Origin of the sequence: Streptomyces sp. NPDC003300 (genome assembly GCF_040610915.1) — a bacterium.
GTDB lineage: Bacteria > Actinomycetota > Actinomycetes > Streptomycetales > Streptomycetaceae > Actinacidiphila.
In genome coordinates, this window is sequence record NZ_JBEXNE010000001.1 from 383,619 (window position 1) to 498,961 (window position 115,343).

Here is a 115,343-nt window from a genome sequence, read left to right on the forward strand (position 1 = left end):
CGCCCGGCCGCCCGCCTCCGCGATGGCCGCGGCCGTCTTCTCCGTGTCGTCGGCGTCCACACCGCAGACGGCGACAGCGGCGCCCGACGCGGCCAGCAGTTCCGCGGCGGCGCGGCCGATACCGCTCGATCCGCCCGTGACCAGCGCGACGCGACCGGCGTGTTCCTCACTCATACGTTCCCTCTCCAGTCCCACGGTGTTCGCCAACCGGAGCGCCTGCGCGGCCGGATGACCGAAAACTGTTGCCGTCCGAGCTTGCTGCCGACGGCAGGCCCTTGTCGTCAGCCCAGCGGCATAGTGCAGAAATTGGCGCCGACGCGGAAGTTGCGGTCGGCCGCCGGGTCGAAGTCCGCGGGACCGAAGGACCCGCACTCCAGGAGCGCGGCCAGGTGGTCCTCGGCGTCGTCCCGCGGGTGGTAGCCGATGGCCTCCCCTTCCGCGAGGGACCACCACCGGCGGGTGTTGCGGGAGATGCCCCACAGCATCCGGAATCCGGCGGGCTCCGCGCGCAGACACGCCTCCACCAGCCGGGCCGCGTCGTCCGGCGACAGCCAGGCGGCCAGGTCCTCAGGAGCGAGCGGGCGCGGCCGGAAGGCGCCGATCCGCAGACAGGTGACGTCGATGCCGAAGCGGCTCCGGTAGAGCGCGCCGAGCGCCTCCACCGCGGCCTTCCCCGCGCCGTAGAACGTGTCGGGGCGCGGTGCGATGTCCGCGGGCAGTTCGGCGCGCTCAGCGGCGGGGGCCCCTGCGGCAGCGCCCTCCTCCCGTACGGGTACGGCGTCGTCCCGCGTACGGAATCCCGCCGCGTGGATGCTGGAGGCGAGCACCACCCGCGGCACGCCCTGGCGGCGCACGGCCTCCAGTACCCGCTGCGTGCCGTCGATGTTGATTTCCCGGATGCGCTCCCAGGGCGCCTCCCCGGCCAGTCCCCCGAGGTGGAGCACGGCGTCGACACCCTGGCAGGCGGCGTCGATCGCGTCCGGGTCGGTGAACGAGGCGCGGACGGTCTCCACGGCCTCGCCCGACGCCGGCGGCTCGATCTCGGCGATGTCCAGGAGCCGGAGCGTGCGTCCCGGCCGCGCCATGCGCGGGCGCAGCGCCCGGCCGACGCGGCCCGCGGCCCCGGTGATCAGGATGCGCTGCGCCGTCACCATGTCCGCTCCAACGGGTCCATATCGTGCGGCAGTCGGGCGGGCGGGCGCTGTTCGTCGTAGGGCCGCGGGGTCGCGGAGGCGGGGGCGTACGGCGGCTGGTTGTAGGCGTGGTGGCGGCGGAAGGCGACATCGACCGGCGGATTCCAGTGCCGCCAGCTGCCGGGGTCGGTGTCGACGGGGGGCGACATGGGGCCGGTACCGTTTCCGTTCTCGGCGGCCACCGCGTACTCCAGGACGGGCACCTGCCCCGGCCTCCCGCCGCCGCGAGCACCGTACGACCCGCGCGGATCGCCGGTCGCCGGTACGACACCGGGCACGCGGTCGACGTACGCGAAGGCCGTGCCCGCGAAGACCTCGCGGAAGCCGGCCTCGCCCTTGCGCCGCCGGTACAGCCGGTACCGTCCGGCGCCCAGCACCTCGCCCCAACTGACGCTCACCGCGCCGTCGTTGAGCCTGACCTTCAGGCCGTCCGGCGGCTCCGGCGCCCGGCCGGACGCGTAGACGGGGTAGTCGGCGCCGGGAGGGCCCTGCCGGTCGGTGTTCCGCGCGGCGACCCTGACGTGGTACTTCACGCCGTCGGACAGTCCGCTCAGGAGTCCGGGGCTGTCGGCGGCGGCGACGGCCGGTGCCCAGGTCAGACCGCCGTCCGTGCTGACTTCGAGCAGGTAGGAGTCGGCCGCGGCGACGGCGGTGAAGTGCACGACGGCGCCGCCGGGGACAGTCTCGGTACGGATCACCCGCGGCGGCGCCGGTTCCGGTCGGCGCGCGGTCAACTCCCATGCGTGGCGGCCCCGTGGGAGCGCCAGCCGCACGGTGTCGTGCGTCCGGCCGAGCGGGCGCAGCGGTGCGCCGTCCACGGAGAAGTCCGCCGCGGCGTCGAGCCCGGCGGGCAGGCGCAGGGTGATCCCGGTGTCCGTCTGCGCGTCGTACGTGCCGCGCAGCTCCGTGGGGTGGAGGTAGCCGAGGCTGATGCCCAGGTCGCGGTCGTCGGTGGTCAGCAGGACGTCCGCCGTGCCGATGGCGCTGCCGTGAAAGAGCGTCAGTTCGCGGCGTCCGCTGTCGAAGAGCCGGATCGTGCCCGCCGTTCCCGTGAACCGCAGCCCGTCCTCGGCGAATTCGACGGCGGCCGGGTCGTAGGGCCTCGCGGACTGGTGCCGGAAGACGAGGTCGAGGCTGTGCGGGGTGCGGATCCTGGCGCCCCAGGGCGTGTCGGCGGCGGGGTCGACCACGAGGTCGTCGCGGTGGCTGACGACCGCGAGCGTGTTGCCGTTTGCCCCGTCGGCGCGGCCTTCGAGGCGTACGCCGTGCGTGACGTCGGTGGCGAAGGCGCCTCCGAGCGCGCCGGCCTCCCGCACCGCGCCGCCCCGGCCTGCCGCGCCGCCTTCTCCCACCGTGCCGTCCTCGCGCACCCCGCGCACGAGGTGGATGAACGGCATCCGCTCGGGCAGGTGGGGGTAGCTGTTGGCATCGTGCCCGGTGGCCTCGGTGAGCACCGACCAGGTCCACACCATGCGCTGGTTGGGCGCGAAGGAGTCGTACGTGACCAGGTAGTCGGTGCCGACGAGCAGCACGCTGCGGCCGAGGTACAGGTCGCCGACCGGGCCGTCGGGATCGGGGACGATCTCCGCGTACTGCGCGCCGCCGAGGTCGTACATCGGCCGGTCGAGGGTGTGGCAGCCGATGCCGCGGAAGGCGCCGTCCTTCCAGACCGCGCAGGAGGTCGCGAAGGTCGCGTCGGGCACGCGGCGGTCCCCGGCGTCCTCGGGGCCGTGGCCGCTGTAGGAGGCGCCCGCCGCGTAGTAGTAGAGGTGGCCGCTCCCGTTGTCGTCGGCGATGCCCCAGCGGTAGTTGGGGCCGCGGTCCACCTGCTGGAGGAAGACCGCGACCTCGCCCGGCCGGTCGACGTCGGCGCGCAGGGTGATCCCGTATCCGGTGTATTTGGCGCTGCGCAGGCGGGGGTTGGTGCCGGGGTTGCCCTCGGTGCGCACGGTGACGCGCCAGGGGTCGGGTGCGTCGTGCGGGCTGTCCAGGCGCCGGGCGGCGGGGTCGCTGCCCCACAGCAGGTGTTCGGCGACCAGGGGCCGGTAGCGGTGCAGGGTCTCGCCGAGCAGCCGCATCTCGATGGGAGGGCGGCGCGGCCAGTAGGCGTGCGCTCCTTGCGCGGGGTGCAGCCGCCGCAGCTCGCCGGTGCCGGTGACGTCGACCGGCGCGGTCAGCGCGTTGACCAACCAGTCTCCGAGGGCGGCGAGTTCGGGGGTGACGGCCCGGTTGCGGCCGTCGGCCTCCCGCGCCAGGTGGTTGCCCTGGCCGAGGGGCCGCAGATACGCCCACACGTACGTGGCCAGGCTCTCGGTCCACCGGCCGGGCCGTGCGCGGCGGGAGGGCAGCGCCGGGCGGGTGTGGAACACACCGGTCAGCTCGGCGAACCGCTCGAACTGGTCCAGCCACTCCCCCGCCGCCTCGTGCTCGGGGAAGAGCCAGGCCAGGCAGGCCAGCGCCGCCTTGCCGTCGGCCATGAAGTTCGGGTGCCCGCCCGCCATCCGCAGCAGCGGACCGATCTCCTCGCCCGCCGAGACGTATCCGGTCAGCAGGAGCAGGGCGTCCACGCGTTCGCGCTCGGCGGCGTCGAGCTGTCCGGCGAACCGGTCGTAGCCGTCCAGCAGCCGGTCGTAGAGCGGGCGTTGGCCGATGTTGAGGTAGCCCGCGACGTCGTTGACCCCGTGGGCGATCAGCCGGGGTCCCTCGGGGCCGGTCAGCAGGGCGTCGGCGAATTCCCGCGCGCTGCCGAACTCCCCTTCCCCGCACAGCGGTTGCGGCCGCTTGCCGGTATAGGTGAGCGTCCAGTCCTTGACCCGGTCGAGGCTGAGCGTGCCCTGCCAGTGCTGGAGATGGCGTACGTACGTGGACTGGTAGGCCGTCGACCGCTGCGCGCGCAGCACCTCCAGGTCGCGCTCGTGGTCGTAGAAGGCGATACCGGTGCTGCGGGTGCCGGTGCGCAGCGGCCAGGTCCAGCGCAGGACGCCGTCGTGGCGGAAGTGGACGCGGAGGGTGTCCGCCGACGCCCACGAGGAGTACGTACGGTCGTCCCACCGGGCGTGGTCGCGGACGAACACGCCCATGGCGTCGCGCTGTTCGGCGTCCCAGAAGGCGGCGTGCGGCCGGATGTCCCACGCGAAGCTCGGGGCGTAGGGGCCGACGGTGAAGGCCATGTCGGTCTCGGGGTGCTCCCTGCCGCCCGGCCCGGAGAAGGACGGGTCCTCGCCGCAGTCGCCGACGACGACGGACTCGTCGATGCCGAGCCAGTGGTACAGCTCGGGCGAACCGGGGTCGGCGTGGTCGGCGGCGGACTGCGAGAACGGCCAGGCGGAGGAGAACCGGTGGGTGGGCGTGCAGCCCTCCCAGTGCAGTTCCCAGGCCATGGCCGTCGTCGTCGCAGTAGTGGTGGTCGCCGTTTCGTCCAACGACACCATCTCCTCGGACAGTTCGAGGAAGTCGCAGTCCCGCAGCACCCGGACGGTGGCGGTGTAGCGCGCGCCGCCGGTGAAGACGTACGTGAGGACGTGGGTCGCGAACAGCGTTCCGGCCTCGGTCAGTTGCACGTCGAGGTGGTCCAGCCGCTCGGCGCCGCAGCGCAGTACGGACCTGCCGACCCAGCCGTGCCCGCGGTCGAGCTGCCGGACCGGCCCTGGTATGTCCCCGGCGACGAACCGGCCGGCGGACGGCAGCCGGACCCGCAGGGCTCCGCCGTCGACCACGATGCCGTCGCCGTCCTCGGTGACCCCGACCGGCCCCGTGCCCCGCGCCGGCGGCAGCGTCCCGTCCGCGCGCAGGGTGAACTCATGGCGGGCGCCGGGCGCGAGGTCGGCGAAGAAGCAGACGGTGGCCGACGTCAGGAACGCGTCGTCGCCCTCCGAGTCCGTGGTCGTCTCGGCGAGTTGGAAGGGCACCGGCGCGCCGGACGCGTCGAGCAGCCGCAGTCGCCCGGCGCGTATCGAGGGCGTCGCCCACCGCACCGGGTAGTGCAGCAGGGTCCGGGGCCAGCCGAAGTCGGGGTGGTCGAGGGGGTCGCTGAGCGCGAACCTCACCTCGTCCCCGTCCGCCGGCCAGTGCGTGACGGCGGGCGTCACGATCCCCCTCCCACTTCGGCGCCCCCGGCGCCCGACGAGCCGGGCGCGACACCCTGCGTGCCGAACGCCGCGCCGCCCGCGACGCCTTCGACGAGGTAGCGCTGGAGCAGGATGAACAGCAGCATGATGGGCGCCGCGACGATGAAGGTGCCCGCGGCGATCAGCGGCCAGTTCTGCGAGTACTCGCCGAAGAACGAGTACAGCCCCCGGGTGACCGGCCACAGCGCGGAGTCCGACAGCATCACCAGCGGCAGGATCAGGTTGTTCCAGGCGTGCACGAAGCCGAAGATCGCGAACGTGGCCAGGGCCGGTTTCATCTGCGGAATGATGATGGTGAAGATGAACCGGATGTAGCCGCAGCCGTCGAGCGCCGCCGCCTCGTCGATCTCGCGCGGGATGCCCTTGATGTAGCCGACGAAGAAGAAGAACCCGGCGCCGGACAGGCTGGTCAGGATCAGGTAGCCGGCCATGCTGTTGTACAGGCCCAGCGTCCTGGCCTCGATGAACAGCGGGATCAGGCCGCCGGGCAGGAAGCCGGAGAAGATGAAGAAGGTGTACAGCCCGTTGGAGTACTTGAAATAGCCGCGGGAGATGGGGAAGGCCAGGAAGACGCCGAGGATCAGCGTGACGACGTCGGGGATGACCGCGTAGACAAGGCTGTTGATCATCTGCCGTCCGAAGTGCCCCTGGTTCCAGGCCGCCGAGAAGCTCTCGGTGGTCCACGGATGCGGCATCCCGGTGGGGTTCTGGAGGAATCCGGTGTACGTCTTGAACGCCTGGAGCAGGACGTAGACCAGCGGCAGGGCGAACAGACCGGCCGCGATGGCGAAGCACAGCAGGTTCAGCCCCGCCGCCTTGGTCGTCCTGGCGGACATCAGCCGCTGGAGCCGGGTGGGGGCCGCGGGGGTCCTCAGCGCTGACGACGGCGACGCGCCGGCCGCCCGGGCGGTCGTCACAGCGAGACCTCCCGCCTGCGCAGGCCGTACAGCAGGACGCCGCCGATCGCGACGGTCAGCACGAACTGGATCATCGCCAGCATCGAGCCGTAGCCGAGTTGGCTGTCACTGCCGAACGCGGACTGGAACATGTACAACCCCAGGGTCTTGGTGCCGAAGTTGCCCGCGGTGAGCACCATGATCAGCGCGTACTCGCCCAGCGTGGCCATGGCGGTGAGGAAGACGTTCACGGTGGTGGCCGGGGCCAGCAGCGGCCACGTCACATGCCGGAACACCCGGAACCGCCCCGCGCCGTCCATCGCCGCGGCCTCGTACACCGAGCGCGGGATGTTCCGCAGTCCCGCGATGTAGATGAGCATCGAGTAGCCGGAGAACATCCAGACGTTCACCATCATCACCAGCCACAGCGCCAGTGAACTCGACCCGAGGAAGGCGGAGTCGACGCCGAACAGGCCGTGCACGACCTTCTCCACCGGCCCCGAGTACGGGTCGAGCATGAGGGAGAAGACCGCTCCGACCACGGTGACGGAGAAGATCTGCGGCATGAAGATCAGCGCGCGGTAGAAGGTCAGGGAGCGGCCCGGCCGGTTGAGCAGCAGGGCCAGTCCCAGCCCGATCGCGTTCTGGAGCACGGTCACGCCGATGACATAGATCAGCGTGACCCGTACGGCGCTCCACAGTTGGGTGGACAGCGACGTGAACGCCGCGTCGTAGTTGCACAGTCCGCAGAAGTTGAGCGGCGTGCCCGGGAGCCCGGAGTACCTGGTGAAGGAGTATCCGATGGTGGCCAGGGACGGGTAGAGCCCGAACAGCAGCCAGCCCGCTCCCGGAATCGCGATGCTGGCCCAGGGAATGAACCGCCGCGTCCGTTGGGTTCCGAAGGGACAGCGTGCCACGCCGCGCCTCCTTTCTCATGGTGCCTGGGAGGCGGTGGTCAGTTGCCGACCGACTTGCGGTACGCGCTCGCCGAGCGGCTGAGGATCGTGTCGGCGCTGTCGCCGCCGATCGGCGTCATCTTGGAGAAGTCGGGACCGCCCGCGTCCACGGGCGCGCCCGCGGGCACCCACGGGTTGCTGAGCTGCTGGAAGGCGTCGTCCATGTGGGCGTTCTGCCAGTCCATCCACGGCAGTCCGGTGTTCTTCAGCGCGGGCTGGGTGGAGATGGAGCCGGTCTTGGTCAGCCACTCCTTGTAGTTCTCCGGGTCGGAGAACATCGTCAGCCACTCCATGGCCAGGTCCTTGTGCTTGGCGGTCGTCGGGACCATCCAGGTCAGGTCGGGCTTGAGCATGAGGCGGTTGGCCGCCGGGGTGTCGGTGCCGGGCATGGTGAAGAACCCGAGGTTGAGCGTGGGGTTGGCCTTCTGGATGAGCGCGCCGTCCCACGAGCCGTCCAGCAGGAACGGGTAGTCGTCGGACTTCGCGGCCCAGACACCGGGCGCGGTGAGCTGGGCGACACCGGCCGCGTTGGGCTCGATGTACTTCATGACCTTCTCGTAGCGGCCTGCCGCGTCCTTGTAGACCTGGTCGGTCCAGGACTGCGTGCCCTTCCAGAACGCGTCGGCCCGCTCGCTCGACACCTTGACCGAGTCCGAGGCCGGGCGGCCCTGCATGAGGGTCTGGTTCACCGAGCCCTGCCACACCCCGCCCTGCATGTTGTCCTTCGCGGCCACGAAGATCGGGGTCTTGCCCGCCTTCTTCAGCGTCTCGCAGTCGTCGAGGAACTCCTGGAAGGTGGTGGGCACGCCCATGTGGTACTTGTCGAGAAGGTCCTTCTTGTACCAGATCGACCCGGCGGCGGCGTACTGCGCGGCCATGACGCCGTAGACCTTCCCGTTGCGCCCGACCGCGGCGGCCTGGGCCGTCGCGTCGTAGTTCTTCATGAACGGCTGCGCCGACAGGTCGGTCATCTGCCCGGCGTCGATCAGCGCGGCGGCGCCCGCGGGCTTGAGGCTGGTGTAGCTGGGCGCGAAGCCCGCCTGGGTGGGCGCGGAAAGGGCCAGTACGTCAACGGACTTGGACTGGAGCAGGCTGTTCCAGAGCTGCTGCCAGGCGCCGTTGTTGTTCGGCGCCTGCTGGAGCTTGACCTTCACGCCCGGATGGGCCTTCTCGAACTTGGCGTTGAGGTCCTGCGTGAACTCGATCGCGCCCGGGTTGGTCCACTCGGCGACGGTCAGGGTGGTCGTGGCGCCGCCGCCGCCGGACGAGGAGGAGCCGCAGCCGGTGAGCGCGGCCGACACGCAGGCGGTCGCCGCCAGCAGCGTGACGAAGGTACGGGGTCGCATGAGGGTGGGGCTCCTTCGTTTCGAGTTCGGTTCGAGTGCGGTGCGGGGGTCGGTTCGGGGTCGGTTCGGGGTCGCTTCGAGTGCGGTGCGGGGTCGGTGCCGGGCGGGCGGGCGCGCGTCAGGGGCGCTGGAGCGCACCGTCGGCCCGCCGCGGCGGCTTCCACGCCTGGCCGGGCTCCGCCGCGCCCTTGGGCGGGTACTTCAGCGCCAGCCGCTCGTCGAGGTCGACGCCGAGACCGGGCGCGTCGCTCGGCCACAGGTGGCCGTCGCGGATCTCGGGGCAGCCGGGGAAGACCTCCCGCGCGGCCGGGCCGAACAGATGCTGTTCCTGGATGCCGAAGTTGGGGGCGGCCAGGTCGAGGGCGAGGTTGGCGGCGTGCCCGACCGGCGAGACGTCGCCGGGACCGTGCCAGGCGGTGCGCACGCCGAACATCTCGCAGGCGGCGGCGAGCCGCCACGCCGGGGTGATGCCGCCGATCGCCGACACATGGACCCGGATGAAGTCGCACAGCCGCTCCATGACGACCGGGCGGTACTCGGCCGGGTTGGTGAACAGCTCGCCGATCGCGATCGGGGTCACCGAGCGCCCGCGCAGGACGCGCAGCCACTCGATGTCCTCGGGCGCGACCGGGTCCTCCAGATAGAACAGGTCGTACGGTTCCAGATCCGCCGCGATCCGTACGGCGTCGGTGGGGTGCACCCGCTCGTGCACGTCGTGGATCAGCTCGACCTCGGGGCCCGCGTGCTCCCGCAGGTGCTCGAAGAGGCCGCGCACCGTGCGCCGATAGGCCGCCGGGTCCCAGGCGTTCGGGGTCAGCGCCTTGGCGGCGCCGGCCGCGGCCGCGGCGGCCGGCGCCCCGTAGGTGCCCGCGCCGGGCACGGCGACCTGGCAGCGGACGTGCCCGTACCCCTCGGCCATCAGGGCCAGCACCTCGTCGGTGACCTCCGCCGCGTCCCGTCCCGCGGCGTGCGCGTACACCGGGACCGCGGTGCGGCAGCGCCCGCCGAGGAGCTGCCACACCGGAAGTCCCGCCTGCTTGCCCTTGATGTCCCACAGGGCCATGTCCACGCCGGACAGCGCGTTGTTGAGCACGGGCCCCGACCGCCAGTAGCCGCTGACGTGCAGGGTCGATGCGATGTCCGTGATGTCCGCCGGGTCGCGGCCGATGAGCTGCGGCGCCAGGTACTCGTCGACCGCCGTGGCGACCGCCTTCGCCCGCTGCGTGAAGGTCGCGCAGCCGAGTCCGTACAGGCCGGGCTCGCTGGTGTCGACCCGCACCACGACGAGCGTGGTGCCCGCGGGAGCGGTCAGGATCGTCCTGACCCCGGTGATACGGACGCCGGACGGCTGCGCCCACGGCGGCTCTGCGGGCACGGACTCCTTGACGGCTCCGGCGGAATCGGCGGCGTGGTCGGTCACGGGAGGGTGCTCCTGGTTCTGTGCGAAGAGGCGTTACGGGGTGCGCGGGACGGTCAACTGCCGATGCCCCAGCGGGTGTCCACGCGACCGCCGGTGAACTGGGCGCCGGTGCCCCAGAATGGCGCGAAGTTGTAGCAGCCGGACGTGGGCGGCTCCGCGGCGGTCGTCCAGTACGTGGCGCCGTGACCGCCGGTTCCCGCGTCCGTCACCTGGAAGGCGAAGGACATCGGGGTGACGGCGCCGGGCTGCGCGCTCTTCACCGCGGCTGCCACCTCGGGGAGTTGGCTCCAGGCGAGCGCGACCTCGTACCTGGTCACCTTGTTGACGTCGTCCCGCGACACCAGCACCCGGCCCTCGGTGCCGCTGTCCGCCTTCGCGTCCATCGGGCCCAGCGGCGTCGGGAGCGTCGCGTTGGTCGGGTAGTACGTCTGGTAGTTGGTGCCGGGCGCGAGCTGCCGGTGCAGTTCGGGGACGCCTCCGGTGGCGAGCGTGACGACGTACAGGTGGGAGAGCGACCGCAGGCACTTCTCGTAGTGCGCGTCCCCGACCAGCAGATCCTCGGTCTTGTGGGCGACCGCGTCGAAGCCGAGCTGGATGCTGTCCGCCTTGAACGGGAAGAGGTACTCGTTCGCCGCGAAGGGCACGTTGGAGAGCTGGACGTCGTCCTCGATCAGCGCCCTGAAGTACAGGAAGCCGTCGTCCCAGGCGGCCTGGAGGCTGTACGTCCTGGTGTCACCGGCCGCGCCGGTGCTGGTCATCGTCACCGGGACGACGTCGTTCCACTGGCTGGCGCTTCCGCCGACGGTGATCTGACGGAACGGCAGATACGCGAGCTGCACCTTCCGCGTCCCGGTCTGGTGCACCTGGGCCGAGCCGCGCGGCACCGTGATGTCGTAGCCGATCTCGTACTGGTTCGCGGAGTTGGCCGTGAACGACGTCACGGGGAAGGTCAGCGTCTTCGACTGGCCGGGCTTGAGGCTGATCCACGGCGAGACCGACAGCGACACCTGCCAGCCGGACGGCGGGGTGATCACGACCTTCGCGTTCTGCGTCTGCGGCGAGACGTTCTCCACCAGGACGTCGATGGTGCTGCTCGCGCCCAGCGGCCTGGTGAAGGACGGGACCTCGACCTTCAGCGGGGTGTCGTAGTCGAAGGCGGCACCCGTGGTCAGCACCGACTTCAGCGCCTCGGGACTCAGATCGCTGTCGAAGTACAGGACTTCCCACGGCTTGACCTGGAGCGTGACGGACGACGAGGCCCCGTCGGCGAGGCGGCGGCCGAGGTAGTCGTAGACCCGCACGCCCTGCGCGCCGTTGAGGGTGACGGTGCCGTTGTACCCGGCGCTCTGGTCCTCCATCGTGCCGTCCCAGAGCTGGTCGGCGTAGACGGCGGCCCGGCCCTTGCCGTCGGCGCCGCGGAACAGGAAGCCCCACGTCGACTTGGCGTTCGGGTACAACTCCTCTTCCAGCGTGGCGTCTTCGAGCAGGCTCGTCATGGTCGCGTAGGCGACGACGGCGGGCTTGGGGGACTTCGTGGCGATGTCGTAGATGTTGAACTCGACGCCGGAGTAGGTCTTGTCGTAGGACAGCGAGAACCAGAAGATCCGGATCGGCGAGTCCTCCTCGGCGCCCGCGAGCATGTGCAGCAGGTACGTCGGCGCCACCGTGCGGGCCACGCCGTACCCGGCCTGTCCGGCCGGCAGATGGGTGAAGTTGGCGTCGGCGTTGCCCAGTTCGGTCTGCCACTGTCCAGCGCGGCCCTGGGTGCGCGACCAGAGACGGTCCATCTTGACCTGCGTCTTGGTCATCGCGTACTGCGTGGCGTCGGGGTAGCCGTAGGCGTGGTTCACCGAGCCGTCGATGTAGCCGGTGTCCTTGGAGCCCCGCGCGTACACGATGTCGCGGTTGTACGTGACCGAGCCGCCGCCGATCAGATTCACGTCGGGGAACTCGGGCTTCACCCGGTCCCAGATCAGCTTGCACATGTCGCGGTAGTCCTGGGCGTCACCGGTCATCCACGCCCAGCCGTGCACCCACGGCTCGTTCCACACCTCCCAGTTGGGGACCAGGTCCTGGAGCGGCGCGATGCAGTGGTAGACCATCTCGGCGTGCGCGACCAGGTCCTTGGGCCGGTTCTGGTAGGTCTTCACCGGCTTGCCGTCCGGGCCGGGCTGCACATTCCACGACATGTTGTAGTTGATGCCGGCGAGGGCCTCGATGCCGTGGGCGTGCCAGTCGGCGATCTCGGCCCGCGCCGCGTCGATCTGCGGCTGCTGCCAGAAGACGCCGGGGGACGGGCAGACGGTGTCCGGCTGCACGGCGTCGATGCCCCGGCACCACTTGACGCCGATGCGCTGGGCGATCTGCCGGGTGATGGCGGGAGTCGACTCCGAGCGGATGCCCAGCCCGAACGCCGAGTTCGGCCTGCGGCCCGCCACGGTCGGCCGGATCACGCCCAACCCGAGCGTCTGCGCGAGCAGTTGGGCACCGGAGGCGTTGGTGACGGTGGCCGTGACGGCGTAGTGGTCGGGATCGTACGAGCCCAGCGGGATCGTGGTGGTGGTCTGCGTACCGGCCGGGGCGGTGAACGCGGTGGTGCCGCTGTTCAGCGGCGCCCCGGCGCGGGCGGCGACCGACCAGGTGACCGAACCGCTCAGCGCCGTCGTGGGGTTGAAGACCACGAGCAGGCCGGGGGCGGCCTTCGCCGTACCGGTCACCGGGTAGAGGCCGGTCGGGTCGGAGAATCCGAAGGCGACCACGGGCAGCGCGGCGGCTGCCGCCGTGCCCTCGGGCGCCGCGGCGCGGGCGCTCGGCGCCAGGCCCCAGTCCATGGCGCTCGCGGCGGCGGCGCCCGCGACGGCGGCTGCTCCGTAGCCCACGACCTTGCGCCGGGAGACCTCCGCGGGGGTGGCCGTCGCCGAGGTCGGCGTCGCCGGGGTGGTGCGGTCGGATCTGGCGTGGCTGTCTGTCACGGTCGGTCCTCTCCAGGGTTCAGCGCGGGGATTGTTCGGGTGCCACCGGCCGGATGACGCACAGGCCGGAGGGCGGGACGGCGATCGGGGTGAGTCCGGGGCCGAGCGTGCGCGGGCCCGAGGCGGCGGGTCTGCCGCAGGCGTCGAAGACGTCCAGCCGGACGCGGACGCCGGGCCCTGCGACGCCAGGAGCTTCGATGTCCAGGCCCGACCCGCCTGCCACGCCTGCCATGCCTGCCACGCCCGGCCGCTCGACGCCGGGGTCCTCGATGTCCAGGACCACGCGCGGCCCGGCGGTGGAGTTCACCAGGGCGACCTCGGTGAACTCCGCCAACTGGAGCGGGACGACGTGGTGTTCGGCGTAGCAGGCGATGACGGCGCGCCGGCCCAGGGCGGCCGTCACCGTCTGGTGGAGCTGGTCGGGGCGTCCGGCGCGGATCTCGCCCCGGCCGAGGACATCGGCGTACGTCCGCCGGACGCCGAGCCAGAAGGCGGTCATCGCGCGGTGCTCCGCGCTCTGTCCGGCCAGCGCGACGGAGATCTGCGGTGCCGAGAACAGCGCGGAGTGCAGCTGTCGGGCCGCCGCTTCCGCCGGGGCGGCCGGGTCCCACATCAGCATGTCCGAGTGGACCGCCGCCGATCCGGCGAGCACGCCGGTGTCCAGCGTGCGGACCCGGTTGGCGGTGGCGTCCGCCGGGCAGTCGGCCGCCCGGAACATGTTGCCGAAGCGCCGCATGCCCGGGCCGGTGTAGGGCTGTCGCAGCTCGATCAGCAGCTCGTCGCCGCGCAGTTCGCGCAGCCGCTCGCGCAGTTCGGTGAGCAACAGCCGTATGCCCAGGCCCACATCAGCGACGTCCGCGACGGCGAGATCGGCGGGCGCCTCCGCGGTGACGCCTCGCCAGGTGTCCTTACCGGTGCCGGTGCCTCCGCCGGTGTCAGGTCCGGCGGCGGTGGCGACACCGGTACCGGCGTCTGTGGAGGCACCACGGCCCGCACCGGTGCCGTCATCGCGGCCGGTCCTGACGTTCTCATCTGCGGCGTTCTCTTCGGCAGTCGGCCGGTCGGCCCCATGGACCTCGACCTTGTGGACTTCGACCGCATGGACTTCGACCGCGTGGTCCCCGCCCGCGAGTTCCTCAGCCGCGTACTCCTCCGCCGCGTACGCCATCGCGAAGTCCAGGAAGTCGATCTTGAGCCCGTCCAGGCCGTAGCGCCGGACGAGGTCGACGCAGGAGTCGACGGCGAAGCGCCGGGCGGCCGGGCGGCGCGGGTCGAGGACCCGGCAGCCGAGCCGCGTCACCTCGTGCGGCGCGACCCGCGCCAACTCCTCGTACGCCGGGGTGCGTTCGCCGACCAGCAGGGGTGCGATCCAGGCCACGTACCGCAGGTCCAGGCCCTGCACGGTCCTCACATGCGCGGCGAAGTCGGGGAATTTGGCCGGGTCCGGGGTCCACGCGCCACTGCCGGAGTAGCCGGGACCGTCCGCGTGGAGCTGCCAGCCGTCGTCCAACAGCAGCACCCCGCAGCCCATTTCGGCGGCGAGCACGGCTTCGGCCTCGACGCCCGCCGCCGTCAGCTCGCGGTGCATCGAGTACCAGGTCGAGTACGCGGGCGCGCGGGCCGCGTCGGGTACGGGCAGCGGCTCGGCGTCCGCGAGACCGCCGGTCACCTCCCGTACGGCCTCGGCCCACGGGCGGCCCGGGGCCTGGACGCGAATCCGACAGGTCTCCCCCGCCGCGAGGTCCATCGAGAGCCACACGCCGAAGCGGGCCGACTCCTCGCCGACACCGAATCTGACCCGCGTGGTGGCCGCGATCCGGTCGGACGCGAAGGCCAGCAGCGCGCGGCCCGCCGTGTCGTACAGGCAGCCCAGCGGCGCGGAGTCGACCAGGCCGACGGTGCGCCAGGGGTTGGCCCAGTCCGCCACCAGGTGCCGGTCCCAGCCCGCCCCCGGATGCCAGTAACCCGCCGCGTCGCCGAGCGGAACGTCCAGCCGCAGTACGGCCGTTGTGGCCGCGTCGGCGCGCAGTTCGAGCACGTCGGCGTCCACGGGACGCCCGGCGCCTCCGTCCGCACCGGCCACGTGACCGCCCGTGGGCTCGACGCTCAGCCGCGCGCCGTCCGTCAGCAGGCTGACCGCAGCGCCCCGCACACGCAGGGCGTCGCGTGCGGCCCACAACTGCGCCGGACTGGCGAAGTCGGCCATCAGCGCTCCTTTCCGAGGTCGGGGAAACATGTCTGACCAGCTGAGACAACGTTGCCTGACGAGACAAGCGGCGTCCCCCAGGGGGTTGGAGGGGATCACGACGCCCGCGCCACGGCTCCGGCCGTGCGCGCTCACCGACAGGCGGCGCCTTCGTGCCTGGTCAGCTACGTCCTGACGGCTGTCGACAGATCAACCACGCATACCGGAAGGAGCACCGGGCAGCAGGTCCGACCCGGCCGCCCTCCACAGGCGGTCGTGCTGAACCCTAGCCACCTGAGACAACGTTGCCTAGAGTTTTCGCGCGAGTGACAGAGAAATCCCGCGCGGAGATCCGGAGAGCGACCGTGTCACAAGCCGTTTACCCGCACGCGCCGGACATCTCCGTCCCCGGCGGGGCCGGGGTCGGGGTCGGCGAGGGTCGTAAACCACTGCACCTGCGAACCGGACTGGGTGGACATCCCGTTGGGCGCACTGTGGCGCGCCGCCCTCGGCGGCCGGGGAACGGCGCACGGGGCGGCCCGTATCGGCATGAGTCTCGGCGCGGTAGCGGTACGGGACCGCGCCGGTTGCGTGGCGAGTGGGGACGTTCGCGGGGGTGAGTGCGGGGTGGGCGCGGGGGGCGGGGCCTGAACAGGACCGACAGCGGCCCGGTTCAGTCCCGCGCGGGACTCGGCGGGGCCCCCGCGCCGGTCACCGTCCGGCGCCCGGCCGCGCCGCGCCGTGCTCGACCAGGGTGGTGGGGATGACCACCGTCTGGGGCCGCGACTTGTCCCCCGCGATCCGCCTGAAGAGCAGTTCCGCGCCGATCCGGCCGATGGCGCGGGCGTCGTAGGACACCACGGTCAGCGGGTGGGCCATCAGCGCGGCGGTCTCGAAGTCGTCGAAGCCCACCACTTCGACGGCGCTGCCCGGGCCGCCCGCGCCGGCCTCGCCGCCGAGCCGGTTCAGCGCGCCGAGCACGCCGAGCGTGAGCCGGTTGTTCAGCGCGAACAGCGCGGTCGGCGGCTGCGGCCCGGTGAGCATCCGCTCGACGGCGGCCTCGGTGTCGCGCACGGTGTGCAGGCCGTATCTGATCAGGTCGGGGCGGTACGGCAGCCCAGCCCGCTCCAGCGCGGTCTCGGCGGCCGACAGCCGCTCGACCATGGGGTGGATGCTCAGCCAGTCCGAGACCACGCCGATCCGCTCGTGGCCGCGGGCCGTCAGATGCTCGATCGCGGACCGCGCGCCCGCCGCGTTGTCGATGAGCACGGTGTCCGCGCGCAGGTTGGTGGGCGGCCGGTCGAGGAACACCGCGGGGGTGCCCATGTCGATCTCCGCGCGCAGGTAGACGTGGTCGGCGGTGCTGCCGGCCGGTACGACCAGCAGCCCGTCGACGCGTCGCTCGCACATCTGCAACAGCAGTCGGCGTTCCCGCTCGGCGTCCTCCTCGGAACTCGCGGTGATCAGCAGGGTGTCGTTCTCCAGGGCGCACTGCGCCGCGGCGGCGGCGATGCCCGCGTAGAACGGGTTGGCCAGGTCCTCGATGAGCAGGCCGACCGTGGCCGAGGTGGACTGCGTGCGCAGGTCCCTGGCCATGTTGTTGCGGCGGAAGCCGAGCCGCACCACGGCGGCCCTGACCCGCTCGGCCATCTCCGGATCGACGGTGGACACGCCGTTGACCACACGCGAGACCGTTTTGAGACTGACGTCGGCCTCCCGGGCGACATCGGTCATCGTCGGCCGCCGCGGGGCCGCGCTCGGGCTCGGTGTACTCACGTGCTGCTCCCCTCGGCGACGCGGCGCCGAGGGGAGGGCCAACGTTGTCTCACGCTCGGATCATACCGCCGCCGGGGTCGCCGAAATCACCCTACGCCATCGGCTGCCGCCTCCCCTTCCGTCAGACCGAACCCGAGCGTGAAGCGGCCCGGTACGGCGGCCAGATGGTGCCGGGGCTGCAACGCGTGTCCGCAGGAGGCGCTGCCGAGGCCGTGGTGTTCGAGGTCGACATTGAGGTGGATGCGGCCGTCGGGCCTGAGGTCGGCGGTGTGCCTGGCCGCCGCCAGGGCCGCGGTGGACCAGGGCCGCGCGGTCAGGTCGAACCAGGGGCTGCCGGTGATCTCCAGGCCGGGCGCCGCGGAGTCGCCTTCGGGACCGGTGAGGCGGGCCCAGCGCACATGCCGCCGGTTGCCGTTCTCCTGCGGGTACACGTACGGCGTCTGCGCCTCGGCGACCGTGGTCGCGTACCGCCCGACGCGGACGGCCTCCTCGCTGTCCCGGTAGGACTCGCCGGGACCGAGGCCGAACCAGCTCAGCCGGTCGAGCGCCGCCGGGAGGGTCAGCGCGACGCCGAGCCGGGGCAGCGGTACCTCCCAGGTGCCGACGGGCCGGGTGTCGACGGTGAGCACGAGCCGGTCTCCGGGCCCGGTGGTCCAGTGGTAGTCCGCCAGCATCGCGAGGTCCAGGCCCGCCGGGGCGATCCTGGTCCTCACCGTGAGGCTCGCCTCGCCCGCCGAGATCTCCAGCACCTTGTGCCGGAGCCGGTGCAGGCCGCTGCGGTGCCAGGCGGCCAGGAGCGGCGACCGGCCGTCGTTGTCGATCGGGGCCCGCCACAGGTCGACGCGGGGGCCTTCGAGTGCCAGGTCACCGAGGCGGAGCAGCCGTCCGTCGGCCGCGTCGAACTGTCCGGCGCCGAGGCTGATCGTTCCGCGGCGGCGCGCCCGAGGGGTGGTCGTGGTGGAAGCCGCGCCCGCAGGTCCCGCCGTCAGCGTGGTCGTGGTGGAAGCCGCGCCCGCGGGTCCCGCCGTCAGCGTGGTCGTGGTGGAAGCCGCGCCCGCGGGTCCCGCCGTCAGCGTGGTCGCGCCGTTGCCGTCCGGGGCGAACTGGGACCAGGCGACGGTGTGCCCGGCTCCGGCCCACGACTCGTCCGCGCCGAGCTGCGCGCTGAGGGTCACCCAGCGCTCCCCCGGTCCCGCCGCGGCGAGCGCCTTGGCCAGGCTGTCGGGCCAGTCCGCGCGGCGGGTGTCGCCGGGGCCGGTCACCGGGACCTCCCACGCGCCCTCCCCCGCCTGCTCGCCGTCGACTTCGAGCAGCCAGACCCAGCGCAGGTAGCCGGTGTCCCGCGTGTGGTGCAGATTGCGGATCTCGACTCCGCCGCCGTCGCGGCGGGCGGTGATCCTGACCGGCTCGATGACCTTCGCGTACTCCAGGAGTCCGGGAGAGGGGGTGCGGTCGGGGAAGACCAGACCGTCGGCGACGAAGTTGCCGTCGTGGACGGGCTCGCCGAAGTCGCCTCCGTAGGCGTAGAAGAGCGTGCCCTCCTCGTCGCGCTGGGCGACGCCGTGGTCGATCCACTCCCAGACGAAGCCGCCCGCCAGCCGGGGGCTGCTCTCGAACAGCTCCTGGTACTGGCGCAGTCCGCCGGGGCCGTTGCCCATCGCGTGGGCGTACTCGCACAGCAGGAACGGCATCGCGCGCCTGCGGGCGTCGTTGGCCGGGTCGCCGGTGAGCGGTTCCTGGCGCGCGGCGACCGCCGCCACGAACGCGTAGTCGGGGTACATCACCGAGTACACGTCGGTGTAGGCGCAGTCGTCCCAGTCGCCCTCGTAGTGGATCAGCCGGTCGGGGTCGCGGTCGCGGATCCACTCGGCCATGGCCGCGAGATTCGCGCCGACGCCGGACTCGTTGCCGAGCGACCACATCACGACGCTGGGGTGGTTCTTGTCGCGCTCGACCATCCGCTCGGCCCGGTCGAGCAGCGCGGGGCGCCACTCGGGCTCGTCGGAGGGGTTGCGGCGCCAGCCGTTCTCCGAGAAGCCGTGGGTCTCCAGGTCGCACTCGTCGACCACCCACAGGCCGTGTTCGTCGCAGAGGTCGAGGAAGGCGGCGGCGGGCGGATAGTGGCTGGTCCGCACGGCGTTGATGTTGTGCCGCTTCATCAGCAGCACGTCGGCGAGCATCGTCTCGCGGGTCAGCGCGCGGCCCCTGACCGGGTCCCATTCGTGCCGGTTGACCCCGCGGAAGACGAGCGGCCTGCCGTTGGCGGTGACGACGCCGTCCTCGACCACGACCCGGCGGAAGCCGATACGCAGCGGGACGCGTTCGGTGGCCGTGACGAGTTCGCCCGCGTAGAGCCGGGGCTGTTCGTCGCTCCAGGGGGTGACGCCCGGCGCGGTGTGCGGACCGGCGGGATCGGCGTCGGTGATGCCGAGTTCGGGGACGCTCAGGCGCGCGTCGCCCGCGCCGTCGACGTCGACCCGCAGGGTGCCGGTGCCGGAGTGGTGGTCGTAGTCGGCGTGCACGAAGAAGTCGGCGATGCCGCCGGCCGGCCGGACCAGCAGCCGTACGGGGCGGAAGACACCCGACAGCCACCACATGTCCTGGTCTTCCAAGTAGCTGGCGGAGGACCACTGGTGGACCCGTACGGCCAGCACATTGCGGCCGGTCCGCAGGGTGTCGGTGACGTCGAATTCGGTGGGCAGCCGGCTGCCCTTGCCGTCGCCGAGCGGCCGGCCGTTGAGCCAGACCGCGAAGGCGGAGTCGACGCCCTCGAAGCGGAGCACCGCGGTGCCGCCGTCGGCGAAGCCCTCCGCGACGTCGAACTCCCTGCGGTACTCGCCTGTCGGGTTCTCGTCGGGCACGCGCGGCGGGTCGACGGGGATCGGGAAGGTGACGTTGGTGTACGCGGGTGCGCCGAAGCGGCCGGGTCCGGGGACGCCGTCCATCTGCCAGGACGAGGGCACGGGGACCGTCGTCCACTCGGCGGCGTCGAACTCCGGGGCCTCGAAGCCCACGGTCACGTCGTGGAGACCGTCGCCGAGCCGGAAGCTCCAGTCGCCGTTCAGGTCGAGGGCGGGTGCGTCGGAGTCGAACGACGCGCGGGGCCGCAGCCGGCCGTTGCCGGGTGATACGTCCTCGACGTAGGCGCAGGCGTCCGGGCTTTCGCTCCGGTTCTGGGCGTGGTCCATCGGTGCGACCGGTCCTTTCCGGGGGTCTGGGGCGTACACCTCGGGGTGTACGAGTCGGGGCTGACGCGTCAGGCGGCGGGACCGCGCGGGGCGGGGCCGATGTACGGCGGGCTTGCGCGAAGCGGGGCTGACGCGGGGCGGGATCGCGCGGGGCGGCGGGTGCTCAACCGGCCGCGCGCGGCGGCGCTGTGGAAGCGCGGACCTTGAGCGTGCTGGGCATGACGTTCTCGCGCTGGGCCGGCGGGCGGCCGTCCAGCAGGTCGAGCAGGATCTGTGCGGCGCGCCGGCCCACGTCGACGCTGTGCAGGTTGACGCTGGTCAGCGTCGGGTCGACGAGGTCGGCGGCCTCGGTGTCGTCGAAGCCCGCCACGGACACGTCGGCGGGCAGGGCGTGTCCGTGCTCGCGCAGCCAGCGCAGCGCGCCCAGGGCCATGCCGTCGTTGAAGGCGAAGATCGCGGTGGGCGGTTCCGGGTGGGCCATGAGCCGTTCGGCCGCCGCGTAGCCGGACGCGGCGGTGAAGTCGCCGTGCTTCATGAGGTCGTCGGGGACAGTGCGGTGCGCGTCGGCCAGGGCGCGGTGCAGCCCGCGCAGCCGGGCGGCCATCGCGAGCCGGTTCTCCCGCGGGCCGTTGACCACGCCGATCCGGCGGTGGCCGAGGGCCAGCAGGTGCTGGGCGACCGCGTAGGCGCCGCCCTCGTCGTCGGGGTGGACGCAGGTGAGGTCTTCGGCGGTGTAGCCGATGACCACGGTGGGATATCCGGCGGACCGCAGGGCGGGCAGCGACTCCCCGCCGGTTCCGGCCTCGACCAGCAGGCCGTCGACCTGGCGGCGCTGGACGAACCGGCGGTAGGCGGACGCGGGTTCGTCGGCCACCTCGCGGGTGGACAGCAGCAACCCGTAGCCGCGCGAGGTCAGTTCCTGGTCGGCGCCCTGCACCAGGCGGATCAAGTGGTCGTTGGAGAAGGCGAATCCGGGGTTGTGCGGCAGGACGACGCCGATCACCTCGGTACGGCCGCTGGCCAGGGCGCGGGCACCGGCGCTCGGCCGGTAGTCGAGCGTCCGCATGGCGACCAGCACCCGGTCGCGTACGGCGTCGGTGACCGTACGGTCGCCGTTGATCACGCGGGAGACCGTCTGGTGGGAGACACCCGCCTCGGCCGCGACGGTACGCAGAGTCGGCCGGTCCGACACGGGGCATCCTCGATTCTTCAGTGACCGTTCACATGACGTGTCACTCATCGTAGAACCGATCGCCGCCGAGCGGAAGAGGTACGCGCCATTGACGCCGGGTGTGGCGAGTCCTAGCTTTACCTCCCGTCAAGTGAACGGTCACTCGTGTACCGCCAGACCGGCTCGAAGGTGTCGGCCCCACGACGGAGGACCCCGAACATGAGCGAGCAGGAACCCGCAGACAATCCCCCCGCACCCCGTCACACACCGCGCGGTACCGGCGCGGTCTCCCGCCGGCGGATGCTGGCCTACGGCAGGAACGCCGCGATCGTCGCCGGAGCCGCCGTGGCGCTTCCGGCCGCTGTCACCTCCGCGGCGCGGGCCGCCGCCCCGCCGCCCGCCGCGCCCACCGGCGCGTCAGGACCGCTCGCCGCGCCCCCGGTGGCCACCGCGATCCCGACCAACACCCTGCCGAACGTGGTCACTTCCTGGACCGGGAACACCTTCTCCGGGGCCACCGAGTGGGTGCAGGACTTCGTGTTCAACATCGCCGTCGCCAAGGACGGCACCGTCTACACCGTCAGCTTCTGGGACGAGGGCGGGAACTACGCCGGCATCTACAAGGACGGCCATCTCATTGGGAACTGCCACGGCGCGAACGGCGACGCGGTGGCGGTCAACGACTCGTACGTCTATCTCAGCGTCGGCAACGGCCTGACGCGCTTCGGCCTGAACGGCGCCGCCACCTCGCTGACCTACGCCGTGGGCAGTTCGCCCGCCGCCGCCGCGGCCTCGGCGACGCAGGTGGTCGCCACGGACCGGGCGGCCAACCTCGTCAAGGTCTTCGACGCCGCCAGCGGTGCGCTGCTGCGCAGTTGGAGCGTCAACAAGCCCGGCGCGGTGGCGATCGGCGCCAACGGCGAGATCTGGGTGGTCGCGAATGTCACGCGCGACGCCAACGACGGCCACTTCTGGCACGCCGACCCCGCGCACCCGGCGCAGATCCTGCACTTCTCCAACACCGGCGCGGCGCTGGCCGGAACGATCAGCGGCCCCTCCGCCGACTGGCTGCCCACCTCGCTCGCCGTGGACGTCCACGGCGACCTCCTCGTCGGCGACAACGGCCCGCTGCGCCAAGTCCACACGTACACCGGCCTGTCCGGTACGCCCACCCGGGCCCGCAGCCTCGGCCAAGCGGGCGGCATCGGCGCGGGGACACCGGGCCGGGTCACCGCGGACAAGTTCTTCGGCATCGTCGGCGTCGGCGGCGACGCCGCGGGCAACGTCTATGTCGCGATGTACGAATTCGGCACCTGGCTGCGGAAGTTCACCGCGGCCGGGGCCGTGGTGTGGCAGCTCCAGGGCAGCGCCTTCGTGGACTCCGCCGACTTCGACCCGGCCTCCGACGGCGTCGAGGTCTACACCAAGCAGAATCACTACACCGTCAACTACGCGCGGCAGCCCGGCACCGACGCGACCTGGCGCAGCTACACCCTCGACTCGGTCAACTACCCGCAGGACGCGCGGCTGTTCCTGCCCGGCCATCACCACCACGCCACCTCGCCCTTCCTGAAGCGGCTCAACGGGCAGATGTACATGTACGTGACGGGCATGTACTGCGGTCACCTGCTCATCTACCGCTTCCAGGGCGAGATCGCGAAGCCGTCGGGGGCGATCTTCAAGGCGCACTGGTCGGGCGCCGATCCGGGCGACGACCCCAACTGGCCGCCGAACCAGCCCGCCTCTGGTCAGTGGATCTGGCGCGACCTGAGCGGCAACGGCGCGTTCGAGGCCGGGGAGTTCATCCAGCCGGGCGACGGCAGCAACTCCCCGGGCAACTGCTGGGTCTGGTACGTCGACGACCGGGGCGACATCTGGGAGGGCGGCGACCGCGACCTGCGCCGCTACCCGTTGCAGGGCTTCGACGCGCAGGGCAACCCGGTCTACACGTACGCGAGCCGGGAGACGATCGCGCTGCCCGCGCCATTCAGCGTCGTCCGCCGTCTGCACTACGACGTGGCCGCCGACGTGATGTACATGGTCGGCTACACCCCTGACCAGGTCTTCGACAACGCCCACTGGAAGGAGTGCGGCAAGGTCCTGGTGCGCTACGACAAGTGGAGCACCGGCAACCGCACCCCGACCTGGACGCTGCTGCTGCCCTGGGACACCGCCGCCAACCCGATCGTGACCATGGTGAGTCTGGCCTTCGCGGGCGACTACATCTTCATCTCCGGTATCGCGACGCGCGGGCAGATCTGGGTGTGGAAGGCCGCCGACGCCAGCCCGGTCGGGACCTGGCAGCCCGGCGCCAACGTCGGCGGCGTGGAACGTACGGGGTGGGTCGACGTGCCGTACGGCATCACCGCGACCCGCAGGTCCAACGGCGACTATCTGGTCCAGGTCGAGGACGACCTGTTCAACAAGGTGCTGCTGTACCGCTGGACGCCGTAGGGACGCGCGGGTGCGCGGACGGGCGGCCGGAGGGGTGCCGCCCGTCCGCGCCGATGCGCGCCGGTACCAGCCGCTGCACGTCGTCACATGTCGGTCCGTGGGGATGACGTCAACACATCGAGCAGACAGGGAGTTTCCGTGACGGACGGACAACGGGTGCGGGTGGTCGCATCGGACGGCGTCGAACTGGACGCCGTCGTGCACCGCCCCGCGTCCGGAGCCCCCGGTACAGGGGCCGGAACAGGGGCCGGAACAGGGGCCGGAACAGGGGCCGGGAACAGGCCAGGGACCAGGTCCGGAACGGGCCCCGAGGGCACGGTGCTCCTGGTCCACGGCATCTCCGCGGATCTGGACGAGGGCGGGGCGTTCGTACGGCTCGCCCAGCGGTTGGCCGAACAGGGCCTGACCGCGCTGCGGTTCAGCTTCCGCGGGCACGGGGAGAGCGGCGGCGCTCCGCAAGGTGTGACGATCGCCGGGGAGATGCTGGACCTGGCGGCCGTCACGGCCTACGCCGAGCGGGAGTTGCCCGGTCCGCTGGCGGTGGTGGCGGCGAGCTTCGGCGCCGTGTCCACCGGCCTGTCGATGCCCTGGCTGGGCGACCGGCTGGCCCGGCTGGTGCTGTGGAATCCCGTGCTCGACCTGCGCCGGACCTTCCTCGAACCCGAACTCCCCTGGGGGCTGGCGAACTTCGGACCGGGTCCGCTGAAGGGCCTCGCCGAGCACGGGGAGCTGCTGATCGGCGGCCGGTTCGCCCTGGGCCGGGTGCTGTTCGCGGAGCTGGCCGCCCACCGGCCGATCGACGCCTACACCGCGGGCGGCCCGCCCGCCCTCGTCCTGCACGGGGACCGCGACGACTGCGTCTCCTTCGACATCGCCCGTGACGTCGCGGCGACGGTCCCGCACTGGGAATTCCACCCGCTGCCCGGCGCCGGCCACGGTTTCCACTCCCCCGAGCACGAGCCCGAGGCGATCGCGGTGACCGCGCGGTGGCTCGCGCGCGGCATGACGGCCCAGGGGGGCACCGTATGACCCGGCCGGCCGGAAACCTTCCGTACCGTACGGCGCTGATCGGCGCGGGCAGCATCGCCGACGACGCCCATGTCCCCGCGATCCGGGCGCTGTCCGGGCAGCTCGACCTGGTGGCGGTCGCGGACTCCGACCCGGCGCGAGCCGCGGACTTCGCGGCGCGGCACGGCATCGCGCGCCGTTACGACGACCCGCTGGAACTGCTGGCCGTCGAACGGCCCGACCTGGTGGTGATCTGCTCCCCGTCGTTCACCCACACCGATCTGACGGTGGCCGCGCTGGAGGCGGGTGCCTGGGTCTACTGCGAGAAGCCGCTGTGCGGTTCGCTGGCCGACCACGACCGGATTCTGGCCGCGGAGCGCGCGACGGGCCGCTGCTGCGCGCCGGTCTTCCAGTGGCGGGCGGGGTCGGGCGCCGCGCACGTACGCGGTCTGCTGCGCGACGGTGTGCTCGGGCCGCCGCTGCTGGCGCTGTGCCAGACCACCTGGTACCGGGGCGCGGAGTACTACGCGGCCCCGTGGCGCGGTCGGCGCGCCACCGAACTGGGCGGTGCCACCGTCACGCAGGGCATCCACGCCATGGACCTGATGCTGTGGCTGATGCCCGACTGGGCGGAGGTGAGCGCGCGGATCGCGACGGTCGACCGGGACATCGAGACGGAGGACGTGTCCCTCGCCCATGTCGCCTTCGCCTCCGGCGCGCAGGCGTCGATCGTGAACAGCGTCGTGTCGGCGCGCCAGGAGTCGTATCTGCGGATCGACTGCGCGCGGGCCAGTACGGAGCTGCGCCACCTGTACGCGTACGGCAACGAGCACTGGACGTTCACCCCCGCGCCCGACCGGCCGCCGTCCACGCCCGGCTGGGACACCATCGGCGCCGAGGTGCCCGCGCACCAGGCGCCGCAGCTCGCGGACCTGGTCGCGCGGATGCGGCGGGGCGAGCCGCCCGAGCACACGGCGGCCGACGCGCGCCGCACCACCGAATTCGTCACCGCCCTCTACAAGTCGGCCGCGACCGGCCGCCCGGTCCCGCGGGGCTCGATCGGCGCCGACGACCCCTTCCACCGGTCCTGGTGGGGTGCCCCGCCCTCTCCCTGACGGCTCCCGCGCTCCCCCGGCCCGAGCGCCGCGCCCTCACCGCCGGGCGGTGCGCGGGCTCCGGCGGCGCAGGTACTCGAGGAGCAGGACGTTGGCGAGGGCCGCGGCGATCAGGAGGACGACATTGAGCGTCGCGCTGCCCGCACTGAGCCAGGCGGCGTCGTCGCCGTCGGCGTTCGTGGTGGACGCCCACAGCCCGCCGACCCCCTTGAGCAGCGCGTAGCCGCCGTAGACGAGGACCAGTGCCGCCATCCCGAAGGGCAGGGTCACGGCCACGGCCAGCAGGTACGGAAGGCTCGTCCCGGTGACGGCGCCGAGCACCGCCAGGACGGCCACGACCGCCACGTACAGGCCCTGGACGGTCCGCCATCCCCATGTCGCGCCGTGCATCGCCGTACTCCCCCCGCCGACGAACCACCACCGCACATGACTGTATGCCCGGCGTGCGCGCGGGGAGCCGGGAGGGCCTCGCCATACGGGCCGGAGGGGCCATACGGGCCGTACGCGTCGCATACGCCACACGCGCCGTACGCACACCGCGTCGAGCCGGGACAGGCGGCGGCGCGCCCGGCCGGGAGAGACGGCGAAGGCTCCGCGCGTCCCTCCCGGCCGTCGCGACCGCGTCACGCGGCCGTCGGCCGGAGCCTCACAGCTCGGCGCGCACCGTACGGGCCGCCGCCACCAGATTCTCCAGCGACGCCTTCGTCTCGGGCCAGCCGCGGGTCTTCAGGCCGCAGTCGGGGTTGACCCACAGCCGCTCGGCGGGGATGGCGAGCAGGCCCTCGCGCAGCAGCGAGGCCGCCTCCGCCGCGTCGGGCACCCGCGGCGAGTGGATGTCGTACACGCCGGGTCCCGCCTCGCGCGGGTAGCCGTGCGCGGCCAGTTCGGTGGCGACCTGCATGTGGGAGCGGGCGGCCTCCAGGCTGATGACGTCGGCGTCGAGGTCGTCGATGGCCTGGACGATGTCGCCGAACTCGGCGTAGCACATGTGGGTGTGGATCTGGGTGCCGGGAGCGACGGCGCCGGTGGTGAGCCGGAACGCCTCGGTGGCCCAGTCCAGGTACGCGGGCCGGTCGGCGGCGCGCAGCGGCAGGGTCTCGCGCAGCGCGGGCTCGTCGACCTGGATCACGCAGGTGCCCGCGGCCTCGAGGTCGGTGACCTCGTCGCGCAGGGCGAGCGCGACCTGCCGCGCGGTGTCGCCGAGCGGCTGGTCGTCGCGGACGAAGGACCAGGCCAGCATGGTGACGGGACCGGTGAGCATGCCCTTGACCGGGCGGTCGGTGAGCGACTGGGCGTACGACGTCCAGCGCACCGTCATCGGCTCCGGCCGGGAGATGTCCCCGGCCAGGACCGGCGGGCGCACGTACCGGGTGCCGTAGGACTGCACCCAGCCGTGCCGGGTGGCGAGGTAGCCGGTGAGCTGCTCGGCGAAGTACTGCACCATGTCGTTGCGTTCGGGTTCGCCGTGCACGAGCACGTCGAGGCCGGTCTTCTCCTGGAAGGAGACGACCTCGCCGATCTCGGCCCTGATCCGCTCCTCGTACCCCGCGGTGTCGATCCGGCCGGCCCGCAGGTCGGCGCGGGCGGCGCGCAGGTCGTCGGTCTGCGGGAACGAGCCGATGGTGGTGGTCGGCAGCAGCGGCAGGCCGAGCCGGGCGCGCTGGGCGGCGGCGCGCTCGGTGTACGGCTGGGAGCGGCGCCCGTCGGCGTCGGTGACGGCCGCGCTCCTGGCGCGTACGGCCGGGTCGCGGGTGATCGGGGAGGCGGCGCGGGAGGCGAGGGCGGCGCGGTTGGCGGCGATCTCGGCGGCGATGGTGTCGGTGCCCTCGGCCAGGCCCTTGGCGAGCGTCACGATCTCGCTTGTCTTCTGCGCGGCGAAGGCGAGCCAGCCCAGAATCCGGGGGTCGATGTCGCGTTCGGGCGCGGTGTCGAGCGGGACGTGCAGCAGCGAGCAGGACGCGGCCACGTCGACGCGGTCGGCGAAGCCGAGGAGGGTGGCGAGGGTGGCCAGCGACTTCTCGTAGTCGTTGATCCAGATGTTGCGGCCGTTGACGACGCCCGCGACGAGCCGCTTGCCCGGCAGTCCGCCGACGGCGGCGAGGCCGTCCAGATTCGCGGCGGCGGCGTCGGTGAAGTCCAGCGCCAGGCCCTCGACCGGGGCCTTGGCCAGGACGGGCAGCGCCTCGCCGAGCCGGTCGAAGTACGAGGCGACCAGCAGCTTCGGCCGGTCGGTGAGGCCGCCGAGGTCGCGGTAGGCGCGGGCGACGGCGTTCAGTTCGGCCGGGGTGCGGTCCTGGACGAGCGCGGGCTCGTCGAGCTGCGCCCAGGTGGCGCCCGCGGCGCGCAGGTCGGCGAGGACTTCGGCGAAGACGGGCAGCAGCCGGTCGAGCAGCGTCAGCGGCTCGAAGTCGGCGGCGACGCCGGGGGCGGGCTTGGCGAGCAGCAGATACGTGACCGGGCCGACCAGGACGGGCCGGGCGGTGTGGCCGAGCGCGGCGGCTTCCTTGAACTCGGCGACCTGCTTGGCGGAGTCGGCGGTGAAGACGGTGTCGGGGCCCAGTTCGGGGACCAGGTAGTGGTAGTTCGTGTCGAACCACTTGGTCATCTCCAGCGGCGCCACCTCCTGCGTGCCGCGGGCCATCGCGAAGTAGCCGTCGAGCGCGTCCGCGGTGACGGCCGACCGGTGCCTCGGGGGGACGGCGCCGACCATGACACTGGTGTCCAGCATGTGGTCGTAGTACGAGAAGTCGCCGGTCGGCACCTCGTGGACGCCCGCCTCGGCCAGCTTCCGCCAGGTCGAGCGGCGCAGGTCAGCCGCGGTCTCCCGGAGGGCGTCGGCGGTGACGCGGCCCTTCCAGTAGCCCTCGACGGCCTTCTTCAGTTCACGGTTCTCACCCTGGCGGGGGTAGCCGTACACGGTGGCCCGTGCTGCCGCGGCTGCGGACTTCGCTGTCACGGAAATCTCCTTCGCGAGATGACTCCTGGCCTCCCGGCGACGGGACGCGAGCGCGAAAGGGAGGTGACAGACCCGACGGACCCACAGTGCCCCGCAATGGCACCGGTCCGTCCGATATGCACGCCGACCCGCCCACGAGGTCACCGGGATATCCGTACGCGAACGGTCGCGTACGGGCGACGGGCAGGTCTTCGGACTCGCGGGCACGTCCGCCTGAGGCGGACACCTACTGGCCGTCGCTTCCCAGGTCCGGTACGTCGGACCCAGTGCGTATGACGGCGGTCGTTCCCACTCACCGCTGCGGGGCAGTCCCGGATTCGCACCGGGTTCCCTCTTACGACGCGACCGCCTGGCTGACGGACGCGAACCTGTCGCACCGGCCAGGCTAGAGCGCGGACCACGCTCCGGTCACGTCGGACCACATTCCGGACGGCGGCCCCGGCCCTGAACCGGTCCTGGCCCTGCCATGACGCGGCCCTGGCCCGGTCCTGACCCAGCCCTGACCCGGTCCTGGCCCGGTGCGCGCTCTAGCCGGAGGTGGCGCCCGCGCCCGCCGCGACCGCGCCCGTCGCCACCAGCGCGATGATGACCACGCCGAGCAGCACCCGGTAGATCACGAACGGCGTGAAGCTGCGGTGGGAGATGTACTTCAGGAACCAGGCGATGGCCGCGTAGCCGACCGCGAAGGCGATGACCGTCGCCAGCATCGTCGGGCCCCAGGCGGGCGCCGGGCCGCTGCCGAGCTTGAACAGCTCCAGGCCGCCGGAGGCCAGCACGGCGGGGATGGCCAGCAGGAACGAGTAGCGCGCGGCGGCCTCGCGGCTGTAGCCGAGGAACAGTCCGGCGCTGATGGTGCCGCCGGAGCGGGAGACGCCGGGGATCAGGGCGAGCGACTGCGCCAGGCCGTACCAGAGGGAGTGCCGGAAGGTCAGCTCGGTGATCGGCTTGGGGCGGCGCACGGCGCGGGTGCGGTCGGCGACCGCCAGGACGAGTCCGAACAGGATCAGGACGGTGCCGGTGATCCGCAGGTCGCGCAGGCCGTTCTCGATGGTGTGCTGGAATGCCGCGCCCAGGACGGCGATCGGGACCGTACCGACGATCACGAACCAGCCCATCCGCGCGTCGTGGTCCTTGCGGCGCTCGGGGTGGAACAGCGACGCGGTCCACGCCTTGACGATGGTGGCGATGTCGCGCCGGAAGTAGATCAGCACGGCGGTCTCCGTGCCCAGTTGGGTGACCGCGGTGAAGGCCGCTCCGGGGTCGTCCCATCCGGCGAGGACGGAGACCACGCGTATGTGCGCGCTCGACGACACCGGCAGGAATTCGGTCAGACCCTGCACAAGGCCCAGGACAGCGGCGGTGAACCAGGACACGGCGGGGTGCTCCGGGGAGAGTTCGAGGGGAGGGTGGGTGAAGCGGGCGACGGCGTGCGGAGTCCGGGCCGGGGCCGCCCGAAGAGAATGCGGGCGGCCCCGGCCCGGCCGAGGACGTCAGCGGCCGACGCGGCGGCCGGCGTCAGAGGTGGTGACGCCGGCACCCACGTCAGATGTTGACGCCGAAGTCGGTGGCGATGCCCGCCAGGCCCGAGGCGTACCCCTGGCCGATGGCGCGGAACTTCCACTCCGCGCCGTTGCGGTACAGCTCTCCGAAGACCATAGCCGTCTCGGTCGAGGCGTCCTCGGTCAGGTCGTACCTGGCCAGCTCCCGCCCGTCGGCCTGGTTCACGATCCGGATGAACGCGTTGCGCACCTGGCCGAAGCTCTGGCCGCGCTTCTCGGCGTCGTAGATCGACACGGGGAAGACGACCTTGTCAACCTGCGGGGGCACGGTGGCGAGGCTGACCTTGATCTGCTCGTCGTCGCCGTCGCCGCCACCGGTCAGATTGTCGCCGCTGTGCACCACGGAGCCGTCGGGGCTGCCGAGGTTGTTGAAGAACACGAAGTGCTGGTCGCTGAGGACCTTCCCGCCCACGTCGCACAGCAGCGCGGACGCGTCCAGGTCGTAGTCGGCGCCCGTGGTGGTCCGTACGTCCCACCCCAGGCCGACGGTGACCGCGGTGAGTCCGGGAGCTTCCTTGCTCAAAGAGACATTGCCGCCCTTGGACAGAGTCACGCCCACGAAATTACCTCCGGTTGCTTGGGGGTTGTCGGTAGTCGGTTGTCGATCGCCGGTATGTCGTCGTCCGCGCGCGTCTGCCAGGTCAACGGCGTGCGCGCCACGACAGTTCCACGGTTGCGTAACAGCTTAAGCGTTACGGGTGTGTGCGCGGGTCAGTCGTCCGAGTCGGGCTTGGAACGGGCGGCGGCGTACGCCTGGGTCGGCGTCATCGGGACCCGGTTGATCTGGACGGTCCGGTAGCGGCTGACCTTGGCGCAGGTGTCGGAGTCGTCGGCGGTCTGGGCGTGGGAGTTGCCCAGCGCCACCTTGGTGTCGGCGGGCGGCGCGGAGGACTTGCCGCCGGGGAAGGTGGTGCCGCTCGGCCAGTCCGCCCCGATCACGAGGGTGAGCCCGGCGACGGCGCCCTCCTTGAGGTGGGACGTCGCGATGCCGAGCGTACGGGCGACGGTCCCCGCCTCGGACCGCTGGCCGGGGCCGTAGGTCAGGGTCGTGGTGGCGGCGGGCGCCGGGGCGTTGCCGCCCGCAGTGGCCGGGTTGAAGCCCTTGCCGGTCAGGGTGTCGACGATCTCGGACGCGCGGCCCCCGATGCCGGTGCCGTTGCGCACCCGCACGGTGATCGCCGAGGCGGGGACGGACGTCGCGGTCGGGCTCGCCGACGCGGTCGCCGAGGCCGCGGCGGACGTGCCGCCCGAGGCGGTGGTCAGCGACTGGTCGTTGGCGATGGTGGCGAACAGCGTCTTCGCGCCGGGTCCGACCACCACCCGGTTGGGGTCGGTCGGGTCGGGCCCGGTCTGCATGGTGGTGAAGGTGATCCGCTTGGACGGGACCTTGTCGAGGTCGGAGGCCAGGCCGACCAGCTTGCTGATGCTGCCGAGGCCGGTGTCGACGGTCAGCGCCTTGGTCGCCGCGTTGGCGAGCTTGTAGACGGCCGCCGGGTTGGTGAGGGTGCCCGCGCTCTTGAACTTGCGGATCAGCGAGCTGAGGTAGATGTGCTGCGCGTACGTACGGCCGAGGTCGCTGCCGTCGCCGAAGCCGTGCCGCGAGCGGAGGAATTCCAGCGCCCCGACGCCCTTGAGGGTGTGGGTGCCCCGGGAGAGCTTCAGATGCGAGTAGGTGTCGTACACGTCGGCGTCCACACAGACCGACACCCCGCCCACGGCGTCGGACATGCTGACGACGCCGGAGAAGTCGACCTGGATGAAGTGGTCGATCGGAATTCCGGTCAACTTGTGGACGGTGGCCACCTGGCACGCCTGGCCGTACGTCAAGGCGCTGTTGATCATGCCGTGGTAGCCGGGGGTGGACGCGCCGGTCTTGGGATTCTCGCAGGCGGGCACGTCGGTGAGGGTGTCGCGCGGGATGCTCATCACGGTGGCGTTGGAGCGGTCGGCGGAGATGTGCACGACCATCTCGACATCGGCGTTGCCCCCGGTCTGGACGCCGGTCTTGGCGCAGCCGCCGCCCAGTTTGCAGTCGGCCTCGGTGGTCCGGCCGTCGCTGCCCATCACCAGGATGTTGATCGGCGTGCGCCCGAAGGCGTCGGCCTTCTCCTGGCCCGCGCTGTCCTTGCCCGCGCCGTCGGTCAGGGACACGCTGGTGATGTTGCCGTTGAGGTGCTGGTAGAGCCAGTAGCCCCCGCCCGCGGTGACCAGCAGGAGCACGGCCAGGGATATGCCGCCGATCTTCAGGAACCGCCGGCCCCGGCCGGCCTGCCTGGCGCGCCTGCCCCCGCGGCCCGACGGCCGGGACCGCCCGCTCTCGGCGCGAGCGGCCGCCCGCGCCGCGGCCCGGCCGCTCCAGGGCTCGGTCATCTCCCGTGCTCCCTCTCCCGGGCGGCCCCCGTGGGGTGGTGCGGCCGGATTCGGCGGGTGAAGCGGCGCTTCACCCAAGGCTTCATGGTTGCGCAACGCGGCAAGGGTAAATCATGGCTCTGTGGGGTATCCGTGAGCGTCGCACCCGCGACCGGCTTCCCCACCGGACACAGTTCCTGGTTTACGCAACCTTTAAAGTGTCTGCTATGCCAGAAACGCTACGACGAACCGGAAGGACACCTGTGGCCTGGGAGTGGGCGCATCTCGACGGAGGCCCGGCGGACGGCATGCGGGTACGGGTGACAGGCCCGCCCCGCGTGCTCCAAGTCACATCCGGATGCCAGGCGGAGGACGAGGCCGACGGCGACGGGCGGGGGCTGCGCGTCGAGGCGCTGTACGTCTACCGCCTCAAGCACGGTCAGCCACTGCACTACGGCTGGGACCACGCCAGCCCCTGATGTCGTACGGGCCCGCGCCCCGGATCACGCGGGCCCGCGGCACGCCGCGGGAGGGAGGTCAGTCAGTCCCGCGGCGCGCGTTCGGGTTCGCGCACAGGGCGCGCGCCGACGGTCTCGCCGGGCGCGGACTTGACCGTACGGACCGCGGGGTCCGCGCTCGTCCCGGCCGTCGCCGCGCCAGGACCGGGGTCGTCCTTCAACGCCTTGGTCTCGCTCTTGAGGATGCGGAGCGACTTGCCCAGCGCCCGCGCGGAGTCCGGCAGCCGCTTGGAGCCGAACAGCACGATGACCACGAGCGCCACCACCAGCAGGTGCCAGGGCTCCAGTCCGTTTCTGAGCATCAACGTCTCCGCTTCCACATGCGTCGGTCCGCCGTTGCCGGACGGCGATGTGCCGCCCGGACCCCAACAGTTGCTACATTGCGCAATTATGAGAGTAGCGGTACCGAGGCGCAATGCCCGCACGGGCCCCCGTCCGGACCGTCCCCGCCCGTGCGCGCACCCTTCTCGGAGGTGACCGAAGGTGATCTTCGACATCGGCCCGCTCAAGCTGCTGACGCTGCTCGTCCTGGCCACACTGGTCTTCGGCGACAAACTGCCCGACATGATCACGCGGGCGAGAGACCTCATCCGCGCGGTGCGCTCCTTCGCGGACGACGCCAAGGAGGATGTGCGGCGCGAACTCGGCCCGGAGTTCAAGGACTTCGAATTCGAGGACATGAACCCGCGGACGTTCATCGCCAAGAATCTGCTCGGCGACGACGACGCGCTCGGCCTGCGCGAGATCCGCGACAGCCTGCGACTGGACGGCGAGGCCGAGGAGTTGCGCGAGGCGGCGCGGACGCTCAGCGACGGCGTGGACCTCACGAAACCGTCCGCCGCGCCGGTCGCCGCGCGGGCGGCCGACAGGTCCGAGCCGGTCGCGTACCAGCCCGTCGCGTACGACACCGAGGCCACGTAGGACGGGCGCCGGGATCAAGCGCCTTGGCGGGTCAGGCCGTTGTCACCGCTCGCCGTCGTTCGGGCTGCTGAAGCCGGGGCTGCTGTAGCCGAGCCGGGGCCGCTGTCGCACCAGGCTCACGCCGTCGCCCGAGCTGAAGCCCGGGCTGCTGTAGCCCAGGCGCGGCCGTTGGCGTACCAGGTCGACGCCGACCGGCGGCGGGCCGACCGCGCGGGGAGCGGCGGCCCCCGCCTCGCGCGCCAACCGGTCGAGCAGATACGGCAGTACGCCCCGCACCAGCAGCGCCTGCCGCCATGCCTCGTGGGCCTCGGCCACGTCCCGGCTCTCGCGCGTGACCGCGCCGTCGCGCCGGGCGGTCAGCGCCAGTCCGGCCAGGCCGATCAGCAGGCTGACGCCGAAGACCGCCGCGCACAGGAAGCCGATGTCGATCAGCGGGGCGCTGATTCCCGCGCCGCTCGCGACGGCCCTGATCCCGTACCCCAGCACCAGGAAGATCGCCGCCGCGATACCGCTCAGCATCGGGACCAGGACGGCCAGGGTGGCGAGGACGCCGGGGCCGCCGACCGCGCGCACGACCGGGCGGACCCGGCCGCGGGAGTGCGCGCGCAGGCCGGTGTACCGCTCGTACTCGGGCGCCGCGGTGGCACCGATGGCGTCGGCGTCGGCCAGGGCGGCCGTCCGCAACTGCTCGGTGTTGGGCGCGCCCGGCAGGGCGCGGAGCGCGAGCCGGACGCGCTCGCCGCGCAGCGCCTGATCGAGAACCTGGGCGAAGTCAGCCCGGTAGATGTCGTCCGGCCGCTTGCCGCTGTCCATCATCCCCGCCCCGGCGTGTGTCGACGCGCGGCACGTCACCTTGTCTGCCCGCGCGTACGCATCAGGATAATCTTCCCAGTTGCATGATTGCATAATTACGCAACTGACTGAGAGTATCATGCCAGCGGCGCGGACCGCGGGCGCCGCATGCGTACTCTGGTGCTCGGAAAAGCCGCTGCGGTCAGGGAGGTTCACGTGACGAGGTCTGCCGCGGAGTTCGGCGACCCCAGCCCGGAGTTGTTCCAGAACGCCGCCGCTTCCTTCGGCTTGCTGGCGTCGACCATGCGACTCCAGATCGTCTGGATCCTGTCCGAGGGCGACTGCGACGTCACGGGGCTGGCCGAGCGGGTCGGCGCGACCCTGCCCGCGGTCAGCCAGCACCTGGCCAAGCTCAAGCTCGCCGGGCTCGTGCACTCACGGCGCGAGGGCCGACGGCAGGTCTATCTGGTGGACGATCCCGATGTCGTCACGGTGGTGCGGGTGATGGTCAGTCAGCTCGACCGCCGCTCCGCCCCCTCGCGTGACGTCCGCGGGCTGGGGGCCTGACAGGCCACGCCCCGGCCCCCTGCCGCGCGGAGGTCACGTACGGCTGGGCGCCGGATCGGCATCCGCGTCCACGTCGATCTCCACCGGCTCGACCGGCTCGACCGACTCGACCGGCTCCACCGACTTGACCAACTCGACCGCGGGAGCGGCGGGCGCGGGTTCCGGGCGGCGGATGGCCCCGGTGAGTTTGCGGGCGATGGGCTCGGTCCAGCGGGCGGTGAGCGGGCCGAGGACGACCAGGATCAGCACATACGCGGTGGCCAGCGGCCCGATCCGGGGCTCGACACCGACCGCGAGTCCCGCGATGACGATGGAGAACTCGCCGCGCGCGACCAGCGTGCCGCCCGCCCGCCACCGTCCGGCGGGCCGGATTCCGGCCCTGCGCGCCGCGTACCAGCCGGTGGCGATCTTGGTGAGGGTCGTGACGACGGCCAGGATCAGCGCGGGGACCAGGACCGGCGGGATGTCGGCGGGGATGGTGCTCAGGCCGAAGAAGACGAAGAAGACCGCCGCGAACAGGTCCCGCAGCGGGGTCAGGAGATTGCGGGCGCCTTCGGCGACCTCACCGGAGAGCGCGATGCCGACCAGGAAGGCGCCGACGGCGGCGGAGACCTGGAGCTGTTGCGCGACACCGGCCACCAGCAGGGTCAGGCCGAGCACGACCAGCAGCAGCATCTCGGGATTGTCGGAGGAGACGGCGCGGCTGATCAGCCGCCCGTGGCGCAGCGCCACGTACAGGACGATCCCGACCGTGCCGAGCGAGATCAGCAGAGTGAGGGTGCCGCCCGCGAGACTCACGCCCGCCAGCAGGGCGCTCAGGATCGGCAGATAGACCGCCATCGAGAGGTCTTCGAGGACCAGCACACCCAGAATGAGCGGGGTCTCACGGTTGCCGAGGCGGCCGAGGTCGCCGAGGACCTTGGCGATCACACCCGAGGAGGAGATCCACGTCACTCCGGCGAGCGCGACGGCCGCGACCGGACCCCAGCCGAGGAGGATCGCGGCGGCGGCGCCCGGCAATGCGTTGAGGACGAAGTCGACCGCGCCGGACGGATATTGGGTCTTGAGATTGGTGACGAGTTCCGAGGCACTGTATTCCAGACCCAGGAGGAGAAGCAGCAATACGACACCGATCTCGGCGCCGGTCGCGACGAATTCCTCGCTGGCCTGGAGCGGGATCAGTCCGCCTTTGCCGAAGGCGAGTCCCGCGAGCAGGTAGAGCGGGATCGGCGAGAAGCCGACACGTCCCGCGAGGCGGCCGAGGATGCCCAGGGCGAGGATGATCGCTCCGAGTTCGATGAGCATGTCGGTCGTGTTGTGCACAGGTTTCTATCCTCCTGTGATCAGTTCGGCGACGGCGCCGACGCCTTCGCGGGTGCCGACGACCACGAGGGTGTCGCCGACGGCGAAGCGGAAGTCGGGGGTGGGCGAGGGCACGGCGGAGGTGCGGCGGAGCACGGCGACGATCGAGGCGCCGGTACGGGTGCGTACCTGCGTGTCGCCGAGCGTGCGGCCCGCGTACGGCGAGCGTTTGCTCACGGTGATGTGTTCGGTGACCAGGTCGATCTCAAGGTGTTGTTGCAGGTGGCCGACGGGGTCGGGGGTCAGCAGGTCGGCCAGCGCGGACGCCTCGTGGGGCGCGAGCGCGGTCGCGTCCTTGCAGGCGTCGTCGTCCTCGGGGTCATGGAACGCCAGGAACCGCCTGCCGTCCTGGTGCACGACCACCGACAGGTGGCGGCCGGACTCGGTCGTCATGTCATAGCGGGCCCCGACTCCCGGCAGCGGGGTCTTTCGGGCGCGGGCGGTTGGTTCCATGAACGTGCTCCATCGGGACGCGGGTGCGTGAGTGCCGGTCGCGGACGCCAGCATGCGCGTCACCCGGCAGAGTTCTGTGCCGGGTGACGACGCGCGTTATGCGGTGGCGTGCCGCAGCGCTCCTGCCACAGCGCCCGGCGTGGGAGCCGGACGCTGTCAGCAGTAAGGCGCGGAAAGGGGGTCCGTATCAGGTACGGCGTCCCGAGGCGCGTTCTCGACACGCGCGACCCGGGGAAAATACGGCGATGCCGTGGGGAGGACTTCCGACATGGTCGCGGATGCGCCTACGACGAGGACATCCCGTTCCATGACGTATCCTCCTCGGCTCACCTCTGCGACATATGTAAAGCGCTGGTCAAGACTCTAGCGCATAATAAATGCCGCAAATCCCACATGAGTGGATATAACACCCCATGCGGATCTCTCATGGCCGGGAATTCACCTGGGCGTCACAGGGCGGGTCGGACCGCCGCGACGCGCCCCGACCTGCCGGTACGCCGGGTCCGGCCGGCCCCGCCAACAATTCGGGTGCGCCCTTCGCCGCCCGGGGGCTAGGGTCCCCGGGGCCCATGACTGAGCGGTTCCGAGGAGACGAAGGGGTGGTCGGCCGTTCCGGCGCGCGCTGACGACGGAGGCGTTCCCGCGAAGGCCGCCGAGCCGCCCGCGGCTCCGGAGACGCCCGGGTCGCAGGGGCCGCAGGGGCCGCCGCGATCGCCGGGACCGCCAGGGCTGTGGCGGGACCGGGATTTCCGCTGGTTATGGGTGGGGCAGACGGTCTCGCAGCTCGGGGAGCACGGGAGCGCGGTGGTCCTGCCGCTGATCGCGGTGCTGCTGCTGGGCGCCGACGGCGGTGAGGTCGGGGTGCTGCGGGCGGTGGGGCAGGCGCCGATACCGCTGCTGTCGCTGTTCGTCGGGGCGTGGGTGGACGGATGGCGGACCCGTACGGTCATGGTGGCGGCGGACTGCGGGCGGGCGCTGGCGCTGGGGGCGGTGGCCGTGGCGTGCCTGCTCGGCGGGCTCGGTCTGCCGGTGCTGCTGGTGGCCGCGTTCGGCGTCGGGGCGCTGTCGGTCTTCTTCGACGTGGCGTATCAGGCGTCTGTCGTACGGCTGTTGGACCGCGACCAACTGGTCAGCGCCAACAGCGCGCTCGAAGGCAGCAGGTCGGCGGCGCAGATCGGCGGCCCGGCGCTCGGCGGTGTGCTGGTGTCGCTGCTGTCGGCGGCGGTCGCGCTCGCGTCCAGCGCGCTGTTCTTCGCGCTGTCGTTCGTGTCGATCCGGCGGATTCGGCGCGGCGAGGCGGTGCCTCGGCGCTCGGGACGTACGCCCGCTGTCCGGCGGCGGATTCGCGAGGGGGTCGGATTCGTCGTCGGTGAACCGTCGTTGCGGGCGGTGTGCCTCGCCTCCGCCGCCTTCCAGTGCGCCTTCGCGGCGACGATGACCGTCTATCTGCTGTTCCTGCCCAGGGAGTTGGGCCTGTCGGGCGCTGTCGTCGGGCTGGTGCTCGCGGCGACGGGGCCCGGCGCGCTGGTGGGTTCGCTGCTGGCGGCCCGGCTGCCGGGCCGGTTCGGCCACGGCCCGGTGCTCGCGTGCGCGGCCGTGCTCGGCGACAGCGTGATGATCGGCGTACCCGCGCTGCACGGCGGCGGCGCGCTGACCGTTCCGGCGCTCGTGGCGGTCAACCTGACGTTCGGCGCGTGCGGTCAGCTGGTCAGTGTGACGCTGATGGCGGTGCGGCAGACCGTCACTCCGGACGAGATGCAGGGCCGCGCGGCGGCGACGATCGGCTTCGTCGGCATGGGGACGGCCCCGCTCGGCTCGCTGCTCGGCGGTCTCCTCGCGGCGCAGTGCGGTCTGCGCACCGGCTTCCTGGTGGCGGCGGCGGGCATGCTGCTCTCCCCGCTGGTGATCTCCCTGTCCCCGCTCGCCCGGCTGGGCCGTACGCTCCCCGTCCGCGGAGCGGCGGACGCGTCGGCCCGGACGTGAGCGCGACGGAGGTGGCGCGGGCACCGGGCCCGCGCCACCTCGGTCACACGTGCGTTGCGCGCTCTGTCAGTTGAGGGTGAACTTCTGCGCGGCGCTGCCGTTGCAGTCGTAGATCTGGAGCCGGGTGCCGTTGGCGCCTGCGCTGTTGGGGTCGTCGAGGCAGCGGCCCGACTGCGGGTTGAGCAGCGAGCCGTCGGCCTGCTGCTGCCAGACCTGGCCGCCGACGCCGTTGCAGTCCCACAGCTCGACCTGCGTGTTGTTCGCCGTGCCGTTGCCGTTGATGTCCAGGCAACGGCCGATCGTGCTCAGCGAGCCGTTGGCGTTGTGGTACCAGTGCTGGTCGGCGGCCCAGGACTGGCAGTCCCAGAGCTGCACGGCGGTGCCGTTGACGCCCGTGTCGTCGGCGGCGACGTCCACGCACTTCCCGGCGGGCGCGGGCACCGGGGCGCCGCCCTTGACGGCGAATTTCTGCGCCGCGCTGCCGTTGCAGTCGTAGATCTGGAGGCGGGTGCCGTTCCCGGTGGCGCCGCTCGGCGAGTCGAGGCAGCGGCCCGACTGCGGGTTGAACAGCGAGCCGTCGGAGCGCTGGATCCACTTCTGGCCGCCGACGCCGTTGCAGTCCCACAGCTCGACCTGCGTGTTGTTGGCCGTCCCGTTGCCGTTGATGTCCAGGCAACGGCCGATCGTACTCAGCGAGTTGTCGGCGTTGTGCGTCCAGTGCTGGTCCTCGGCGTACGTCTGGCAGTCCCAGAGCTGCACGGCCGCGCCGTTGACCCCGGTGTCGTCGGCGGCGACGTCCACGCACTTGCCGCCGGGGCCGGTGATCGTGCCCTGCGGGCCGTTGGGCACATTGGTCTGGCCCGAGTAGCCGACGGAGACGATATTCGCCTGGACGGCGTTCTCGGCGGCGTCGGTCGGATAACCGGCGACCATCACGCCCTCGAAGAAGGTGCCCATGTTGCGGTTGCTGTTGTCACCGCCGGTGCCCAGGATGATGCCGCCCTCCTGGTGCATCGGTTTGTAGCCGCCCCGGGTCGGCAGCGACCCGTTCCACCAGGTCGACAGGCCCCCCGATTGGGAGTCGCCGCCCTTGATGGCGTACGTCGTCTGCCCGTTGTTCTTCAGCACCGCCGTGACGTAGGCGCTCTTGTTGCCCGCGTTGGCCGTGTTGGAACCGTTGTCGCCCTGGAACATGCCGTTCTCCATGTCGGCCTCGACCCAGGGGCCCGAGCCGTTGCACGGCGCGAAGTAGCAGGTGGTGGCGATGCTCACGGCGTCCATGTGGCCGTTGCCGGTGTCGGACGGCGTGCTCTCGGCGTTGCCGTAGTCGAAGCAGCAGTCGGAGCCGACGTGGGTGCCGCTGGCGACCATGTAGACGCCCTCGGGCTGGCCGTTGACGGGGACGCCGGAGGCCGCGCCGGTGTAGCGGTAGCCGACGCCCGGCGAGATCCAGATGCCGTACACCTTGTGGCCGCCCGCGTGCACCGCGATCTCGCTCGCGTCCGCCCCTCGGTCCACGCCGCCTGCCGTGCCCGCGGGGCCCGGCAGCAGGTCGTTGTGGCGCGAGGTCTGGTCGTAGACCTTGGAGATGCGGCAGGTGGTGTTGGCACAGAAGACGTCCTGCTGCTCGGCGTTGGCGTAACCGCCCGTGGCCAGCAGCCCGATGTCGGCCTTGCCGCCGTCCGAGGCGCGCGTGACCTGGTACAGCGGGCCGTTGTACGCGGAGAACAGGGCGCGGGTGGTGCTGTGCGCGGCGACGCAGGGGGTGCCCGCCGCGCCGTAGAGGTCACAGGGCAGCGAACCGGCGGCCTGCGCGGTGCCCGGCAGGCTGATGAAGGCGCTGAAGACCAGGCCGAGGGTGGCCACGACCGAGGTCAGCAGGGCTTTCCAGCGGGCGGTGTATCTCCTTTTGCGCATGCGGTGCTCCTTGGGGTGGGGGGTGGAGCGGAGACGAGCGGTGCCTGCGGGGACGGGCGGCCCGAGCCGGGCGTGGGGGCCCGGATCGAACGCCTGGGGGACGTGACGGGTGCGGGAGGGACGTGAAGGACACGCGGGGTCGACCGGCTCGGAAAGTACGCCCCCTGTTCGACCCCGTCAATATTTGTTGCTTTCTTTGGCTTCGGCCGGGCACGACCTGTCCGAATCTGTGGCCCGGCGAGGAGTGCATTACCTCTGTGACACAAGTCAACTGACGTGGTGTAACACGCCGCTGCGAGAGTTCCCCGCGCCATGAGCGAAAGGGGACATGACAGATGACACCGTTCAATCGCCGTGACTTCCTGCGCGCCGTCGGGGCCACCGGCGGCGCGGGAGCGATGCTGGCCACGATGGGTGCGCTGGGTCTGGCGCCCGGCGCGGAGGCGGCCACGCGCGGGGCGCCGTACCGCGCGCCGCGGCCGGGCGACTTCCACCTCACCGGCCGCGCCGCCGCCAAGGTCGTCGTGCTCGGCGGCGGCATCGCCGGACTGACGACCGCCTACGAACTGGGCAAGGCGGGCTACGACTGTACGGTCCTGGAGGCCCGCGACCGGCCCGGCGGCCGCAACTTCACCGTACGCGGCGGCGACACCACCACCGACCTGTACGGCAACCGGCAGACCGCCCGCTTCTCCGACGGCCAGTACATGAACGCCGGTCCCGCGCGGATCGCCCAGTGGATGGTCACGCTCGACTACTGCCGTGAACTCGGCGTGCCCATCGAGGTGTTCACCAACGTCAACGCCGACACCTACCTCTACAACGAGTCGGCCGGAATGACCGAGCCCATGCGTTACCGCAGCGCCAAGGCCGATGTGCTGGGCTACGTCAGCGAGTTGCTGGCCAAGGCCACCGACCAGGGCGCGCTGGACAAGGACCTGACCGCCGCCGACCAGGAGAAGCTGGTCGAATTCCTCAAGGACTACGGCGCGATCGGCAACACCCTCGACTACAGCGGCGGTTCGCGGCGCGGCTACTCGGCCTGGCCGGGCGCCGCGGGCACACCGGGCGTGGTGGCGGGCGACGTGCCGACCGCCTCCGAGATCTTCGCGACCGGCGTCGGCCGCTACTTCGCCTTCGAGTTCGAGTTCGACCAGGCGATGCTGATGTTCCAGCCGGTCGGCGGCATGGACCGGATACCCCACGCGCTGGCCGCCGCGGTCGGCACGCGCAGGGTGCGGACGGGCTGCGCGGTCACGAAGGTCACCGACACCGCGCACGGCGTCACCGTCACGTACACCCAGGGGGGCAGGACGCGCACGGTCGACGCGGACTTCTGCGTCGCCGCCATGCCGCCGAACATCCTCGCCAAGGTGCCGCACAATCTGGGCGCGGGCGTGCAGTCGGCACTTGAGGCCATCACCCCGTCCTCGGCGGGCAAGATCGGCCTGGAGTACGCCTCGCGCTGGTGGGAGACCGACCACCGGATCTACGGCGGGATCACCGAGACCGACCTCGACGTCACCCACATCTGGCACCCGTCCTACGGCTTCCACGGCAGGCGCGGTCTGCTGATCGGCTACTACAACACCGGTTCCAAGGCCGACTCCTACGCGGCGCTGAGCCCCAAGGCCCGCGAGGCGCGGGCGGTCGCCGCGGGCGTGAAGATCTACGGCGAGAAGTACCGTACGGAGCTGGCCACGTCCTTCTCGCACCACTGGCGGCAGTTCCCGTACCAGGAGGCCGCCTGGCACAGCACGCCCGGCGGCCCGGACGCCGCCCGCTACCAGCCGCTCAACGAGCCGACCGGGCATGTGTACTTCGCCGGTGACTGGCTCAGCTACATGGACGCCTGGCAGCACGGCGCCTTCACCTCCGCGCGCAAGGCGGTGACGGCGCTGCACCGGCGGGTCCTGGCCTGACGCACCGGGTCGGCCGCGAGCCGACGGGGGCGGTACGGGAGGGTACGGGGGCCGGGGCCGGTCTCAGCCCGAGGGCCTGGGCTCAGGCCGCAGGGGCGGTCTCAGCCCGCGGGACCGGTCTCAGGCCGCGGGGCGGTGGGTGTCGCCGCTCAGCCCGGTCAGCGGCAACCCCGTACCGCCCCAACGGCACGTGACGAACCCGGCGGCCACGGGCACCGCCGTCTCCTCCGGGGTGCGGGCCCCGAGGTCGACGGCCTCACCCGCGTCGAGCGGCCCGCGGATGACGGCCGCGGCGTACGGCGTGCCGCCGGCTCCGGTGATTCCGACGACCCGTGCCACCCGTGGTGTGATGTGGTGATCCATGACAGACCCTTCCATGAGTCGCGAGGAGGGCCCGCGAAGTGCCGGGAGAACCCGCGGGCGTGGGCGGGCGGCCGTGAGCGGAGAGGCGGTGGGTGACGCGATGGCGGTCAACGGGGAGGGCCGGGACGCCCCGCGTGCGTCCGGACCGCCGCTGACGGCCGGTGAGCGGGAGATCCTGCGGGTGCTGCGCCGGTCGGAGGACCTGGACAGCGTGGCGGCCCGCATCCTGGTCTCGGTCGGCAGCGCGATCATCGAGGGCCGGCTGAAGCCGGGCGACGACCTCAACTCCGTGGAACTCGCCCGGCAGTTCAGCAGCAGCCGGACCCCGGTGCGCGAGGCGTTGCAGACCCTGGAGCGCGAGGGCCTGGTCGAGATCGCGGCCCGCAAGCGCCCCCGCGTGCGCCGCCTGGGCCTCACCGAGGTCCGGGAGATCTACGAGCTGCGGTCCGAGCTGTACGGGCTGGTGAGCCGCCGGATCATCGCCCACCGCACGGCCGGTGAGATCGAGGTCTTCGACGGCGTTCAGGCCCGTCTCGAGGAGGCCGCGGCGGCCGGGGACCTGGAGCGGTACTTCTGGCTGATCGTGGACTTCCGCAACACCGAGGCGCGGCTGGCCGGGAACGAGACCGTGCGCGCCGTCCTCGACTCGGTCGGCATCAGGACCCTGCATCTGCGTCACCTCAGCCTCTCCCTGCCCGGCCGCCTCGACACGTCGGTGGAGGACCACCGCAGGCTGGTCCGCGCGTACGCCGACGGCGAGGCGGAACTGGCCGTCGCGCTCACACGGTCCATCGTTCTGCGCGGTCTGGCGGCGGTGGAGCGCTCGGGGTGGACGGGCTCCCCGGACTGACCCGCCGGTCGACATCAGCGGGCCTGCGCGTCGCGGGCGCTCCTGGACCGCGCGGCCCCGCCGGGGGCGTCCGCCGCGGTGCGGGCCCGGTCGAGGGCGACCGCTTCGGGGCGGCGGCCACCGCGATCTCGTCGGCGATCCTGTCGACGGCCGGGCTGTCACCTGGCACCGCCCAGGATGTCCGGCCAGCGGCGTATCACGTGGTCGACCAGTTCCCTGCTGGCCTCCGCGACCCGCGGGAAGTCCTTGAGCCGGGTCCAGGGGCGGCAGGCGTCGATCACGGCGCGGGTGTTGAACGGCGGCAGGCCGGGTGCGCGCAGCGGGTCGACCCTGCTCCCCCACGTCTGCCGCATCGTCTCGATGTCGTCGGCGGGGTCGGTGCGGGTGCAGACCGCCCACATCACGTCGTTGAGGCTGCGCGGGTCGACGTCGGCGTCCACGACGACCACGAATTTGTTCATGTACGCGGCCTGCGGGAGCTGCGAGGTGAGGTAGCCCGCCTGCCGGGCGTGACCCGCGTAGTTCTGGTGGATCGACACCGCGAGCAACTGCCGTCCGCCGCCGACCTCGTGGGCCCAGACGCCCTCGACGCCGGGCAGTCCTGACCGCACCAGCGCGTCCTGGATCATCGCGGACTTCATCACGCTGCGCATGTAGGAGTAGTCGTGCGGCGGCTTGCCGGGAGGGGCGCCGAGCAGGATCGGGTCGTGGCGGTGGTAGATCCGCTCGACGTCCATGGTGAGCACGGCCTCGGTGCCGCCGCTGTAGTAGCCGGTCCACTCGCCGAACGGCCCTTCCTGCTCCCGGCGTTCGGGATACAGCCAGCCCTCGACGGCTATTTCGGCGGTCGCGGGGATCGGCAGCCCGGTGACCTCGCCGCGGATCACCTCGACGGGGCGGCCCAACACGGCCCCGGCGTACTCCAGTTCCGACAGTCCTGTGGGCACCTCGGTGCCCGCGACGACCAGCAGCAGCGGGTCGTGGCCGAGCGAGGCGGTGACCGGCGCCCGGCCCTCGCGGGCGAACCACTCGCGGACGTGCGCGGCGCCGTGCTTGCCCGCCTCCATGTTGATGCTCGCCGCCCGCCCGCCGTTCTGCACCTGCATGCGGTACGCGCCCGCGTTGAGGACGCCGGTGGCCGGGTCGGTGGTGAAGACGGCGCAGCCGGTGCCGATGTACCGGCCGCCGTCGTTCTCGTGCCATTTCGGCACGGGGAAGGCGAGCAGGTCGGCGTCGGCCGCGGTGATCACGTTCTCGGTGACGGGGCCCCGGTCGACGGCCTCGACGGGGTACTTCCCGGCGTTCTCCACCCACTCGTTGGGGCGGGTGCGCAGCGCCTCGACCAGACCGCGGTCGTCCAGGTCGGTGCCGAGCCGCAGGGTCATGCCGAGCCTGCGGGCGTTGGCCATGCTGGCGGTGAGCACTCGCTGGCCGGGCCGGTAGCCCTCGATGTCGTCGAAGAGCAGCGCGGGCGGCGAGGGGCGTTTGTAGTTGACCTCGGACGCGGCGCCGATCTCCTTGTCCCAGTGCGCGCCGGAGAGGGTGCGGACCTCACCGAGTTCCCCGGCCAGTTCGAGCCAGGTCCGCAGGTCATTGACGTCGTCGAGGGACCTCACGCCACTCGCCTCCCGTTCTCTCATGTGTGTCGCGACGCGATGAAGGTCGAAGAAGCCGCAAGAGTAGTCCGCGAGTTGTACGTCGCCGGTGCCGCTGCGCCCGCGGATGCCCGGGTCCCTCCTCGTCGAGGTGAGGGAGCACCGCGTTTCCCCTGAAGTGTCGACACTCGACCACGGGACCCGATTGAAGCAGGGGGGATACCCCCTGTCCAGGGGCCAGCGATCCGTACCCCCACCCCGTTGAGTGTCGACACTTCTGGTGAATCTGACCGAAGTCTTGTCATGGCCCCGCACGGCTCCTAACGTGTCGCCGCGAAGAAATTTGCTCGACTCTGTTCAGTTCCGTTGAGTCAAAGCGTCGAAATGCCAGCGATCCGCACACGATCAGTCCCACGGCGCGCATCCGCGGACCTCCGGTCCGCCTCGCCCACCCCGCGAGCAGAGGATTCTCCATGCCACGACTCGTCCGCAGGCTGCTCGCCTGCGCCACCGCCTGCACCCTGTGGGGCGGCGCCCTCGCGGGCGCGGCCGTCACGGCCGGTGCGGTGGTCACCGCCACCCCCGCCGCCGCACTCGACAACAGCCTCGCCCGTACGCCCCCGATGGGCTTCAACGACTGGAACGCCTTCGGCTGCGACGTCAGCCAGGCCCTGATCGAGCAGACCGCCGACTACCTGGTCAGCTCCGGTCTGAAGAGCGCCGGATACACCTACGTCAACATCGACGACTGCTGGATGACGCACACCCGCGACGCCGACGGCCGCCTGGTCCCCGACCCGGTGAAGTTCCCCGACGGCATCAAGGGCACCGCCGACTACGTGCACGGCAAGGGACTCAAGCTCGGCATCTACGAGGACGCGGGCACGGCGACCTGCGCCGGGTACCCGGGCAGCCTCGGCCACGAGACGACGGACGCGCGGACCTTCGCGGACTGGGGTGTGGACTACCTCAAGTACGACAACTGCAACAACACCAGCGACGGCACCCGCGAGGACTACGTCAGGCGGTACACCGCGATGCGCGACGCGCTGGCCGCCACCGGCCGCCCGATCGTGTACTCGCTGTGCGAGTGGGGCGTGCAGAACCCGTGGGAGTGGGCCGGTGACGTCGGCAACTCGTGGCGCACCACGGGCGACATCAGCGACAACTGGACGAGCATGCTGTCCATCGCCGAGGACAACATGCCGCTGGCGCCGTACGCGGGCCCCGGCCGCTGGAACGACCCCGACATGCTGGAGGTCGGCAACGGCGGCATGACCGACACCGAGTACCGCACGCACTTCTCGCTCTGGTCGATGATGAACTCGCCGCTGCTGATCGGCACCGACCTGCGCAAGGCGACCCCGCAGACCCTGTCGATCCTCGGCAACAAGGACGTCATCGCCCTCGACCAGGACCCGCTCGGCAGCCAGGCCGCCGTGGTCTCCTCCGACGGCGGCCGGTACGTGCTCAGCAAGAAGCTGGCAGGCGGCGAGCGGGCGGTGGCCCTGTTCAACTCGGGCGACCAGGCGCAGCGGATCTCCACCACCGCGCGGGCCGCGGGACTGCCCAAGCGCGGCAACTACTCGGTGCGCGACCTGTGGTCGCACACCGACTACCAGAGCGCGGGCGGCCTGTCCGCGACCGTGCCCGCGCACGGCACCGTCCTGCTGCGGGTCGGCACCGATCCCCGCGCGGTCCTCGCGCCGCCGCTGTTCGACACCGGGGTCACCGGGCCCGACCACATCGAGCCGGGCCACAGCGCGACCGTGTCCACGTACGCCACCGACCTCGGCTCGCTGCCCGCCGCGACGGTGAAGGTGCGGCTGACCGGCCCCGACGGCTGGACGGTCCGCGCGACCGGCGCCACCGGCAGCCTGCTGCTGCCCGGCGGCCAGACCCTCATCACACCGTGGACGGTCACCGTGCCCGCCGACGCGCGGCCGGGCGCGTATCCGGTCACCGGCACGGTCAGCTACCGCGATCTGGTCAACGGCCGTACCGTCACGGTGCCGTTGGTCGGCAGCGTCGCCGTCAAGGTGCCGCCGCCCGCGGGGACCAGCTACCTCAGCGACCTGCCCTGGACGACGTCGAGCAACGGGTGGGGGCCGGTCGAACGCGACCGCAGCAACGGTGAGACCGGGGCGGACGACGGCAGTCCGATCACACTCGGCGGCACCGTCTACGCCAAGGGCCTCGGGGTGCACGCGCCGAGCGACATCGCCTACTACCTCGGCGGCGTCTGCTCCACGGTGACGGCGACGGTCGGCGTGGACGACGAGAAGAACGGCAAGGGCACCGTCCGCTTCACGGTCGTCGCGGACGGCACGACGGTCGCCGACAGCGGCGTGGTCACCAACGCCATGGGCGGCAAGGCGCTCACGGCCGACGTGACCGGCGCGCAGAATGTGCGGCTCGTCGTGGACGACGGCGGCGACGGCAACGACAGCGACCACGCGGACTGGGCGGACGCGAAGCTCATCTGCTCCTGACCGCCCACGACCCGGCGCGGCGGCGCGTATCCCTCCCACGCGCCGCCGCCCCGGCCCATGTCAGCCCGTGCGGTGCCGGGCCCTGGCCAGCGCCACCGCGCCCGCCACCGGGGGAACGTCCAGCAGGCGCAGGGTCAGCGAGGGGTGCGCGGCGGCGAGCCGGGCGCGGAAGGCGTCGGCGAGCCGCGGCTGGCGCACGACGACGCTGCCCGCGGCCACCACCGTGTCCCCGACGGCGCCCCGGCCGACGAGCCGGGTCACCAGCAGCGCCAACTGCCGGCCCGCCTCCTCGACCACCGCGGCGGCGAGCGCGGAGCCCGCGTCGGCGGCACGGAAGACGGCGGGCGCGGCCGGGCCCCAATTGCCGGGCGTGGGTTCGTCGTTGACGGTACGGGCCAGCGTCTGCGGGTCCGGGTCGCCGAAGTGGTCCAGCAGCGCCGCGAGCAGTCCGTCGTCGGCCCGCCCGGCGTCGTACGCGGCCAGCGCCGATCTGACGGCGTCCCTGACGATCGCGGGCGCGCCGCCCTCGTCGCCCAGCACCCAGCCCCAGCCGCCCGCGAAGAGCACCTCGCCCGCGGCGTCGGCGCCGACGCCGATCGAGCCGGTGCCCGCGATGACGCCGATGCCGGTGTCGAGACCGGCCGCGGGCACCAGCAGCGCCGCGTCGTTGACGACGACGGCGGGTACGCCGAGGGCTTCGACGGCCGCCGCCAGGTGCGCGCAGTGCCGCTGGGTGTCGCAGCCCTGCGCGCCGATCCCGACGGCGGCGATCTCGTCGCCCTCGGGCACCGCGCCCGTCAGCCGTTCCAGCAGCCAGCGCGCGGCGGTGTCGACCGGCGCCGCCTCCCAGCCGTCGGCCGGCAGCGTGCGGTCGGCGCGCGGCGACGCCGCCGGGTCGGCCAACGGCGCGACGCGGACGGCGAGTTTGGTGCCGCCCACGTCGGCGCCGACAACGACCTTCATACGCCCGGCCGTTCGGCCGCGACCTTGATGTCGGAGTTGTGGAACACGAATTCCTCGATCTCGACTCCCCTGACCTCGGCGACCGCTTCGACGAGGATCTGTGCGACCAGGATTTCGATGATCGCACGCTGCGCGGCCGGGAGGCGCGGCACGGTGACGGGGTGCAGCAGCGGGCCGCCCTGGACGGGCTCGCTGGTGACGAGGACGACCCGGTGGCCGGAGTACGCCAGGGTCTCGGCGACGGCGAGTTCGCGGGTGTCGCCGAAGATGACGTGCACCCCGCCGCCCGCCGACTCCATGGAGCCGTGCAGATACTGCCGGGTGCTCATGCCGGTCGACGGAATCCTGGCGACCTCGCGGAAGAGCAGGGCGCTCGCCTCCGCCGAGCCGACCGCGGGCCCGGTGCCGACGAAGTCCGCGGAGGTCGCGGACGCGAACAGCGGTGCCAGCGCCCGCAGTTGGGTTGTCAGGACGCGCTCGGTGCGGGCGAAGACCTCGCCGAGTCGGGCCCAGCCGTCGTCGATCCGGCCGCCGTCCCAGGCGTCGGCGAGGAGGCCGAGCGCGGCGACGGTCGCGGTGTAGCCGATGGTGGACGCGTAGCTGTCGGGAATGCTGCCGAGGTCGAGCACACCGCTGGCGAGGTCCGCGATCGGCGACGGCACGACGTTGACCACCGCGAACCGTCGCGCCGGGTCGACGGAGTCCAGCACGGCGAGCGTCTCCGCGCTGCGTCCGCTCTGCGAGACGCCGACCACCGGGTGGGCGCTGGCGGGGAAGGGCAGCGGGTGGTCGCCCGCGCCGAGCCGCCAGGAGTGGACACCGCGGCTGCGCAGCGCCCAGACCGGCGCGCACGCGGCGGCCAGGCTGGCGCCGATGCCGACGAAGACCGGTCCCGGCCCCGCCAGCCGGCCCTCCGCCGCCGACGCCGTGACCGCGCCGGTCAGCCGGGTGACCGCCGTGGCGAGGGCCTCCGCCTGGGTCGCGCGGGCCGCCGAGTAGGCGATGTAGCCGTCGGTCATTTCTGCTCCGTTCCTTCGGACGTCCGGGTGGTCGGATCCCAGTGCGGCGGGATCGGTGGGACAGGCGGCGCGGTGCTGTCGATCCGTACCGGCGCGCCGAGGTCGGCGGACTCCTCGATCGCGAGCATGACGTCGAGTACGTGGTAGGCCAGTTCGCCGCCGGCGCGCGGCGGTCGGCCCGCCCGGATCGCGCGGGCCATCTCCAGGACGCCCACGCCCCGCCCGGCCGGGGCGCCGGTCGCGGGGACGGTCCGCCACGGCGCCTCGGGGGTGATGTCGGTCAACAGCCGTGTGGGGCCGTCGAATCCGCTGACCGGGACCTCCAGCACCCCGTCCGCGCCGGTCACTTCGAACAACTGGCGGCGTACCGGCGAGTCGAAGCTGTAGACGGACGTGCCGACCACCCCGGACGCGAAGGTGGTGAGGACGCTGAGGTGCGTGTCCACCTCGACGGGGAAGCGGGCGCCCGCGTCCGGTCCGGAGCCGACGGTGCGCTCCGCGCGCGGCCGGTGCCCCGCGGCGGTCACCGAGGCGACCGGGCCGAGGAGTTGGACGAGCGCGGTGAGGTAGTAGGGGCCGATGTCGAAGAGCGGGCCCGCGCCCTTGGCGAAGAGGAACCCCGGCCCGGGGTGCCATGCGTCGGGTCCCGGGCCCTGCATCAGCGTCAGTACGGTCCGCGCCGGGCCGACCGCGCCGTCCGCGAGCAGCCGCGCGGCGGTCTGGATGCCGGGGCCCAGGATCGTGTCGGGCGCGTTGCCCACCGCGACCCCGGCGGCGCTCGCGGCGTCCAGGACGGCGCGGGCGCTGTCGCGGTCCAGCGTGAGCGGCTTCTCGCCCCACACGTGCTTGCCCGCCTCGATCGCGGCGAGCGCGACCTCGTCGTGCGCGGCGGGGACGGTCAGGTTGACCACGAGGTCGACGTCGTCGCGGCGCAGCACCTCGGCCGTCGTGCCGGACACCGGGACGCCGTACGCGTCGGCCTGCGCCCTGGCCCGCGCGGGATCGAGGTCCGCGACGGCCGTGACGGCGAGGTCGGGGTAGGAGGTCAGCGAGCGCAGGTACTCGTCGGAGATGTTGCCCGCGCCGACCACCGCGACGCGGGTCGGCGTCCCGTGCGCGCTCACGCGGTCACCAGCTCACGGAAGTAGGCGGCGTTGCGCTCCACCAGCGGCCATACGTCGCTGTGGTGGGCGACGACCTCGACGACCGGCAGTTCGAGTACGGGGGCCGCCAGCGCCACGACCTCGGCCATCCGGTCGGTGGCGTCGACGCCGAGCACCGGCCGGTCGTTGCCCGGCTCGCGGTCCCGCACGACGTGCAGCAGCCTGACCCGGTCGCCGAGCCGGGGCAGCAGCTCGAAGACGTCGGCGCCGCCGACCCCGGCCCAGTAGACGTCCAGTTCCAGGACGACGGCCGGGTCGAGGAGTCCGGCCAGCACCTCGTAGGCGGGGACGCCGTCCACGCGCTGCGCGAACTCGAAGTCGTGGTTGTGGTAGCCGATCCGCACACCGCGCGCGGCGGCCTGCTCGGCCGCCGCGTTGAGCGTGTCGGCGAGCCGCTGGACCCCGGCGCGGTCGGCGACGCTGTCGGGGGCGACCCACGGGGTGATCACCGTGCCGATGCCCGACTCGACGGCGGCGTCCACGATTTCGGCGGTGTCGTGGCGCAGTACGGAGGAGTGCGCGGTGGCCGCGTGCAGGCCGCTGTCGCGCAGGGCGGCGGCGAGCCCGGCCGGGTCGGTGAGGATGTCGTACGGCTCGGCGTGTGTGAAGCCCAGCGCCGCCAGGCGCGCGAGCGTGCCGTCGAGCCGGTCGGGCCCGAGGTCGTCACGCACGCTGTAGAGCTGGATGCCCAGCGGGTGCTCTGCCGTCATGCTCCGGCCTTTCCGTGATCGTCGTGCTGCTGCTGGTGCTGGTGGGTGTGGTCATGGCGGCCGTGGTCGTGGTCTTCGCCCCGGCCGTCCCGGTCGTCGTGGCCCCGGTGACCGTCATGGCCCTCGTGGCCCTCGTGGCCGCTGTGGCCCGCGCCGTGGGTTCCGGCCGGGTGGCAGTGGTCGCCGCTCGACGGCGGGATGTCGAGGGTGGGATTGCGGCCGAAGAACCCGTACGGCTTGAGGACGAAGCCGGCCGAGTCGACCGGCATGACCGGCCAGTCCTCGGGGCGCGGGAAGTGGGTGAGCCCGAAGGTGTGCCACAGCACGATGTCGGTGCCGTCCACGTCCCGGTCGGCGGCGGTCCAGGCGGGCAGCCCCGCGCCGCCGGTGTGCATGTTCACCAGGTCGCCCGCCGGATAGTTCTCGTCCGGCGCGTACGGCGTCACCCACAGGTGCTTGGTGGCGTACGTGGCCCGCCGGTGGATGTCCGACTCCTCGTCGGCGAGCAGCACGGGCAGGCCCTCGGGGTGCAGCATCCAGCCGACCGGGTTGCCGAGCCGGTTGGTCACCGAGGGGTTGGTGATCAGCCAGGAGCGGTTGCGGGTGTTGTCGGCGAGCCGCTGCGCGCCCGCTTCGGTGCGCAGCCGGGTGACGGTCTGGGTGAAGCCGGTGCCGGTGGGGTTGGCGGGTCCGCGCGGGACGAGGGCGGCCTCGACCTCGTCCACGGCGTTGTCCGTACCGTCGACCGTCATGTCCAGCCGGGCGCTGAACAGGTGCTGGTGGTAGGGGGCGCCGAGGCCGGGGGCGAGTTCCGAGGCGAAGGGGTGGCCGGGGCCCTGGTAGGCCGAGGTGAAGACGACACCGGTCGCCTTGACCTCCAGCTCGATCGCGCCGTCGAGCGAGAAGTACCAGTAGAAGCCGTAGTCGTAGTTGCCGACGGTGACGAAGAAGGAGACGACCAGGCGGCGGTTGCGGCGTGAGTCGGACGAGCCGGTCCAGTTGTCGTAGTGCTTCCAGAGGATGCCGGTGTCCTCCTCGTGGACGCAGATGGCCTGCGGGACGACCCGGACCTCGCCCGCGCTGTCGGCGAGCACGGCGTCCAGGTAGGTGATGTCGCCGACGCAGTCGCAGCCCAGTTCGAGGGAGTTGGCGAAGCCGCCGAGCAGGTATTCGCCGCAGTCGAAGAAGTTCTGGAACCAGCGCTGCGGGCTCGGGTCGCCGTAGGGGACCATCATCTCCGCGATGGAGGCGCGGTAGAGCACGGGGCGCGGCACGCCCGCGTCCTCGATGGCGATGTTGTGCAGGACCAGGCCCTCGCGCTGGTCGAAGCCGATCTGGAGGGACCAGCCGAGCCAGTGCAGGACGCCGTCGTCGTCGACGGTGAAGCTGGGGCCCTCGGGCTGGGTGATCTCGATGGGCTTCAGTCCCGCGCGCGGCGACTGCCCGACCCACGCGGGGTCGTGGAAATTGCCGTCCTCGCGCGGCACCGGCAGGTCCATGTGGTCCTGGACGTCGAGGACTTCGCGGGTGACGACGTCCACGATCGCGGTGACGCCGTCCACCGGGTGCGCCCACCCGAGGTCGTCGGGGGTCTTCTGCACGAAGGTGAAGCAACGCTGGAGGCGGCGGCCGGTCTCCCCCTCGCCCGGCACCCCGGCCGACAGCGGATTGACCCGGAGCTGCGTGAGGTCGGTCAGGCCGCGCTTGCGCATGGCGGCGAGCCAGCGCTCGTCGCGGTGCACGATCTCCTCGACCAGCGGGAACTCGGCCAGGACGACGGGGACATGGCCGTCGGTGGCGACGTCCAGTTCCCTGGCGGTCACGACCCGGTCCTGCTCGGGGCAGACGACGGTGTCGTACGAGACCCCGGTGCGCATGTCGATGAGCATCACGCGGAAGCGGCGGGGGGCCACGTCGCCCGCGAGCAGTTCGCGCTTGTCCTGTTCGGCCAGGCCGAGGTACGCGACATGGGTGTCGGGGCCGAGGAGCCCTTCGCGCCGCAGCAGCGCGGTGGTCGCGGTGATCTCCGCCGGCCGCGGCGAGGCGAGGGCCCCCGCGAGAGCCCCGGCGGGGGACCCGGCGAGCGCGTCGGCGCGGGCTCCCGGGACGGCCCCGGCTATGACGGACGGTTCAGGCGGGGTCGGGGTCACGAGGTCTCCGCATCTGCGAGTGGGTCCGGGCGGCGGGTCGGGGCGAGGGAGGCGGCGCGCGGGCGGCGGGCCGGGGCGGCTGCCGCGACCCCCGGGCGGCGGGCCGGAACCGTACGGGAGCGCGCCGTGGCGGCGGCCTTCGGGTGACGGCTCATGTCGCGTTGCCGCGCGCGAAGGAGGTCCGCAGCCGGTAGCGGTCGCCCGCGTACCGGATCGCCGAGGAGAGCAGCGGGCGCTGGCTCCGGTCGCGGACGATCTGCCGCATCTCCAGCACTGGCGTGCCCGCGGCGATGGCGAGGTGGCCGGCCAGTACGTCGTCGGCCGGACGCGCCTCGATCGTCGTGTCGGCCCGGTCGAGCTGGAAGCCGAGCCCCGCGATGGTGTCGTAGAGCGAGTGGTCGGTGAAGTCGACCTCGTCGAAGCCGACGGCGATGTCGGCGGGGACGAAGGACTCGTCCACCGCGATCGGCACACCGTCGAGCATGCGCACCCGGTCGACGCGGTAGAGCGGGGTGCCCGGCGCGATCTGGAACGCCTCCGCCTCGTCGAAGGTCGAGGTGCCCAGTTCGCGGCGGAGCACCCGCGAGGTCGGCACCAGGCCCATCCGGCGGGCCGTCTCGGTGAACGACTCCAGGGTGTTGGGCCACTCCTTGCGCTCGGGCACGCCGACGTACCAGCCGCGGCCGTGCGCCGGGCGCAGCACGCCCTCCTCGACCAGCGCGGTGAGCGCCTTGCGCAGGGTCACGCGGGAGATGGCGAGCATCTGGCACAGTTCGCGCTCGGGCGGCAGCCGTGAGCCGGGCTCGACCTCGCCCGCGGCGATCCGTTCCTGGAGCGCGGCCTTGGCCTGGAGCCACAGCGGCTCCGGGTAGTGCGTCGTGAGCGCCCGGGGCGCCGTGTGCTGCGTGCTCATGCCGGGACCTGGACCTTCTCCCATGTGCCCGAGCGCATGGAGGCGTAGCAGGCGTCGAGGACGCGGTTGACGACATGGCCGTCCTCGAAGGTCTCCAGCGGGGTCTCGCCGCGGGCGAAGCGGTCCACGAAGTGCCGCATCTCCTGGCTGAAGCCGTAGGCGCGGGCCTCCTCGGGCACCGGGTGGACCCAGCCGGTGTCGGCGTCGGCCTTCTCCACCAGGTAGCCCGCGGGGTTCTCGATGAAGCCCCACACCGGGGTCGCCGAGGTGTCGGTGACCAACCGGCCCGCGCTGCCGACCAGTTCGTGGCGCAGTTGCATGCCGCCCTTCTCGATCCACGAGGACTCGACGGTGGCGAGCTGGCCGCCGGCGAATTTCAGCAGCGCGACGGCGGTGTCCTCGCCGGTGGTGCGGTCGGCGTGGGCGAGGGTGGCGCCCCAGGCGAAGACCTCGGTGACGGGGTTGTCCTTGCCGAAGAAGTGCCGGGCGGACTCCACGGTGTGGCAGCCCATGTCGAGCAGGGCGCCGCCGCCCGCGGTCCGCGCGTCCCAGAAGTGCGGGGCGTGCGGCCCGGAGTGCGCCTCGCGGGCGCGCAGGGTCAGCAGGTCGCCGATGGCGCCCGCGGCGACCATCTCGTGCGCCTTGGCGATGTTCGGCGAGAAGACCGAACTCTCGGCGTAGCCGTGCCAGATCCCGGCCTCGCGGACCACCCGCAGGATCTCGGCGGCCTCGTCGCCGTCGCGGGCCAGCGGCTTGGTGCAGACCACGCCCTTGCCCGCGGCGGCGACCGCCTGTACCGCGTCCAGGTGTGCCTCGTTGGGCACGGCGACCACGACGAGGTCGACGTCCGGGTCCGCGCACAGCGCCGCCATGTCGTCGTAACAGGTCGCGTCCGGCGCCCACTTGGCGGCCAGCGCCTGTGCGCGTGCGAGGTCGCGCGAACAGGCGGCGACGAGCGCCGCGTTCCGTACGTCCTGGAGAGCGTCCGCGTAGGTGTCGCCGATGAATCCGGAACCGATGAGCCCGACGCCGATCACGCGTTCCTCTTCCCTCGTCATTCTCGCCCCATGATAGCAAAGTGGTTTTGCATTGGTCTTATAAAGGTACGTCACGTAAAGACCACGGAGTACCACTGTCCGGTGCGGCGCGCATCACGCCTCCAGCAGACCGTCGAAGGCCCGGTCCAGGTCCTCGTCGACCACCCGCAGTCCGGGGTGGGCGTCGTAGTGCGCGAGCGCCTCACGCGCGCCCTGCGCGAAGGAGACCTCCGGCGCGAAACCGGGGACCAGCGCCCGCAGCTTGGAGGTGTCGAAGAGCATCGAGTGCCGGAAGTCGTGCTCCAGCACGTCCCGCCACCCCGGCACCAGCTCGGCGATCGACTCGCTCGACCGGTGCCGCAGCACCGGCTCCCGCACCCCGGCCGCGGCGGCCAGCGCGAGATGGATCTGGTCCCAGGTGAGGATCGCGCCGCTGACGACGTTGACGCTCTCGCCGATCGCCTGACCGTTGCCGAGCAGCGGGACGAAGGCGCGCGCGAAGTCCCGTGAGTGCATCAGGGACCACAGCGAGGTGCCGTCGCCGTGCACGACGACCGGCCGGCCCGCCCGCATCCGCTCGATCGCGGTCCAGCCCGCGAGCACCGGGATCACCGTGCGGTCGTAGGTGTGGAAGGGCCGCACGATCGTCAGCGGGAAGCCCGCCTCGCGGTACGCCTCCTCCAGCAGCAGCTCACAGGCGATCTTGTCCCGCGCGTAGCCGAAGTGCGGCTGGCGGCGCGGGCTGGACTCGGTGATCGGCAGCAGCGGCACCGGGCGGCCGAAGACCGAGCAGGTGCTGATGAAGACGTACTGCCCGGCCCTGCCGGCGAACAGCTCCCGGTGGTCGCGCACGTCGTCGGGCGTGAAGCCGACCCAGTTGACGACGGCGTCGAACTCCTCGCCGCCCAGCGCCGACGCGAGCGCGGCGGCGTCCCGGACGTCCGCGCGCAGCGACCGTACGCCCTCGGCCGGCGGCCGGACGGGCGCGGACCGCGTCACGATCGTCACGTCGGCGCCGCGCGCGACGGCCTCGCGGGCCGCCGCGGAACCGATCATCCCGGCGCCGCCGAGGAACAGCACCCTCATGCCCGCTCCTCGGTCGGCGCCGGGACGTGCGAGGCGCCGCGGGAGAGCCCGCGGCCGACCAGGTGGTCGTAGGAGCGGCGCAGCGCCTCGAACGTGTCGATGTGCAGCCGCTCCAGCTCGACGATGTGCCAGCGCAGGCCGGACGGCGTGGTCAGCGTGCGCGCCCAGTCGATCCGCCCCTCGCCGATGGGCACCATCACGTCGTCCTCGTAGCTGACGGCGGGGCCGTCCTTGACGTGCACGAAGCGCGCCCGGTCGCCGAGCCCGGCCAGCACCTCGGCCGGGTCGGCGCCGCCCATCTGCGCCCAGTAGGCGTCGAGTTCGACCAGGACGCGGTCGTCCAGCAGGTCGAGCAGCAGGTCGTACGCCTGCCGCCCGTCGAAGACCTGCGAGAACTCGGCGAAGTGGTTGTGGTACGCGATCCGCATGCCGCGCCCGGCGGCGCGCTCGGCGGCCTCGTTCACCCGCTCCACACCGCGCCTGATCGCGTCCGGCGAGTCGAACTCCTCGCGTTCCATGCTCCAGACCAGCACCTCGGCGCCCAGCTCCTGGTTGGTGTCCAGCAGCGCCTCGGCGTCAGGACCGGCGGGGAACGGGGTGTGCGCGCTGGTCAGCGCGAGCCCGGCGGACGCGACGGCGTCCCTGACCCGGGCGGCCCCGAAGTGCTCCACCAGGCCGTAGGTCTCCACGCCCGCGTAACCGATCCCGGCGATCTCGGCGAGCGTGCCCTCCAGGTCGGCGCGGGCCAGATCGAGCACCGTGTACGTCATCACACCGATCTCGGCGGTCACGCGTCCTCCTCCGTACGGCGGGCCGCCCACAGCAGGGCCTGGCGGACCAGGGCGCGCACCGGCGGCTCGCCCCACGAGCGCATGTCGTGGCCGAGCGCCAGATACACCACGCGGCCTTCCCCGGCCTCGCGGGCGTAGAGCACCGGGATCACCTCGCCGTCCGCGCGGCGGCGCGAGGCGAGGACCGTCACGTCGTCGTCGGCCAGCTCGAACTCGTAGTACTCGTCGAAGAGTTCGAAGTCGGACAGGCCGCGTGTGACCGGGTGGTCCGCGACGATCTCGACGGTGTGGCGGCCCTCGTGGTGACCGGGGCCGTGCGAGAGGTAGCGGTTGCCGAGCAGTTCGAACAGCGGCCGGTCGGCCGGGTCGAGCCCGTCGCCCGCCCAGCCCATGATGTTGGCGCCGTGCACGCCGACCAGGCCCTTGCCCGCGCGTACGGCGTCGGCCAGCGCCTGCTGCTGCTCGGTCGCGAAGTGGCCGCCCGCGGTGTAGAAGAGGTACACGTCCGCCTCGGCGGTCTCCGGCCGCGCGTCGACGAAGCGGCTGGTGCCCATCGCCTTGCGGGTCGCGAACCCGGCCTCGGTGCCGAGCTGTTGGAAGACCTCGGCAGCGCTCAGCAGGTCGTGGTGGATGTCGTCGCCGTTCACGATGACCATGGCTCTCGGGGTCGAGAGGTGTGGCATTGCGTTCCTCACAGATGGCTTGGGTCGTGCGTCGTGGCGTGGCTCGGCGGCCCCCGCCCGGCCGCGGGAGGCGGGCCGGGCGGGGGCGGGGAGGGTCAGACGGGCTTGAGCCGCAGGGCGACGACGGGGTTGGGCACCGGGCTGAAGTACGGGTTCTGCGGTGTGGGGAACCCGGTGGCCTTGGCGGTGCTCCAGTTGCCGTAGCTGCCCCAGTAGAACATCGGGATCCACGGCAGGTTCTCGACGAAGATCTCCTCGATCCTGTTGATGATCTGCTGCCGCTGCTCGTCCGTGGTCGCCTTGGGGTACTCGGTGAACAGCGTCGCGGCCTCGGCGTTCTGGAACCGCTCGATGTTCTGGAAGGTCGGCGTCGCCTTGCCGACCGGGTAGTACAGATTCGGGTTGATCGTGTCGTTGTAGTACGAGAAGGCGCGCGGCGCGGAGTTGACCGGGTAGCCCATCGTGGAGTCGAAGTTCCCCTTGGACGTGAGCCCGTTGATGTCGTTGACCGTGGTCGTGTCGACGTTGAGCTTGATGCCGATGTCCTTGAGCTGCGAGACCAGCACCTGCACGCGCGCGGCGATGTCGGTGTACGCGGAGGGGAAGCTGATCGAGAACTCGACGCGCTTGCCGTCCTTGCGGTAGTAGCCGTCGCCGCCCTTGGCGTATCCGGCGTCGGTCAGCGTCTTGTGCGCCTTGTCGACGTCCTGGACGAAGTCGACTCCCTTGTACCGGGGGGCGATCGAGGAGGTGTAGGCGGGCATCGGCAGACCGGTGACGCTGGTCGCGGGCGGCGCGCCGCTGGCCGCGCCGACCTGCTTGCGGTTCACACCGAGGCTGATCGCCCTGCGCACCGCGATGTCGCTGAGCGGCCAGCGCTCCAGGTTGGGGATGATGCCGTCGGTTCCGGCGATCGGCGCCCAGTAGTTGTAGTGCTTGTTCCGGCTGAGATACGTCTTGTCGGCATTGGCGATGTACGTGCCGCCCCAGTCCGCGAGGCCCTGGACGAGCGCGTTGGTCATGCTCTCGTTGTCCTTGTACGCCACGAACCGCAGCGAGCTGATCTCCGCCTTCGGCTGCCAGTAGTCCTCGTTGCGCACCAGCAGGAAGCTCTGCGCGGAGAACGACGACAGTTTGAACGGCCCGGTCCCCACGGGGTTCTTGTCGGTGTACGTCGTCGGGTCCTTGACCTTCGACCACAGGTGCTGGGGGACGATCGGCGCCGACACGATGTTGGTGAAGTGCTGCTCGGAGGGCGCGGGGAAGGTGAAGACGACCTGCGCCGGACCGGGCGCGGTGACCGAACTGAAGTCGATGCCCAGCAGGTTGAGCCCCGGATACCGCTTGAGCATCGAGTACGTGAAGACGACGTCGTCGGCGGAGAACGGGGTGCCGTCCGTCCACTTCACACCGGTCCGGAGCTCCATCGTCAGCGTCTTGTTGCCGTCCGACCAGCGCCAGGACTTGGCGAGCCACGGCAGGTCGCGCCCGATGTCGACGGTGTTGATCTGCACCAGCGGCTCGTAGATGAAGCCGCCCTGGCCCTGCGGGGTGTAGGTGAGGCTCTGCGCGGTGTTGGCCAGGAACGGGTTGAAGACCTGGGTGAGGTTGTCGGACTGGCCCGCCACGGTGAGCGTGCCCTTGGCGGAGCCCGAGCCTCCCGCGGTTCCCGAACAGGCCGACAGGGCAAGGGTTCCCGCGCCCGCGAGGGCGCCTGCGAGAAGACCGCGTCTCGTCATTCCTGACGCGATCGACGACTGCGTTGTGGTCACTGTGCGTCTGCTCCTTCGGAGGTGGGGACAGCGGAATCGGGTGTGGGGAGAGCGGGTTCGTCGACAGTGGGGTCGGTGACCGAGGGGTCGGTGCCGGCAGGCCGCGCGGCGGAGGCGGTGACGGCCGCCGCGTTCTCTGCGCGCCGCCCGCGCGCCTGCTCGTCGTCCGCGTACAGCCAGCAGCGGGCGGTGTGGCCGTCGGTCAGGTCGAAGGACGGCGGGATGTCGGTGGCGCAGCGCTCCATCGCGTACGGACAGCGCGGGTGGAAACGGCAGCCGCCCGGCGGGGAGATGAGGCTGGGCGGCTGCCCGATGTCCTTGACCCGCGCGGCGCCGCCCCGCGAGGGATCGGGCGCGGAGGCGATCAGGAGCTGGGTGTACGGGTGCGCCGCCTGCTGGGTGACCGCTTCCGAGGGGCCGGTCTCGATGACCTCGCCCGCGTACATCACGGCGGTGTCGGCCGCGAAGTAGCGCGCGGAGGCGATGTCGTGGGTGACGTACAGCATCGCGACGTTGCGTTCCTCGGTGAGGCGGCGCAGCAGGTTGAGGATGCCGAGGCGGATGGAGACGTCGAGGCTGGAGACCGGTTCGTCGGCGAGGAACACCTCGGGGTCGGCCGCCAGGGCGCGGGCGATGGAGAGCCGCTGGAGCTGGCCGCCGGACAGTTCGTGCGGGTACTTCTCGGTGAACTGCCGTGGCGGCACGAGGTTGATCTGCTGGAGCAGGTCGTCGATGACGGCGGTCTGCTCCTTGCCGCGCTTGCCGGGGTGGTGGATGGCCACCGCGCGCTTGAGGGTGCCCGCGATGGTGGCGACCGGGTTGAAGGACGCGAAGGGGTCCTGGAGAATCAACTGCACCTGGCGGACGTGGTCGCGAAAGGCCCGGCCGCGCGGCGACTTCACGGGGACGCCGTGCAGCCGCACCTCCCCGCCGGTGACCGGGTAGAGCTGGGCGAGCAGCCGGGCCAGCGTCGACTTGCCGGAGCCCGACTCGCCGACCAGCGCGGTGATCCGGCCCGCGTACAGGCTCAGGCTGACGTTCTCCACGGCGTGCACGACCTGCGGGGCCGCGCCGCGGCGCAGGCGTCCGCCGCGTACCGGGAAGTGCTTGGTCACGTTGACCGCTTCGAGCACCGGCCGGGCGCCGTCCGCCGCGCGGCCGTCGCGGGCGGCGGCCCCGGCGTTCTTCTTCGTCACGTCGCCGCTCATCGCATCTCACCTGTCACGAGTCGGTCCTGGTTCTGGGCGCCGTCCGCGTGCAGCAGGCAGGCGGCGTGCGAGGTGGCGCCGTCCGGCCCGGTGATCCGCAGGAGCGGCGGTACGTGGCTCCCGCAGGCGTCGAAGGCGAGCGGGCAGCGCGGCTGGAAGGCGCAGCCGCTGGGCAGCCTGCGCAGGTCGGGCGGCGAGCCGACGATGCCGGTCAGCTCCCGCTTGGGGCCGCCGAGGGTCGGGAAGGACGCCAGCAGGCCCCGGCTGTAGGGGTGTTGGGGGCGGCGGTAGAAGTCGTCGGCCGCCGCCGTCTCGACGATCTTGCCGCCGTACATCACGGCGATCGTGTCGGAGAGTTCGATCAGCAGCGACAGGTCGTGGGTGATGAAGACGACCGAGAAGCCGAGCCGGTCCTTCAGCTCCATGATCTTCTCGATGATCTGCCGCTGGATGACGACGTCGAGCGCGGTGGTCGGCTCGTCCATCACGATGATCTCGGGGTCGAGCGCGAGGCCGATCGCGATCATCGCGCGCTGCCGCATGCCGCCGGACAGCTCGTGCGGGTAAGAGCCCGCCCGGTCGGCGGGGATGCCGACGATGCCGAGGAGTTCGACCACCCGGGCGGCCCGTTCCTGCCGGGTCATCCGCGGCCGGTGCGCGACGATGACGTCCTCGATCTGCTCGCCGATCCGCATGATCGGGTTGAGCGCGTGCATGGCCGACTGGAAGACGATCGACAGCTCCTCCCAGCGAAAGCCCCGCAGCTCGGCGTCGCCCATCGCGAGCACGTCCACGGTGTCGCCGTCGGGTTTGGTGTAGACGATCCGGCCCTGGGTGATCTCGGCGGGCGGCTTGTGCAGCCGGGTGATGGCGTACGCGAGGGTGGACTTGCCCGAGCCCGACTCGCCCGCGATGCCGAGGACTTCGCCGCGCCGCAGGGTGAACGACACGTCGCTGACCGCCGGGGTGCGCTCACCGCCGTCGCCGACGTACTCCACCCGCAGGTCGCGGACGTCGAGGACGACGTCGGTGCTGTCCGGGGTGAAGGGCGTGACCTCGGTGCGGCGTTCGGCCGGGGCGTGGTTCTTGATCCGGCGGGCGCGTTTGGCGGCGACCTGGCCGCGCTGGGCCTTCTTGGTGCCGATCCCGGCCTGGCGCAGCCGGGGGTTGATGAACTCGTCGATGCCGAAGTTGACCAGCGACAGGGCGGTGCCGAGCAGGGCGATGGCCAGGCCGGCGGGGACGAACCACCACCAGGCGCCGGTCAGCAGCGCGCTGCCGGTCTGGGCCCAGTACAGGATCGTGCCCCACGACCACTGGGTGACGTCGGCGAGGCCGAGGAAGGCCAGGGTCGCCTGGGTGAGGATCGCGAAGTTGACGGTGCCGAGGAAGGACGCGGCGATCACCGCGAGCTGGTTCGGCAGGATGTCCTTGAGGATGATCCGCCAGGTCTTGTCGCCGGTGGCGCGGGCGGCCTCCACGAAGTCGCGTTTGCGCAGCGAGAGCGTCTGCGCCCGCAGCACCCGCGCTCCCCAGGCCCAGCCGGTGAGCGTGATGACCAGGATGATGCCGAGCGAGCCGCTGTGCGGCAGATACGCGGCCAGGATGATCGTCAGCGGCACGCTGGGCAGCACCAGGAACACGTTGGCCAGCAGCGACAGCACTTCGTCGCCGAGGCCGCCGACGTATCCGGCGGTGACGCCGACGATCACCGACAGGAAGGTGGCGAGGACCGCGGCGCCCAGGCCGACGAGCATCGAGGCGCGGGCGCCGTAGAGCATCTGCGACAGGACGTCCTGGCCGTTCTGGGTGGTGCCGAGCCAGTGCGCGGTGGACGGTCCCACGAGGGTGTCGTCGCTGACCGTCGAGGGGTCGTACGGCGAGATCCACGGCGCGACGACGGCCAGGACGACGAAGACCAGAACGACCGCGAGGCCGATGAGGGTCAGCGGTGAGCGCAGCAGGCGCGACCGGAGGCGGGCGGGGCCGCCGGCGGGCTCGGCGGCGGTGTCGGCGGTGTCCGCCTCGGCGAGGGCGGCGGCTTGCACGGCCATGGATCAGCTCTCCCTTGTCCTCGGGTCGAGGAACACGTACGCGATGTCGGCGATCAGGTTGGCGATCAGCACCAGCACGGTGATGAGCAGGAAGATCGCGGACATCAGCGGGTAGTCGGCCGCCTGTGCGGCCTTGAACAGCACCGACCCGATGCCGGGGTAGTTGAAGACGACCTCGGTGACGATGGAGCCGCCGATCACGAAGCCGAGCGACATGGCGAAGCCGGAGAAGGACGGCAGCATCGCGTTGCGGGCGGCGTAGGTGTACATCACCCGGCGCCTGGGGAGCCCCTTGGCCTCGGCGAGCCGTACGTAGTCCTCGCTGAGCGTGGTGACCATCATGTTGCGCATGCTGATCAGCCAGCCGCCCACGGAGGCGACGGTGATGGTGACGGCGGGCAGGACGGCGTAGTTGATCGCGCTGCCGATGAACCCGGCGTTCAGGCCGATGGTCTGGTCGAGCCCGTAACCGCCGGACAGCGGGAACCACTTGAGGGTGATCGCGAAGACGTACACGATCATGATCGCGAACCAGAAGTACGGGATCGACGACAGGAAGGTGGTGATCGGTATCAGCGAGTCGAGCCAGGTGCCGCGCTTCCAGCCGACGAGCATGCCGAGCGTGGTGCCGATGACGAAGCCGAGCACCGTGCAGATGGTGACCAGGATCAGCGTCCAGTACATGCTCTGCCCGAGCACGGTGCTCACCTGCGACGGGTAGTAGGCGTACGAGGTGCCGAAGTCGCCGGTGAAGATGCTGTGCCAGTAACTGACGTACTGCTCCCACAGGTTCTTGTCGGACTCGCCGAACAGCACCCGCAGGGCCTGGACCGCGGAGGGGCTGAGCTTCCCGTGGAACTGCTGGATCAGGTTGTCCGCGGGGTTTCCCGGCATGACGCGCGGGATGACGAAGTTGAGGCTGATGGCCGCCCACGCCGTGAGCAGGTAGAAACAGATCTTCCGGAAAAGGATGCGCATGGGTCAGTTCCCTCGGGCTTCGAGGCGGCACGCCCAGCGGGCCGCGCGCCGGACGAGAAGGCGCACGGCGGGTTCTCCCCAGCTCCGCATGTCGTGGCCCAACTGGAGGTAGCAGACACGTCCGTCCCCGAATTCGCGGACGTGCAGCAGGGGTTCGGTGCCGCCGGGGGTCGTACGGCGGGCGAGGGTGAGCACGCCGGGCGCGGTCTCGACGTGGTAGTGCTCGTGCGTCAGCTCGAACGGCGGTATTCCGGCGGTCACTTCGTGTGCGCCGTCGAGGGTGACGGTGAACCGGCTCTCGTGGGGCGGTGGCCCGTGCGAGACGTACCGGCTGCCGACCAGGTCGAACAGGTCCGCGTCCACGGTGGTGGAGTGCAGGGCGATCAGTCCGGCGCCGCCGCGTACCGCGCGGGCCAGGCTCGCGCGCTGTGCGTCGGTGAAGCGGCCCAAGGCCGTGTAGAGCACGATGAGTTCGGCGTCGACCTGGCCGTCGAAGCGGCCGGTGCCGACGGCGGTACGGGTGACGAATCCCTCGTCGGTCAGCAGGGTCCGCACTTCGCGGGCGGCGGTGAAGAGGTCTTCGTGGACGTCGTCGCCGCTGAAGACGGCGAGGGCGGTGGGGCTGGCGGTTCTCGGCATCGTCGGGCCGCTCGTTTCAGTAGGTGGAGCGCAGTTCGCCGGTAGGGCTCCAGTAGCCCTGCGCACGCCCGCTGAGCAGGGCGTTGTCCATGCGGTCGAGCGGCAGCGGCACGCGCCGCCGGGACCGGCTGCTCTCGTAGGTCGCGAAGACCAGTTCGGCGCCGCGCAGGCCGTGCTCGGCGTCTAGGGCGGGCTTGCCGCCGGTGCGCAGGCTGTCGACCGCGTCCCGCACCGCCTCGGCCGTGGCGGCCACGATCGCCGGATCGACGCCGCGGTCCCAGGTGCGGGGGTCGGTGTCGAAGGGTGAGTCGTGGACCAGGTCGTCCTTGCCGAAGCGCTGGATCAGGCAGCGCGCGCCGTGGATGTCGGCGCGCCCGCGGGTGCCCTGGATGATCAGCCCCAGGTTGTTCTGGAGGTTGAGGACCGGGGTGTGCGGTTCGCATCCGGTGGAGACCACCGCGCGGACGCCGTCGGCCCAGCCGATCTGGGTGACCGACGCGGTCTCGACGAAGGCGCCGTACACATAGCGGTCGAGCGTCACGTCGAGTTGGCCGAAGACCCACTCCGGTGCGGTGTCGCCGCAGTGGAAGAGGATCAGGTCGAGGATGTGGGTGCCCCAGTCGAACAGGTTCGGGCAGTACCCCTCGATGGTCACGACCTCGCCGATCTCGCCCACGGCGACGGCTTCGCGGGCGAAGCGCTGCACGGCCTCGAAGCGGCGCTGGAGGTTGTAGGTCAGTTGCGTGCCGGCGTCGGCCGCGACCCGCGTCATCTCCAGGGCCTCGCCGTACGACAGCGCGACCGGCTTCTCGCAGTGCACCGCGCGGACCCCGGCCGCCGCCGCGGCCCGGACGATCTCCGGGTGCAGGGCGGGCGGTGTGCAGACGCTGACGACGTCGGGCCGTTCCAGGACGAGCAGTTCGCGGTAGTCGCGGTACGTCCGCGGTACGCCCAGCTCCCCCGCCAGGTCCTCCGCGGTCCGCTCGTCGACGTCGGCGAGGGCGACGAGCTCGACGCCCGGCACCGCCCTCAGGCCGAGGCCGTGCACCCGGCCCTGCGAACCCGCGCCGATGACTGCCGCGGTGACGGATGCCATCCGCTCTCCTCCCCTGAGTCCCGCCTGAAGTGAGTCCCGCCAGGACCGCTTCCGGGGCTGTCGAGGGCCCGGACAGCGGTCGTTGGGTATGTGCCAAAGCCATACCACTTGCCGCCATCGTAATACGAAAGCCGGTCCTGTCTAGAGGGTGAAGCAGACCAGAATGCCGGGGAAACCGGGCGCACTTCGCACTTTTCAGCCACAGACAGGCACAATTCCGCCGTCACTCCGGCTGGATTCCTACGACACCACTACTGACCACATAGGACCACTTCGCTACGCTGGCCCCCGGTCGTCACCGACCCCGTCACCCCGCTCGGCCCGCCATCCCCGCCCAGCCGTCACACCACCAGCCGTCACACCACTCAGGCCAGGAGATCCGTATGAAGATCAGTCAGCTCGTCGGCCCGCGCACCTCGGAGGTCGTCGCGGCCGACGACCCGGTCCCCGGCGCCGGCCAGGTGCTGGTCGAGGTGCTGGCCAGCGGGGTCTGCACCTCCGACATCGGGCCGTGGCTCTCGCACGACCCGGCCGCGCCGCCGGTCAGGCTGGGCCACGAGATCGTGGGGCGGGTGGTCGGCACCGGCCGGGACGCGGGCCGCTGGGCGCCGGGCGACCTGGTGACCGGGCTCGGCGGCGAGGGATTCGCGACGCTCGCCGTCATGGACGCGCACGCCGTCCTGCCGGTACCGGCCGGGATCGAACCCGCGCACGCGATCGGCGAACCGGTCGCCGACCTGGAGGAGGCGCTGTCCCGTACGGGGGTGCGCGCGGGCGACCGGGTCGCCGTCGTCGGCCTCGGCTTCATGGGCCTCGGCCTGGTCCAGCTCGCCAAGCGGCACGCGCCGGGGCTGCTGGTGGGCGTCGACCCCGACCCGGCCCGCCGCGAGCGCGCCCTGCGGCTCGGCGCCGACCTCGTCTTCGCCCCCGACGACCTCCCGGAGGAGTACCGGAAGGACACCGGACGGGCCACCGACGCGCGGCTCGCCGTGGTCCTGGAGGCGACCGGCACGACGAGCGGGCTCGGCACGGCCGGCAGCCTGGTGCGGCCCTTCGGCACCCTGTGCGTCGTCGGCTACCACCACACCGGCGACGCGATGATGGACATGGACCTCTGGTACAAGGCCGTCACCGTCGTCAACGGCTTCTGCCCGGACCGCACCCGGCTGATGGGCGCCATGCGCGACGCGCTCGCGCTGATCGGCGAACGCCGCTTCAGCTACGCGCCGTTGATCACCCACCGCTTCGGCCTCGAAGGCGTGGACGACGCCTTCCGCGCCATGACGGCAGCCGGTCCCGACTTCATCAAGGGAGTGCTGGTGCTCTGACCACGCGCACGGCTGAGGTCGGCACACCGGTCCGGCCTCAGCCCGCGGCTCAGCCGTACGAGCGCCCGCGGCTCAGCCGTACGGCCGCCCGCGGCTCAGCCGTGCGAGCGCGCGAAGGACGTACGCAGCCGGTACCGGTCGCCCGCGTACTGGATCGTGGACTCGAACAGCGGCTCCTCGTCGGAGCCGACCGCGATCTGGTGCATGACCAGAAGCGGATCGCCCGAGGCCATGTCGAGCTGTCCCGCGGCGCGGTCGTCGGCCTTGGTCGCCTCGATCGTGCTGTCCGCGCGGACCGGCTCGACCCCGGCGGCGGAAAGCGTCGCGTACAGCGAGCGGTCCGCGAAATCGACGTCCTCGATGCCGGGCACCAGAGCGAGCGGAATTCGCGTCAGGTCCAGCGCTATCGGAACACCGTCGAGCAGCCGTACCCGCTCCAGCCGGAACAGCGGAGTGCCGGGCGCGATACCGAGCCGCTCCGCCTCGTCGATGCTGGCCGGGCTCGCCTGTGCCATTAATACCTTGGAGTGCGGCTTCAACCCCATTCGTGCCGCGGTCTCGCTGAAGGATTCCAGGCTGTTCGGCCATTCCTTCTTCGGCGCCGACTGCGTCACGTACCAGCCACGGCCGTGGGACGCGCTGAGCACGCCCTCCTCCACCAGGTGACCCAGGGCTTTCCTCAGTGTGACCCGGCTGATCCCCAGTTGACGGCAGAGCTCCCGCTCGGGCGCCAGCCGCATTCCCGGCCTCAGCTCGCCCCGGTCGATTTCGCTGCGGATCAAATTCACCGCCTGGATCCACAGGGGTTCTGGATAGCCCGGCAGGATAACGCCCGCGACCTCGCGAGAGTCGTTCATACGTGAGGCCCCCATAATGACGCGCTCGCGGCCTCCGGCCGCCGACGCCGTAACTGATGAACAGCGACGCTCAGGATAGCTTTCCGCCAGGTGGTCTGACCAGTTCCACGGGTCCCGGCGGCGGGACGGCCGGAACCGGCCGGTGCGAGCGGGTCCGCTCCCGCGCCCCGAATGCTTGAATGCCGGAGTGAATACGACATCGGGCGGCATCGATGTGCTGCGGGTCTTCTGCGGCCCCGACCGGCGGTACGGCAACCCGCTCGGCGTGGTCCGCGACGGCTCGCGCTACCCGGACCGCGCGGCACGGCAGTCCCTGGCCGGTGAACTCGGCTTCAGCGAAACGGTGTTCGTGGACGACCCGGAGCGCGGCGCGGTCGACATCTACACGCCGGGGCTGCGACTGCCCTTCGCCGGGCACCCGTTGGTCGGGGTCGCCTGGCTGCTCGACGTGGAGGTGCTCGAACCCGAGGTCGGGGAGGTCTTCACGCGCGACGACGGGGAGTTCACCTGGATCACCGTCCGCGCGGAGTGGGCGCCGCCGCGCACCCTGCGCGAGTACGCGCTGCCCGCCGAGGTCGACGCGCTGGACGTGCCGGAGCCGGGCGAGTGGGTGTACGCCTGGGCGTGGCAGGACGAGGCCGCCGGCCGGATCAGGGCGCGCGCCTTCCCCGGCCGCGGCGACGGCATCGACGAGGACGAGGCGACGGGCGCCGCCGCGCTGCTGCTCACCCGGCAGCTCGGCCGCGCGCTGCACATCACGCAGGGCCGGGGCTCGCAGATCCTCACCGCGCCCGGCCCTGACGGCACCGTCGAGATCGGCGGCCGGGTGTGTCTGGAGGCCGTCCTTCCCGCGCCGCGGGCCCGCTGAGCCCGGCGCTGGGCCCGGCGCGGAGGCCGTCCGTCGGCTCACAAGTCGCGCGTTCCCCGTACACCGCCTTGACTGGTGGCGTTCGTGGCGTTCGTCGCCGCCGTGTTCGCGGTGCTCGCGGTGCTCGCCATGTCCGCCCGTCACAACCGTGTCCGCCGTGTCCGCCGTGGAGGTCGCGTATGGCCGCCGCACCCTCCGGGCCCCCGGGCCGTGAGAAGGGCCGGGCCGACCGCGAGAAGGGCCTGGTCGGCCGTACGGTCGCGGGGGCGGCCGGGCGCGCGGCGCGGTGGAAGGCGCGCGGGCTGCGGCTGCGCCACGCGGCGGAACGCCGCTTCCCCGTCATCACCGAGCTGACCGCCCGCCTGCTGTCGGTGAATCTGCTGGACGCGGGCACCCGGCTGGCCGCCCAGCTCTTCCTGACCGCCGTCCCGCTGCTGTTCGTGGTCGCGGCCTTCGCGCCGAAGACCGTACGCGACCAGCTCGTGAGCACCGCGCGTAACGTCTTCGGCCTCACCGGGGCGTCGGACGAGCAGCTCAGGCAGGTCTACAGCGCGAACGGCGGGGATCTGCGGCAGACCATCGGGGTGATCGGCGTCCTGATGGCGCTGCTGTCCGCCACCGCGTGCAGCCGGGCGATGGCGCGGGTGTGCGAGCGGGCGTGGGGGCTGCCGCGCGCCTCGGTGCGGGTCGCGGTGTGGCGCTGGGTGGTGTGGATCGCCGCGTGGATGGTGGCGCTGGTGCTCCAGGGGCCGCTGCGCGACGGCTTCGGCGTCGGGCTGTGGCTCGGCCTGCCGCTGACCTTCCTCGCGGACGTGCTGGTGTGGTGGTGGACCCAGCGGCTGCTGCTGAGCAAGCGCGTCGCGTGGCTGCCGCTGCTGCCCGGCGCGATCCTCACCGCGCTGGCGATGACGGCCCTGTCGGTGACCGCCCGCCTCTACATGCCGACCGCCCTCAACCGCAGCCTGGCCAATTACGGCTCCCTGGGGTCGGTCTTCACGATGCTGTCCTGGCTGATCGCGATCTGCGCGGTGCTGACCTTCACCATCACCGCGGGCGCCGTGCTGGCCTCCGAGCCGCCGCTGGCCTCCCTCCTCGGACCCGCCGGCGGCACGGACCCGCGATCGCGCCGGAATGCCGGTGCGGACCGCGTCATCTAGCGTGGTCAGGGCGGGGGGACGCCTCGCGGCGGGCGCACCGCGGCGGGGGAACGGCGAAAGGTGCCCTCATGCGTCGCTACCCGCCGATCGCGGACCACGGCCTCATCGGAGACTTCCAGACCAGCGCCCTGGTGTCGTCGCGGGGCGTCGTCGACTGGTTCTGCGCGCCGCGCTTCGACTCGCCGAGCGTCTTCGCCTCGCTCCTCGACCACGACCGCGGCGGCTACTTCTCGATCGCGGCCGCGAGCCCTGAGGCGAGGGTCAGGCAGCTCTATCTGCCGGACACCGCGGTGCTCGTCACCCGCTTCATGACCCCCGACGGCGTCGGCGAGGTCATCGACTTCATGCCGGTGGACCGGCCGGAGACCGCCACCGACCGGCACCGGCTGCTGCGCGTCATGCGGGTGGTGCGCGGCACGGTCCGCTTCGCCCTGGAGTGCAGGCCGCGCTTCGACTACGGCCGCTGCGACCACCGGCTGCACGTGAGTGACGACGGCACGGCCAGATTCGGCGCGTCGGGGGCGTGGGCGTACCTCCAGCCGGTCGGCCCGCTGGACCTCGAACGCGACGAGGAGGACGTCCGGGCCGCGGTCACGCTGAAGCAGGGCGAGATGGCCGCCGCGGTGCTGACGGTGTGCGCGGCGCACGGCGAGCCGCCCGGGCCGGTGACGGTGGACGGTCTGCGGGCGGAATTCGACGGGGTGCGGGAGTTCTGGCACGGCTGGATCCGGCAGTGCCGCTACCGGGGCCGCTGGCAGCAGGCGGTGAACCGCTCGGCGATCACCTTGAAGCTGCTCACGTACGCGCCGACCGGCGCTCCGGTCGCCGCCGCCACGATGGGCCTGCCGGAGCAGGTCGGCGGCGAGCGCAACTGGGACTACCGCTATACGTGGGTCAGGGACGCGTCGCTGTCGGTGAACGCGCTGGTCGACCTCGGTTTCACCGCGGAGGCGGACGCCTTCCGCCGCTGGCTCGGCGGGCGGCTGCGCGCGGGCGGCACGGTCACCGGCGAGCCGTTGCAGATCATGTACCGGGTGGACGGCGACCCGCACCTGGCCGAGGAGACGCTGGACCACTTCGAGGGCTACCGCGGCTCCGCGCCCGTCCGGCTCGGCAACGGGGCCGCCGACCAGCTCCAGCTCGACATCTACGGCGAGGCCGTGCACGCCCTGTCCCGGTCGCAGGACATCGCCCAGCTCGCCGGGTGGGAGGGCTGGCGGGCCTTCTCCGGGCTGCTGGACTGGCTGGCCGCGCACTGGGACCGCGCGGACGAGGGCATCTGGGAGACCCGCGGCGGGCGGCAGGACTTCACGTACAGCCGTCTGATGTGCTGGTCGGCCTTCGACCGCGGCATCCGGCTGGCCGCGGAACTCGCCAGGCCCGCCGATCTGGAGACCTGGACGACGGCGCGCGACACGATCATGGAACAGGTCATGGACCGCGGCTGGAGCGAGAAACGGCACGCCTTCGTGCAGCACTACGGCAGCGAGGTGCTGGACGCGTCGCTGCTGCTGATGCCGGAGGTCGGCTTCGTCGCGCCGAAGGAGCCGCGCTGGCTGTCGACGCTGGACGCGATGGACGAGGAGCTGGTCTCCGACAGCCTCGTCTACCGCTACGACCCGGGCGCGTCCCCCGACGGGCTGCGCGGCGGCGAGGGCACCTTCTCGCTGTGCAGCTTCCTGTACGTCGGCGCGCTCGCCCGCGCCGGGCGCCTGGGCCCGGCCCGTTACGCCTTCGACAAGATGCTCACCTACGCCAACCACGTCGGCCTGTTCGCCGAGGAGATCGGGCCGACGGGTGAGCAACTGGGCAACTTCCCGCAGGCGTTCACGCATCTGTCGCTGATCACGGCGGCGACGGCGCTGGACGAGGAGCTGGACAGGTCCGAGTCCTGACCGCCGGGCCCTGCCGCCGTCAGGCAGTCGTCGGGCCGCCGCCGTGGACGGTGGTGCTCCTGATGTCGCGGCCCTGAATGACCGGGGCGTGGAACACCCCGTCGTTGACGGTGTTGTTGACGACGCTGACCGAGCCACGGCCGGCCGCCGGGGCCAACTCCTCCAGCAGCAGCCGCAGTTCGGCGGCGGCGGCCGGGTCGTCCCGCAGGACGCGGCGCAGCCGGGTGCGCCAGCCCGCCTCGATGTCGGCGGCGGCGTCCGCGTCCCCCGAGTCCCTGGCGGCCGTCAACTCGGCGCGGGAGAGCTGGAGTTCGTCGAGAGCGGCGGTCTCGTCCCCGGCGCGTGCGGCGGCCCCGGTCGTACCGTCGTCGGCTGCCGTACCGTCCTCGGCCGCCGCCCCGGCGCTGCCGCCGCTGCCGCGTGCGAAGAACCGCGCCAGCCGGTCCCGTACCTGTGTCCAGGCGTCGGACGCCATCAGTGTGACCACCTGCGTCGCGCCCGACGCGGCCAGTGCCGCCAACTCCGCGTCCACGGAGCCCCCCTTCGTCCGCCGCCCCGCTCATCCGCGGGGCCGCCGCCACCAGCGTAGGGCGGGCGGGCCCGCCGCGGCAGACGGTCTCCGGCCGCGTACCGGCAGGGGACCGCCCGCGTGATCGCGTACGGGGACGGGGGTCGCCGGGCGGGACCGCGATACGGCAGCATGTGGCCCATGAGCGACTTCCTGGTGATCGGTGAGTGCGTAGCGGACATCGTCCGGACCCCCGGACAGCCCGATGTGCCGCATCCCGGCGGCAGTCCCGCCAACGTGGCGTACGGGCTGGCCCGCCTCGGCCACGCCACCGCGCTCCTCACGCAGCTCGGCGACGACCCCTCGGGCAAGCTCATCACCGACCACCTGCGGTCGGCGGGCGTACACCTGCTCGCGGACGGCCGGCACGACGTCCGCACGCCGACGGCGGTGGTCACGCTCGACGAACAGGGCGCGGCGCGCTACGACTTCGACATCGCGTGGACGCTCGGGCCCGTCGAGCCGCCCGCCGCGATCCGGCACGTCCACATCGGGTCGATCGCCGCCGTGGCGGAGCCGGGCGCGGCCACCACCGTGGACCTCGCCGCGCGGCTGCGCGCGGACGCCACCGTCAGCTACGACCCCAACATCCGGCCGGAGTTGATGGGCACGCACGAGCAGGGTGTCGCCGGAGTCGAGCGGTGCGTGGCGCTGAGCGACCTCGTCAAGGCGAGCGACGAGGATCTGGAGTGGCTGTATCCGGGCGAGCCGGTCGCGGCGGTCGCCGCGCGCTGGCTGGCGGCCGGGCCCGCCGTCGTCTTCGTGACCATGGGCGGGGAGGGCGCCGCCGCCTTCACCCGTGACATCGAGGTGACGGGCGCGCCGGTGCGGACCGAGGTCGCCGACACCGTGGGCGCGGGCGACTCCTTCATGTCCGCGACGCTGGACGCCCTCACCGGCCTCGGCCTCACCGGCGCCGCCGCCCGTCCCGCGCTCGGCGCCCTGGACAAGGCGACCCTCGCCCATGTGCTGCGCCACGCGGGCACCGCCGCCGCGCTCACCGTCTCGCGGCCCGGCGCCAACCCGCCCACGACAGGGGAGTTGCGGGCGGCGCTCGCGTAGGCCACCGGGGCAGCGGAGGTGTGACGCCCAACGGCCGTGGACCCGATTCGCCCCGGATCGGGCAGCCCGTACGGCCCGGCCGGACGGGCTGCCCCCTATCACCGTGACACCGCGCTCTTCTAGCCTCCCCTTGAAGATCGATCAGCCCACCGAGGGGGGACTTGCGTGGACGCGTCCGCGTACCGCATGGTCGTGTGGACCGAGCAGGACTACGTCACGGCCGCCGCGACGGCCGACCGGCTGGTCGCGGAGTGGCTCACCGACGCCAAGGGTTATCCGGTCACGGCGCTGCACGACGGCCGCAACGAGATAGCCGAGCACGTGACGCTCGACCGCGACACCGATTCGGGGCAGCAGGGCGCGCACAGCCGCTGGCGATTGCGGGAGAGCCCGCCGACATTGCGGGCGACCTGGCAGTCCACGCTCATCGTCCGTACCGACATGGCCGATCCGGGCCGCACCTGGGTGCAGCTCGATGTCGAACACCGGCCGGACTCGGCGGAGATACCGCAGATCCGCGCGTCCAAGCCGCGGCTGGCCGACGCGATACTCGACGCTCTGGACACGCACAGCGGCATCGCCGAGATCCGCGCCCGCGCCAGCTTCATCTACGCCGGTGACGTGAAGGAGGTGGTCGAGGAGCTGACCGACCGGGAGCGGCGGCTGCCCATCGTCGTGGCGAGCGTGCCGTACGGGACCGACGCCGACGAGTGGCTGGAGAAGGTCGTGGACCGCGCCTTCACCCAACTCGTGGGCCGCGCGGTGCTGTACGTGCTGACCCGCGAGGCGCAGGCCGCGTTCAACAAGGCGCTCGAACACCATCCGGTCTTCGGCGGCGGCATCCGTACGTACATGCCGCGCGTCGACCCCGCGTGGGCCGCCGACGGGCAGCGGCACCCGGTGATGTCCCGCGCCACGGTCGAGGCCGATCCGGTACGGGCCGCCACCGTGCTGACCGCGCTGCCGCGCAACCAGGCGGCCCGCATGCCGCTCCCCCAGCCGCTGGCCCGCCTGCACGCCCAGCGCCCGCGGCCCCGGTCCACCGAGCACGGCGACGAGATCGCGCGCCTGCGCGCCGACCACGAGAGCCTGATCGCCCTTCTCGACGAGGCGGCGGAGGCCGAGGCCGCCCGCTACAAGCAGGTCCGCGAGCTCCAGCACGACCTCGCCGACGCCAACTGGCTCGCCGAGGAGTTCTACGCCGAGCGCCGCGCCGCCCAACAGCAGGTCCGCGCGCTCCAGTTACGTCTCCAGCAAGTCGGCGCCTACGAGGCCGCCTTCGCCCCCGTCGAGGAGGACGAGAGCGAGGCGCTGCCCGGCAGCTTCACCGAACTCCACGCCCGGCTGCACCAGTTCCCCACCCTGCTCTTCACCGGGGACCCCAAGGTGATGACCGGTCTCGACGACCGTTCCAAGCCCAACTGGGTCAACGTCTGCTGGGAAGCGCTCCAGGCTCTCGAGGACTTCGCCGCCGCCTCCGTGGCCGGCCGCGCCCGCGGCGACTTCCGCTCCTGGTGCCAGGATCTCCCCTCCGGCTGCCACCCCTTCCCGGCGGGCAAGGTCCTGATGAAGGAGTCCGACACCGTCTGGCGCAACCTCTCCTGGCGCAAGGAGCGCACCCTCCCCGTGCCCCGCGCCGTCGATCCCTCCGGCGCGGTCTACATGGAGGCCCATCTGCGGATCGGCGGCGGCAGCACCATCTCCCCGCGGCTGCACTTCTTCGACGACACCGCCAACACCGGTCTGCTCTACATCGGCCACATCGGACCGCACCTCACCAACACCCGCACCTCATAGCGCCGGCAGGTGGGCTTCGACGCGGGCGACGGCCTGCGGGGTGCCGGTGAAGAGGTGGGCGCGCATGCCCGCGGTCTCGGCGGCGGCGATGTTGGGGGCGTGGTCGTCGATGAACAGGCAGTCCGACGGGCGGACTTCGAGGCGTTCGCAGGTGAGCGCGAAGGCGCGGGGGTCGGGCTTGGAGACGCCGATCTCGTGGGAGTAGACGATCTCGTCGACCAGTGAGTCGAAGCGGTAGCGGGCGGTCTCCCGTTCGCGGGCGCCGACGAAGCTGTTGCTGAGGATGCCGAGGCGGCAGCGGGAGCGCAGGCCGCGGACGTAGTCGATGAGTTCCGTGTTGGGGGCGCCGAGGTATTCGGCCCAGAGGTCGGACATGAAGGATTCGACCTGGCGGGCGTCGAGGCCGAAACGGGCGCCGACCTGGGCGCGTACCTCGGGCTCGGTGATCGCGCCGACCGCCCCGGCCTCCCAGACGTCGTCGAGACGACGGTCCACGGTGCCCGGCGGGAGGCCGAGGCGCTCGTCCCACCGCTCGATCCAGCCCGTCGGCGGTGTGATCTCCAGGACTCCGCCGATGTCGAGGATGACGCAGCGCTCTGTCGTGGAAGGTCCAGTCGTCTTCATGGAAGGTCCTCTCGTCCGGTTCCGCGGCGTGCGGTACGCCCTGCCCTCACGGTGGGCCCTCACCTTCGGTGAGGGTCAAGGCGGTGACGGGACCCGCGGACCGCCGCCGGGTCCTGGGGCCGCGACCAGGCCCGCCGACCGCTGCCGGACCCGCCGTCCGTCTCCCGGCCCGCGGACCGCCGCCGGGTCCGAGAACCGCGACCGCGGTGATTCGCGATAGCTTTCGCAAAAGGCGGACCGGCACGGCGGTACGGCCGCCGGGGGCGCGAGCGCGGGAGAGCAGAGGATGGCGGCGGCGGAACCGGGGCACGAAGCCGACGGCGACACAGACGCAGGCGCGGGCGGCGGAGGCACGACGACGCTCGCCGAGATCGCGCGGCAGGCGGGGGTGTCGGTCTCCACGGTCTCCAAGGTGCTGCACGACCGCTCGGACGTGGCGTCCAGGACCCGCGCCAAGGTCCAGCGGCTGCTGGAGCAGCACGGGTATCTCGCGCGGCACCGCCCCGCGGCGACGGCGCTGGCGGCGGGCGGCCTGATCGACTTCGTGATCAACGAACTGGCCAGCCCGTGGGCGGGCGAGCTGATCCGGGGCGCGGAGGAGGCGCTGCACGCCGAGGGGCTGGGCATGGTGGTGTCGGCGACGCACGGCCGCAGCCGGCTCACCCGGCAGTGGCTGGACTCGCTCGCCACCCGTCGCACGCGCGGCGCGATCCTGGTGCTGCCGGAGCTGACGGCCGCCCAGCACGAGGAGTTGCGCAGGCTCGGCCTGCCCTTCGCGCTGATCGCCCCGGCCGACGAGCCCGCGCCCGGAGTGCCGTGGGTGGGCGCCACGAACTGGCCGGGCGGGCTGGCCGCGACCCGCCATCTCATCGGGCTCGGCCACCGCAGGATCGCCGTCATCAGCGGGCCGCCGGAGCGGCTGGCCTCACGCGCCCGCGTGGACGGCTACCGCTCGGCGCTCGACGAGGCCGGGCTGCCCTTCGACCCGGCGCTCGTCCGCTACGGCGACTTCACCCACGAGCCCGCGCACCGGCACGCCCTGGACCTGCTGGGGCTGCCCGACCCGCCGACCGCGGTCTTCGCGGGCAACGACCAGCAGGCGCTGAGCACCTACCGCGCCGCCGCCGCGCTCGGGCTGCGCGTCCCGGCCGACCTGAGCGTCGTCGGCTTCGACGACCTGCCCTTCGCCGACTGGGTCACCCCGCGGCTGACCACCGTACGCACCCCGCTCGCCGACATGGCCGCACTCGCCGCCCGGATGGTGCTCCAGCTCCTCGGCGGGGAGCAGCCCGCGTCGACCAGGGTGGAGGTCGCGGGCGAGCTGGTCGTGCGCGAGAGCAGCGGGCCGCCGCCCGTACGGTGACCAGACCGCTGGACCAGGGGGGTCAGCCCTGGGCGAGGGGGGTCAGCCCTGGGCGAGGGCCGGGTCCAGCCAGAACAGCTCCCAGTGGTGGCCGTCCAGGTCGAAGAAGCTCCGGGTGTACATCGGGCTCTCCTGCTCGGTGCGCTTGGCCGCCGTGCCGCCCCCGGCCACGGCCGCCTCCGCGATCCGGTCGACCTGCTCCTTGCTGTCCAGGCCCAGCGCCACGATGGCCTCGGTGGTGGTCGCGGTGTCCGCGATCTCCTTCTCGGTGAAGGTCCGGAAGAAGGGCTCGACCAGCAGCATCGCGTAGATGTCGTCGCTGATCACCATGCAGGTCGCGTTGTCGTCGGTGAACTGCGGGTTGAAGGTGAACCCGGCGGCGGTGAAGAAGGCCACGGAGCGGTCGAGGTCCTTCACGGGGAGGTTGACGAAGATCTTCGTGGACATGGGTGCCTGCCTTACGTTCCGCTGGTCGGTGTCACGGGAAGGTCGTGCGCTTCACCGGGGTAGACCGGTGCGCGGCGCGGAACTCATCGGTACCCGCGGGCCGTCTTCGCCTCACTCCCCGCGCAGCAGGGTGTCCACGGCCCGGCCGAAGACGAGCCGTCCGGTACGCGCCGTGACCGCGTCGAACGCTCCCGGCAGCCGCCACACCCGCAGCTCCTCGCGCCAGCGCACCCACGAGCCGGTATCCGCGCCCGCACCTGTACCGCTGTCGTCCGGCCGTACGTCGATCTCCGCCCAGCCGGTGACGATCCGGCCGGTCTTCTCCAGGCGGCAGAATCCGGGGCCGCCGTCGACCGGCGGCTCCCAGCGCACGATCCGCATCGGGTCGTCGAACCCGGCACCGCCGAGCCCGGTCCGCGCCACGAAGGCCGTGCCGACCCCGTCGGGCGGCGGCGTCAGCACGCTGATCCGGGTCAACGGCACGGTGGCGGTGTGCCGTTCCCAGTCGGTCAGCCGCCGCCACGCCTCGGCGACGGGCAGCGGGGTGCGGCGCTCGACCACGAAAGGGGACATAAGGCCAGGGTAGGGCGCGCCGCTGTCAGGACCAGCCGGTACGGGTCCGCAGCCAGTCGAGCGCGACGACGCCCTGGGCGTGCTGGAAGGGGCGCAGTGTCGGCAGGCCGGGCGGCGCGGGCCGCCGCGCGTGGCCGAGCAGGAAGCCGGCGAAGGCGGCCAGCACCGCCGTGACGCCGTCCGGGTCGGCGCCCGCGGCCACCGGGTGCCGGTCGAAGATCTCGGCGGGGGGCGGTCCGCCCTGCATCCCCACGCTGGGCAGCATCAGCAGCAGGTCGAACCAGGGCGCCGCCAGGCAGGCCCACGGCCAGTCCACGACCATGACGCGGCCGTCCGCGGTGAGCAGCAGATTGTCGGCCCGCAGGTCCGCGTGGGCCAGGGTCTTTCCGGCCGCCGCCCGCGCCCATCCGGCCTCCAACGCGGCCAGTTCCGCCAGATGGCGTACGGCCCAGGGGTCGAGGCCCGTCAGGTCGTCGGTGCCCGCCGCGTGCTCGGCGGCCAGGGCGCGCCAGCCGTGGAAGTTCTCCGCGTTCGCCTCCGCCACGGGCGGGACCTCCAGCGGGGACGGTGTGAGCAGCGTCGCGAGGTCGCCGACCGCGGTCAGGACGCGCTCCAACTCGGCCGCGTCCCACGGCTGTGCGGGCGTGCGGCCCTCGATGTCCTCGAAGAGCAGGACCACCCAGTCGTCCCGCTCGAAGGAGGCCAGCAGGCGCGGGGCCGGGACTTCACGGGGAAGCGCCGCGGCCACCGCGGCCTCCGCCCGGTGAATGCCCGGGCTCTCCCGATTCGCCGCCGAGGTCACGGCCTTGACGAACGCCCTCGTCCCGTCCGTCAGCCGCAGGCGGGCCGCCACGCCCGGCGAGAAGCCGCCGGCCTGCGTCTCCGCCGCCGCGACGCGTGCCCCCAGGCGCGCCTCGGCCTCTCCCCGCACCCCCGCGGGCACGTCCCCCCACTCGGCTCGCACACCCTGTGCCCCCACGGCCCCGCTGTCGGTCGTCATCGCCCCATCCTCCCGACCCCCCGGGGCCTGGGGCCACCGCGTTTCGGGAGGCGCGGGTCCTGAGGGGTCGGTCGGTCGCGGCGCGGACGGGGCCGGGTCAGGGGGTGGGGAGGTAGCCGGTGGTGTGGCCGTGGGTGAGGTAGCGGGTGAGGACCGTGTCGGTCAGGGGCGGCAGGTGGACGCCCGCGGCGGCGGCTTGCGCGGCGGTGCGCCGGGAGTCGAAGCGGCGGTGGTGGGAGGGGGCGGAGCCGGCGGGCGGGGTGTCGTCGCCGAGCAGGAGCTGGGCGGCGTTGTCGGGCTGCGCCGCCACGCGGGAGCGCCACCGTGCCACCGGGACGGTGGGCAGGTCGTGGCCCAGGCGGGCGGCCACTTCGAAGACGGTCCGCAGGTCGGGGGCGTCCGGGTTGGTGAGGTGGTACACGGGCATGGCGGTACTGGTCCCGGCGGAGCGGGCCAGTGCCACGACGGCCGCGCTGACGTAGTCGACGGGTATCCAGTCGGTCGAGCCGTGCGGCAGGTCCGGCACCGCCCCGGCCTGGAGGCAGCCCTTGATGAGCTGCCAGAGCAGGTCGCGGTCCTGGCAGGCGCCGGTGGCGGTGTCGCCGCTGATCCGGCCGGGGCGGTAGACGGTGACCGGCAGGCCGCGGGCGCGCGCCAGGCCGACGATCCCCTCGGCCACCCACTTGCTCTGCGCGTAGCCGCCCGGCAGGTCGGCGGCCGGGCCGGTCGGCGTCGACTCCGTGACGGGCGCGGCGTCGGGATCGGACGACGGGGCGTAGACGCTCGTGGTCGAGATGTAGTGCATGCCCGGTGAGCCGGAGTCGGCGAGCAGCCGCAGCAGTTCCTCGGTACCGGCCACGTTGGGGGCGCGCAGATCGCCGTACGGGGCGGCGAAGTTGACCCGGGCGCCGTTGTGCAGCACGGGGCCGAGGCGGCGGGCCAGGGCGGCGCGGTCGTCGGGCGACAGGCCGAGGCCGGGGGCGGCCAGGTCGCCGGGGACGGGACGGACCAGGTCGGCGTAGGCGGGGCGCCAGAGGCCGTAGCGCTCCAGGTTGGCCCGCAGCCGGTGCGCCGCGTGGTCCGGGCCGTCGGCGCGGACCAGGCAGTCGACGGGGCCGTCCGTGGCCTCGATGAGGTCGCGCAGCAGGAACGCGCCGAGGAAGCCGGAAGCGCCGGTCAGCAGGGGGCGGGCGGCGGGGCGGGAGCGGGTGGGAGCGGGCACCGGCGCGGTCCGGCGCGCACCGCCCGTGATGTCGGGGGCGAGCCGGACCTCCGCGAGGAGGTACGACGCGACCGGGTCCAGCGGTCCCTCGCCCGGGCCCTCGCCCGGCCCGGTCGGCGTGGTGTCCGGCGCCGCCGGACCTCTGTCCGCCGCGCCGTCCAGCGACCGGATGACGCCTTCGACCGTCGGCGCCGCGAACAGCGCCCTGAGCGAGGGCCGTCGGCCGCACCGCTCCTCGATCCTGCGGGCCAGGGTCACCGCGAGCAGCGAGTGGCCGCCGAGGGCGAAGAAGTCGTCCGTCACCCCGACCTCGGGCACGCCGAGCGTCTGCGCGAACGCCGCGCACAGCTCGCGTTCGCGGTCGGTGGCCGGGGGCCTGGACGCGGCGGGCGCGGCGTGACCGGGCGCGGGCAGGGCACGACGGTCGGTCTTCCCGTTGGGGGTGACCGGCAGCGCGTCGAGCCGGACGCACGCGGCCGGGATCATGTGGCCGGGCAGCGTGTCGGCGAGCCGGGCGCGGATCGCCGCCTCGTCGGGGGCCGTCTCGCCGCGCGCGGCCACGGTGTAGGCGACCAGGCGCCGGTCGCCCGGCCGGTCCTCGCGGACGACGACGCAGGCCGCCGCGACGCCGGGCAGCGCCGTGATCGCGGCCTCGATCTCACCGGGTTCCACCCGGAATCCGCGGAGCTTGACCTGGTCGTCGACCCGGCCGACGTAGACGATCTGGCCCTCGGCCGTACGGCGCACCAGGTCGCCGGTGCGGTACATACGGCCGCCGGAGCGGTCGAACGGGTCGGCCACGAAGCGGGACGCGGTGAGGGCGGCCCGGCCGAGGTAGCCGCGGGCCAGTCCCGCGCCCGACACGTACAACTCGCCGATGACACCGGAGGGGACGGGTGCCAGCCGGTCGTCCAGTACGTGCACGCGGGTGCCGTCCACGGGCAGGCCGATGGGGACCGTGCGGTCGGGGGCGAGGGCGCCGTCCGCCTGCTGGAAGCCGCTCATGGTGGCGCAGACGGTCGTCTCCGTGGGGCCGTAGGCGTTGACGAGGTACCGCTCGCGCGCCCAGGCCCGCGCCAGCTCCGGCGGGCACGCCTCGCCCGCGAGCACCAGGGTGATCCCGGTGGGCAGGGAGCCGGGCTCCATCACCGCGAGCGCGGCCGGGGGCAGCGTGAGGTGGGTGACGCCGCGCGTGCGGACGGCGGCCGCGAGGGCGGGTCCCGGCAGCAGGGCCTCGCGTTCCCCGATCTCCAGGCAGGCGCCGGACAGCAGCCCCATGCACAGCTCCCAGAACGCGGCGTCGAAGCTGACCGACGCCATCTGGAGGACCCGGCTGCCGGGACCGGCCCGGAGCCGGTCGCGCTGCGTCCTGGCCATGGCGCCGACGCCCTGGTGGGTGACGACCACGCCCTTGGGCCGGCCGGTGGAGCCGGAGGTGTAGATGACGTACGCGGGATGCGACGGGAGCGCACGCGGCGGGACGGCGGTGTCCCCGGGCGGCGGGACCGGCTGACCGTCCGCCTCGGGGCTGTCGAGCACCAGGCGCGGTACGGCGGTCTCCGGGAGGCGGGCGCCGACGTCGGCCGTGGTGAGGAGCAGCCGCGGCCCGGCGTCGTCGAGCATGAAGGACAGCCGCTGGGCCGGGTAGTCGGGGTCGAGCGGCAGATAGGCGGCACCGGCCTTGAGGACGCCGAGGAGGGCGACGACGAGGTCGTTGGTCCGGGGCAGCGCGACGGCCACCCGGTCCTCGGGGCCGATGCCCCGCGCGAGGAGACGGCGGGCCAGGGCTTCGGCGCGCGCGTCGAGTTCGGCGTAGCTGAGGGTGGTGGCCGCGTCGCGCACCGCCGGGGCGTCCGGGGCGCGGCGGACCTGCCGGGCGAAGAGTTCGGGGACCGTCGAGCGGGGCAGGTCGTCGGCCGGTCCTGTGCCCAGGGCGGCGATCCGGGCGCGTTCGCCGGGGCCGAGGACGTCGTAGGTCCGCAGCGGGCGGCCGGGGTCGGCGGTGACCTCGCCGAGCAGGACGACGAGGCGCTCGGCGAGCGCGCCGACCGTGGCCTCGGTGAACAGCTCCGTCGCGTAGTCCACGGTCGCGCGCATGCCGCCGGACGGGCCGGACGCGCCGGACGCGTCCTGACCGTCCGCCGTACCCGTATCCGTACCCGTATCCGTATCCGTACCGGCGGGTGTCTCGGTGAAGGTGAACGACAGGTCGAATTTGCTGACGCCCGGATCGACGGGCAGGCCGGAGACGGTGAGGCCGGGCAGGTCGAAGGGGGCGGCGGGGGCGTGGTTCTGGAGCACGAGCATGGTCTGGAAGAGCGGGTGGTGGTTCTGCGAGCGCGCGGGGTTGAGCAGTTCGACCAGCCGCTCGAAGGGGACGTCCTGGCGGGCGTAGGCCGCGAGGTCGGCGTCCTTGACACGGTCCAGGAGTTCGAGGAACGTCGGGTCCCCCGTCAGGTCCGTGCGCAGCACGAGGGTGTTCACGAAGAAGCCCACGAGGTCGGTCGCGGCCTCGTCGGTGCGTCCGGCGACCGCCGTGCCCAGCGGGATGTCGTCACCGGCTCCGTGCCGGGACAGCAGCAGTGACAGGGCCGCCTGGAGCACCATGAAGACCGTGCAGCCGCGGCTGCGGGCGAGGTCGGTGACGCGCCGGGCCACGGCGGGGTCCAGGACGAAGTCGTGGCTGGCGCCGGTGTGCCGGGGGACGGCGGGGCGCGGCAGGTCCCACGGCAGTTCGACCAGGTGCGGCAGGCCGTCCAACGCCTGCTTCCAGTACCGCAGTTGGCGGGCCATGGCGCTGTCGGGGTCCTGCTCGTCGCCGAGCAGCCCGCGCTGCCAGAGCGTGAAGTCGGCGTAGTCGACGGGCGGTTCGGCCCAGGCCGGGGCCCGCCCGCCGACGCGGGCGCGGTAGGCGGCGGCGAGGTCACGGGCGAGGGGCGCCATGGAGGACCCGTCGGAGGCGATGTGGTGGATCACCAGGACCAGGACGTGGGCGTCGTCGGCCAGCCGCAGGAGAGTCGCCCGCAGCGGCAACTGCCGCTCGATGTCGATCGGTTCGGCCGCCGCGGACCTGACCCGGTCGTGCAGCTTGTCCGGCTCGACGGTCTCCGCGGCCAGGACGAGGCGGACGTCGTCGGCCGCCGTGATGAGCTGGCGCGGTCCGCCGTCGTGCTCGGGGAAGACCGTGCGCAGCGCGGAGTGCCGGACGACGACATCGCGCAGGGCCCGGCGCAGCGCGCCGGTGTCGAGGGGCCCGTCCAGGCGTACGGCGAAGGGGATGTTGTACGTCGCCGAGGGCCCTTCGAGGCGGTGCAGGAACCACAGGCGGCGCTGGGCGTACGACAGCGGGAGGACGGCAGGGCGGGGCTGGGGGACGAGCGCGGGCCGCGCCGGACGGCGCGCGTCCTTCAGCGCGGTCGCGAGGGCGGCGGCGGTGGGGTGGTCGAACAGCGTGCGGATCTCGGTCTCGGCGGCCAGGGCGGTCCGGATGCGGCCCACCAGGCGGGTGGCGAGCAGCGAGTGGCCGCCGAGCGCGAAGAAGCTGTCGTCCGGGCCGACCCGGGGCACCCCGAGCACGTCGGCGAACAGGCCGGTCAGGATCTCCTCGTGGGCGTCGCGCGGGGCCCGGACCGGGGCCAGGTCAGGGGCGGCGGGCGCGGGGAGGGCCGCCCGGTCCAGCTTGCCGTTGACGGTCAGCGGGAAGCCGTCGAGCACCTGGATCGCGGTCGGCACCATGTAGCCGGGAAGGTGGCTGCCGACGTGCGCGGTGAGCAGGTCGGGGTCGGGGGTGCGGCCGGGCGCGGGGACGACGTACGCGGCGAGTCCGCGACCGCCGGGCAGGTCCTCGCGCACCATGACGCAGGCGGACCGCACCGACGGGTCGGCGCGCAGCACCGCCTCGATCTCGCCGGGCTCGATGCGGTGGCCGCGCAGTTTGACCTGCTGGTCGGCCCGTGCGACGTACTGGAGGACGCCGTCGGGCTGTTGGCGCACGAGGTCGCCGGTGCGGTACATGCGGTCCCCGGTGGCGGCGAACGGGTCGGCGACGAAGCGGGTGGCCGTCAGGGCGGGCCGCTCCAGGTAGCCGCGCGCCACGCCGGGGCCCGCGACGTACAGTTCGCCCTCGGCTCCCGGCGGGACCGGGCGCAGCGCGGCGTCCAGGACGTAGGCGCGGGTGCCGTCGGTGGGGCCGCCGATCGGCGGCGCGCCGTCGGGGCCGTCCTCGGGGCGCACCTGGTGGCGGGTGGCGAAGGTGGTCGTCTCGGTGGGCCCGTACACATTGAGGACGGCGGTGCCGGGGTGGGCGGCGGCCAGGCGTTGCAGGACGCCGGGGGCGGCGGCCTCGCCGCCCGAGGCGACCGTGCGGAGCAGGCCGAGCGCGTCCGGGTCGGCCTCGGCGACGAGGTTGAACAGGGAGGTGGTCAAGAACGCCGACGTCAGGCCGTGCCGTGTCACGAGGTCCCGGAGCACGGCGGGCTGGAGGGGGCCGGGCGGGGCCACGACGACCCGGCCGCCGCTGAGCAGCGGCGCCCACATCTCGAAGGTGGAGGCGTCGAAGACGTACGCCGAGTGCAGCAGGACGGCGTCGGCCGCGCCGCCGTGCCAGACGCGGTCGGCGGCCAGCGCGGCGATGTCGGCGTGGGTGACGCCGACGGCCTTGGGCAGGCCGGTGGAGCCCGAGGTGAACATCACGTACGCGAGCCGGGCTCCCCCGGTGACCTCCGGCAGGGTTCCGGGGGCGGCGGGCGCGCCTGCGCGGACCCGACCCGCGGCGTCCACGGTCAGCGTCGGCAGGGCGGTGGCGAGACCGCGGACCCACGGATGGGCGGCGGCGGCCTCGTCGACCACCAGGGCGCGCAATCCGGCCGCCTCGGCGACACGGGTGAGCCGTTCGTCGGGCCAGCGCGGGTCGAGCGGCACATAGGCGGCGCCCGCGCCCAGCACGGCCAGGGACACGGTGACCTGGGCGGCCGAGCGCTCCGTCATGACACCGACGCGGCTGCCGGACGCGGTGGTGAGGCCGGTCAGGGCGCGGGCCGTCTCCCCCGCGAGGTCGGCCAGTTCGCGGTACGACAACGGCTCGCCCGCGCCGGTCACGGCGGGCCGGTCGGGGTGGTCGGCGGCGTGGCGCAGCACGGTGTCCCAGACGCTGGTGTCCACGATGCCGACGGGGAGCGGGGCGCCGCGCCCGAGGGCGAGCAGCCGTTCGCGCTCGCCGTCGAGGAGGACGTCGACGGTGTCGGCGCGGCGGTCGAGGCCGTCGGCCATCGCGGTCAGCACGCGCCGCACGCGGGCGACGGTGCGGGCCACGTCGTCGTGGTCGAGGACGGCGGCCCGGTAGCCGAAGGTGATCCTCAGCCGGTCGCCCGGCGCGATGGTGAGGGTGAGCGGGTAGTGGGCGGCGTCCGTGCCGGTGAAGCCGGTGAGGTCGAGGCCGGGCAGTCCGCGCCGGGCGGTGCTCAGCGCGGCGGCGTCCACCGGGTAGTTCTCGAAGACCGCGAGGGTGTCGAAGAGTTCGTCCAGTCCGGTGACGCCGCGGATCTCGGTCAGGCCCAGGTACTGGCTGTCCAGGAGACGGCCCTGTTCGGCCTGGAGCCTGGTCAGGAGCGCGGCCAGGGTCTCGCCGGGCTCCAGGCGCAGCCGTACCGGCACGGTGTTGATGAACAGGCCGATCATCGATTCGACGCCGGGTATCTCGGGCGGGCGGCCGGAGACGGTGGTGCCGAAGACGATGTCGTCGCGCCCGGTGAGGTGCGTCAGCAGCAGTCCCCAGGCGCCCTGGACCAGGGTGTTGACGGTGAGCCGGTGGGCGCGGGCGGTCTCGCGCAGCCGGGTCGTGGTGGCCGCGTCCAGGTCGAGGACGAGCGTTCCCGGCAGGTCGTCGGTGGCGGCCGTCCGCGTCCGGCCGGGCCCGGCGAGCAGGGTCGGGGCCTCCAGGCCCGCCAGGGCGGTGCGCCAGGCGTCCAGGGCGGCGGCGCGGTCCTGCCGGGCGAGCCAGGCCAGGTAGGTCCGGTAGGGGGTGGGGCGGGGCAGCGCGGTGTCGTCGCCGCGGCTCGCGTACAGCTCGAACAGCTCCCGTACCAGCAGCGGTGTCGACCAGCCGTCGAGCAGGATGTGGTGGCTCGTCATGACCAGCCGCGACTGACGGGGGGCGGTGCGCACCAGGGTGAACCGCATCAGCGGCGGGGAGGTGAGGTCGAAGCGCCGGGTCCGGTCGGCGGCGAGGAACGCGCCGAGCCGTTCGCCCGCCGCCGCGCCGTCCCGCCCGGTCAGATCGAGTTCCTCCAGCGGTACGGGGACGGTGGCGGCGACCGCCTGTACGGGCTCGTCCAGGTCCTCGTGCAGGAAACCGACCCGCAGGTTGGCGTGCCGCCGCAGCAGGGCGCCGATGGCGGCGCGCAGCGCGGCGACGTCGACGGCGCCTTCGAGGTCGAAGACGAACTGCGCGGTGTAGACGTCCACGGCGGCGGAGTCGTACAGCGCGTGGAAGAGCATCCCCGACTGAAGCGGTGTCAGCGGAAGTACGTCCTCCAACTGGAACCCGGTCACTTGTGTCCACCCCACTTGTTCTGAAGCCGGTCGATCTGGGCCTGGTCGAGCGAGACCAGCGGTAGGTCGGAGGGCGTGTAGCCGCCCGCGTCGGGTTGTTCGGTGTGCTCGGCGATGGCGCGCAGGGCGCGGCCGAAGGCGTCGGACAGGGCGTCGATCTCCTCTTCCGCGATCAGGTCGGCGGCCCACGTCCACCGGGTCACCAGGCGCGGGCCGTCGGGCAGGTCCTCGGTGTGCGCGTTGATGTCGAGGACGTGGTGGACGGGCATGTCCGGGTCCTGGGCGCGCGGGCCGCCGCCGTCGAGCAGCACTTCCCAGTCGGCGCCCGAGTCCTGCCGCGCGGCCCCGGCGGTGTCCTGGTGCGAAGTGGTGTACCGGCCGAGGTAGTTGAAGCCGATCTGCGGTTCCGGCAGGGCGGCGAGCCGGGGGCGGGTGGCCGGGTTGAGGTGGCGCAGCATCCCGAATCCGAGGCCGTGGTCGGGCACGGCCCGCAACTGCTCCTTGACGCGTTTGAGCGCGCGGTCCACGAGCGCGGGGCCGAAGCGCCCCGGGTCGCGGGGATCGACGGGTCCCGGATCGACGCTGACCGGGTAGAGGCTGGTGAACCAGCCGACGGTACGGGACAGGTCGACGTGGTCGGCGATCTGCTCGCGTCCGTGGCCCTCGACGTCGAGCAGCACGCCGGTGCCGCCGGGCAACGGGCCGCCATCGGCCGCCCGTTGGGCCTGCCAGGAGTTCAGGGCGAGGGCGAGGCCGGTGAGCAGGACGTCGCCGACTCCCGCGTGGAAGGCGGCGGGCACGTCGGTGAGCAGCGGCGCGGTCCAGGTGGCGGGCAGCCGGGTGGTCACCGTGCGGGTCCGGTCGGCGGTGTCCAGGTCGGGGTGGAGCGGCCGGTTTCCCAGGCGGGGCGCGGGGGTGCTCAAGGCCCTTTCCCACAGCGGGAGTTCCGCTTCGCGCGCCGGTTCCAGCGCCTGAGCGGCGAGCAGCCGCGCCCAGCCGCGGTAGGTCGTGCCGACGGCGGGCAGGCCGTCCTCGGGCGGACCCGAGGTGACGGCGTGCCAGGCGGTGGCGAGGTCTTCGGCGAGGACGCGCCAGGAGACGGCGTCGACGGCGAGGTGGTGCACGACCAGCAGCAGCCGTCCGCGCGCGTGCGGTCCCGCGTCGCACCAGACCGCCTCGACCACGTGGCCGTCCGCGGGCCGCAGCCGCCGCCGGGCCCGCTCCCCCGCCTCGGCGAGGACGGTGCGGACGGCGTCGGCGTCGAGCCCCGCGACATCGACACGGGTGAGGCGCCGGCGGATGCTCACGGCGCCGGGCGGCAGCACGTCGAGCACGGGGCCGTCCTCGCCGGTCCTGACGGCCCGCAGCCGGAGCGTGTCGTGATGGTCGATGAGGCGCTGGAGCGTGGCGGCGACGCTGTCCTCGTCGGCTCCCGCGGGTGTGCGCAGCACCCCTGACTGGTTGTACCCGTCGATGGTGCCGGGCCGACGCAGCAGCCACGCGGCGATGGGCGTGGCCGGCAGTTCACCGGAGCCGGGTACGGCCTGGGCCGGCACGTCCTGGCCGAGGGTTCGGGCGACGGCCGCGATCGCCTCGGGCGTGCGGTGCGCGAACACGTCGCGCGGTGTGACGCTCAGCCCGGCCTCCCGCGCGCGGCTGACGAGCTGGATCGAGAGGATGCTGTCGCCGCCGAGACCGAAGAAGTCGTCGTCGGTACGGACGGTGTCGGTGTGCAGCAGCGCGGCGAAGACCTCGCAGAGCACGCGCTCGGACGCGGTGCGCGGCTGTCCTCCGGGCCGGGCGGCGGCGGGCCGGGCCGGGGCGGGCAGCGCCTTGCGGTCGGTCTTTCCGTTGGGCAGCAGGGGCAGCGCGTCCAGCGGGACGAAGACGGCGGGTGTCATGTAGGCGGGCAGTTCCGCTGCCAGGCGGTCGCGCAGTTCGCGGTCGGTGGGGGCGCCGGGCCGGTCGGGGACGGTGTAGGCGACCAGGCGCCGCTCCCCCGGTATGTCCTCGCGGACCAGTACGCACGCGGCGGCGATCCCGTCCAGGCCGGTGAGGGCGGCCTCGATCTCGCCGGGTTCGATGCGCAGGCCGTTGAGCTTGACCTGTTCGTCGGCGCGGGCGACGAAGGTGAGCTCGCCGTCGGCGCCGTATCTGACGAGGTCGCCCGTGCGGTACATCCGGGCGCCGCCGGGTCCGTGCGGGTCGGCGACGAACCGCGCCGCGGTCAGCGCCGGGCGGCCGAGGTAGCCGCGGGCGAGGCCGTCGCCCGCGAGGTACAGCTCCCCGGTGACGCCGGGCGGCACGGGCTGGAGGCCGCTGTCGAGGACGTAGGCGCGGGTGTTGTCGACGGGGCGGCCCAGCGGGACGCTCTCCCCGTACCCGTCGGTGTCCTGCCGCCCGTCCCACCGGTGGGCGGTGGCGTCGATGGTGGCCTCGGTCGGGCCGTAGAGATTGTGCACCCGCGCCCGCCAGTCGCGGCCGACGCGCTCCGCCAGTGTCCGGGTCAGCGGCTCGCCGCCGCACAGCACCGCGCGCAGGCTCCCGGGCGCGTCGCCGGGGGCGGTCTCGGCCAGCAGGAGCGAGAGGTGCGAGGGCACGAACTGCGCGACGGTCACCTCCGTCTCGCGCATCAGGGCCAGCAGTCCCGCCGGGTCGTGGTTGGCCGCGGGCGGCACGGGGCAGGTGGCACCGCCGTGGAGCAGCGGCAGCCAGGTCTCCCAGACGGAGGCGTCGAAGCTCGGTGAGGTGCGGGCGAGGACCCGGTCGTCGTCGGTGAGTTCGAGGTGGCCGGCCATCCACGCCATGTGGTTGGTGACGGAGCCGTGGGTGACGACCACGCCCTTGGGGCGCCCGGTGGAGCCCGAGGTGTAGATGACGTACGCCGCGTCGCGCGGGTCGGCAGCCACAGCAGTCCGACCGGCCGCGCCGGTGCTCACGGCCCCCGGGTCCAGGTCCACGTCCAGGTCCACGTCCAAGTCCAGGACGGGTACGGGCAGGTCCCGCGGCGCGGTGGCCCCGCGGGTGAGCAGCAGTACGGGACGGGCGTCGTCGATCATGAAGGCGATACGGGCCCGCGGGTACTCGGGGTCGACCGCCAGATAGGCCGCCCCGGCCTTGGCCACCGCCAGCATGGCGACCGTCTGGTCCGCGGTGCCGGGCATCGCGAGGGCGACCAGGTCGCCGCGGCCGACCCCGCGACCGCGCAGACGGTCCGCCAACTCGCCGGAGAGCGCGTCGAGTTCGGTGAAGGTCAGGGTCCGCGCGCCCGCGCGCACCGCGACAGCCTCCGGGGTCCGGGCGCGCTGGGCCGCGAACGCCGAGGGGATCGTGCCCGCAGCGGGCCGGAGCGGGCCGTGCCCGGCCGCCAGCAGCGCCGCCCGCCGGTCGGCGGCCAGGACGGAGGCGGTGTGCACCGGCCGCTCCGGCTCGGCGGCGAGCGCGCCGAGGAGCCGGGTGAGGCGGTCGGCCAGGCCGTGCGCGGTGGAGTGGGCGAACAGTTCGGTGGAGAACTCCAGGACCGCGTCGAGACCGGCGGGCGCGTTCACCTCGTCGCGCTTCTCGGTGAAGGTGAACGTCAGGTCGAACTTGCTGATGCCGGTGCCGACATGCTGCCCGGTCACGGTGAGGCCGGGCAGGTCCACGGCGGCGTCGGCCTGGTTCTGGAGCGCGACCATGGTCTGGAAGAGCGGGTGCCGGTTCTGGGCGCGGACCGGGTCGAGGCTGTCCACCAGGCGTTCGAACGGAATGTCCTGGTGGGCGTAGGCGGCCAGGTCGAACTCCCGCACGCGGTCGAGCACTTCGCCGAAGGTGGGGTTCCCCGACAGGTCGGTGCGCAGCACGAGGGTGTTGACGAAGAAGCCCACCAGGTCGTCCAGGGCCTCGTCGGTGCGCCCGGCCACGGGGGTGCCGAGCGGGATGTCCTCGCCCGCGCCGTGCCGGGAGAGCAGCACCGCCACACCGGCCTGGAGCACCATGAACAGGCTGCACCCGCGGGCGCGGGCGAGGTCCGCCAGCGCCCGATGGGTACCGGCGTCCACGGCGAAGGAGAACGCGTCGCCGCGATGCGAGGTGACGTCGGGGCGCGGCCGGTCGTACGGCAGGTCGAGGAGTTCGGGAGCGCCGTCGAGCGCGCCGCGCCAGAAGTCCAGTTGGCGCGCGGCCCGGCTGGACGGGTCGTCCTCGGCGCCGAGCAGTTCCCGCTGCCACAGCGTGTAGTCGGCGTACTGCACGGCGAGTTCGGTCCAGCCGGGCTCCTCGCCCGCGACGCGGGCCCGGTAGGCCAGGCCCAGGTCACGGGCGAGCGGGGCCAGCGACCAGCCGTCGCCCGCGATGTGGTGGACCAGCAGGACCAGGACGTGGGCGTCGTCGGCCAGCCGCAGCAGCCGCGCCCGCAGCGGGAGGCCGGTGCTCACGTCGAAGGTGTGCGCCACCTCCGCGCTCAGCGCCTCGTCCAGCCGCCCGGGGTCGGTGTCGCGCGGCGCGAGGTCGATGTCCGCGTCGTCGGCGGCGCGCACCACCTGGCGTGCCACGCCCCGTGTGTCGGGGAAGACCGTGCGCAGGCTCTCGTGCCGCTCGACGACGTCGGCCACGGCGCTCGCGAGGGCGTCCGCGTCGAGCGGACCGTCCAGCCGCAGCACCATCGGCACGTTGTACGTGGCGCTGGGCCCCTCGAACCGGTTGAGGAACCACAGCCGTTGCTGCGCGAAGGACAGCGGCAGCGGGTCGGGGCGGGAGGCGGCCCGCAGCAGCGGCGTCCTGGCCCGCCGCGCGTCGTCGAGAGCGTCGGCGAGCCGGGCCGGGGTGGGATGCTCGAACAGGGCTCTGACCTCGATCTCCACACCGAGCGCGGTGCGGACGCGGGCGGCGAGGCGGGTGGCGAGCAGCGAGTGGCCGCCCAGCGCGAAGAAGTCGTCGTCGGCCGCCGCGGCGGGCAGTCCGAGGACGTCGGCGAACAGGCCGCGGACGATCTCCTCGCGGGCGGTGCGGGCGGCCCGCGTGCGGACCGGCGCGCGGCGGGCGGGTTCGGGGAGCGCGTGCCGGTCGACCTTGCCGTTGGGGGTCAGCGGCAGCGTGTCGAGGAGGACGAAGGCCGACGGCACCATGTAGGCGGGCAGCGAGTGGCCGAGGGCGCTCGCGAGCGCACCGGCCTCCGGGCGGCCGTCGGCCGCGGGCACCACGTAGGCCACGAGCCGGCGGTCACCGGGGGTGTCCTCCCTGACCATGGCGAAGGCGTCGGCGACCCCCTCGCAGCCTGCCAGCGCCCCTTCGATCTCGCCCAGTTCGATGCGGTAGCCGCGCAGCTTGACCTGGCCGTCGGCGCGGCCGACGTACTCCACGTGGCCGCCCGGGGTCCAGCGCACGAGGTCTCCGGTGCGGTACATCCGGCCGCCCCCCGTACCGAACGGGTCGGCCACGAAGCGCGTGGCGGTCAGGTCGGGGCGGCCGATGTACCCGCGCGCCACGCCGCGTCCTGCCAGGTACAGCTCGCCCGTGACACCGGGCGGCACCGGACGCAGGTGGTGGTCGAGGACGTGACCGCGCATGCCGTCCAGCGGGCGGCCGATGGGCGGCGGCCCGGTCGGCAGATCCTCGGTGACATGGTGGCGGGTGGCGAAGGTGGTGGTCTCGGTGGGCCCGTACACGTGCAGGAGTCGCGCTCCGGGCGCGACCCGGGCGACGCGCTGCATCAGGTCGGGCGAGGCCAGTTCACCACCGGCGCAGACGAGCCGCAGCCCCGCGAAGGCGCCGGGATCGGTCTCCGCGATCACGTTGAACAGGGCGGTGGTCAGGAAGACGGCGGTCACGCCGTGCTCGTGGACGGCGTGGTCGAGGACGTGTGCCTCCAGGGCGCCTTCGGGTGCGACGACGATCCGGCCGCCGCTGAGCAGCGGCGCCCAGATCTCGAACGTCGAGGCGTCGAAGACGTACGCCGAGTGCATCAGCACCGCTTCGACCGCGCCGTCGTGCCACGCGGAGTCGGCCGCCAACGCCAGGACGTCCCCGTGCGTGACGCCAACGCCCTTGGGCAGACCGGTCGAGCCCGAGGTGAACATGACGTACGCCAGGGTCGCGGGGCCGGGCACGGGGGCCGGGGCGGCGGGGCGGCGTGCTCCGGACAGCACCCGGCCGAGCCGGTCCACGACCACGACCGGCGTCCCGGCGGCGGCGACCCGGGGCGATCGCGCGGACTCCTCGCCGACGACGAGGAGGCGGATGTCCGCGATGTCGGCGACCTGGCTGTGGCGTTCGTCGGGCCAGCGCCCGTCGAGGGGGACGTAGGCGGCCCCGGAGCGGACGATACCGAGGGACACCGACACCACCGCGGCGGACCGGTCGAGCAGCACACCGACCCGCGTCTCCGGACCGGCCCCGAGACCGGCGAGCACCCCGGCGAGGTCGGCCGAGATCCGGTCGAGTCCCGCGTAGTCGAGGGTGGTGTCGTCGGCGACGACGGCCACGGCGTCCGGTGTGCGCCGCGCCTGGGCGGCGAAGGCGGCGGTCAGGGTGCCGTCCTCCGGGCCGGTCGGCAGGGCGCGGCCGGTGCCCCAGCGCGTGATGCGGGTGTGTTCGTCCGGCGTCATCAGGTCGTACGCGGCCAGGCGCAGGTCCGGATCGGCCACGACCTGTTCCAGCAGCCCGACCAGGCGCGCGGCGAGGGTTTCGACGGTGGCACGGTCGAAGAGGGCGGTGGCGTACTCGATTCCGGCGCTCAGGGAGCCGTCCGCATCGGGGGCCCCCGCGGGCTCCTCGGTGAAGGCGAAGGTGAGGTCGAACTTGCTCAGGCCGTTGTGGACGAGGCGGTCCTCGACGGCGACGCCGGGCAGGTCGGGGCGGGGACTGTCCTGGTTCTGCAGGACGAGCATGGTCTGGAACAGCGGGTGGTGGTCGCGCGCTCTGGCGGGGTTGAGCTCCTCCACCAGCCGCTCGAAGGGTATGTCCTGGTGCGCGTAGGCCGTCAGGTCGAACTCCCTGACACGGGTGAGGAGTTCGGCGAAGGTGGGGTCGCCGGACAGGTCGGTGCGCAGCACGAGGGTGTTGACGAAGAACCCGACCAGGTCTTCGAGCGCCTCGTCCGTGCGGCCCGCCACCGGGGTGCCGAGCGGGATGTCGTCCCCGGCGCCGTGCCGGCTCAGCAGGGTGGCGACGGCCGCCTGGAGCACCATGAACAGGCTGCTCCCCGACTCCCTGGCCAGCTTCAGCAGGCCGTCGCGCACGGCGGGCGGCACGTCGAAGGCGTGCACCGCGCCCCTCGGGTCGACGACGGCCGGGCGCGGCCGGTCCGAGGGCAGGTCGATCAGGACGGGCAGCCCGTCGAGGGCGGCGCGCCAGTGGTCGAGCTGTTCCCGCAGCAGGCTGTCGCCGTGGGCGGCGGGGTCCTCGACGGCACTGTCGCTTCCGTCCTCGGCGAGAAGGGCGTGCTGCCACAGGGTGTAGTCGGCGTACTGGAGCCGCGGGCCGGGCGCCGTGCCGCCCTCTTCGCCCGCCAGGCGCGCCCGGTAGGCGTCGCCGAGGTGGCGGGCGAGCGGGGCCAGCGACCAGCCGTCGCCCGCGATGTGGTGCAACACCAGGACCAGGACGTGGTGTTCGGGCGCGGAGCGCAGCAGCAGCGCGCGCAGCGGCAGGTCCGTCCCGACGTCGAACGGCTCCTGTACGGCGTCCAGGACGGCCGCCTCCAGCCGCGAGGGGGCGGTGCTCGTGACGGGCAGCGCGGGCGCGGCCGTGTCGGCCGGAAGGATCAACTGGTGCGGTACGCCGTCCCGTTCGGGGAACACCGTGCGCAGCGCCTCGTGCCGGGCGACGGTGTCGCGCAGCGCGCCGCGCAGGGCGTCCGCGTCCAGGGCGCCCCGCAGTTGCAGGACGAGCGGGATGTTGTACGTGGAGCTGGGGCCCTCCAGCCGGTTGAGGAACCACAGGCGGCGCTGGGCGAACGACAGCGGCAGCGGGTCGGGCCGCCGCGTTACGGGCAGCACCGCGGGTCGGCGGCGGCCCGGCGTGTCCAGGACGCGGGCCAGCTCCTCGACGGTCGGGTGCTCGAACAGCGTGCGCAGGGTGACGTCGGCGTGCAGCAGGGTGCGGATACGGCTGACGACGCGCATCGCGAGCAGGGAGTGCCCGCCGAGGTCGAAGAAGCTGTCCCCGGGCCGTACTTGGGGCACTTCGAGGACGTCGGCGAAGATCCCGGCGAGCAGTTCCTCCTGGAAGGTGCGCCGTCCCGGTGCGCTCGGGCCGCCGGTGCCCGCGGCGGGCTCGGGCAGGGCGCGGCGGTCCACCTTGCCGTTGGGCAGCAGCGGAAGGGCGTCGAGCACGACGACCGCCGAGGGGACCATGTGGTGGGGCAGCGTCCCGGCGAGCGCGTCGCGCAGGCCGGGACCCTGTGGTGCCGGGTCGCCGGTGACGGCGTACGCGACCAGGACGGGCCTGCCGGGGACGTCCTCGCGGACGACGGCGCAGGCGGCCGTGACGCCGGGCAGGGCCGCCAGTTCGGCCTCGACCTCGCCCAACTCGATCCGGAAGCCGCGGAGTTTGACCTGGTCGTCGGCGCGGCCCCGGTATTCGAGCAGGCCGTCGCGGCTCCACCGCACGAGGTCGCCCGTCCGGTACATCCGGGCACCGGCGGCGGAGGTCGGGTCGCCGGGGTCGGCGGTGGCGGCGAAGTCAGCGCCGGTGGCGGCGAGGTCGGCGGCGAAGGGGTCGGCGACGAACCGGGCGGCGGTCAGCCCCGGCCGGTCGAGGTAGCCGCGCGCGAGGTTGGGGCCCGCCAGGTACAACTCCCCCGTGACACCGGGCGGGACGGGCCGCAGCCGGTCGTCGAGGACGTACCCGCGCATGGTGTCGACGGGGCGGCCGATCGGCACGGTCTCGGACGCGGCGGGCGCGGCGGACGGCTCGTCGGGCGCGGCGGGCCGGGCGTGCGGGCCGGTGGGCGCGGTCGTCGCGTCCGGCACGCGGTGGGCGGTGGCGTCGATGGTCGCCTCGGTCGGCCCGTAGAGATTGTGCGTCGGCACCCGCCACTGGGCGGCGACCTCGGCCGCGACGGCGCGCGGCAGCGGTTCGCCGCCGCACAGCACGGCGCGCAGGTCGGGCAGCGGGGCGTGGCTCCCGGCCTCGGCGAGGACGAGGGCGAGGTGGGAGGGCACGAATTGGGCGAGGGTCACTCCGAACTTGCTCATCCAGGAGACGAGTTCACGGGGTTCCTCGTTGGCCTCGCGCGGCAGCACGCAGACCTCGGCGCCGTTCACCAGCGGGAGCCACACCTCCCAGACGGACGCGTCGAAGCTGGTGGAGGTGCGGGCGAGCACCCGGTCGTCCGCGGTGACGTCCAAGTGCCGCGTCATCCAGGCCATGTGGTTGGCCAGCGCGCCGTGCGGGACGACCACGCCCTTGGGGCGGCCGGTGGAACCTGAGGTGTAGATGACGTACGCGGGGTCGGCCGGATGGGACGCTCTCGGGTCCCGCGCCATGGGGCCGGCCGCCATGTCGGCCGGGTCGTCGAGCGCGAGCCGGGGCGGCCCGCCGACGGGCAGGTCCTCGCGTATCCGCCCGGTGGTGAGCAGCAGGACGGGCCCGGCGTCGTCGAGCATCTGCCGGATGCGCGCCGCCGGGTACCGCGGATCGACGGGCAGGTAGGCCCCGCCCGCCCGCAGGACCGCCAGCATGGCCACCACGGTGTCCACGGACGGCGGTACGGCCAGGGCCACGACGCTCTCGCGGCCGACCCCTCGCTCGCGCAGTACCTGGGCGAGGCTGTCGGCGCGGGCGTCGAGAGCGGCGTAGGTCAGGCTGGTGCCCGCGTCGCGCACGGCGACGGCGCCGGGTGTGCGCAGGGCCCAGTCCTGGACCGCCTCGGGCACGGTACGGGTCGGCAGCGGTCGCCGCTCGCCCTGTCCGCGGCCGAGGAGCCGGGCCCGCGCGCCGGGCGCCATCGGCTCCAACGCGCTGACGGCGAGGCCGGGTTCGGCGACGGCCTGGGTGAGGACACGGACGAAGCCGTCGCACAGGTCGCGGGCGGTGTCCGGGTCGAAGAGGTCGGCGGCGTACTCCAGATACCCGCTGATGCCGCCGGCCTCGGCCGGGTCGCCGTCGGGGTCGGGGTCGGCCTCCGTCAGCGAGAGGGTCAGGTCGAATTTGCTGATCCCGGTGTGCGCGGACCGGTCGTGGACGGTGACGCCCGGCAGGTCGAGCCGCGCCTGCCGCTGGCTCTGGAGGACCAGCATGGTCTGGAAGAGCGGGTGGTGGTCGCCCGAGCGCTCGGGGTTCAGCTCCTCCACCAGCCGTTCGAAGGGCAAGTCGGCGTGGCCGAAGGCGGCCAGGTCGAACCGCCCCACCCGGTCCAGCAGTTCGCGGAAGGTCGGGTCGCCGGACAGGTCGGTGCGCAGCACGAGGGTGTTGACGAAGAAGCCGACCAGGTCGTCCAGCGCTTCGTCGGTACGTCCGGCCACCGCGGTGCCCAGCGGGATGTCCGTGCCCGCGCCGTACGCGTGCAGCGTCACCGCGAGGGCCGCCTGGAGGACCATGAACGGGGTACGGCCGCACGCGCGGGCGAGCCGGACCAGCGCCGTGTGCGTGGCGGCGGGCAGTTCGATCGGGTGCGCGCCGCCGCGGTGGGTGGGCACCGCGCGCCGGGGCCGGTCGAGCGGCAGGTCGAGGAGGTCGGGCGCGCCCGCCAACGCCTCCCGCCAGAAGGCGAGTTGGCGTGCGCCCAGGCCGTCCGGGCCGTCGCCGCCGAGCAGTTCGCGCTGCCAGAGCGTGTAGTCGGCGTACTGCACGCGCAACGCGGGCCAGTCGGGGGCGTCCGCGCCCGCGGCCCTGGCCCGGTAGGCGGCTCCGAGGTCACGCACGAGCGGGGCCAGCGACCAGCCGTCGGCGACGACGTGGTGCAGGACGAGGACCAGGACGTGCCGGTCGGCGCCCAGCACGAGCAGGTGGGCGCGCAGCGGGGCGTCCCCTGCGAGGTCGAAGGGGAGCGAGGTCAGGTGCCGTACCGTTTCCTCGGCCCAGGCGGCGGCATGCTCCTGGCGCTGCTCGCTTCCCCGGCCCGCGCCGGCTTCCGCGCCTTCCGCGCGGTCGTCGCGTGCTGCCGCTGCCCCGCCTGCCCCATCTGCCCTGCCTTCGTCGGACGGCGCGTGCGCGACCGTGAGCGGGACGAGCGCCGCCGCGTCGGCGCCGTGCCGGATCACCTGCCGGGCGACGCCGTCCTCCTCGGCGAAGACGGTGCGCAGGCTCTCGTGCCGGTCGACCACGTCGGCCAGCGCCTCACGCAGGGTCCGCACGTCCAGGTCGCCGTCGAGCGCGAGGACGAGCGGGACGTTGTACGTGCTGCCGGGGCGGCCCTCGACGCGGTTGAGGAACCACAGCCGCTGCTGCGCGAAGGACAGCGGCAACGGGTCGGGGCGCTGTCGCGGGGCGAGGACCGGTCCGCGGGCGCGGGCGGTGTCGAGGACCCCGGCGAGGGAGGCGACCGTCGGGTGGTCGAAGAGGGTGCGCAGGTCGAGTTCGGCCCCCAGCGCCGCCCGTAACCGGCCGGTGAGCCGGGTGGCCAGCAGTGAATGGCCGCCCAGCGCGAAGAAGTTGTCGTCGATGCCGACGGCGGCCACGCCCAGGACATCGGCGAACAGCCCGGCGAGCACCTCCTCGCGCGGGGTGCGCGGGGCACGGCCGGTCGCGACCGCGGCCGGCGGCACGGGCAGGGCGCGCCGGTCGACCTTGCCGTTGGGGTTCAGCGGCAGCGCGTCCAGCGGGACGAACACCGAGGGCACCATGTACGAGGGCAGGGCGCGCGTGACGTGCCGGACCAGGGACTCCTCGTCGGGGCGGACGTCGGCCGACGGCACGATATAGGCGGCCAGCCGCCGGTCGCCCGGCGTGTCCTCGCGCACCACGACGCACGCGGCGCGCACACCCGGCGCGGTGAGCAGGACGGACTCGATCTCGGCGGGCTCGATGCGGTAGCCGCGGAGCTTGACCTGGCTGTCCGCGCGGCCGACGTACTCCACCTGGCCGCCCGCGGTCCAGCGCACGAGGTCGCCGGTGCGGTACATCCGGCCGCCCCCCGTACCGAACGGGTCGGCCACGAAGCGGGTCGCGGTCAGGTCGGGGCGGCCGACGTAGCCGCGCGCCACACCGGAGCCGCCGACGTACAGCTCCCCCACCACGCCGGGCGGCACCAGGCGCAGGGCGTCGTCGAGCACGTACAGGCGCATGCCGTCCAGGGGCCGGCCGATGGGCGGCGGTCCCGGCAGCGGGTCGGCGGTGACGTGGTGGCGGGTGGCGAAGGTGGTGGTCTCGGTGGGCCCGTACACGTGCAGCACCGTCACGTCGGGCGCGCCGACGGCCACCCGTCGCAGCAGGTCGGGAGCGGCGGCCTCGCCTCCGGAGCAGACCAGGCGCAGTCCGGCGAACGCCGTCGGCTCCTCCTCGGCCACCAGGTTGAACAGGGCGGTGGTCAGGAACAGCGCGGTCACCGCGTGGCGCTCCACCATGTCGCGCAGGACCGGTGCGTGCAGGACGCCTTCGGGTGCGACGACGATCCGGCCGCCGCTGAGCAGCGGCGCCCAGATCTCGAACGTCGAGGCGTCGAAGACATACGCCGAGTGCATCAGCACCGCTTCCACCGCGCCGTCGTGCCACGCGGAGTCGGCCGCCAGCGCCAGAACGTCCCCGTGCGTGACGCCAACTCCCTTGGGCAGACCGGTCGAGCCCGAGGTGAACATCACATACGCGAGCCGGTCGGGATGTCCGGCCCTCGGCGGCGGCGTCGGGGACGGCGGCCCGCCGCGGACGACGGCACCGGTCCTGTCGACGACGACGACCGGCAGACCGGCCGCCGCCTCCTTCACCCACGGCTGCGCGGCGGCGGCCTCGTCGACCACCAGGGCGCGTACGCCCGCGACGCCGCAGACGCCGCTGAGCCGTTCCGCGGGCCAGGCCGGGTCCATCGGCACGTAGGCGGCGCCCGCGCCCACCACGCCGAGGGTGGCGGACACCACCGCGGCCGAGCGTTCCAGGAGCACCGCGACCCGGTCCTCCGCGGCCACGCCCCAGCCCGCCAGGGCGTGGGACAGGGCGTCCGCGGTGCGGGCGAGTTCGCGGTAGGAGAGCGTGCGGGCGCCGTCCACGACGGCCGTCGCGTCCGGGGTCAGGCGCGCCTGGGCGGCGAACGCCTCGGGCAGGTTCGCCGTGGCGGTGCGCGGCGGCAGTTGCGCGCCGCGACCCTGGGCGAGGACCGCCTCGGCCGCGTCGTCGTCCAGGAACGGCAGGTCGCGCAGCAGGGTGTCGGCGTCCGCCGCCGCCAGCGCGGTGAGGAAGGAGACGAGAGCGTGCTGGTGGAGCAGGACGTCGTCGGGGTGGTAGAGCGCCGGGGCGGCGTCCAGCCCGATCAGCGGGCCTATGCCCTCCGACCGTTCGGAGACGAAGAGCGACACGTCGTCGACGGGTCCGATGGACAGCACGCGGGAGGTGGCGGGGCTGCCCGCGAGGTCGAGGTCGAAGTTGTAGGGCATGACGTTGACGACGAGATCGGTCAGGCGCGCGGCGTCGTCGCCCGCGTCCACCTCGCGGGCGAGCTGTTCGCGGGAGTAGCGGCGGTGGCGCAGGGCGCGGGCCATCTCGGCGGACACCGACCGGATCAGGTCGCCGACGGTCCGGTCGGCGGGCAGGCGCAGCCTGATCGGCAGCACGTTGGCCGTCATGCCGACGGCGTGCCGCAGCGCGCTGTGCCGGCCGTTCGAGGCCAGCCCGACGGTGACGTCCTCGCGGCCGGTGGCCCGCGCGACGTACGCGGCGGCCGCGCTCACCACGACGGCCGTCCAGGTGGTGCGGCGGGCAGAGCCGAGCCGTCGCAGGCCGTCCATGACGGCGACGGGCAGCGACTCGCCGGTGTGCAGCGGGGTGGCCGGGCCCGCGCCCGGCGCGGCGTCGTCGCCCGCGTCCGGCAGGTCCGCGGCGCGGCGGCGGATGAGCGGCGCGCCGCCGCGGGCGTCCGCCTCGTCCGCCGTTCCCGCCGTTCCCGCCGTTCGTGCCGGTGCCGCTGTCCCGGCCGTCCCGGCCGCGTCCGTCCCTCGTTCGGCGGTCGGCCCGGCGAAGGTGTCGATCCAGTACGCCCGGTCCGCGCGGTGGCGCTCCGACCCGAGGTACGCCAGCTCGTCCGCCACCAGCTCGCGCAGTGAGGCGGCCGGGAGGTCGACCGCGGTGATGTCCTCGCCGCGGACCGCACGCGCGTAGAGGTCGGCCACGAGGTGGTTGACCACGCCGCCGCTGAGGCCGTCGATGGCTATGTGGTGGTAGCGCACGTACCAGTAGCGCAGCCGGGGGGCCAGACGCAGCAGCGCGAAGTGGTGGGACGGGGCGTCGAGCCGGTCGACGGTGGCCATGTCCCGTGCCATGTACGCCTCGGCCTCGGCCGCCGGGTCCTCCGCGCCGGACAGGTCGATCAGGCGGACCCGGTCGGTCGCGATGGCCGGGCGGTCGGTGACGTACTGCCGGACGCCGTCGTCGCCGGTCTCGAACCGCAGGTGGAGATTGTCGCAGTGGGCGACGGCCCGGCCGAGCGCGGCGGCGAAAAGCGCCTCGTCGAGGTCGCCGCGGATCTCCAGGCATTCCCCGATGTTGTACTTCGGGCTGTCCGGATCGATCAACTGCCCGTACCAGACACCTTGCTGGGCCGACGTCAGTTCGAAGAGATCCCGGGAAACGCTGTCCGCCGGGAAGGAACTGTCTTCTGAGAAGGAGCTGTCTTCATGCATGCCGGTCGACCCCTTCGGGGAGATTCTGGAACGGTGCGGAGAAACGACGAAATCAGCCCGTCGATAAAAAGGCCGCCGACGCCGTGCCGAGGGAGGCGGGCCGAAAGCGCGCCCGCGTCATCGCGTCGGGCACTCGGGTTCCGCCGGCGCGGCGATTCGCGGCGAAGGGCGTTCCCTGTCGCGCGCGGCGGATGACGCCGCGAAGGACCGGGTGGTGGTCCCAGTGAAACACCCGCGACGAAAGAGAGCATTCACGGACCGAAAGTGATCGCGTGCGTTCACTTTCGGTCGGACCCGCTCACCGAGGCGGCGGGAAGCGCGAGGGACCGGGTCGGCACCCGTCCCACCGAGGACGGGTGCCGACCCGGGATTCCGCCTACCGGACGTCCGCCTCCATCGCGCGCACCAGGCTCGTGGGCCGCATGTCGATCCAGGACTTCTCGATCGCGTCCAGGCACTCCTGACGGGATCTCTCCGGGCCGTCCGCGTGCCAGCCGCCGGGTTGGTCGAGATGTGCGGGCCACAGGGAGTGCTGTCCCTCGTCGTTCACCAATACGACGAACCGAGCCGAGTCGTCGTCGAAAGGATTAACCATGGCCGCTCCACCTTCCCTCAGTTTTCCGTTTCTTCTCGCCGTACGGGCCCCGGTAAAGCGCGGGGCGGCACAGCCCTGTCCCTATTCGCATCATCGTCAGAGTACAACAGCCGACTTCTTCGGACGGAAAGACTGCCGGGAGGCCGACGATTGGCCGGTTTCACCTGTTGGGGGTACGAACTTCCTCCTCATCTGATTCAGATCGAAGAACCGGGGTATATAGGCCCCGACGACGACGGACATATTTTCGATTACCGAGTGCACCCCGCCCCGAACTGCGTCTTCTTCGGCGGCGGCGGAGCGGACCGGCCGGGCCGTAGATAAATGCCAGGGCATCGCATCACGTAAAGCTCGCCGCCTTGGCGCCCGAAACGACGGCGCGGAATCGGCGGCGCTCGTTAATGGCCAAATCCGTACATCGGTAATCGACCCGGCGGCATCACGGATTATTCGGCAAGAGCGGCTGGCATAGGCCACCGGATTCGGTGATTCCGCTCCGCGGGGAATTCGCACGTCACAGGCGCGCGCCAGGAAATGCGCCGTGCGGGCGCCGGGTGCCGCGCGCCCCCCGCGCGCCGGTTGCACTCGGGGCACGGGAGGGGCGCGTGAGGGGCGTGGGAGCTGAGATCTACGACCTTGCGCGTACGGCGACGCGGACGCGCGTAGGCGGACTGCTCAGCATTCCTGGTACGCGCGGCGACGCGTGACCGCCGGACCGGCCGGACGGCCCGGTGCGGCCCGGTCCGGTCCGATGGGTCGTCGGCGGCAGCGGCAGCGGCAGCGGCAGCGGCAGCGGCAGCGGCAGCGGCAGCGGCAGCGGCAGCGGATGAGCGTCACCGCCCGCGCGGTGTCACCAGGCGGAGGGGGCGTAGTCCTTCAGGAAGCAGCCGTACAGATCCTCGCCGCGTTCGCCCCGGACGACAGGGTCGTAGACACGGGCGGCGCCGTCGACGAGGTCGAGGGGGGCGTGGAAGCCCTCGGCGGCGAGCCGGACCTTGTCGGGGTGGGGCCGTTCGTCGGTGATCCAGCCGGTGTCGACGGCGGTCATGAGGATGCCGTCGGTGTCGAGCATCTCCTGGGCGCTGGTGCGGGTGAGCATGTTGAGCGCGGCCTTGGCCATGTTGGTGTGGGGGTGGCCGGGGCCCTTGTAGCCGCGGCTGAACTGCCCCTCCATGGCGGAGACGTTGACGACGTACTTGCGGCGCGCCGCGGCGGCGGCCATGGCGGGCCTGAGCCGGCTGACGAGGACGAACGGCGCGGTGACGTTGCAGAGCTGGACTTCGAGGAGTTCGACGGGGTCGACCTCGCCGACGGTCTGCACCCAGGTGTTGGTGGGGTCGAGGTCGGGCACGAGCCCGCCCGCGTCGATGGCGGTGCCCGCTTCGATCCTGGCGAGCGAGGCGGAGCCGCTGACGAGCGCGAGGCCGGTGACGTCCTGCGCGGTGAGGGCGTCCTCGCGGCGCGGGGCCGGGAGGGCGGCCGCGGTCTGCGCGCCGCTGCCGAAGGCGCCGAAGACCTCGGAGGCGGGCAGTTCGCCCGCGGGCAGCGGCGCGGACTCGGCGGCGACCAGCTCGCGGTAGGCGTCCGGGGAACGGCGTACGGTCTGGGCGGCGTTGTTGATCAGGATGTCGAGCGGGCCCGCCGCCGCGACCGAGTCGGCGAGGGCGACGACCTGGGCGGGGTCGCGCAGGTCGATGCCGACGATCTTGAGCCGGTGGATCCACTCGTCGCTGTCGGGCATGGCCTTGAAGCGGCGGACGGCGTCGTTGGGGAAGCGGGTGGTGATCGTCGTGTGCGCGCCGTCGCGGAGCAGCCGCAGCGCGATGTACATGCCGATCTTGGCGCGTCCGCCGGTGAGCAGCGCGCGGCGCCCGGTGAGGTCGGTGCGCGCGTCGCGGCGGGCCCGGTTCTCGGCGGCGCACGACGGGCAGAGCTGGTGGTAGAAGGCGTCGACCTCGACGTAGCGGGTCTTGCAGACGTAGCAGGAGCGGGGCCGCTCCAGGATGCCCGCGATCTCCGTGCTGACGGAGGTGGTGAGCTGGATGCCGAGGGTCTCGTCGTCGATCCGGTCGGCGGCGCCGGTCGCGGTGGCCTCGGTGACGGCCTTGTCGTTGGCGGTCTTGGCCGCCCGGCGCTCCTGACGGCGGCGCTGCTTCACCGACCGGTAGATGCCCGCGGTGGCCCGGCGTACGGCGATGGCGTCGGGGTGGTCGACGGGCAGCGTGTCGAGTTCGCCGAGTACGGCGAGGCAGACCGCCATCCGCGCGGGATCGATGCCGGGCACGTCGGCGAAGCCCTCCACGGCCTCCGCAGCGTCCACGGCCTCCGCGCCGTCCGCGTCCTCGGCATCACCGATCGGTTCCTCGTAGGCCCCGTGGCCGTGAAGGTCCTGCGTTGTCGCCGTCATCCCGCCGCTGCTCTCTCCGTATGTGCCCATGCGATGCCCCCGCGTGCCCCGCCCCGGCCGAACTTTACGTTTGCACCGGTAGCAGCTCCAAACCCGGCCGCCGGACCCGGCGGTACCCTCGGGTCGTTTCCGCCGCGCAGGAGCCGCACCTGGAGGTCCGTTGAGCGCCAGCAGCCCGCTCGCCGTCCCGTACGACGCGCCCTTCGGGGTGCGCAATCTGCCGTACGGGGTGTTCAGCACCGCCGACGAGCCCGCCGCGCGGCGGATCGGGGTGGCGTACGGCGATCACGTACTGGACGCGGGGGCCGCGGCGCGGGCGGCCGGGGCTCCCGCCGATCTGGCCGCCGCGCTCGGCGCGGACTCGCTCAACCCGCTGCTGGCCGCGGGCCGTCCGCTGTGGACGCGGGTCAGGGCGGCGCTGACCGCGTGGCTGACCGAGGACACCTACGCCGACGCCGTCGAGCCGTGCCTGCTGCCGCGCGCGGAGCTGACGATGCACCTGCCGTTCGAGGTGGCGGACTACGTGGACTTCTACGCCTCGGAGCACCACGCCGCGAACATCGGCCGGATCTTCCGGCCGGGGTCCGAGCCGCTGACCCCGAACTGGAAGCATCTGCCGATCGGTTACCACGGACGGGCGGGCACCGTCGTGGTCTCCGGCACGCCGGTGGTCAGGCCGTGCGGGCAGCGCAAGGCGGCGGTCGATCCGGCGCCGGACTTCGGCCCCTCGCGGAAGCTGGACATCGAGGCGGAGCTGGGCTTCGTGGTGGGCGCGCCCTCGCCGCTCGGCGGCCGGGTGGCGCTGGCCGACGCGGACGCGCACGTCTTCGGGGTGTGCCTGGTCAACGACTGGTCCGCGCGCGACCTCCAGGCGTGGGAGTACGTCCCGCTCGGCCCCTTCCTCGGCAAGTCCTTCGCCACGTCGGTGTCGCCGTGGGTGGTGCCGCTGGCCGCGCTCGCGCAGGCCCGTACCGACCCGCCGGTCCGCGACACCGAGCCGCTGCCGTATCTCGACGACCGCGCGGCGCGACCGCCGTACGGCCTCGACATCGCCCTGGAGGTACGGCTCAACGGGCATCTGGTGTCCCGGCCGCCGTTCGCCGCCATGTACTGGACGTACGCGCAGATGCTGGCGCACATGACGGTGAACGGCGCGAGCCTGCGGACCGGGGACTTCTTCGCCTCGGGCACGGTCAGCGGTCCCGACAGGGAGACCAGGGGCGCGCTGATGGAGCTGGCCTGGAACGGCGAGGAGCCGCTGGAGCTGCCGGACGGGACGCGCCGGTCGTTCCTGGAGGACGGCGACGAGGTGGTGATCAGCGCCACCGCGCCCGGCCCCGGCGGTGCGCGGATCGGCCTCGGCGAGGTCGTCGGCCGCGTCGAGCCCGCCCGCCCCTGACACACACCCGCCTTCAGCGGACCGCGCCCCCGGACGGCCGCGCCTTTAACAGACCGGTCGCCGCTTCCGCCGCCGCCACTCCCGTGTCCGCCTCACCTCTCCCACCACTCTCCCCCGTACGGCGCAATCCCATCCGGCACAGCCGGTTCACACGTGCTTCCGTGTGAAGGAGCATGCGGAGAGCAGAAGACGCATGGCCAAGAGCGGGACGAGCTACAGCCGGTCCATACGGCGGCCGGCGGGAAGCGGGAATCCATGGCGACACGTGCACGCTCAGGACTTCTGGGCGAACTGTCGGCGGAGTTCGTCGGGACGATGATCCTCATTCTGATCGGTGTCGGCGTCGTGGCCCAAGTCGTCGGCGGCGGCGCGCTGACCGATCCGAAGGGCGGTCTCGGCGACCATGACAGCATCGCCTGGGCCTGGGGGCTCGGCGTCACCCTCGGTGTCTACGTCGCCGCGCGACTCAGCGGCGCGCACCTCAACCCGGCGGTGACGCTGACCCTGGCGGTGTTCAAGGGCTTCGACTGGAAGAAGGTCGCGCCCTACGCGCTGGCGCAGACCGCGGGCGCCTTCGTCGCCGCGCTGCTGGTGCGCTGGAACTACTCCGAGATCCTGGGCCACGCCGACCCGGGCCACACCATCAAGACGCAGACGGTCTTCGCCACCCTGCCGGGCAACGGCTCGCTGACGGCCGGTGTCCACGAGTGGGGCGCCTTCCGCGACCAGGTGATCGGCACGGCGATCCTGCTGATCCTGATCCTCGCGGTCACCGATGTGCTCAACACCGCGCCCCGCGCGAATCTCGGCCCGTTCATCGTCGGCCTGATCGTGGTCGCGATCGGCATGGCGTACGGCGCCAACGCCGGTTACGCGATCAACCCGGCGCGTGACCTCGGCCCGCGGCTGGCCAGCTACATCACGGGCTACAGCACGGCGTGGCGCGACCAGTGGGGGAATCTCTACTTCTGGGTGCCGATCGTCGGACCGCTGATCGGCGGCGTCCTCGGCGGCGCGATCTACAAGATCTTCGTCGGCCGCTTCCTGCCCGAGGCCCCGCCGGAGCCCCCGGGACGCGCCCCCGCCTCCGAGCCCGCTGCCGAGGTCTGAGCCCGCGGGTCCACGAGGTCCGTACACCCCCGCGGTCCGTACGCGGGGGTCCCGTACACGGCGGCCGTGCGGACGGCGGTCACGCACACCGCGGTCACGTACACCGCGGTCCGGTACACCCACGAAAGGCAGGAAGCACCCATGGCGGACTTCGTCGGCGCGGTGGATCAGGGAACCACCAGCAGCCGCTTCATGATCTTCGACCACGACGGAAACGAAGTGGCCAAGCACCAGTTGGAGCACACCCAGTACCTGCCGAAGCCGGGCTGGGTGGAGCACGACCCGGTGGAGATCTGGGAGCGGACCAATGTCGCGATCCAGAACGCGGTGCGGTCGGCCGGTATCTCGGCCTCCGACCTCGCGGCGATCGGCATCACCAACCAGCGTGAGACCACCGTCGTCTGGGACCCGCGCACCGGTCGCCCGTACGGCAACGCGATCGTCTGGCAGGACACCAGGACCGACTCGATCGCCAAGGCGCTGGAGCGCGACGGCCACGGCGACCTGATCCGGCGCCGGGCGGGCCTGCCGCCCGCGACGTACTTCTCCGGCGGCAAGATCAAGTGGATCCTGGAGAACGTCGACGGCGTCCGCCAGGCCGCCGAGCAGGGGCACGCGCTGTTCGGCACCACGGACTCCTGGATCCTGTGGAACCTCACCGGCGGTCCGAACGGCGGCATCCACGCCACCGACGTCACCAACGCCAGCCGCACGATGCTGATGGATCTGGAGACGCTGGACTGGGACGAGGAGCTGCTCGGCATCTTCAACATCCCGCGCGCGATGCTGCCGACGATCCACGCGTCGTCGCACCCCGAGGCGTTCGGCACCACCCGCACCTCGCGCCCGCTGAGCGCGCCGATCCCCATCACGGGTGTGCTCGGCGACCAGCAGGCGGCCACCGTCGGCCAGGTCTGCTTCGCGCCGGGCGAGGCGAAGAACACCTACGGCACCGGTAACTTCCTGCTGCTCAACACCGGTACGGAGGCGGTCCGCTCCGAGCACGGCCTGCTGACGACCGTGGCGTACAAGTTCGGTGACGCCCCGGCGGTGTACGCGCTGGAGGGCTCCATCGCGGTGACCGGTTCCGCGGTGCAGTGGCTGCGCGACCAGATGCACCTGATCAGCGAGGCCGCGGAGAGCGAGCGGCTGGCGAAGACCGTCGAGAGCAGCGACGGGATCTACTTCGTGCCCGCCTTCTCCGGGCTGTTCGCGCCGTACTGGCGGTCCGACGCGCGCGGCGCCATCGTCGGCCTCGCCCGCTTCCACACCAACGGCCACTTGGCGCGGGCCACGCTGGAGTCCATGTGCTACCAGAGCCGCGACGTGGTCGAGGCGATGGAGCAGGACTCCGGTGTGCACCTGGACGTGCTCAAGGTCGACGGCGGTGTCACGGCCAACGACCTGTGCATGCAGACCCAGGCCGACGTCCTGGGCGTCCCGGTCAGCCGTCCGGTGGTCGCCGAGACCACCGCGCTGGGCGCGGCCTACGCGGCCGGTCTCGCCACCGGCTTCTGGCGCGACACCGACGAGCTGCGCGAGCACTGGCACGAGTCGCGCCGCTGGGAGCCCCAGTGGAGCGAGGAGCAGCGCGCCACGGGCTACAAGGGCTGGAAGAAGGCCGTGGACCGGACCCTGGACTGGGTCGACGTCGAGTAGTCCGGCGCCCGGGCGGCCCCCGGCTCTCCGCAGCCGTCCCCCGTACGCCCCGCCGGTCCCACCACCGGCGGGGCGTCCGCGTGTTCGCGGCCCCGACGTACCGGCCCAGCGGGCTGTACGGTCGCCCGCCGGTCGCTACGGGCAGCTCTCCACGAGCCGGGACAGCGCCCAGCCCGCGCCGATGACGCGGACGTCGGGGCTGGGCGACGCCGACCGCGGGGTCCCGGCGGTCGGGACGTCGGGGACGGCGGTGGGGACGTCGGCGGTGGGGACGGCGCCGGCCCCGCCGGGCGGCGCGGTGCGCCGCGGGCCGCCCGGATTGGCCGCCACCGTGCACACCACCTGGTCCATGGCCAGCGGCGAGAGGCGGTCGACGCCCGCGGGCAGGCGCACGACGGTGGTGACGCCGTCGAAGGCGATCACGGGCGGGCGCGGCAGGGACGGCAGTCGCGTGGTGAGCGTCGTCGGGTCGGCGTCGCCGGGGCCCGCGAACAGCAGCCGCAGCGCGACGACCGGACCGGCGCCGTCGGGCGCGCGGCGGGGAACCGCCCGCAAGGTCTCGTCGGAGAGGAAGTAGACACTGACGCCGGGGGTCATGCCCACCGCGGGCTCTCCGGCCTGGATGACGCTGGTCGGCGGGACGCCGCAGGCCGTGAGCGCGGCGGCGGACGCCAGGCAGGCCAGCGGACCGGCGGCGCGCCTCATCGGACGTCCTCGCTTCCGAAGGCGGCGGAATCAGCGGAATCAGCGGAATCAGCAGAACCGACGGAACCGACGGAACCGGCGCGGTCCCCGGCGTCGGCGGTGCCCGCGGCCGAGTCGCGGCGCAGCGGCAGTTCGACGGTGAGGACGGAGCCGCCGCCGTCCGCGTTGCGGGCGGTGATCCGGCCGCCGTGCAGCCGTACGTTCTCGGCCGTGATGGCCAGGCCGAGGCCGCTGCTCTCACTGCGGGTGCGCGAGGTGTCCGCCTTGTAGAAGCGCTCGAAGATGTGCGGCAGGGCCGCCTCCGGGATGCCGTGGCCGGCGTCCCGTACCTCGATCACCGCCCACGCTCCCCCGGCGGACCGCCCGCCGACCGCGCTCAGGGACAGCACCACGGGCGGCGCGCCGTGCCGCAGCGCGTTGCCGACGAGGTTGGCCACCACCACGTCCAGGCGGCGCGGGTCGACGCGGGCGCGCAGGGCGCCGGGCGCGGGCAGCCGGGTGTCGACCTCCGCCAGCCAGCCGCGCGAGACGAGGGTGCGGCGCACCGACTCGGCCAGGTCGATCTCGTCCAGGTTGAGCCGCGCGGCGCCCGCGTCGAAGCGCGACACCTCCATCAGGTCCTCCACGAGCCGGGCGAGCCGTACCGTCTCCTCGCTGATCAGGCCGACCGCGGTGGCCGTCTCGGGGTCGAGGCGGCCCGCTCCCTCGTCCAGCACGTCGGTGACCGAGGACATCGCGGCCAGCGGTGTGCGCAGTTCGTGCGAGACGTCGGCGACGAACCGCCGGGCCTGCGCCTCCAGCCGCCGCAGTTCGGTCACCGAGCGCTCCAGGGCGGCGGCCGTGTCGTTGAAGGACCGGGAGAGGTCGGCGAGTTCGTCGGAGCCGTTGACGGCCAGCCGTACGTCGAGGTGGCCCTCCGCCATCCGCCGGGTCGCGCGGCGCAGGGCGCGTACCGGGCGCAGCACGCCGCGCGCGGCGAAGAGCGCCAGGACGACCGCGAGGACCACGGCCCACAGCGCGGCGTCCTTGATGGCGGTGATCATGGCCTGGACGTACGCCTGCTCGGTGTCCTGCGGCACGATCAGGTACATGACGAGGCCGGAGAGCGTCAGCGACTGGTTCTCGGCGGCGCGGTACGCGACCGGCAGGCCGACGACGAGGACCGGGCCGTCGTCGGTGCTCACCCGTTGGAAGACCGCGGCGGCCTGGTTACGCACCGACCCGAGGAGTTCGGGGGTCAGCCGCTCGAAGGCGTTCTCCGGCGCGGATCCGGCGCGGCGCTCCCCGTACGTGGCCAGGACCTGCCAGCGCTGCGACTGGTGGGCCCTCGCGACCTGGGTGACCAGCGAGTCCATCGCCGCCTGGTCGGGCTCCGCGGGGATCGCGGGGGCCAGCGCGTCGACGCTGTCGCGGAACTGCCGGATGACCGCGTCCTGGCTCTGCTGGAGCACGCCGGTCCGCGCCTCCCTGAAGGCGAGGGCCCCGGTGCTCAGCGCGCTGACGACCGCGACCAGCACGAAGGCGACCACCAGCCGGGTGCGCAGCCCGCGCAGCGCGAGCAGGGCCCTGGAGACGGCGGACCTCATGGGGTCGGCTGGAGCGGCCGCGCGTACGGCGCGCGGAAGCGGTAGCCGAAGCCCCGTACGGTCTCGATGTAGCCGGACCCGGCGCCCGGTCCGCCGCCGAGCTTGCCGCGCAGCCGCTTCACGCAGGCGTCGACCAGCCGGATGTCGCCGTGGTAGCTGTGCTCCCAGACCGCTTCCAGGAGTTGCTGGCGGCTGAGCACCTGTCCCGGCGAGGCCGACAGGGTCAGCAGCAGCCGCAGTTCCGAGGGGGCCAGCGGTACGGGCTTGCCGCGCAGGGAGACCCGCAGCCCGGCGCGGTCGATGGACAGGTCGCCGTGCGACTCCTGCCGGGGCCTGGTGCCGTCGGCGCCGGGTGCGGCGATCCGGCGCAGCACCGCGCGTATGCGGGCTTCGAGCACGCGGGCCTGTACCGGCTTGACCACGTAGTCGTCCGCTCCGGCCTCCAGGCCGACCACCACGTCCACGTCGTCGCCGCGCGCGGTCACGATGATGATCGGGACCTGGTCGTGCTCGCGTATGCGACGGCAGACGTCGAGTCCGGCGATGCCGGGGAGCATGAGGTCGAGCACGACGACGTCGGGCCGGAAGGGGCGCAGGTGGCTCAGGCCCTCCTCACCGGTCGCGGCGGCGAGGACGTCGTGTCCCTGGTGGCGCAGGGCCAGCTGCACGCCCTTGCGGACCGCGGGGTCGTCTTCGACGAGCAGAACGCGGGGCATGCAGGTCAGTATGCGTGAGGTCCGGGCGGGCAGGGCCGTGAGAGGGGCTCGGCCGGGCAGCTGTTACGAAGGGGTCATACAGCGGCCGTCCGCCGCCGAGGTTACGCTTTCGTGATCTTCTGGGCCAGGGGCCATCACACGCGGACCGCAGTGTGAACAGCCATGCACCGGGAGAAGAAACGGAAATCGGCGGGCCGGGCGGGGGGCGGCGCCCGTACACGGCGTTCCCTGGCGACCCTACGGCGGCGCAGGCGACGGCGGACGACGTACACGCTCGGCACGCTGGCGGCGGTAGGGGTGGCCGGGGCGCTGCTGGTCGCCGCGCACGGCGGGAAGGACGGGAAGGACGGGAAGGGCGGGCACGCGGCGGACGGGGATACGGCGGGTTCGCCGCCCGCCGCCACCGAACCGGCGAGGACGCCGGCGGCGCCTTCCACGTCACCCGCCGGGCGGGCGCCCGCGTCCGCGCCGCCATCCGCGCCGCCATCCGGCACCGGAGGCAACGGCGTCTTCGACACCGCCCAGGCGTCGGGGACGTCGGTCGGCACCGGCACGCTGCGCCGCTACAAGGTGCAGGTCGAGCAGGGCACGGGCGTCAGAGCCGCCGACGCGGCGCGCGAGATCGAGAGCATCCTCGGCGACCGGCGGAGCTGGATCGCCGACGGCCACGACGCCTTCCAGCTCGTCTCCGGCGGCCGGTACGACTTCGAGGTGAAGATCGCCAGCCCGGACACCGTGGACCGGATCTGCGGGGCGGCCGGGCTGCACACCCGCGGCGAGGTCAACTGCGATGTCGGCGACCAGGTGGTGGTGAACCTCAAGCGCTGGCGGACCGGTTCGCCGCAGTTCCCCGGGCCGCTCCACGAGTACCGCGCCCTGATCGTCAACCACGAGGTGGGCCACCGCATCGGGCACGGCCACGAGGGGTGTCCCGGCGCCGGGCGTCCGGCGCCCGCGATGATGCAGCAGATCGACGGACTGCACGGCTGTGTGGCGAACGCGTGGCCGTACGACGCGCACGGCACGTATCTGGCGGGACCGCCGATGCCCTGACATCGATGTCCGCACCGGTGTGTCGCGCGCGGAACGGCCCCGGAACGCCTGAGCGTTCCGGGGCCGCGATCCGTTCGTCAACCACCCGGGACCCGTTCGTCAACCGCCCGGGACCCGTTCCCCGGGCCGCCCGGGACGCGTGTCCGGACGGTCGGGGACCGTGGTCCGAGGGTCAGTTGGCCACCCAGGTGGCCCAGGACATGTTCCAGCCGTTGATGCCGTTGCTCGGGTCGATGACCTTGTCGGGCGAGTGCACGACCTCGACGACGTCACCGATGAGCGAGTGGCTGTAGAACCAGGCGGCCGGGGTGTCCGGGTCGCCGCCGCCCTTCACGTCGTGCAGGCCCACGCAGCCGTGGCTGGTGTTCTCGTGTCCGAACACCGACACCGGGCGCCAGTAGTTGCCGTGCGCGAAGGTCCCCGAGTCGGACAGCCGCATGCCGTGCGGCACGTCCTTGATGTGGTACGAGTTGCCGAGGCCCACGGTGCGGGAGTCCATGTCCACCACCGGGTCCTTCTCCTCGATCACCATCTTGCCGTTGTACGTGGTGTGCTGGGGGTCACCGAGGCTCGCCGGGTACGTCTTGTACAGCTTCCCGCCCCGGTAGATCTTCAGCGTCTTCGCGGTGTTGTCGGCCACCGAGGTCTGCGAGCGGCCGATGGTGAAGCTCACGTCCTTCGACTGCTGGCCGTAGACACCGGGCGACATCTGCACACCGTTGAGGTTCATGTGCAGCGTGACCTTGGTGCCGGGCGCCCAGTACCTCTCCGGCCGGAAGTCGATCCGCTGGTTGCCGAACCAGTGGCCCTCGACGGGCACCTGCGGGTCCGCCGTGACGGTGATCCCCTTGTGCGTCGCGGCCTGGTCGGCGACCGGCTTGTTGAAGCGGATCGACACCTCCATGCCCACGCCGTACGTCGAGCTCGGATCCACGTTGAACACGCCGTAGTTGACGGCCTGGGGCTTCAGCGTGGTGAACGACGACCGCTGTACGGTACTGCGCCCGGCCGAGTCCACCGCCTCCGCGTTCACGGTGTACTTGGTCGCGGTGCGCAGAATGCCGGACGGCTTCCAACTGGTGCCGTCCGCCGATATCGCGCCGTCGACCGGCCGGTGGTCGGCCGCGTCGGTCACCGCGATCTTCACCAACTTGCCCTTGGCGGCCGTGATCTTGAGCGCGCCCGTGGTGTCCACCCCGGTCGCGCCGTCCTTGGGCACGATGCTCAGCGCCACCTGCGAGGCAGGCGTCGTCGTGGCACCGCCCGACGCCGAACCCTTGCCGTCCTGCTTTCCCTTGTCGGTCGACGCGCCCGCGCTCCCGCTGCAGGCGGTCGCCCCCAGCAGGACGGCGCCGAGCGCCAACGCCAACATCCCCTTCGCCACCCGCCGC

General features: G+C 72.8%; 75 protein-coding genes, 1 pseudogene and 1 riboswitch (1 of these 77 only partly in view). Of the genes and pseudogenes, 21 read left to right on the plus strand and 55 right to left on the minus strand.

What is annotated here, in order from left to right; translation table 11 throughout:
• The 12 genes from ABZX65_RS01475 to ABZX65_RS01530 all read right to left on the minus strand — a co-directional run.
• Nucleotides 1-174, minus strand: partial view of a glucose 1-dehydrogenase gene (locus ABZX65_RS01475; protein WP_355333115.1) — the start only. Its footprint begins 660 nt before the window's first position; only the first 174 of its 834 coding nucleotides appear in the window; the start codon lies at nt 172-174; the stop codon falls past the left edge of the window.
• Between the two features lie 107 nt (nt 175-281).
• Nucleotides 282-1,154 carry an NAD(P)-dependent oxidoreductase gene (locus tag ABZX65_RS01480; RefSeq protein WP_355333117.1) on the minus strand — a complete coding sequence of 291 codons (873 nt, stop codon included), beginning with the start codon at nt 1,152-1,154 and terminating at the stop codon, nt 282-284.
• Nucleotides 1,148-5,281: a fibronectin type III domain-containing protein gene (locus tag ABZX65_RS01485; RefSeq protein WP_355333119.1), complete on the minus strand. Its 4,134-nt coding sequence runs from the start codon at nt 5,279-5,281 to the stop codon at nt 1,148-1,150. The genes ABZX65_RS01480 and ABZX65_RS01485 overlap by 7 nt, the downstream gene beginning before the upstream one ends.
• Nucleotides 5,278-6,237: a carbohydrate ABC transporter permease gene (locus tag ABZX65_RS01490; protein WP_355333122.1), complete on the minus strand. Its 960-nt coding sequence runs from the start codon at nt 6,235-6,237 to the stop codon at nt 5,278-5,280. The genes ABZX65_RS01485 and ABZX65_RS01490 overlap by 4 nt, the downstream gene beginning before the upstream one ends.
• Nucleotides 6,234-7,133: a sugar ABC transporter permease gene (locus ABZX65_RS01495; RefSeq protein ID WP_355333125.1), complete on the minus strand. Its 900-nt coding sequence runs from the start codon at nt 7,131-7,133 to the stop codon at nt 6,234-6,236. Before ABZX65_RS01495 ends, ABZX65_RS01490 begins: the two co-directional genes overlap by 4 nt.
• A 38-nt stretch (nt 7,134-7,171) precedes the next feature.
• Nucleotides 7,172-8,518 carry an extracellular solute-binding protein gene (locus tag ABZX65_RS01500; RefSeq protein WP_355333127.1) on the minus strand — a complete coding sequence of 449 codons (1,347 nt, stop codon included), beginning with the start codon at nt 8,516-8,518 and terminating at the stop codon, nt 7,172-7,174.
• Between the two features lie 118 nt (nt 8,519-8,636).
• On the minus strand, nt 8,637-9,938 hold the full coding sequence (locus ABZX65_RS01505) for an enolase C-terminal domain-like protein (protein WP_355333130.1): 1,302 nt from the start codon (nt 9,936-9,938) through the stop codon (nt 8,637-8,639).
• A gap of 53 nt (nt 9,939-9,991) precedes the next feature.
• A complete protein-coding gene (locus tag ABZX65_RS01510; RefSeq protein ID WP_355333132.1) occupies nt 9,992-12,910 on the minus strand; it encodes a hypothetical protein in 2,919 nt (972 codons plus the stop codon).
• Between the two features lie 19 nt (nt 12,911-12,929).
• Nucleotides 12,930-15,116, minus strand: coding sequence for an alpha-galactosidase (locus ABZX65_RS01515; RefSeq protein WP_355333135.1), 2,187 nt, complete (start codon nt 15,114-15,116; stop codon nt 12,930-12,932).
• Nucleotides 15,117-15,806: 690 nt separating this feature from the next.
• Nucleotides 15,807-16,871 (minus strand): LacI family DNA-binding transcriptional regulator, encoded by a 1,065-nt coding sequence (locus ABZX65_RS01520; protein ID WP_355333137.1) that lies wholly within the window; start codon nt 16,869-16,871, stop codon nt 15,807-15,809.
• An 86-nt stretch (nt 16,872-16,957) separates the two neighbouring features.
• Nucleotides 16,958-20,059, minus strand: coding sequence for a glycoside hydrolase family 2 TIM barrel-domain containing protein (locus ABZX65_RS01525; RefSeq protein ID WP_355333140.1), 3,102 nt, complete (start codon nt 20,057-20,059; stop codon nt 16,958-16,960).
• A 163-nt stretch (nt 20,060-20,222) separates the two neighbouring features.
• A complete protein-coding gene (locus ABZX65_RS01530) occupies nt 20,223-21,251 on the minus strand; it encodes a LacI family DNA-binding transcriptional regulator (protein WP_355333142.1) in 1,029 nt (342 codons plus the stop codon).
• 198 nt (nt 21,252-21,449) lie between these two features.
• Between ABZX65_RS01530 and ABZX65_RS01535 the strand changes: the two genes are divergently transcribed.
• The 3 genes from ABZX65_RS01535 (at nt 21,450) to ABZX65_RS01545 (ending at nt 25,807) form a co-directional block, all read left to right on the plus strand.
• Nucleotides 21,450-23,684 carry a hypothetical protein gene (locus tag ABZX65_RS01535; protein WP_355333145.1) on the plus strand — a complete coding sequence of 745 codons (2,235 nt, stop codon included), beginning with the start codon at nt 21,450-21,452 and terminating at the stop codon, nt 23,682-23,684.
• A gap of 138 nt (nt 23,685-23,822) precedes the next feature.
• A complete protein-coding gene (locus ABZX65_RS01540) occupies nt 23,823-24,713 on the plus strand; it encodes an alpha/beta fold hydrolase (protein WP_355333147.1) in 891 nt (296 codons plus the stop codon).
• On the plus strand, nt 24,710-25,807 hold the full coding sequence (locus ABZX65_RS01545; RefSeq protein ID WP_355333150.1) for a Gfo/Idh/MocA family oxidoreductase: 1,098 nt from the start codon (nt 24,710-24,712) through the stop codon (nt 25,805-25,807). Before ABZX65_RS01540 ends, ABZX65_RS01545 begins: the two co-directional genes overlap by 4 nt.
• Nucleotides 25,808-25,843: 36 nt before the next feature.
• On the opposite strand, the gene ABZX65_RS01550 is transcribed toward ABZX65_RS01545, so the two are convergent.
• The 5 genes from ABZX65_RS01550 to ABZX65_RS01570 all read right to left on the minus strand — a co-directional run bounded on the left by ABZX65_RS01550 (nt 25,844) and on the right by ABZX65_RS01570 (nt 32,692).
• Nucleotides 25,844-26,197, minus strand: coding sequence for a hypothetical protein (locus ABZX65_RS01550; RefSeq protein WP_355333152.1), 354 nt, complete (start codon nt 26,195-26,197; stop codon nt 25,844-25,846).
• A 256-nt stretch (nt 26,198-26,453) separates the two neighbouring features.
• The gene (gene metE, locus ABZX65_RS01555; RefSeq protein WP_355333155.1) at nt 26,454-28,763 is read right to left on the minus strand and encodes a 5-methyltetrahydropteroyltriglutamate--homocysteine S-methyltransferase; all 2,310 of its coding nucleotides are present in this window, start codon (nt 28,761-28,763) and stop codon (nt 26,454-26,456) included.
• 164 nt (nt 28,764-28,927) lie between these two features.
• Nucleotides 28,928-29,131, minus strand: a riboswitch (cobalamin riboswitch).
• A gap of 159 nt (nt 29,132-29,290) precedes the next feature.
• Entirely contained in the window at nt 29,291-30,136 is an 846-nt protein-coding gene (locus tag ABZX65_RS01560) for an undecaprenyl-diphosphate phosphatase (RefSeq protein ID WP_355333158.1), read from the minus strand.
• Nucleotides 30,137-30,305: 169 nt separating this feature from the next.
• Nucleotides 30,306-30,881, minus strand: a complete 576-nt coding sequence (locus tag ABZX65_RS01565; protein ID WP_188283548.1) for a TerD family protein — start codon at nt 30,879-30,881, stop codon at nt 30,306-30,308.
• A gap of 152 nt (nt 30,882-31,033) precedes the next feature.
• Nucleotides 31,034-32,692 carry an LCP family protein gene (locus ABZX65_RS01570; RefSeq protein ID WP_355333160.1) on the minus strand — a complete coding sequence of 553 codons (1,659 nt, stop codon included), beginning with the start codon at nt 32,690-32,692 and terminating at the stop codon, nt 31,034-31,036.
• 206 nt (nt 32,693-32,898) lie between these two features.
• On the opposite strand from ABZX65_RS01570, the gene ABZX65_RS01575 reads away from it, so the two are divergent.
• Nucleotides 32,899-33,150 (plus strand): hypothetical protein, encoded by a 252-nt coding sequence (locus ABZX65_RS01575; RefSeq protein WP_355333162.1) that lies wholly within the window; start codon nt 32,899-32,901, stop codon nt 33,148-33,150.
• Between the two features lie 62 nt (nt 33,151-33,212).
• On the opposite strand, the gene tatA is transcribed toward ABZX65_RS01575, so the two are convergent.
• Nucleotides 33,213-33,491 (minus strand): Sec-independent protein translocase subunit TatA, encoded by a 279-nt coding sequence (gene tatA, locus ABZX65_RS01580; protein WP_355333165.1) that lies wholly within the window; start codon nt 33,489-33,491, stop codon nt 33,213-33,215.
• A 181-nt stretch (nt 33,492-33,672) separates the two neighbouring features.
• Between tatA and ABZX65_RS01585 the strand changes: the two genes are divergently transcribed.
• Nucleotides 33,673-34,110 carry a Sec-independent protein translocase TatB gene (locus tag ABZX65_RS01585; protein ID WP_355333167.1) on the plus strand — a complete coding sequence of 146 codons (438 nt, stop codon included), beginning with the start codon at nt 33,673-33,675 and terminating at the stop codon, nt 34,108-34,110.
• Nucleotides 34,111-34,152: 42 nt separating this feature from the next.
• Here the strand turns inward: ABZX65_RS01585 and ABZX65_RS01590 are convergent, their stop codons facing one another.
• Nucleotides 34,153-34,923, minus strand: coding sequence for a hypothetical protein (locus ABZX65_RS01590; protein ID WP_355333169.1), 771 nt, complete (start codon nt 34,921-34,923; stop codon nt 34,153-34,155).
• A 195-nt stretch (nt 34,924-35,118) separates the two neighbouring features.
• Here ABZX65_RS01590 and ABZX65_RS01595 point away from each other — a divergent pair, with 195 nt between their 5' ends.
• Nucleotides 35,119-35,469, plus strand: a complete 351-nt coding sequence (locus ABZX65_RS01595) for a metalloregulator ArsR/SmtB family transcription factor (RefSeq protein ID WP_317452846.1) — start codon at nt 35,119-35,121, stop codon at nt 35,467-35,469.
• A 33-nt stretch (nt 35,470-35,502) separates the two neighbouring features.
• On the opposite strand, the gene ABZX65_RS01600 is transcribed toward ABZX65_RS01595, so the two are convergent.
• Together ABZX65_RS01600 and ABZX65_RS01605 are read right to left on the minus strand one after the other, a co-directional pair.
• A complete protein-coding gene (locus tag ABZX65_RS01600; protein ID WP_355333171.1) occupies nt 35,503-36,792 on the minus strand; it encodes a cation:proton antiporter in 1,290 nt (429 codons plus the stop codon).
• A 6-nt stretch (nt 36,793-36,798) separates the two neighbouring features.
• The gene (locus tag ABZX65_RS01605) at nt 36,799-37,284 is read right to left on the minus strand and encodes a TrkA C-terminal domain-containing protein (RefSeq protein ID WP_355333174.1); all 486 of its coding nucleotides are present in this window, start codon (nt 37,282-37,284) and stop codon (nt 36,799-36,801) included.
• 729 nt (nt 37,285-38,013) lie between these two features.
• Here ABZX65_RS01605 and ABZX65_RS01610 point away from each other — a divergent pair.
• On the plus strand, nt 38,014-39,267 hold the full coding sequence (locus tag ABZX65_RS01610) for an MFS transporter (protein WP_355333594.1): 1,254 nt from the start codon (nt 38,014-38,016) through the stop codon (nt 39,265-39,267).
• A gap of 66 nt (nt 39,268-39,333) precedes the next feature.
• Here the strand turns inward: ABZX65_RS01610 and ABZX65_RS01615 are convergent, their stop codons facing one another.
• A complete protein-coding gene (locus ABZX65_RS01615; protein ID WP_355333176.1) occupies nt 39,334-41,184 on the minus strand; it encodes an arabinofuranosidase catalytic domain-containing protein in 1,851 nt (616 codons plus the stop codon).
• 398 nt (nt 41,185-41,582) lie between these two features.
• On the opposite strand from ABZX65_RS01615, the gene ABZX65_RS01620 reads away from it, so the two are divergent.
• Nucleotides 41,583-43,106, plus strand: coding sequence for an FAD-dependent oxidoreductase (locus ABZX65_RS01620; RefSeq protein WP_355333596.1), 1,524 nt, complete (start codon nt 41,583-41,585; stop codon nt 43,104-43,106).
• A gap of 120 nt (nt 43,107-43,226) precedes the next feature.
• Here ABZX65_RS01620 and ABZX65_RS01625 read toward each other — a convergent pair whose 3' ends face one another.
• Entirely contained in the window at nt 43,227-43,469 is a 243-nt protein-coding gene (locus ABZX65_RS01625; RefSeq protein ID WP_355333178.1) for a hypothetical protein, read from the minus strand.
• Between the two features lie 88 nt (nt 43,470-43,557).
• Here ABZX65_RS01625 and ABZX65_RS01630 point away from each other — a divergent pair, with 88 nt between their 5' ends.
• Nucleotides 43,558-44,319: a GntR family transcriptional regulator gene (locus ABZX65_RS01630; protein ID WP_355333180.1), complete on the plus strand. Its 762-nt coding sequence runs from the start codon at nt 43,558-43,560 to the stop codon at nt 44,317-44,319.
• Nucleotides 44,320-44,477: 158 nt separating this feature from the next.
• Here the strand turns inward: ABZX65_RS01630 and ABZX65_RS01635 are convergent, their stop codons facing one another.
• Nucleotides 44,478-45,935, minus strand: coding sequence for a UbiD family decarboxylase (locus ABZX65_RS01635; protein ID WP_355333182.1), 1,458 nt, complete (start codon nt 45,933-45,935; stop codon nt 44,478-44,480).
• Nucleotides 45,936-46,387: 452 nt separating this feature from the next.
• On the opposite strand from ABZX65_RS01635, the gene ABZX65_RS01640 reads away from it, so the two are divergent.
• Nucleotides 46,388-48,406 (plus strand): NPCBM/NEW2 domain-containing protein, encoded by a 2,019-nt coding sequence (locus ABZX65_RS01640; protein ID WP_355333185.1) that lies wholly within the window; start codon nt 46,388-46,390, stop codon nt 48,404-48,406.
• Between the two features lie 60 nt (nt 48,407-48,466).
• Here ABZX65_RS01640 and ABZX65_RS01645 read toward each other — a convergent pair whose 3' ends face one another.
• From ABZX65_RS01645 to ABZX65_RS01725, 17 genes and pseudogenes are all read right to left on the minus strand, one after another.
• Nucleotides 48,467-49,369 (minus strand): BadF/BadG/BcrA/BcrD ATPase family protein, encoded by a 903-nt coding sequence (locus tag ABZX65_RS01645; protein ID WP_355333187.1) that lies wholly within the window; start codon nt 49,367-49,369, stop codon nt 48,467-48,469.
• Nucleotides 49,366-50,388 carry a hypothetical protein gene (locus ABZX65_RS01650; protein ID WP_355333189.1) on the minus strand — a complete coding sequence of 341 codons (1,023 nt, stop codon included), beginning with the start codon at nt 50,386-50,388 and terminating at the stop codon, nt 49,366-49,368. The genes ABZX65_RS01645 and ABZX65_RS01650 overlap by 4 nt, the downstream gene beginning before the upstream one ends.
• A complete protein-coding gene (locus tag ABZX65_RS01655) occupies nt 50,385-51,512 on the minus strand; it encodes a Gfo/Idh/MocA family oxidoreductase (protein ID WP_355333191.1) in 1,128 nt (375 codons plus the stop codon). Before ABZX65_RS01655 ends, ABZX65_RS01650 begins: the two co-directional genes overlap by 4 nt.
• On the minus strand, nt 51,509-52,261 hold the full coding sequence (locus ABZX65_RS01660) for a TIM barrel protein (protein ID WP_355333193.1): 753 nt from the start codon (nt 52,259-52,261) through the stop codon (nt 51,509-51,511). The genes ABZX65_RS01655 and ABZX65_RS01660 overlap by 4 nt, the downstream gene beginning before the upstream one ends.
• Nucleotides 52,258-54,411 carry a primary-amine oxidase gene (locus ABZX65_RS01665; protein ID WP_355333195.1) on the minus strand — a complete coding sequence of 718 codons (2,154 nt, stop codon included), beginning with the start codon at nt 54,409-54,411 and terminating at the stop codon, nt 52,258-52,260. The genes ABZX65_RS01660 and ABZX65_RS01665 overlap by 4 nt, the downstream gene beginning before the upstream one ends.
• 151 nt (nt 54,412-54,562) lie before the next feature.
• Nucleotides 54,563-55,324 (minus strand): GntR family transcriptional regulator, encoded by a 762-nt coding sequence (locus tag ABZX65_RS01670; protein ID WP_355333197.1) that lies wholly within the window; start codon nt 55,322-55,324, stop codon nt 54,563-54,565.
• Nucleotides 55,321-56,382, minus strand: a complete 1,062-nt coding sequence (locus ABZX65_RS01675; protein ID WP_355333200.1) for a Gfo/Idh/MocA family oxidoreductase — start codon at nt 56,380-56,382, stop codon at nt 55,321-55,323. The genes ABZX65_RS01670 and ABZX65_RS01675 overlap by 4 nt, the downstream gene beginning before the upstream one ends.
• Nucleotides 56,383-56,475: 93 nt before the next feature.
• A complete protein-coding gene (locus tag ABZX65_RS01680; RefSeq protein ID WP_355333202.1) occupies nt 56,476-57,447 on the minus strand; it encodes an NAD-dependent epimerase/dehydratase family protein in 972 nt (323 codons plus the stop codon).
• Nucleotides 57,444-58,238: a sugar phosphate isomerase/epimerase gene (locus ABZX65_RS01685; protein WP_355333205.1), complete on the minus strand. Its 795-nt coding sequence runs from the start codon at nt 58,236-58,238 to the stop codon at nt 57,444-57,446. Before ABZX65_RS01685 ends, ABZX65_RS01680 begins: the two co-directional genes overlap by 4 nt.
• Entirely contained in the window at nt 58,235-58,921 is a 687-nt protein-coding gene (locus tag ABZX65_RS01690) for a ThuA domain-containing protein (RefSeq protein WP_355333207.1), read from the minus strand. The genes ABZX65_RS01685 and ABZX65_RS01690 overlap by 4 nt, the downstream gene beginning before the upstream one ends.
• Before the next feature lie 95 nt (nt 58,922-59,016).
• Entirely contained in the window at nt 59,017-60,693 is a 1,677-nt protein-coding gene (locus ABZX65_RS01695; RefSeq protein WP_355333208.1) for an ABC transporter substrate-binding protein, read from the minus strand.
• Entirely contained in the window at nt 60,690-61,901 is a 1,212-nt protein-coding gene (locus tag ABZX65_RS01700) for an ABC transporter ATP-binding protein (protein WP_355333211.1), read from the minus strand. Before ABZX65_RS01700 ends, ABZX65_RS01695 begins: the two co-directional genes overlap by 4 nt.
• On the minus strand, nt 61,898-62,992 hold the full coding sequence (locus ABZX65_RS01705) for an ABC transporter ATP-binding protein (protein ID WP_355333598.1): 1,095 nt from the start codon (nt 62,990-62,992) through the stop codon (nt 61,898-61,900). Before ABZX65_RS01705 ends, ABZX65_RS01700 begins: the two co-directional genes overlap by 4 nt.
• A gap of 63 nt (nt 62,993-63,055) precedes the next feature.
• Nucleotides 63,056-63,955: pseudogene (locus tag ABZX65_RS01710) on the minus strand (ABC transporter permease); the annotation flags it as partial.
• Between the two features lie 3 nt (nt 63,956-63,958).
• Nucleotides 63,959-64,933 (minus strand): ABC transporter permease, encoded by a 975-nt coding sequence (locus ABZX65_RS01715; RefSeq protein ID WP_355333214.1) that lies wholly within the window; start codon nt 64,931-64,933, stop codon nt 63,959-63,961.
• Nucleotides 64,934-64,936: 3 nt separating this feature from the next.
• Complete coding sequence (locus ABZX65_RS01720) at nt 64,937-65,572, minus strand: ThuA domain-containing protein (RefSeq protein ID WP_355333217.1); 636 nt, start codon at nt 65,570-65,572, stop codon at nt 64,937-64,939.
• Between the two features lie 16 nt (nt 65,573-65,588).
• Nucleotides 65,589-66,668 (minus strand): Gfo/Idh/MocA family oxidoreductase, encoded by a 1,080-nt coding sequence (locus tag ABZX65_RS01725; protein WP_355333219.1) that lies wholly within the window; start codon nt 66,666-66,668, stop codon nt 65,589-65,591.
• Nucleotides 66,669-67,051: 383 nt separating this feature from the next.
• On the opposite strand from ABZX65_RS01725, the gene ABZX65_RS01730 reads away from it, so the two are divergent.
• The gene (locus ABZX65_RS01730) at nt 67,052-67,996 is read left to right on the plus strand and encodes a zinc-binding dehydrogenase (protein ID WP_355333221.1); all 945 of its coding nucleotides are present in this window, start codon (nt 67,052-67,054) and stop codon (nt 67,994-67,996) included.
• Nucleotides 67,997-68,091: 95 nt separating this feature from the next.
• Here ABZX65_RS01730 and ABZX65_RS01735 read toward each other — a convergent pair whose 3' ends face one another.
• Nucleotides 68,092-68,853 (minus strand): GntR family transcriptional regulator, encoded by a 762-nt coding sequence (locus ABZX65_RS01735; protein WP_355333224.1) that lies wholly within the window; start codon nt 68,851-68,853, stop codon nt 68,092-68,094.
• A 187-nt stretch (nt 68,854-69,040) separates the two neighbouring features.
• Between ABZX65_RS01735 and ABZX65_RS01740 the strand changes: the two genes are divergently transcribed.
• The 3 genes from ABZX65_RS01740 (at nt 69,041) to ABZX65_RS01750 (ending at nt 72,773) form a co-directional block, all read left to right on the plus strand.
• Entirely contained in the window at nt 69,041-69,721 is a 681-nt protein-coding gene (locus ABZX65_RS01740; RefSeq protein WP_355333226.1) for a PhzF family phenazine biosynthesis protein, read from the plus strand.
• 179 nt (nt 69,722-69,900) lie between these two features.
• Nucleotides 69,901-70,878, plus strand: coding sequence for a YhjD/YihY/BrkB family envelope integrity protein (locus ABZX65_RS01745; RefSeq protein ID WP_355333229.1), 978 nt, complete (start codon nt 69,901-69,903; stop codon nt 70,876-70,878).
• 68 nt (nt 70,879-70,946) lie between these two features.
• Complete coding sequence (locus ABZX65_RS01750) at nt 70,947-72,773, plus strand: glycoside hydrolase family 15 protein (protein ID WP_355333231.1); 1,827 nt, start codon at nt 70,947-70,949, stop codon at nt 72,771-72,773.
• Nucleotides 72,774-72,792: 19 nt separating this feature from the next.
• Here ABZX65_RS01750 and ABZX65_RS01755 read toward each other — a convergent pair whose 3' ends face one another.
• On the minus strand, nt 72,793-73,305 hold the full coding sequence (locus ABZX65_RS01755) for a hypothetical protein (protein WP_355333232.1): 513 nt from the start codon (nt 73,303-73,305) through the stop codon (nt 72,793-72,795).
• Between the two features lie 168 nt (nt 73,306-73,473).
• On the opposite strand from ABZX65_RS01755, the gene ABZX65_RS01760 reads away from it, so the two are divergent.
• Both ABZX65_RS01760 and ABZX65_RS01765 read left to right on the plus strand, forming a co-directional pair.
• Nucleotides 73,474-74,403: a carbohydrate kinase gene (locus ABZX65_RS01760; protein WP_355333235.1), complete on the plus strand. Its 930-nt coding sequence runs from the start codon at nt 73,474-73,476 to the stop codon at nt 74,401-74,403.
• Between the two features lie 165 nt (nt 74,404-74,568).
• Nucleotides 74,569-76,200 (plus strand): hypothetical protein, encoded by a 1,632-nt coding sequence (locus tag ABZX65_RS01765; protein WP_355333237.1) that lies wholly within the window; start codon nt 74,569-74,571, stop codon nt 76,198-76,200.
• On the opposite strand, the gene ABZX65_RS01770 is transcribed toward ABZX65_RS01765, so the two are convergent.
• Nucleotides 76,195-76,824 (minus strand): HAD family phosphatase, encoded by a 630-nt coding sequence (locus ABZX65_RS01770; RefSeq protein WP_355333240.1) that lies wholly within the window; start codon nt 76,822-76,824, stop codon nt 76,195-76,197. The two genes, ABZX65_RS01765 and ABZX65_RS01770, sit on opposite strands and share 6 nt — an antisense overlap.
• A gap of 286 nt (nt 76,825-77,110) precedes the next feature.
• On the opposite strand from ABZX65_RS01770, the gene ABZX65_RS01775 reads away from it, so the two are divergent.
• Nucleotides 77,111-78,187 (plus strand): LacI family DNA-binding transcriptional regulator, encoded by a 1,077-nt coding sequence (locus ABZX65_RS01775; RefSeq protein WP_355333243.1) that lies wholly within the window; start codon nt 77,111-77,113, stop codon nt 78,185-78,187.
• A gap of 42 nt (nt 78,188-78,229) precedes the next feature.
• Here the strand turns inward: ABZX65_RS01775 and ABZX65_RS01780 are convergent, their stop codons facing one another.
• The 7 genes from ABZX65_RS01780 to ABZX65_RS01810 form a co-directional block, all read right to left on the minus strand.
• Nucleotides 78,230-78,634: a hypothetical protein gene (locus ABZX65_RS01780; RefSeq protein ID WP_355333246.1), complete on the minus strand. Its 405-nt coding sequence runs from the start codon at nt 78,632-78,634 to the stop codon at nt 78,230-78,232.
• A gap of 111 nt (nt 78,635-78,745) precedes the next feature.
• Complete coding sequence (locus tag ABZX65_RS01785) at nt 78,746-79,207, minus strand: SRPBCC family protein (protein WP_355333247.1); 462 nt, start codon at nt 79,205-79,207, stop codon at nt 78,746-78,748.
• A 25-nt stretch (nt 79,208-79,232) separates the two neighbouring features.
• Nucleotides 79,233-80,207 carry an aminoglycoside phosphotransferase family protein gene (locus tag ABZX65_RS01790; protein WP_355333250.1) on the minus strand — a complete coding sequence of 325 codons (975 nt, stop codon included), beginning with the start codon at nt 80,205-80,207 and terminating at the stop codon, nt 79,233-79,235.
• A gap of 97 nt (nt 80,208-80,304) precedes the next feature.
• The gene (locus ABZX65_RS01795) at nt 80,305-87,978 is read right to left on the minus strand and encodes an amino acid adenylation domain-containing protein (RefSeq protein WP_355333253.1); all 7,674 of its coding nucleotides are present in this window, start codon (nt 87,976-87,978) and stop codon (nt 80,305-80,307) included.
• Complete coding sequence (locus ABZX65_RS01800; RefSeq protein WP_355333255.1) at nt 87,975-102,722, minus strand: amino acid adenylation domain-containing protein; 14,748 nt, start codon at nt 102,720-102,722, stop codon at nt 87,975-87,977. The genes ABZX65_RS01795 and ABZX65_RS01800 overlap by 4 nt, the downstream gene beginning before the upstream one ends.
• A 376-nt stretch (nt 102,723-103,098) precedes the next feature.
• A complete protein-coding gene (locus ABZX65_RS01805; protein ID WP_188285961.1) occupies nt 103,099-103,317 on the minus strand; it encodes an MbtH family protein in 219 nt (72 codons plus the stop codon).
• A gap of 850 nt (nt 103,318-104,167) precedes the next feature.
• Complete coding sequence (locus ABZX65_RS01810) at nt 104,168-105,577, minus strand: SDR family NAD(P)-dependent oxidoreductase (protein ID WP_355333601.1); 1,410 nt, start codon at nt 105,575-105,577, stop codon at nt 104,168-104,170.
• A gap of 307 nt (nt 105,578-105,884) precedes the next feature.
• Here ABZX65_RS01810 and fahA point away from each other — a divergent pair, with 307 nt between their 5' ends.
• The 3 genes from fahA to glpK all read left to right on the plus strand — a co-directional run bounded on the left by fahA (nt 105,885) and on the right by glpK (nt 109,892).
• Nucleotides 105,885-107,123, plus strand: a complete 1,239-nt coding sequence (gene fahA, locus ABZX65_RS01815) for a fumarylacetoacetase (RefSeq protein ID WP_355333258.1) — start codon at nt 105,885-105,887, stop codon at nt 107,121-107,123.
• A 255-nt stretch (nt 107,124-107,378) separates the two neighbouring features.
• Nucleotides 107,379-108,233 (plus strand): MIP/aquaporin family protein, encoded by an 855-nt coding sequence (locus tag ABZX65_RS01820; protein WP_355333260.1) that lies wholly within the window; start codon nt 107,379-107,381, stop codon nt 108,231-108,233.
• Nucleotides 108,234-108,374: 141 nt separating this feature from the next.
• The gene (gene glpK / locus ABZX65_RS01825; RefSeq protein WP_355333263.1) at nt 108,375-109,892 is read left to right on the plus strand and encodes a glycerol kinase GlpK; all 1,518 of its coding nucleotides are present in this window, start codon (nt 108,375-108,377) and stop codon (nt 109,890-109,892) included.
• A gap of 135 nt (nt 109,893-110,027) precedes the next feature.
• Here the strand turns inward: glpK and ABZX65_RS01830 are convergent, their stop codons facing one another.
• From ABZX65_RS01830 to ABZX65_RS01840, 3 genes are read right to left on the minus strand one after another with little or no spacing between them, the layout of a single operon-like run.
• Entirely contained in the window at nt 110,028-110,597 is a 570-nt protein-coding gene (locus tag ABZX65_RS01830; RefSeq protein WP_355333265.1) for a hypothetical protein, read from the minus strand.
• A complete protein-coding gene (locus ABZX65_RS01835; RefSeq protein ID WP_355333268.1) occupies nt 110,594-112,183 on the minus strand; it encodes a HAMP domain-containing sensor histidine kinase in 1,590 nt (529 codons plus the stop codon). Before ABZX65_RS01835 ends, ABZX65_RS01830 begins: the two co-directional genes overlap by 4 nt.
• Nucleotides 112,180-112,899, minus strand: coding sequence for a response regulator transcription factor (locus tag ABZX65_RS01840; RefSeq protein ID WP_355333269.1), 720 nt, complete (start codon nt 112,897-112,899; stop codon nt 112,180-112,182). Before ABZX65_RS01840 ends, ABZX65_RS01835 begins: the two co-directional genes overlap by 4 nt.
• A 162-nt stretch (nt 112,900-113,061) precedes the next feature.
• On the opposite strand from ABZX65_RS01840, the gene ABZX65_RS01845 reads away from it, so the two are divergent.
• Nucleotides 113,062-113,952: a DUF3152 domain-containing protein gene (locus ABZX65_RS01845; RefSeq protein ID WP_355333271.1), complete on the plus strand. Its 891-nt coding sequence runs from the start codon at nt 113,062-113,064 to the stop codon at nt 113,950-113,952.
• 172 nt (nt 113,953-114,124) lie between these two features.
• On the opposite strand, the gene ABZX65_RS01850 is transcribed toward ABZX65_RS01845, so the two are convergent.
• A complete protein-coding gene (locus ABZX65_RS01850) occupies nt 114,125-115,324 on the minus strand; it encodes an Ig-like domain-containing protein (protein ID WP_355333603.1) in 1,200 nt (399 codons plus the stop codon).
• Nucleotides 115,325-115,343: the final 19 nt, after the last annotated feature.

Excerpts from the sequence above, each read along its gene's own strand:
- ABZX65_RS01480 (WP_355333117.1), bottom strand. The coding sequence starts at position 1,154 with ATGGTGACGGCGCAGCGCATCCTGATCACCGGGGCCGCGGGCCGCGTC.
- ABZX65_RS01500 (WP_355333127.1), bottom strand. The coding sequence starts at position 8,518 with ATGCGACCCCGTACCTTCGTCACGCTGCTGGCGGCGACCGCCTGCGTG.
- ABZX65_RS01515 (WP_355333135.1), bottom strand. The coding sequence starts at position 15,116 with ATGGCCGACTTCGCCAGTCCGGCGCAGTTGTGGGCCGCACGCGACGCC.
- ABZX65_RS01525 (WP_355333140.1), bottom strand. The coding sequence starts at position 20,059 with ATGGACCACGCCCAGAACCGGAGCGAAAGCCCGGACGCCTGCGCCTAC.
- ABZX65_RS01535 (WP_355333145.1), top strand. The coding sequence starts at position 21,450 with ATGAGCGAGCAGGAACCCGCAGACAATCCCCCCGCACCCCGTCACACA.
- ABZX65_RS01545 (WP_355333150.1), top strand. The coding sequence starts at position 24,710 with ATGACCCGGCCGGCCGGAAACCTTCCGTACCGTACGGCGCTGATCGGC.
- ABZX65_RS01550 (WP_355333152.1), bottom strand. The coding sequence starts at position 26,197 with ATGCACGGCGCGACATGGGGATGGCGGACCGTCCAGGGCCTGTACGTG.
- ABZX65_RS01570 (WP_355333160.1), bottom strand. The coding sequence starts at position 32,692 with ATGACCGAGCCCTGGAGCGGCCGGGCCGCGGCGCGGGCGGCCGCTCGC.
- ABZX65_RS01575 (WP_355333162.1), top strand. The coding sequence starts at position 32,899 with ATGCCAGAAACGCTACGACGAACCGGAAGGACACCTGTGGCCTGGGAG.
- tatA (WP_355333165.1), bottom strand. The coding sequence starts at position 33,491 with ATGCTCAGAAACGGACTGGAGCCCTGGCACCTGCTGGTGGTGGCGCTC.
- ABZX65_RS01590 (WP_355333169.1), bottom strand. The coding sequence starts at position 34,923 with ATGGACAGCGGCAAGCGGCCGGACGACATCTACCGGGCTGACTTCGCC.
- ABZX65_RS01605 (WP_355333174.1), bottom strand. The coding sequence starts at position 37,284 with ATGGAACCAACCGCCCGCGCCCGAAAGACCCCGCTGCCGGGAGTCGGG.
- ABZX65_RS01615 (WP_355333176.1), bottom strand. The coding sequence starts at position 41,184 with ATGCGCAAAAGGAGATACACCGCCCGCTGGAAAGCCCTGCTGACCTCG.
- ABZX65_RS01620 (WP_355333596.1), top strand. The coding sequence starts at position 41,583 with ATGCTGGCCACGATGGGTGCGCTGGGTCTGGCGCCCGGCGCGGAGGCG.
- ABZX65_RS01625 (WP_355333178.1), bottom strand. The coding sequence starts at position 43,469 with ATGGATCACCACATCACACCACGGGTGGCACGGGTCGTCGGAATCACC.
- ABZX65_RS01640 (WP_355333185.1), top strand. The coding sequence starts at position 46,388 with ATGCCACGACTCGTCCGCAGGCTGCTCGCCTGCGCCACCGCCTGCACC.
- ABZX65_RS01645 (WP_355333187.1), bottom strand. The coding sequence starts at position 49,369 with ATGAAGGTCGTTGTCGGCGCCGACGTGGGCGGCACCAAACTCGCCGTC.
- ABZX65_RS01650 (WP_355333189.1), bottom strand. The coding sequence starts at position 50,388 with ATGACCGACGGCTACATCGCCTACTCGGCGGCCCGCGCGACCCAGGCG.
- ABZX65_RS01660 (WP_355333193.1), bottom strand. The coding sequence starts at position 52,261 with ATGACGGCAGAGCACCCGCTGGGCATCCAGCTCTACAGCGTGCGTGAC.
- ABZX65_RS01670 (WP_355333197.1), bottom strand. The coding sequence starts at position 55,324 with ATGAGCACGCAGCACACGGCGCCCCGGGCGCTCACGACGCACTACCCG.
- ABZX65_RS01675 (WP_355333200.1), bottom strand. The coding sequence starts at position 56,382 with ATGACGAGGGAAGAGGAACGCGTGATCGGCGTCGGGCTCATCGGTTCC.
- ABZX65_RS01680 (WP_355333202.1), bottom strand. The coding sequence starts at position 57,447 with ATGAGGGTGCTGTTCCTCGGCGGCGCCGGGATGATCGGTTCCGCGGCG.
- ABZX65_RS01690 (WP_355333207.1), bottom strand. The coding sequence starts at position 58,921 with ATGCCACACCTCTCGACCCCGAGAGCCATGGTCATCGTGAACGGCGAC.
- ABZX65_RS01700 (WP_355333211.1), bottom strand. The coding sequence starts at position 61,901 with ATGAGCGGCGACGTGACGAAGAAGAACGCCGGGGCCGCCGCCCGCGAC.
- ABZX65_RS01715 (WP_355333214.1), bottom strand. The coding sequence starts at position 64,933 with ATGCGCATCCTTTTCCGGAAGATCTGTTTCTACCTGCTCACGGCGTGG.
- ABZX65_RS01720 (WP_355333217.1), bottom strand. The coding sequence starts at position 65,572 with ATGCCGAGAACCGCCAGCCCCACCGCCCTCGCCGTCTTCAGCGGCGAC.
- ABZX65_RS01725 (WP_355333219.1), bottom strand. The coding sequence starts at position 66,668 with ATGGCATCCGTCACCGCGGCAGTCATCGGCGCGGGTTCGCAGGGCCGG.
- ABZX65_RS01730 (WP_355333221.1), top strand. The coding sequence starts at position 67,052 with ATGAAGATCAGTCAGCTCGTCGGCCCGCGCACCTCGGAGGTCGTCGCG.
- ABZX65_RS01735 (WP_355333224.1), bottom strand. The coding sequence starts at position 68,853 with ATGAACGACTCTCGCGAGGTCGCGGGCGTTATCCTGCCGGGCTATCCA.
- ABZX65_RS01745 (WP_355333229.1), top strand. The coding sequence starts at position 69,901 with ATGGCCGCCGCACCCTCCGGGCCCCCGGGCCGTGAGAAGGGCCGGGCC.
- ABZX65_RS01750 (WP_355333231.1), top strand. The coding sequence starts at position 70,947 with ATGCGTCGCTACCCGCCGATCGCGGACCACGGCCTCATCGGAGACTTC.
- ABZX65_RS01760 (WP_355333235.1), top strand. The coding sequence starts at position 73,474 with ATGTGGCCCATGAGCGACTTCCTGGTGATCGGTGAGTGCGTAGCGGAC.
- ABZX65_RS01770 (WP_355333240.1), bottom strand. The coding sequence starts at position 76,824 with ATGAAGACGACTGGACCTTCCACGACAGAGCGCTGCGTCATCCTCGAC.
- ABZX65_RS01775 (WP_355333243.1), top strand. The coding sequence starts at position 77,111 with ATGGCGGCGGCGGAACCGGGGCACGAAGCCGACGGCGACACAGACGCA.
- ABZX65_RS01780 (WP_355333246.1), bottom strand. The coding sequence starts at position 78,634 with ATGTCCACGAAGATCTTCGTCAACCTCCCCGTGAAGGACCTCGACCGC.
- ABZX65_RS01785 (WP_355333247.1), bottom strand. The coding sequence starts at position 79,207 with ATGTCCCCTTTCGTGGTCGAGCGCCGCACCCCGCTGCCCGTCGCCGAG.
- ABZX65_RS01790 (WP_355333250.1), bottom strand. The coding sequence starts at position 80,207 with ATGACGACCGACAGCGGGGCCGTGGGGGCACAGGGTGTGCGAGCCGAG.
- ABZX65_RS01800 (WP_355333255.1), bottom strand. The coding sequence starts at position 102,722 with ATGCATGAAGACAGCTCCTTCTCAGAAGACAGTTCCTTCCCGGCGGAC.
- ABZX65_RS01805 (WP_188285961.1), bottom strand. The coding sequence starts at position 103,317 with ATGGTTAATCCTTTCGACGACGACTCGGCTCGGTTCGTCGTATTGGTG.
- ABZX65_RS01810 (WP_355333601.1), bottom strand. The coding sequence starts at position 105,577 with ATGGCGGTCTGCCTCGCCGTACTCGGCGAACTCGACACGCTGCCCGTC.
- ABZX65_RS01820 (WP_355333260.1), top strand. The coding sequence starts at position 107,379 with ATGGCGACACGTGCACGCTCAGGACTTCTGGGCGAACTGTCGGCGGAG.
- glpK (WP_355333263.1), top strand. The coding sequence starts at position 108,375 with ATGGCGGACTTCGTCGGCGCGGTGGATCAGGGAACCACCAGCAGCCGC.
- ABZX65_RS01830 (WP_355333265.1), bottom strand. The coding sequence starts at position 110,597 with ATGAGGCGCGCCGCCGGTCCGCTGGCCTGCCTGGCGTCCGCCGCCGCG.
- ABZX65_RS01835 (WP_355333268.1), bottom strand. The coding sequence starts at position 112,183 with ATGAGGTCCGCCGTCTCCAGGGCCCTGCTCGCGCTGCGCGGGCTGCGC.
- ABZX65_RS01840 (WP_355333269.1), bottom strand. The coding sequence starts at position 112,899 with ATGCCCCGCGTTCTGCTCGTCGAAGACGACCCCGCGGTCCGCAAGGGC.
- ABZX65_RS01845 (WP_355333271.1), top strand. The coding sequence starts at position 113,062 with ATGCACCGGGAGAAGAAACGGAAATCGGCGGGCCGGGCGGGGGGCGGC.
- ABZX65_RS01850 (WP_355333603.1), bottom strand. The coding sequence starts at position 115,324 with ATGTTGGCGTTGGCGCTCGGCGCCGTCCTGCTGGGGGCGACCGCCTGC.